Origin of the sequence: Chromobacterium paludis (assembly GCF_008275125.1) — a bacterium.
In the GTDB taxonomy this organism is placed as follows: domain Bacteria; phylum Pseudomonadota; class Gammaproteobacteria; order Burkholderiales; family Chromobacteriaceae; genus Chromobacterium; species Chromobacterium paludis.
In genome coordinates this window covers 1,369,250-1,484,592 of record NZ_CP043473.1, presented here as the reverse complement: position 1 = coordinate 1,484,592, position 115,343 = coordinate 1,369,250, and the positions used below count along the sequence as shown (strand labels likewise).

Annotated in this window: 97 protein-coding genes, 2 tRNA genes and 1 pseudogene (2 of these 100 running past the window's edge); 28 read left to right on the top strand and 72 right to left on the bottom strand. The window is 63.2% G+C overall.

Annotation, left to right across the window (positions count from 1 at the left end; genetic code table 11):
- Nucleotides 1-973 carry the 3' portion of a cytochrome P450 gene (locus FYK34_RS06710; RefSeq protein ID WP_149295643.1) on the top strand. It extends 437 nt beyond the left edge of the window, so 973 of the gene's 1,410 nt are visible here — the last part of the coding sequence; the start codon falls outside the window, past its left edge; its stop codon occupies nt 971-973.
- A gap of 4 nt (nt 974-977) precedes the next feature.
- Here the strand turns inward: FYK34_RS06710 and FYK34_RS06705 are convergent, their stop codons facing one another.
- Both FYK34_RS06705 and FYK34_RS06700 read right to left on the bottom strand, forming a co-directional pair.
- A complete protein-coding gene (locus FYK34_RS06705) occupies nt 978-2,243 on the bottom strand; it encodes a Y-family DNA polymerase (protein ID WP_149295642.1) in 1,266 nt (421 codons plus the stop codon).
- Nucleotides 2,240-2,638 (bottom strand): LexA family protein, encoded by a 399-nt coding sequence (locus FYK34_RS06700; protein WP_407923603.1) that lies wholly within the window; start codon nt 2,636-2,638, stop codon nt 2,240-2,242. The genes FYK34_RS06705 and FYK34_RS06700 overlap by 4 nt, the downstream gene beginning before the upstream one ends.
- Before the next feature lie 192 nt (nt 2,639-2,830).
- On the opposite strand from FYK34_RS06700, the gene FYK34_RS06695 reads away from it, so the two are divergent.
- On the top strand, nt 2,831-3,304 hold the full coding sequence (locus tag FYK34_RS06695; protein ID WP_149295640.1) for a hypothetical protein: 474 nt from the start codon (nt 2,831-2,833) through the stop codon (nt 3,302-3,304).
- A gap of 114 nt (nt 3,305-3,418) precedes the next feature.
- Nucleotides 3,419-4,063, top strand: a complete 645-nt coding sequence (locus FYK34_RS06690) for a DUF2726 domain-containing protein (protein ID WP_149295639.1) — start codon at nt 3,419-3,421, stop codon at nt 4,061-4,063.
- 24 nt (nt 4,064-4,087) lie between these two features.
- Here FYK34_RS06690 and FYK34_RS06685 read toward each other — a convergent pair whose 3' ends face one another.
- The 3 genes from FYK34_RS06685 to cysD all read right to left on the bottom strand — a co-directional run bounded on the left by FYK34_RS06685 (nt 4,088) and on the right by cysD (nt 7,506).
- A complete protein-coding gene (locus tag FYK34_RS06685) occupies nt 4,088-4,939 on the bottom strand; it encodes a CHAD domain-containing protein (protein WP_168209664.1) in 852 nt (283 codons plus the stop codon).
- Nucleotides 4,940-5,134: 195 nt separating this feature from the next.
- Complete coding sequence (gene cysN, locus FYK34_RS06680; protein ID WP_149295637.1) at nt 5,135-6,580, bottom strand: sulfate adenylyltransferase subunit CysN; 1,446 nt, start codon at nt 6,578-6,580, stop codon at nt 5,135-5,137.
- A complete protein-coding gene (gene cysD, locus FYK34_RS06675) occupies nt 6,580-7,506 on the bottom strand; it encodes a sulfate adenylyltransferase subunit CysD (protein WP_149295636.1) in 927 nt (308 codons plus the stop codon). Before cysD ends, cysN begins: the two co-directional genes overlap by 1 nt.
- A gap of 307 nt (nt 7,507-7,813) precedes the next feature.
- On the opposite strand from cysD, the gene fliD reads away from it, so the two are divergent.
- The 3 genes from fliD (at nt 7,814) to FYK34_RS06660 (ending at nt 12,902) form a co-directional block, all read left to right on the top strand.
- On the top strand, nt 7,814-9,193 hold the full coding sequence (gene fliD, locus FYK34_RS06670) for a flagellar filament capping protein FliD (protein WP_149295635.1): 1,380 nt from the start codon (nt 7,814-7,816) through the stop codon (nt 9,191-9,193).
- Nucleotides 9,194-9,389: 196 nt separating this feature from the next.
- A complete protein-coding gene (locus tag FYK34_RS06665) occupies nt 9,390-10,382 on the top strand; it encodes an LD-carboxypeptidase (RefSeq protein ID WP_231137389.1) in 993 nt (330 codons plus the stop codon).
- A gap of 66 nt (nt 10,383-10,448) precedes the next feature.
- The gene (locus FYK34_RS06660) at nt 10,449-12,902 is read left to right on the top strand and encodes a S9 family peptidase (RefSeq protein WP_149295634.1); all 2,454 of its coding nucleotides are present in this window, start codon (nt 10,449-10,451) and stop codon (nt 12,900-12,902) included.
- Nucleotides 12,903-12,961: 59 nt separating this feature from the next.
- On the opposite strand, the gene serC is transcribed toward FYK34_RS06660, so the two are convergent.
- The 13 genes from serC to nirK all read right to left on the bottom strand — a co-directional run bounded on the left by serC (nt 12,962) and on the right by nirK (nt 27,373).
- A complete protein-coding gene (gene serC / locus FYK34_RS06655; RefSeq protein ID WP_149295633.1) occupies nt 12,962-14,050 on the bottom strand; it encodes a 3-phosphoserine/phosphohydroxythreonine transaminase in 1,089 nt (362 codons plus the stop codon).
- Between the two features lie 137 nt (nt 14,051-14,187).
- The gene (locus tag FYK34_RS06650; protein ID WP_149295632.1) at nt 14,188-14,628 is read right to left on the bottom strand and encodes a PaaI family thioesterase; all 441 of its coding nucleotides are present in this window, start codon (nt 14,626-14,628) and stop codon (nt 14,188-14,190) included.
- Nucleotides 14,625-15,092 (bottom strand): PaaI family thioesterase, encoded by a 468-nt coding sequence (locus tag FYK34_RS06645; protein WP_149295631.1) that lies wholly within the window; start codon nt 15,090-15,092, stop codon nt 14,625-14,627. The genes FYK34_RS06650 and FYK34_RS06645 overlap by 4 nt, the downstream gene beginning before the upstream one ends.
- Nucleotides 15,092-17,698 (bottom strand): DNA gyrase subunit A, encoded by a 2,607-nt coding sequence (gene gyrA, locus FYK34_RS06640; RefSeq protein ID WP_149295630.1) that lies wholly within the window; start codon nt 17,696-17,698, stop codon nt 15,092-15,094. Before gyrA ends, FYK34_RS06645 begins: the two co-directional genes overlap by 1 nt.
- Before the next feature lie 384 nt (nt 17,699-18,082).
- Nucleotides 18,083-18,892: a MetQ/NlpA family ABC transporter substrate-binding protein gene (locus tag FYK34_RS06635; RefSeq protein ID WP_149295629.1), complete on the bottom strand. Its 810-nt coding sequence runs from the start codon at nt 18,890-18,892 to the stop codon at nt 18,083-18,085.
- 34 nt (nt 18,893-18,926) lie between these two features.
- Nucleotides 18,927-19,613 carry a methionine ABC transporter permease gene (locus FYK34_RS06630; protein WP_149295628.1) on the bottom strand — a complete coding sequence of 229 codons (687 nt, stop codon included), beginning with the start codon at nt 19,611-19,613 and terminating at the stop codon, nt 18,927-18,929.
- A complete protein-coding gene (locus FYK34_RS06625; RefSeq protein ID WP_149295627.1) occupies nt 19,613-20,350 on the bottom strand; it encodes a methionine ABC transporter ATP-binding protein in 738 nt (245 codons plus the stop codon). Before FYK34_RS06625 ends, FYK34_RS06630 begins: the two co-directional genes overlap by 1 nt.
- 318 nt (nt 20,351-20,668) lie before the next feature.
- Nucleotides 20,669-21,418, bottom strand: coding sequence for an endonuclease/exonuclease/phosphatase family protein (locus FYK34_RS06620; RefSeq protein WP_149295626.1), 750 nt, complete (start codon nt 21,416-21,418; stop codon nt 20,669-20,671).
- A 267-nt stretch (nt 21,419-21,685) separates the two neighbouring features.
- A complete protein-coding gene (locus FYK34_RS06615; RefSeq protein ID WP_149295625.1) occupies nt 21,686-21,910 on the bottom strand; it encodes a hypothetical protein in 225 nt (74 codons plus the stop codon).
- 167 nt (nt 21,911-22,077) lie between these two features.
- The gene (locus tag FYK34_RS06610; protein ID WP_168209663.1) at nt 22,078-24,369 is read right to left on the bottom strand and encodes a heavy metal translocating P-type ATPase; all 2,292 of its coding nucleotides are present in this window, start codon (nt 24,367-24,369) and stop codon (nt 22,078-22,080) included.
- A 225-nt stretch (nt 24,370-24,594) separates the two neighbouring features.
- Nucleotides 24,595-25,167 (bottom strand): SCO family protein, encoded by a 573-nt coding sequence (locus FYK34_RS06605; RefSeq protein ID WP_149295624.1) that lies wholly within the window; start codon nt 25,165-25,167, stop codon nt 24,595-24,597.
- Nucleotides 25,164-25,940: a formylglycine-generating enzyme family protein gene (locus FYK34_RS06600; protein WP_149295623.1), complete on the bottom strand. Its 777-nt coding sequence runs from the start codon at nt 25,938-25,940 to the stop codon at nt 25,164-25,166. Before FYK34_RS06600 ends, FYK34_RS06605 begins: the two co-directional genes overlap by 4 nt.
- Nucleotides 25,937-27,373 (bottom strand): copper-containing nitrite reductase, encoded by a 1,437-nt coding sequence (gene nirK, locus FYK34_RS06595; protein ID WP_149295622.1) that lies wholly within the window; start codon nt 27,371-27,373, stop codon nt 25,937-25,939. The genes FYK34_RS06600 and nirK overlap by 4 nt, the downstream gene beginning before the upstream one ends.
- A gap of 339 nt (nt 27,374-27,712) precedes the next feature.
- Between nirK and FYK34_RS06590 the strand changes: the two genes are divergently transcribed.
- Nucleotides 27,713-28,978 (top strand): Hsp70 family protein, encoded by a 1,266-nt coding sequence (locus FYK34_RS06590; protein WP_149295621.1) that lies wholly within the window; start codon nt 27,713-27,715, stop codon nt 28,976-28,978.
- Between the two features lie 50 nt (nt 28,979-29,028).
- Here the strand turns inward: FYK34_RS06590 and FYK34_RS06585 are convergent, their stop codons facing one another.
- From FYK34_RS06585 to FYK34_RS06555, 7 genes are all read right to left on the bottom strand, one after another.
- On the bottom strand, nt 29,029-29,376 hold the full coding sequence (locus FYK34_RS06585; RefSeq protein WP_149295620.1) for a hypothetical protein: 348 nt from the start codon (nt 29,374-29,376) through the stop codon (nt 29,029-29,031).
- A 225-nt stretch (nt 29,377-29,601) separates the two neighbouring features.
- Entirely contained in the window at nt 29,602-30,219 is a 618-nt protein-coding gene (locus FYK34_RS06580; protein WP_149295619.1) for a PqiC family protein, read from the bottom strand.
- Entirely contained in the window at nt 30,216-31,835 is a 1,620-nt protein-coding gene (locus FYK34_RS06575) for a PqiB family protein (RefSeq protein ID WP_149295618.1), read from the bottom strand. The genes FYK34_RS06580 and FYK34_RS06575 overlap by 4 nt, the downstream gene beginning before the upstream one ends.
- A complete protein-coding gene (locus FYK34_RS06570) occupies nt 31,825-32,457 on the bottom strand; it encodes a paraquat-inducible protein A (RefSeq protein ID WP_149295617.1) in 633 nt (210 codons plus the stop codon). The genes FYK34_RS06575 and FYK34_RS06570 overlap by 11 nt, the downstream gene beginning before the upstream one ends.
- On the bottom strand, nt 32,442-33,065 hold the full coding sequence (locus FYK34_RS06565; protein ID WP_149295616.1) for a paraquat-inducible protein A: 624 nt from the start codon (nt 33,063-33,065) through the stop codon (nt 32,442-32,444). The genes FYK34_RS06570 and FYK34_RS06565 overlap by 16 nt, the downstream gene beginning before the upstream one ends.
- A complete protein-coding gene (locus tag FYK34_RS06560; protein WP_149295615.1) occupies nt 33,062-33,352 on the bottom strand; it encodes a helix-hairpin-helix domain-containing protein in 291 nt (96 codons plus the stop codon). The genes FYK34_RS06565 and FYK34_RS06560 overlap by 4 nt, the downstream gene beginning before the upstream one ends.
- A gap of 84 nt (nt 33,353-33,436) precedes the next feature.
- The gene (locus tag FYK34_RS06555) at nt 33,437-34,201 is read right to left on the bottom strand and encodes a sulfite exporter TauE/SafE family protein (protein WP_196782634.1); all 765 of its coding nucleotides are present in this window, start codon (nt 34,199-34,201) and stop codon (nt 33,437-33,439) included.
- Between the two features lie 89 nt (nt 34,202-34,290).
- Here FYK34_RS06555 and FYK34_RS06550 point away from each other — a divergent pair, with 89 nt between their 5' ends.
- The gene (locus FYK34_RS06550; protein ID WP_149295614.1) at nt 34,291-35,208 is read left to right on the top strand and encodes a LysR family transcriptional regulator; all 918 of its coding nucleotides are present in this window, start codon (nt 34,291-34,293) and stop codon (nt 35,206-35,208) included.
- Nucleotides 35,209-35,259: 51 nt separating this feature from the next.
- Here FYK34_RS06550 and FYK34_RS06545 read toward each other — a convergent pair whose 3' ends face one another.
- The 8 genes from FYK34_RS06545 to tig all read right to left on the bottom strand — a co-directional run bounded on the left by FYK34_RS06545 (nt 35,260) and on the right by tig (nt 43,625).
- Nucleotides 35,260-37,095 (bottom strand): SurA N-terminal domain-containing protein, encoded by a 1,836-nt coding sequence (locus FYK34_RS06545; RefSeq protein WP_149295613.1) that lies wholly within the window; start codon nt 37,093-37,095, stop codon nt 35,260-35,262.
- A gap of 73 nt (nt 37,096-37,168) precedes the next feature.
- Nucleotides 37,169-37,245, bottom strand: a tRNA-Asp gene (locus tag FYK34_RS06540).
- A gap of 6 nt (nt 37,246-37,251) precedes the next feature.
- A tRNA-Val gene (locus tag FYK34_RS06535) sits at nt 37,252-37,327 on the bottom strand.
- A gap of 39 nt (nt 37,328-37,366) precedes the next feature.
- A complete protein-coding gene (locus FYK34_RS06530; protein WP_043572292.1) occupies nt 37,367-37,636 on the bottom strand; it encodes an HU family DNA-binding protein in 270 nt (89 codons plus the stop codon).
- A 173-nt stretch (nt 37,637-37,809) separates the two neighbouring features.
- Nucleotides 37,810-40,224, bottom strand: a complete 2,415-nt coding sequence (gene lon / locus FYK34_RS06525) for an endopeptidase La (RefSeq protein WP_149295612.1) — start codon at nt 40,222-40,224, stop codon at nt 37,810-37,812.
- 143 nt (nt 40,225-40,367) lie between these two features.
- Entirely contained in the window at nt 40,368-41,648 is a 1,281-nt protein-coding gene (clpX, locus tag FYK34_RS06520; protein ID WP_149295611.1) for an ATP-dependent Clp protease ATP-binding subunit ClpX, read from the bottom strand.
- Nucleotides 41,649-41,664: 16 nt separating this feature from the next.
- On the bottom strand, nt 41,665-42,297 hold the full coding sequence (clpP, locus tag FYK34_RS06515) for an ATP-dependent Clp endopeptidase proteolytic subunit ClpP (RefSeq protein WP_011136105.1): 633 nt from the start codon (nt 42,295-42,297) through the stop codon (nt 41,665-41,667).
- A gap of 20 nt (nt 42,298-42,317) precedes the next feature.
- Nucleotides 42,318-43,625, bottom strand: coding sequence for a trigger factor (tig, locus tag FYK34_RS06510; RefSeq protein ID WP_149295610.1), 1,308 nt, complete (start codon nt 43,623-43,625; stop codon nt 42,318-42,320).
- 378 nt (nt 43,626-44,003) lie between these two features.
- Between tig and FYK34_RS06505 the strand changes: the two genes are divergently transcribed.
- From FYK34_RS06505 to pbpC, 4 genes are all read left to right on the top strand, one after another.
- A complete protein-coding gene (locus FYK34_RS06505; protein ID WP_149295609.1) occupies nt 44,004-49,706 on the top strand; it encodes an Ig-like domain-containing alpha-2-macroglobulin family protein in 5,703 nt (1,900 codons plus the stop codon).
- A gap of 389 nt (nt 49,707-50,095) precedes the next feature.
- The gene (locus FYK34_RS06500; RefSeq protein WP_149295608.1) at nt 50,096-51,061 is read left to right on the top strand and encodes a TRAP transporter substrate-binding protein; all 966 of its coding nucleotides are present in this window, start codon (nt 50,096-50,098) and stop codon (nt 51,059-51,061) included.
- The gene (locus FYK34_RS06495) at nt 51,058-54,063 is read left to right on the top strand and encodes a hybrid sensor histidine kinase/response regulator (protein ID WP_168209662.1); all 3,006 of its coding nucleotides are present in this window, start codon (nt 51,058-51,060) and stop codon (nt 54,061-54,063) included. Before FYK34_RS06500 ends, FYK34_RS06495 begins: the two co-directional genes overlap by 4 nt.
- 172 nt (nt 54,064-54,235) lie before the next feature.
- On the top strand, nt 54,236-56,470 hold the full coding sequence (gene pbpC / locus FYK34_RS06490) for a penicillin-binding protein 1C (protein ID WP_231137387.1): 2,235 nt from the start codon (nt 54,236-54,238) through the stop codon (nt 56,468-56,470).
- A 4-nt stretch (nt 56,471-56,474) separates the two neighbouring features.
- Here pbpC and FYK34_RS06485 read toward each other — a convergent pair whose 3' ends face one another.
- The 3 genes from FYK34_RS06485 to FYK34_RS06475 form a co-directional block, all read right to left on the bottom strand.
- A complete protein-coding gene (locus FYK34_RS06485) occupies nt 56,475-57,203 on the bottom strand; it encodes a hypothetical protein (protein ID WP_149295606.1) in 729 nt (242 codons plus the stop codon).
- Between the two features lie 2 nt (nt 57,204-57,205).
- Nucleotides 57,206-57,757 (bottom strand): neutral zinc metallopeptidase, encoded by a 552-nt coding sequence (locus FYK34_RS06480; RefSeq protein WP_149295605.1) that lies wholly within the window; start codon nt 57,755-57,757, stop codon nt 57,206-57,208.
- Between the two features lie 205 nt (nt 57,758-57,962).
- The gene (locus FYK34_RS06475) at nt 57,963-58,685 is read right to left on the bottom strand and encodes an SDR family oxidoreductase (RefSeq protein WP_149295604.1); all 723 of its coding nucleotides are present in this window, start codon (nt 58,683-58,685) and stop codon (nt 57,963-57,965) included.
- A gap of 112 nt (nt 58,686-58,797) precedes the next feature.
- On the opposite strand from FYK34_RS06475, the gene FYK34_RS06470 reads away from it, so the two are divergent.
- On the top strand, nt 58,798-59,649 hold the full coding sequence (locus FYK34_RS06470; RefSeq protein ID WP_149295603.1) for a LysR family transcriptional regulator: 852 nt from the start codon (nt 58,798-58,800) through the stop codon (nt 59,647-59,649).
- On the opposite strand, the gene FYK34_RS06465 is transcribed toward FYK34_RS06470, so the two are convergent.
- Together FYK34_RS06465 and FYK34_RS06460 are read right to left on the bottom strand one after the other, a co-directional pair.
- On the bottom strand, nt 59,619-60,254 hold the full coding sequence (locus FYK34_RS06465; protein ID WP_149295602.1) for a LysE/ArgO family amino acid transporter: 636 nt from the start codon (nt 60,252-60,254) through the stop codon (nt 59,619-59,621). The genes FYK34_RS06470 and FYK34_RS06465 overlap by 31 nt on opposite strands.
- Before the next feature lie 67 nt (nt 60,255-60,321).
- Complete coding sequence (locus tag FYK34_RS06460) at nt 60,322-62,760, bottom strand: EAL domain-containing protein (protein ID WP_149295601.1); 2,439 nt, start codon at nt 62,758-62,760, stop codon at nt 60,322-60,324.
- A gap of 166 nt (nt 62,761-62,926) precedes the next feature.
- Here FYK34_RS06460 and FYK34_RS06455 point away from each other — a divergent pair, with 166 nt between their 5' ends.
- Together FYK34_RS06455 and FYK34_RS06450 are read left to right on the top strand one after the other, a co-directional pair.
- Nucleotides 62,927-63,841 carry a LysR family transcriptional regulator ArgP gene (locus FYK34_RS06455; RefSeq protein WP_149295600.1) on the top strand — a complete coding sequence of 305 codons (915 nt, stop codon included), beginning with the start codon at nt 62,927-62,929 and terminating at the stop codon, nt 63,839-63,841.
- Nucleotides 63,842-63,948: 107 nt separating this feature from the next.
- Nucleotides 63,949-64,386, top strand: a complete 438-nt coding sequence (locus FYK34_RS06450) for a cytidine deaminase (RefSeq protein ID WP_168209661.1) — start codon at nt 63,949-63,951, stop codon at nt 64,384-64,386.
- 57 nt (nt 64,387-64,443) lie between these two features.
- Here FYK34_RS06450 and FYK34_RS06445 read toward each other — a convergent pair whose 3' ends face one another.
- From FYK34_RS06445 to FYK34_RS06430, 4 genes are all read right to left on the bottom strand, one after another.
- The gene (locus FYK34_RS06445; protein WP_168209660.1) at nt 64,444-65,286 is read right to left on the bottom strand and encodes an HvfC/BufC N-terminal domain-containing protein; all 843 of its coding nucleotides are present in this window, start codon (nt 65,284-65,286) and stop codon (nt 64,444-64,446) included.
- Nucleotides 65,264-66,148 carry an MNIO family bufferin maturase gene (gene bufB, locus FYK34_RS06440; protein WP_149295597.1) on the bottom strand — a complete coding sequence of 295 codons (885 nt, stop codon included), beginning with the start codon at nt 66,146-66,148 and terminating at the stop codon, nt 65,264-65,266. Before bufB ends, FYK34_RS06445 begins: the two co-directional genes overlap by 23 nt.
- A gap of 11 nt (nt 66,149-66,159) precedes the next feature.
- Nucleotides 66,160-68,169 carry a ferritin-like domain-containing protein gene (locus FYK34_RS06435; protein WP_149295596.1) on the bottom strand — a complete coding sequence of 670 codons (2,010 nt, stop codon included), beginning with the start codon at nt 68,167-68,169 and terminating at the stop codon, nt 66,160-66,162.
- Between the two features lie 162 nt (nt 68,170-68,331).
- The gene (locus tag FYK34_RS06430) at nt 68,332-69,936 is read right to left on the bottom strand and encodes an NAD(P)/FAD-dependent oxidoreductase (RefSeq protein WP_149295595.1); all 1,605 of its coding nucleotides are present in this window, start codon (nt 69,934-69,936) and stop codon (nt 68,332-68,334) included.
- Nucleotides 69,937-70,161: 225 nt separating this feature from the next.
- On the opposite strand from FYK34_RS06430, the gene FYK34_RS06425 reads away from it, so the two are divergent.
- Complete coding sequence (locus FYK34_RS06425) at nt 70,162-70,485, top strand: hypothetical protein (protein ID WP_149295594.1); 324 nt, start codon at nt 70,162-70,164, stop codon at nt 70,483-70,485.
- An 84-nt stretch (nt 70,486-70,569) separates the two neighbouring features.
- Here FYK34_RS06425 and FYK34_RS06420 read toward each other — a convergent pair whose 3' ends face one another.
- The 18 genes from FYK34_RS06420 to FYK34_RS06335 form a co-directional block, all read right to left on the bottom strand.
- The gene (locus FYK34_RS06420; RefSeq protein WP_149295593.1) at nt 70,570-70,785 is read right to left on the bottom strand and encodes a hypothetical protein; all 216 of its coding nucleotides are present in this window, start codon (nt 70,783-70,785) and stop codon (nt 70,570-70,572) included.
- 538 nt (nt 70,786-71,323) lie between these two features.
- Nucleotides 71,324-71,836 carry a DNA-deoxyinosine glycosylase gene (locus tag FYK34_RS06415; RefSeq protein WP_149295592.1) on the bottom strand — a complete coding sequence of 171 codons (513 nt, stop codon included), beginning with the start codon at nt 71,834-71,836 and terminating at the stop codon, nt 71,324-71,326.
- A 1-nt stretch (nt 71,837) separates the two neighbouring features.
- A complete protein-coding gene (gene rnhB / locus FYK34_RS06410; protein WP_174774503.1) occupies nt 71,838-72,425 on the bottom strand; it encodes a ribonuclease HII in 588 nt (195 codons plus the stop codon).
- A complete protein-coding gene (gene lpxB, locus FYK34_RS06405; RefSeq protein ID WP_149295591.1) occupies nt 72,416-73,588 on the bottom strand; it encodes a lipid-A-disaccharide synthase in 1,173 nt (390 codons plus the stop codon). The genes rnhB and lpxB overlap by 10 nt, the downstream gene beginning before the upstream one ends.
- 4 nt (nt 73,589-73,592) lie before the next feature.
- Nucleotides 73,593-74,369: an acyl-ACP--UDP-N-acetylglucosamine O-acyltransferase gene (lpxA, locus tag FYK34_RS06400; RefSeq protein WP_149295590.1), complete on the bottom strand. Its 777-nt coding sequence runs from the start codon at nt 74,367-74,369 to the stop codon at nt 73,593-73,595.
- Nucleotides 74,370-74,371: 2 nt separating this feature from the next.
- A complete protein-coding gene (gene fabZ / locus FYK34_RS06395; protein ID WP_149295589.1) occupies nt 74,372-74,824 on the bottom strand; it encodes a 3-hydroxyacyl-ACP dehydratase FabZ in 453 nt (150 codons plus the stop codon).
- Nucleotides 74,817-75,863 carry a UDP-3-O-(3-hydroxymyristoyl)glucosamine N-acyltransferase gene (gene lpxD, locus FYK34_RS06390; protein WP_149295588.1) on the bottom strand — a complete coding sequence of 349 codons (1,047 nt, stop codon included), beginning with the start codon at nt 75,861-75,863 and terminating at the stop codon, nt 74,817-74,819. The genes fabZ and lpxD overlap by 8 nt, the downstream gene beginning before the upstream one ends.
- A gap of 51 nt (nt 75,864-75,914) precedes the next feature.
- The gene (locus FYK34_RS06385; protein WP_149295587.1) at nt 75,915-76,400 is read right to left on the bottom strand and encodes an OmpH family outer membrane protein; all 486 of its coding nucleotides are present in this window, start codon (nt 76,398-76,400) and stop codon (nt 75,915-75,917) included.
- Between the two features lie 21 nt (nt 76,401-76,421).
- On the bottom strand, nt 76,422-78,737 hold the full coding sequence (bamA, locus tag FYK34_RS06380; protein WP_149295586.1) for an outer membrane protein assembly factor BamA: 2,316 nt from the start codon (nt 78,735-78,737) through the stop codon (nt 76,422-76,424).
- Between the two features lie 9 nt (nt 78,738-78,746).
- Complete coding sequence (gene rseP, locus FYK34_RS06375) at nt 78,747-80,090, bottom strand: RIP metalloprotease RseP (RefSeq protein WP_149295585.1); 1,344 nt, start codon at nt 80,088-80,090, stop codon at nt 78,747-78,749.
- Entirely contained in the window at nt 80,084-81,268 is a 1,185-nt protein-coding gene (ispC, locus tag FYK34_RS06370; RefSeq protein ID WP_149295584.1) for a 1-deoxy-D-xylulose-5-phosphate reductoisomerase, read from the bottom strand. The genes rseP and ispC overlap by 7 nt, the downstream gene beginning before the upstream one ends.
- A 16-nt stretch (nt 81,269-81,284) precedes the next feature.
- Nucleotides 81,285-82,091, bottom strand: coding sequence for a phosphatidate cytidylyltransferase (locus FYK34_RS06365; RefSeq protein ID WP_149295583.1), 807 nt, complete (start codon nt 82,089-82,091; stop codon nt 81,285-81,287).
- Nucleotides 82,092-82,096: 5 nt separating this feature from the next.
- The gene (locus FYK34_RS06360) at nt 82,097-82,852 is read right to left on the bottom strand and encodes an isoprenyl transferase (RefSeq protein ID WP_149295582.1); all 756 of its coding nucleotides are present in this window, start codon (nt 82,850-82,852) and stop codon (nt 82,097-82,099) included.
- A 10-nt stretch (nt 82,853-82,862) separates the two neighbouring features.
- The gene (frr, locus tag FYK34_RS06355) at nt 82,863-83,420 is read right to left on the bottom strand and encodes a ribosome recycling factor (RefSeq protein WP_103902865.1); all 558 of its coding nucleotides are present in this window, start codon (nt 83,418-83,420) and stop codon (nt 82,863-82,865) included.
- A 77-nt stretch (nt 83,421-83,497) separates the two neighbouring features.
- Nucleotides 83,498-84,217, bottom strand: a complete 720-nt coding sequence (gene pyrH, locus FYK34_RS06350) for a UMP kinase (protein ID WP_149295581.1) — start codon at nt 84,215-84,217, stop codon at nt 83,498-83,500.
- Between the two features lie 90 nt (nt 84,218-84,307).
- A complete protein-coding gene (gene tsf, locus FYK34_RS06345) occupies nt 84,308-85,174 on the bottom strand; it encodes a translation elongation factor Ts (RefSeq protein WP_149295580.1) in 867 nt (288 codons plus the stop codon).
- A gap of 72 nt (nt 85,175-85,246) precedes the next feature.
- A complete protein-coding gene (gene rpsB, locus FYK34_RS06340) occupies nt 85,247-85,978 on the bottom strand; it encodes a 30S ribosomal protein S2 (protein ID WP_043624984.1) in 732 nt (243 codons plus the stop codon).
- A gap of 146 nt (nt 85,979-86,124) precedes the next feature.
- Nucleotides 86,125-86,313, bottom strand: coding sequence for a hypothetical protein (locus tag FYK34_RS06335; RefSeq protein WP_196782632.1), 189 nt, complete (start codon nt 86,311-86,313; stop codon nt 86,125-86,127).
- A 77-nt stretch (nt 86,314-86,390) separates the two neighbouring features.
- Between FYK34_RS06335 and FYK34_RS06330 the strand changes: the two genes are divergently transcribed.
- Nucleotides 86,391-87,422, top strand: a complete 1,032-nt coding sequence (locus FYK34_RS06330) for an NAD(P)H-dependent flavin oxidoreductase (RefSeq protein ID WP_149295579.1) — start codon at nt 86,391-86,393, stop codon at nt 87,420-87,422.
- A gap of 66 nt (nt 87,423-87,488) precedes the next feature.
- On the opposite strand, the gene FYK34_RS06325 is transcribed toward FYK34_RS06330, so the two are convergent.
- From FYK34_RS06325 to nrdD, 4 genes are all read right to left on the bottom strand, one after another.
- Complete coding sequence (locus FYK34_RS06325) at nt 87,489-88,682, bottom strand: MFS transporter (RefSeq protein ID WP_149295578.1); 1,194 nt, start codon at nt 88,680-88,682, stop codon at nt 87,489-87,491.
- 103 nt (nt 88,683-88,785) lie between these two features.
- Nucleotides 88,786-89,571 (bottom strand): substrate-binding periplasmic protein, encoded by a 786-nt coding sequence (locus FYK34_RS06320; RefSeq protein ID WP_149295577.1) that lies wholly within the window; start codon nt 89,569-89,571, stop codon nt 88,786-88,788.
- Between the two features lie 61 nt (nt 89,572-89,632).
- Nucleotides 89,633-90,100, bottom strand: coding sequence for an anaerobic ribonucleoside-triphosphate reductase activating protein (nrdG, locus tag FYK34_RS06315; protein WP_149295576.1), 468 nt, complete (start codon nt 90,098-90,100; stop codon nt 89,633-89,635).
- 5 nt (nt 90,101-90,105) lie between these two features.
- Nucleotides 90,106-92,244 (bottom strand): anaerobic ribonucleoside-triphosphate reductase, encoded by a 2,139-nt coding sequence (gene nrdD, locus FYK34_RS06310; RefSeq protein WP_149295575.1) that lies wholly within the window; start codon nt 92,242-92,244, stop codon nt 90,106-90,108.
- A gap of 252 nt (nt 92,245-92,496) precedes the next feature.
- Here nrdD and FYK34_RS06305 point away from each other — a divergent pair, with 252 nt between their 5' ends.
- On the top strand, nt 92,497-93,093 hold the full coding sequence (locus tag FYK34_RS06305; protein ID WP_149295574.1) for a hypothetical protein: 597 nt from the start codon (nt 92,497-92,499) through the stop codon (nt 93,091-93,093).
- Between the two features lie 83 nt (nt 93,094-93,176).
- Here FYK34_RS06305 and FYK34_RS06300 read toward each other — a convergent pair whose 3' ends face one another.
- The 5 genes from FYK34_RS06300 to FYK34_RS06280 all read right to left on the bottom strand — a co-directional run bounded on the left by FYK34_RS06300 (nt 93,177) and on the right by FYK34_RS06280 (nt 99,986).
- Nucleotides 93,177-94,187, bottom strand: coding sequence for a BMP family lipoprotein (locus FYK34_RS06300; RefSeq protein ID WP_149295573.1), 1,011 nt, complete (start codon nt 94,185-94,187; stop codon nt 93,177-93,179).
- A 232-nt stretch (nt 94,188-94,419) separates the two neighbouring features.
- A complete protein-coding gene (gene ddlA, locus FYK34_RS06295; protein ID WP_149295572.1) occupies nt 94,420-95,541 on the bottom strand; it encodes a D-alanine--D-alanine ligase in 1,122 nt (373 codons plus the stop codon).
- Between the two features lie 66 nt (nt 95,542-95,607).
- The gene (gene rmuC, locus FYK34_RS06290; protein ID WP_149295571.1) at nt 95,608-97,179 is read right to left on the bottom strand and encodes a DNA recombination protein RmuC; all 1,572 of its coding nucleotides are present in this window, start codon (nt 97,177-97,179) and stop codon (nt 95,608-95,610) included.
- Between the two features lie 113 nt (nt 97,180-97,292).
- Entirely contained in the window at nt 97,293-98,981 is a 1,689-nt protein-coding gene (recJ, locus tag FYK34_RS06285) for a single-stranded-DNA-specific exonuclease RecJ (protein WP_149295570.1), read from the bottom strand.
- Between the two features lie 6 nt (nt 98,982-98,987).
- Nucleotides 98,988-99,986: a hypothetical protein gene (locus FYK34_RS06280; RefSeq protein WP_149295569.1), complete on the bottom strand. Its 999-nt coding sequence runs from the start codon at nt 99,984-99,986 to the stop codon at nt 98,988-98,990.
- Nucleotides 99,987-100,186: 200 nt separating this feature from the next.
- Here FYK34_RS06280 and FYK34_RS06275 point away from each other — a divergent pair, with 200 nt between their 5' ends.
- From FYK34_RS06275 to FYK34_RS06230, 10 genes are all read left to right on the top strand, one after another.
- Nucleotides 100,187-101,524 carry a peptidoglycan DD-metalloendopeptidase family protein gene (locus FYK34_RS06275; RefSeq protein ID WP_149295568.1) on the top strand — a complete coding sequence of 446 codons (1,338 nt, stop codon included), beginning with the start codon at nt 100,187-100,189 and terminating at the stop codon, nt 101,522-101,524.
- Nucleotides 101,524-102,627, top strand: coding sequence for an anhydro-N-acetylmuramic acid kinase (locus FYK34_RS06270; protein ID WP_149295567.1), 1,104 nt, complete (start codon nt 101,524-101,526; stop codon nt 102,625-102,627). The genes FYK34_RS06275 and FYK34_RS06270 overlap by 1 nt, the downstream gene beginning before the upstream one ends.
- A 149-nt stretch (nt 102,628-102,776) precedes the next feature.
- The gene (locus tag FYK34_RS06265) at nt 102,777-103,616 is read left to right on the top strand and encodes a substrate-binding periplasmic protein (protein ID WP_196782630.1); all 840 of its coding nucleotides are present in this window, start codon (nt 102,777-102,779) and stop codon (nt 103,614-103,616) included.
- Between the two features lie 409 nt (nt 103,617-104,025).
- The gene (locus FYK34_RS06260; RefSeq protein ID WP_149295566.1) at nt 104,026-106,869 is read left to right on the top strand and encodes a ribonucleoside-diphosphate reductase subunit alpha; all 2,844 of its coding nucleotides are present in this window, start codon (nt 104,026-104,028) and stop codon (nt 106,867-106,869) included.
- 197 nt (nt 106,870-107,066) lie between these two features.
- A complete protein-coding gene (locus tag FYK34_RS06255; RefSeq protein WP_149295565.1) occupies nt 107,067-107,495 on the top strand; it encodes a hypothetical protein in 429 nt (142 codons plus the stop codon).
- Between the two features lie 70 nt (nt 107,496-107,565).
- Nucleotides 107,566-107,961, top strand: coding sequence for a hypothetical protein (locus FYK34_RS06250; protein WP_149295564.1), 396 nt, complete (start codon nt 107,566-107,568; stop codon nt 107,959-107,961).
- A 13-nt stretch (nt 107,962-107,974) separates the two neighbouring features.
- Nucleotides 107,975-108,193, top strand: a complete 219-nt coding sequence (locus tag FYK34_RS06245; RefSeq protein WP_149295563.1) for a hypothetical protein — start codon at nt 107,975-107,977, stop codon at nt 108,191-108,193.
- Nucleotides 108,194-108,244: 51 nt separating this feature from the next.
- A complete protein-coding gene (locus tag FYK34_RS06240; protein WP_149295562.1) occupies nt 108,245-109,327 on the top strand; it encodes a ribonucleotide-diphosphate reductase subunit beta in 1,083 nt (360 codons plus the stop codon).
- Between the two features lie 551 nt (nt 109,328-109,878).
- A complete protein-coding gene (locus FYK34_RS06235; RefSeq protein WP_168209659.1) occupies nt 109,879-111,351 on the top strand; it encodes an AAA family ATPase in 1,473 nt (490 codons plus the stop codon).
- A complete protein-coding gene (locus tag FYK34_RS06230; protein ID WP_149295560.1) occupies nt 111,341-112,303 on the top strand; it encodes a hypothetical protein in 963 nt (320 codons plus the stop codon). The genes FYK34_RS06235 and FYK34_RS06230 overlap by 11 nt, the downstream gene beginning before the upstream one ends.
- Nucleotides 112,304-112,340: 37 nt before the next feature.
- Here the strand turns inward: FYK34_RS06230 and FYK34_RS20865 are convergent.
- The 3 genes and pseudogenes from FYK34_RS20865 to FYK34_RS06220 form a co-directional block, all read right to left on the bottom strand.
- Nucleotides 112,341-112,493 (bottom strand): annotated as a pseudogene (locus FYK34_RS20865) (integrase core domain-containing protein); the annotation flags it as partial.
- A gap of 176 nt (nt 112,494-112,669) precedes the next feature.
- The gene (locus FYK34_RS06225) at nt 112,670-114,424 is read right to left on the bottom strand and encodes an ATP-binding protein (RefSeq protein ID WP_149295559.1); all 1,755 of its coding nucleotides are present in this window, start codon (nt 114,422-114,424) and stop codon (nt 112,670-112,672) included.
- 111 nt (nt 114,425-114,535) lie between these two features.
- Nucleotides 114,536-115,343: the 3' portion of a hypothetical protein gene (locus FYK34_RS06220; RefSeq protein WP_149295558.1), read on the bottom strand. The gene runs 191 nt beyond the window's last position; 808 of the gene's 999 nt are visible here — the last part of the coding sequence; its start codon lies beyond the right edge, outside the window; its stop codon occupies nt 114,536-114,538.

Here is a 115,343-nt window from a genome sequence, read left to right as displayed (position 1 = left end):
CGAGCAGGCCTTGTCCGCCTGGCCGGAGCAGGACGATCGCTGGCCGATAGAGCGCGCGCTGACCTCGCTGACCATGGACGTCATCATGCGCATGTTGTTTTCCAACGGCATCGGCGAGGATGCCAGGCGCACCGAGCAAGCTGCTCACGCCTTGATGGTGGCCTCCAATGCCGAGTTCTATCAGCCCTTCAGTCTGCCGGACTGGATGCCCTGGCAACGCGGCAGGCGACAGGCCAGGCAAGTACTGGAGAGATTGATCGAGGACCATTTGCAGACACGGCTGCGCCTGGCGCGCGAGGCGTGGCCAGAAGACCTGCTCAGCCGGCTGTTGCGGCTGCACTTGCAGCAGCCGCAAGCCTGGCCCCTGCAGGCCGTGAGAGACGAATGCAAGACCACTTTCCTGGCCGGCCACGAGACGGTGGCCGCCACCTTGACCTGGTGGGCCTGGTGCATGGCCTCGCATCCCGAGGCGCAGGCGGCCGCTCGCGCCGAAGCAAGGCAGTTTGCGCCGGAGCAGGCCATGGGCCAGGCTGGCGCGCCCTGGCGCTATCTGGTCCAAACCCTGCAGGAAACGCTGCGCCTGCATCCCGCCGCGCCGATACTGATCAGCCGCCGCGCCTTGCAGCCCGTCACCTTGGGCGACTGGCGCCTTCCAGCCGGCACCATGTATCTGGTGCCCGTCCTGCTGATGCACCACGACGCGCGCTGGTTTCCGCAACCGCGGTCATTCCGTCCGGAACGTTTCGCCCCGGAAGCCGCCCGCCCGCCGCTGGGCGCCTACCTGCCTTTCGGCTCGGGGCCCAGAGTATGCCTGGGCCAGCATCTGGCCATGAGCGAGATGACGCTGATCGCCGCCCAGCTGCTGCGTCGCTACGAGTTATCCGTGCCGGAAGGGCAGGCGGCGCCGGAGCCTGCGTTTTACATCACCCGGCGGCCGCGCGAGCCTTTGCGCTTGCGCATCAGGCGCCGCTGAGCGCTCACTTGACGCACAGCAGGTCCGTCAGACGGGTGGTGTAGCAGGGGGAGCGCCTATCCTGGCGCATTTCCCAATTATTGGCCAGCGCTTCCGAGGCCAGCCTCAAACGTCCGCGGCCGAACTCGCGGTTGACGGCATCCAGCGTCTGCATCAGCCGCTGCCGGCGCGGATCGGGCGGCGCGGCGAACAGGTCTGCCTGCAGGATGCCGCGCGGCGAGATGTCCATCAGGATCACGCCGGCCTTCTGGTAGCGGTGGCCCCGACGGAAGACCGCGCGCAAGCCAGTCAACGCGGCGCGCGCCAGCGCCAGCGTGTCATCGCTGGGCTGGGGCAGGGGAACCACGGTGTAGCCGTGGTAGCCTTCTTCGATAAACGGGCTGGTGCGTATGCTGACGCCCACTAGCCGAGCCGTGCCGCGCTGGCGGCGCAGTTTTTCCGCGGCGGTGCTGATGTGGTGGCTGATGGCGGCCGCCAGCACATTGAAGTCGCGCGGTTTTTCGCCAAAAGAGCGGCTGGCGATGATCTGTCGCCGCTCCGGCGCGGCCTCGTCCAGTTCCAGGCAATCCACGCCGTTTAGCTCAGCCACCGTGCGCTCCAGCGTCACGCCGAACCGCCGCCTGATGCGCTTGGGATCGGCGCGCTTCAACTGCAGCGCGGTATCCACATCCAGGGCGCTTAGCGCGGCCGCCAGCCGGCGGCCCACACCCCAGACCTTGCCGACCGGCAGGCGGCCCATCAAGGCATCCCGCTCCGCCTCATCCAGCCAGGCCCAGTCGAACACGCCATCCTCCCAGCCCGGCACGCGCTTGGCGACATGATTGGCCAGCTTGGCCAAGGTTTTGCTGCTGCCGATGCCCACGCTGACCGGCAGCCCCAGGCGCCGCCGCACATCTTCTCGCATGCGTCTGGCCAGAGGCGAGACCGCGTCGATGCCGCTCATGTCCAGGAAACACTCGTCTATCGAGTAGATTTCCTGCCCCGGCGCATGCTGGCTCAGGACAGCCATCATGCGGCGGCTCATGTCTCCATACAACGTATAGTTGCTGGAAAACACTTCCACGCCATGTTGGCGGCATTGCTCGGCAATCTCGAAATACGGGCCGAACAGGCTCATCCCCGGCAAGGCCTTGGCCTCGGCGCTGGCCGCCACCACGCAGCCGTCGTTATTGCTGAGCACCACGATGGGCTTGCCTTCCAGGTCCGGCCGGAACACGCGCTCACAACTGGCGTAGAAGTTGTTGCCGTCCACCAGCGCATAGGTTTTCATCGGTAACGCCTCAGGCACGCCGTCACCACGCCCCAGATTTGCAGCTCCTGTCCATCGGCCGGCACGATGGGCGGATAAGCCGGATTCGCCGCGAACAGCGCGCAGCGGCCGGCCTGGCGGCCTAGGCGTTTTACGGTGAATTCGCTGTCGATGACCGCCACCACGATATCGCCATGCCGCGGCGAGCGGCCTTTGTCCACCACCAGCAGATCGCCTTCCAAGATGGCGGCGTCGCGCATGGAGTCGCCAACCACCCGGACCAGAAAGGTGGCTAGCGGATCGCTGACCAAATAAGCCTGCAGATCTATGCCCGGTTCCATGCGGTCCTCCGCCGGCGAGGGAAAGCCGGCCTGAACGGGGGACAAGGCGAGTGGCAACAAGGAAGTAGAAGGCATCATGGCACGACATTTTTGATATTGTACGAATTCAAATGTACGCCATTTTCACCCGTAGCGCAAAGTCAGGATGCATGGCAGGCTAGCGCCGGGGCCACGCCGGACGGCTGCCTAGTATTACATCCATTGGTTCGCATAATCTATATTATGTCAAATTGCGTAGCTTAGTATTATGGATTGCGGCAGCCGCTCATGGCTCACCCTGGCTCACTCGCCTTGCTTTTCATCACGCCTGCCGTGATGCAAAATGACGAAGTCATCGCTACTATTCAAAGGCTCAATGAAAACCATCGTCTGGATTCTCGTGCTGAGGTCATGGAATGCGCCAAGGGCAGCCAGGTGGAGTTCACCAATACGGGCAATTGCCGGCCTGGCTATCAGCCCAAGCGACTGCTCCATCCCAAAGCCAGCGGCGGCTCGCTCAATATGGGCGCGGCCGGTCCCGTTTACGCTGCGCCACGCCTTGGCGGCTTGCCTTCAACGTCCAACGTGGCCACCCTGTCAAAGCCGTCCACGGCGTCATATCTGTCCTGTGAGCAACTGCGCCGACTGCGGGACTATTACCGGCGGTGTCTAGAACCCAACAGCCTGTTTCATGAAGCCAATGCCATGACCAAGCTGTGGCAAGTCAAGGACCAGATGACCGCTCAGGACTGTCGAATCTGAGCGCGGCCCGCATTGCCGCTTCGCGCCAGGCCGCTTGCCATGCCTGCCGCATGATGTCATATTCGCCGTCAATACTATTGACATCTTTGGTGCGCATTGAGTCTGTTTATCTTCATGCTGCTGGTCGCAGTTGGCCTGGCCTCTTTGAGCGGTTCCCAGAAGAAACGCAAAAAGCGGCCCCGACCTAACCAACAGTCGCACGCTCCTATCCCTGCGCTTTCCAGGCCGGCGGTCAATCGGCTTCCGCCCGCCTCCCCCACGGTTGACCCGCTGAAAAAAGCCTACTTCCGTCAACCGGAGCGCCCCGACTATGGCGATGCCCGCTTCGAGCTGAAGCGGTCCACCATCCTGACCGCGAGAGAGATTGAATGCTATCGCCGCCTATCCGCCAGCCTGTCTCCGCACTTCCTGGTTTTTCCGCAGGTGGCATTCAGTCAAATCCTGGAAGCCCGCGGCGGCACTGATAAGCAAAACTTATGGCTGTTCCGCACCATGAGTCAAAAAGTGGCGGATTTTCTGATATGCAAGTCGGACTTGACGATGGTGGCCGTGATTGAGCTGGATGACCGCAGCCATATAGGCAAGGAAGAAAACGACCGCCGGCGCGATGCCGTGATGCGACAAATCGGCTTGCTGCCTTTGCGTCTGCCTCGCACGCCGCAGCAAGAAGCGCTGGATCGATACGCGGACATTCTGCTGCGAATGTTTCCGGTCGCCCCAGCCGAAACTTCCCGCCCTGAAAAAGTGGCCGGCGCCTAAGCTCGCCCACCAAGCGGGTCTTGGCTATTGCCAGAACGGCTCAAGCCGGCTCAAGTGGCGGACGGCAGACCGCGCCCGACTCTCATCCTCGGGATTCTCAGCCGTCAGCGCCAGGCGCAGCTGGCCCAGGCTGGGTTGCAAATCCGGCCACTCCGCCGCGCATTGCGCCAGCATGTCACAGGCGGCGGCGCGATCATTGAGCGCGCCCAGCCGCTGCTGCGCCAGCTGCAAGGGCGCCAGACAGCGCTCCACGCGCTTGCCCGGATAGAGATGGGCAAAAAATTCGATCGCGTAGCGCAATTTTTTCGCCCGCTTGCGCAGCTCGTGGCGCTGTTCCACGCTCAGCGCGTCCCATTGTTCCGTCAAGCGGCGGACGGGTTTCCAGCCTCGGTTCAGCGAGCGCGCGGCAAAGCCCCGCCTGCCCGGCAATGAACCATCGCGGATGCACGCGTCTTGATTCGCCAAGGCCAGCAGCCTGCGCGCCCAGCCGTCAAAGCGCGCCGGCGCCAAAGCCGCCCTCGCCCGCGCCTTCATTCCCGCCCGACGTTTTTCCAGCGCCTTGCGCAAGGCTGACAGATCCTGGGCGGCCCACGCGGATGGCGCGACGGCCGGCAAGGTTTCCAGCAGCATGACATCCAGATCGCGGACCGCGCCCAGCAGGCCCGCCCATTCGCGCGCCTCCCGCAGCACGCTCCGCCACGCTTCGCCCCGGGTCAGCGGACGAAAAGCGGTGCCTGCCGCGCTTAGCCGTCTCAACGCCACCCTGGCCTGATGCACGCACTCCGGGTCATCTCCCTCCCGCACGCCACCTAGATTGGCGGACAAGTGCCGCAGGCTCTCCAGCAGGGCCATGCGCAGCGCCAGACGCGGCGTCATGCGCGCGCGTAGCGCCAAGGGCCTGGCGCGTGAGGGTTTCAGCCTGATTCCTGCGCGGGATGGCATGGCAGACTCCAGTCTTTGCACACCCCATCATGGGCGCAAGGCGCCGGCCATGGCAAGCGCGTCGCGCCGCCGCATGCGGAACGGGCCTGAAGGCATTCGCCGTCAGGCCCGCTTGTGCCGGCAAGCGTCTTAAGACGGCTTGCGTTCAGATTCCAGCAGCCTGCGCGCCAATTCTTCGCGCCCCATTTGCGGGAAGTGCTTTTGCAGCAGCAGCGACAGGTCCTGTTCGAACAGCTGCCACGGCGTCAGCTCGGCCAGGCCGGCATCGTCGTTGTGGGTGCTGATCATGCCGGCCGCCACCGTGCCGTTGCTGAGCCGGTCGATGACGATCAGGCTGCCGCTGCCGCGGCATTCGCGGTAGGGGTCGAACACCACCGGGCTGTTCAGGGCGATGCGACACAGGCCGATCTCATTGAGCGCCAGGGCTTCGCTCGGACTGTTTTGCAGCGTATTGACGTCGGTGCGATGCAAAACGGATTCAATGCGGCCAGTCACGTATTTGCCGGCCAGCTTGAAACCGTACTCCTTGCCCGGACGCAGCGGCGCTTCGCCCATCGCCACCAAGTGGGCGTCGAAGCTGCGCGAAACATGCGGCCGCGCTTCATCCGCGCGCACCAGCATGTCGCCGCGCGAGATGTCGATTTCGTCCTCCAGCGTCAGCGTCACCGCCTGCCCTGTTGAGGCGCGCGGCAAATTGCCGCTGAACGCGACAATGTCTTTGACGCGGCTCTGCTTGCCGGACGGCAGCGCCACCACGGCGTCGCCCGGATGGATGGCGCCGCTGGCGATAGTGCCGCAGAAGCCTCGGAAGTCCAGATTGGGGCGATTGACGTATTGCACGGGCAGCCGGAACGCGTCCAGGGTCGCGTCGTGGCTGATTTGTATGCTTTCCAGCAGGTGCATCAGGGTGCCGCCCTGGTACCACGGCGCGGCTTCGGTGCGGCTGACCACGTTGTCGCCGCGCAGCGCGGAGATCGGCACGAAATGGATGTCCGGGATGTCCAGATGCTCGGCGAAGGTGAGGTATTCGTCGCGGATGCGGTTGTACACATCCTCGCTGTAGTCCACCAGATCCATCTTGTTGACCGCGACGATCACATGGCGGATGCCCAAGAGGCTGACGATATAGCTGTGGCGGCGGGTCTGCGTTTGCACTCCGCGGCGCGCGTCTATCAATATGATGGCCAGATTGCTGGTGGACGCGCCGGTGGCCATATTGCGGGTGTACTGCTCGTGGCCCGGGCAATCGGCGATGATGAATTTGCGCTTGTCGGTGCTGAAGTAGCGATAGGCCACGTCTATGGTGATGCCCTGCTCGCGCTCGGCCTGCAGGCCGTCCACCAGCAGCGCCAGGTCGATTTCCTGGTCGGTGGTGTTGTATTTTTTCGAGTCGCGCTCTATCGCCGCCAGCTGATCCTCAAATATCAGCTTGGAGTCGTGCAGCAGGCGGCCGATCAGCGTGGATTTGCCATCGTCCACGCTGCCGCAGGTGATGAAACGCAGCAAGTCCTTGTTCTCATGCTGCTTCAGGTATTCCAGGATATCCCCGGCGATCAGTTCGGATTGGTGCGACATCAGAAATACCCTTCCATTTTCTTCTTTTCCATCGAGCCCGCGCTGTCGTGGTCGATCAACCTGCCCTGCCGCTCCGAGGTCTTGGTCAGCAGCATTTCCTGGATGATTTCCGGCAGCGTGGCGGCATCGGACTCCACCGCGCCCGTCAGCGGATAACAGCCCAGGGTGCGGAAGCGCACCTTGCGCGTTTCGATGCTGGCCTTCTCTTCCGGGGTCAGATACTGCAGGATGCGCTCATCGTCGATCATGATCAGCATGCCGTCACGTTCCACGACCGGGCGCTCGGCGGCGAAATACAGCGGCACCAGCTCGATGTTTTCCAGATAGATGTATTGCCAGATATCCAGCTCGGTCCAGTTGGACAGCGGGAACACGCGTATGCTCTCGCCCTTGTCTATCTTGCCGTTGTAGATGTTCCACAGCTCCGGCCGCTGGTTCTTGGGGTCCCAGCGATGATTCTTGTCGCGGAAGGAATAGACGCGCTCCTTGGCGCGGCTCTTTTCCTCGTCGCGGCGCGCGCCGCCAAAAGCGGCGTCGAACTTATATTGGTTCAATGCCTGCTTCAGTCCCTCGGTCTTCATCACATCGGTGTGCTTGGCGCTGCCGGCGGTGAACGGATTGATGCCCGCGTCCACACCGTCCTGGTTGACGTGGACGATCAAATCCCAGCCGTTTTCCAGGGCCTGCCTGTCCCGCAACGCAATCATGTCGCGGAACTTCCAGGTGGTGTCCACGTGCATCAGCGGGAACGGCGGCTTGCCGGGATAGAAAGCCTTTTTGGCAAGATGCAGCATCACCGCGGAATCTTTGCCGATGGAGTACAGCATCACCGGATTGTCAAATTCCGCCGCCACTTCGCGGATGATGTGGATGGACTCCGCCTCCAGTTGCTGGAGGTGGGTCAGCCTTGCTTGATCGATATCCATGCTTGCAGCCTGTTCTTGGGTTGCAACCAATCTACCGGGTTGTTCCGGGCCATTCAAAACCGATTGGATATATCCATATAAACTTAGCAAGTCATAAAAAGATAAAAATCAGGCATAAAGGGAGGGAAATTCTTCCTTCGCCCTCAAGTTGGCGTCGTGGCCGCCGATAGTTACAATGAAAAGCATCAGGCTACGCGCCTGTTGAATAAAAACACCGCACCGTGATGACAGCTAGACGGCTCATTAGCCCTAAATTCTTTGTTGCGCCGCCCGATGGCAGTTCGGGCTGGCTCCAGGAGATGATGACATGTCAGCTTCATCGATCAGCACCAATGTCGGTCCGCTGGATGTTCAGTCCATCGTCAGTCAATTGGTTGCGGCAGACTCGCAGCCGCTGAATCAAAGCAGGCAGAAGCAATCCAACTACCAGTCGGAACTGAGCACGCTGGGCCAGGTCAGCTCCGCGCTGTCCAGCCTGCAGACGGCTGCCAGCACGCTGTCCACCGGCGCGTTTCTGCAACAGTTCAAAGCCACCTCTTCCGACACCACGGTAGCCACCACCACCTCGTCCAGCGGCGGCGTCGCCGGCACCTATGTGCTGAATGTGTCGCAACTGGCCAAGCCGCGGCAATTGGTGTTCGACCAAGACAGCACCGGCGCCGCCATCACGGACCAGAACGCCACGCTGGCGGGGGCGCCCTCTGCGCTGACTTTCAAAATCGGCAGCACCAGCTCCACCGTGAACCTGGGCTCGAACGCTTCTTTGTCGTCGATCGCCAGCAGCATCAATGCGGCGGGCATAGGCGTGACCGCCTCCGTGGTGCAGTACAACAACAACTACTCTCTGGTGCTGAACTCTACCCAATCCGGCCCGGACAACGCATTCACCATCACCAGCGGCGGCACGGACAGCGGCAGCACCTCGGGCAACACCCTGGCCGGGCTGCAGCAGAGCAGCAATGCCGCCAGCGAGTCGGCCAATGCGCAGAACGCCCTGCTCAGCGTCAATGGCGTCAATGTCTCGTCCAGCAGCAATACGGTCAGCAATGTCATCAACGGCGTATCCATCGGCCTCAACAAGGTAGGCCAGACCACGGTCACCATGGCGCAAGACAGCAGCGGCATCACCTCCTCGCTGCAAACCTTCATCAATGCCTACAACCAGGTCATCACTAGCACGCAGTCCGCGGTGCAAAGCCGCACCAGCGTGGGCAGCGCGCCGACCAATACCGAGATCAGCAGCGATCTGGTCGGCCTGCAACAGCAGCTGGCCACCATGCTGAGCACGCCGGTGCCCGGCGTGGACCCCAGCACCAGCTATGCCTACCTGGCCCAGGTGGGCATCACGCAAAAAGCGGACGGCACGCTGACGCTGGATTCAAATGCTTTCAACACCGCGCTGACCAACAATCCGTCCGCGGTATCCAATCTGTTCGGCAATGTGCAAAACAACGGGGTCGGCAACGTGTTCAATACCACCATCAATAATTTGCTGGGGCCAACCGGCTTCATCGCCAGCGACAAGACCAACCTCAATTCGCTGATCAGCACCGAGCAGGACCGGCAAAGCCAGCTGCAAAGCGCGCTGGACACGGAGCAAGCCAATCTGCTGACGCAATACTCGCAGCTGAACAGCGAGCTGTCGCAGATGCAGCAATCCTCCAACAGCCTTGCCAATCTGCTCTGATACGCGGCAAACTGCCGGGCGGCCTGCGGGCCGCCATTTTTTTGCGCCGCGCGCAGGCAAGCTGAGCGCCCAGGAACTCCACCCTTGGACCGCTCGTCCCATGCTCATGAAAAATACCTTCAACCCATCCCGTCGGCGCGTCTTGCAAGGCCTGGCCTTGAGCGCAGGCGCAGCGGTCTTACAAGGATGCCAAACCATGCCCTCGCCATCCGCCTCCATCCCGCCACGCCCGAACCACCGGCTCTACCTGGCCGCCTGCTCCGGCATCGTGCCGGCCAAGCAGCGGCAACTGGCACTGCCCAGGCTGGAGCGCGCCGGCTTTGCGCTGGAAAACGCGGCAGCCGTGGAGCGCAGCTATCTTCGCTTTGCCGGCCGCGACGAGGAACGCAAGGCCGATCTCACCCAACTGCTGGCGCAAGCGCAACTGCCCTCCATCGTGCTGGCCGCGCGCGGCGGCTATGGCGCGATGCGGCTGCTGCCCGATCTGGACTTCGCCCGGCTGGGCGCGCGGCTGCGGGAATCCCAAACCTTGCTGATCGGCTATAGCGATTTCTGCGCCATTCAACTGGCCCTGCTGGCCAAGAGCGGAACCGGCAGCTTCGCCGGCCCCATGCTGGGCGACCTGGGCAATGCCCACCCCAGCGAATATACCGTCAATGAATTCATCGCCACCCTGACCACCCCGCAACGCAGCCTGCGCGTCGCCCATTCCGGCGCGCGCGGCAGCGGCGAAGGCATCTTCTGGGGCGGCAACCTCAGCGTGCTGTGCAGCCTGGTCGGGACGCCCTATCTGCCGGACATTCGAGGCGGCCTGCTGTTCCTGGAGGATGTGGGCGAGCAGCCCTACCGCGTGGAGCGCATGCTGCAGCAGTTGCGGCTGGCTGGCGTGCTGCAGAAGCAGCGGGCCATCTTCCTGGGCGATTTTTCCATGCACAAGCACGTGGACGCCTACGACCCGCGCTATGACTTTGACGCCGTGGTGGCCGAGCTGCGCCAAATCAGCGGCGTGCCGGTGTTCACCGGCTTGCCTTTCGGCCACATCGCCAACAAGACCACCCTGCCCCTGGGTTTCCCCGCTCGGTTCCAAGCCGATGGCGACAGCCTGACGCTGCAGTTCCTGGACTATCCGACGATCTCCCCGCTGGGCCTGCAGCCGCAAGCCCTGCTGGACCAGCCTGCGTTGGCGTAAGCGCTTGACCCTGGCGGCAGATTCATGCAAGTTGCTTGACTCTGGCATTACCACCATGGAGTAGGCATGATCCGCAGTCGACCACTCTGCACCGGGCTGGCGTTGGCCAGCCTTCTTCTCTCCGCCTCCGCTCTGGCCGAGGGCTATCAGACCCCGGCGCCGGAATTGGCGGCGCTGGTGAACGCGCCTCGCACGCCATTCCAGTCGCTCAACCCCCAGCGCGACACCATTCTGCAGACGCACCGCCCGGGCCTGCCCGGCATTGCCGACGTCGCCCAGCCGGAGCTGCGCCTGGCCGGTTTGCGCCTGAACCCGAAAATGCGCGCCGCCAGCCGTTTCGACTTTGGCAGCGCCATGAGCCTGCTGGACGTGGGCAGCGGCAAGAGCCGCCCGGTCAGGGGCTTGCCCGCGCATGTCCGCCTGGCGGACAGCGCCTGGTCGCCTGATGGCCGCCACGTGGCCTTCAGCGCATGGGGGGCGCGCGGCGTCGAATTGTGGCTGCTGGACGTGTCCGGCGCGCGCGCGCATCGACTGGGCGCTTTTCACTTGAATGCGACGACCGGCGGCGGCTTCGCCTGGGTGGACAAGCAGCGCCTGCTGGTCAAGCTGCTGCCGTCCGCGCAGGGACCCGCGCCGAAAAAGCCGGACACGCCAAGCGGGCCGGACATTCAGCAAAGCCTGGGCGGAAAACTGTCCCAGACCCGCACCTACCCGGACCTGCTGAAAACGCCGTACGACGCCGACCTGCTGGATTACGAGCTGAGCAGCCAGCTCGCCCTGGTGGATCTATCCGGCAAGACTCGCCTGGTAGGCAAGCCTGACCGCTACTTGTCGGTGCAGCCCTCACCCGATGGGCAGTATCTGCTGACAGCCAGGCTGCAACGCCCCTACTCCACATTAGTGCCCTTATTCCGCTTCCCTCAGCGCATAGACGTGCTGGACCTGAACGGCCGCCGTGTGCACGTCGTCGCCCAACGTCCGCTGCGCGAGCGCATGCCCTCCGGCTTCGACGCGGTCGACACCGGGCCGCGTGATGTGAGCTGGCGCGCGGACAAGCCCGCCACCCTGTTCTGGGCGGAAGCGCAAGACGGCGGCGACCCCTCGGCGCCGTCCAAGGCGCGTGACGCCCTCTACCTGCAGGCCGCCCCGTTCCAGACGCCGCCATTCAAACTGCAAACCCTGGCCAGCCGTTTTGCCGACATCCAGTGGGGCCGCGACGATCTGGCCCTGGTCAGCGAATACTGGTGGAATACCCGCCATCTGAAAGTCTGGCGGGTTCGCCCAGGCCAGCCGGGGCAGGCGCCGGAACTGCTGAACGAGCGCAGCTCGGAAGACCGCTACGCCGACCCCGGCTCCCCGGCGATGATACGAGACCACAACGGGCAAGCCGTGCTGCAGACCGGTCCAGATGGCAATAGCCTCTACCTGCTGGGCGATGGCGCCAGCCCGGAAGGCGACCGCCCCTTCATCGACCGGCTGGATTTGGCCAGCAACAAGACCACGCGGCTGTGGCGCTCGCAAGCGCCATGGTACGAAGCGCCCATCGCCGTGCTGGATGGCGGCCGGCGCGCGCTGCTGAATCGGGAGCAGGTTGAAACGCCGCCCAATCTGTATCTCCAGACTTTGGGGGGCGCGGCCGGCAGTCCGCGCCAGCTGACATTTTTCCAGCACCCCACCCCACAGCTCAAGGGTGTGCAAAAGCAGCTGCTGCGTTACAAGCGAGCCGACGGCGTGGGCCTGACCGCCACGCTCTATCTGCCGCCGGCTTACGACGCCAAGCGCGACGGGCCGCTGCCCATGCTGATGTGGGCCTACCCCACCGAGTTCAAGAGCGCGGAAGCCGCGGGCCAGGTCACCGACTCGCCCTACCGCTTCAATCGCGTAAGCTATTGGGGGCCGCAGGCGATGCTGGCGCGCGGCTACGCGGTGCTGGATGACCCGTCCATGCCCATCATCGGCGCGGGCAAGCAGGAACCCAATGACAGCTATCTGCCGCAGCTGAAGATGGACGCGCAGGCGGCGGTGGACGAAGTGGTGAGGCTGGGCGTGGCTGACCGCGACCGCATCGCCATCGGCGGGCACTCTTACGGCGCCTTCATGACCGCCAACCTGCTGGCGCACACGCGGCTGTTCCGCGCCGGCATTGCCCGTTCCGGCGCTTACAACCGCACGCTGACGCCATTTGGCTTCCAGTCCGAGGAGCGCAATTTCTGGCAGGCCAAGAATGTGTATCAGACCATGTCGCCGTTCAACTACGCCGAGCAGATCAAGGATGCGCTGTTGCTGATCCACGGCGAGGCCGACAACAATCCGGGCACATTCCCCATCCAGAGCGAGCGCCTGTACCAGGCGCTGCAAGGCTTGGGCGGCACCGTGCGGCTGGTGATGCTGCCGGCGGAAAGCCATGGCTACCGCGCGCGCGAGTCCATTCTGCACATGTTGTGGGAAGAAGATCGCTGGCTGGATCAGTATGTGAAGCACGCGAAACCGCGGGCCGCTGACGCATCCGGCGCGCAGTAAGCCATCGCGGAAAATAAAAAGGCAGGCCGACAGGCCTGCCTTTTTTATGCGTCGCGGCGTCAGCCGTACTGGCGAGCAAAGTCCTGCATGAAATTGACCAGGGCCTTGACGCCCTCGATCGGCATGGCGTTGTAGATGGACGCGCGCATGCCGCCCACGGCGCGGTGGCCCTTCAGCTGCGCCAGGCCCTCCTTGCGGGCTTCCAGCAGGAAGATTTCATCCAGCGCCTCATCTTTCAGCCGGAACACCACGTTCATCTTGGAGCGGTAAGGACGCTCGATATGCGTCGAGTAGAAGCCTTCGCTATTGTCGATCATGTGATACAGCAGGCCGGCTTTTTCGTCATTGCGCGAGGCGATGCCCTTGACGCCGCCCTGCTCCTTCAGCCACTTGAACACCAGGCCGGCGATGTAGATCGGGTAAGTGCCGGGCGTGTTGTACATGGAGTCGGCGTCGGCATGGACCTGATAGTTCAGCATGGTGGGAATGTCGGCGCGGGCCCTGCCCAGCAGGTCTTCGCGGATGATCAGCACGGTCAGGCCGGATGGGCCGATATTCTTCTGCGCGCCGGCATAGATCATGCCGAAACGGCTGACGTCGATCTCCCGCGACAGAAAGTCCGACGACATGTCGCAAACCAGCGGCACGCCGTGCTCTTCCGCCGGAATAAAGGGGAACTGCAGGCCGCCTATGGTCTCGTTGGAGGTGTAGTGCAGGTAGGCGGCGTTCGGGTCGCGCTGCCAGGCCGACTCCTCCGGCACATAGCTGAAGTTTCTGTCTTCGCTGCTCGCCGCCACATTGACCTTGGCGTAGCGTTTGGCTTCCTTGATCGCCAGCTTGGACCAGTGGCCGGTGTTGACGATGTCGATGCTGTCCTTGTCGCCCAGCAGGTTCAGCGGCGCCATGGCGAACTGCAGCGAGGCCCCGCCCTGCAAAAACAGCACCTTGTAGCCGGCGGGGATGCCCATCAACTGCCGCAGATCGTGCTCGGCGTCATGGATGATTTCCATGAACTCCTTGCCGCGATGGCTCATCTCCATCACGCTCATGCCGGAGCCGTGCCAATCCAGCAGCTCGCTCTGCGCCTCGGCCAGCACGGCGTGCGGCAAAACGGCGGGACCTGCGGAAAAGTTGTACACCTTGGCCATGGTCTTTCCTCTGTCTTTGTCCGATTTATTGTTCAGATGGCGGCGAGGCCGTCCATCGCAATAGCAGTTCCATGAAAAAACCGGCGCATTCCTGTTGGAAGCGCCGGTTTGCAATCAGCCTCTCATCCCGATCCCGCTCAGTTGCTCAGCAGAAAGTGGGCTCGCGCCACCGCCACCGGCTTGGCGCGGTCGTCCTGCCAGGCCTCGATCAGCACATGCGCCACGCGCTTGCCCTGCTTGGTGATCTCGCACTGGGAAAACAAGGTCTGCGGGCGACCCGGCCGCAGATAGTCCAGGGAAAAATCGACTATCTTGGGCGTTTCCAGCGATTCGCGGTTCCACATCAAGTGTATCATCGCCGCGCTCTCCATGAAGCCGCCGATCAGGCCGCCATGCAGCGCCGGCAAGGAAGTATTGCCGACATTGCGCTCAAGGAAAGGCAGCTCGAAGCGCAGCTCGCCCAGTTCGTCCTCGCGCATGATGGTGCCCATCAGCTTGACGTAAGGCAGCGCGTCCACGATTTCGGCGAAGGCCTTGCGCTCGCGCCATTCGGCGAAGCGTTGCATGAAATCGCTCATTGCGCGCCCTCCTGCAGCATGGGCGTGCGGCTGGATTCGCGCATGAACGTCGCTACGCCGTGGGCGATCGGGTCGGCCGGGTCGTCGTGGTAGCACACGGCGCGGGTGAAGGCGATCTGGCTTGCCAGCCGGTAGCATTCGGCTCGGCAGTAGATGGCCTTGCCCGGCGTGGCGGACTTCAGGTAGTCGATGCGCAGGTCCAGCGTGGCGATGGTTTCGACCTCCGGCAGATTGGCCGTGACGGCGATGGCGCTGCAGGTATCCACCAGCGAGGTGATCACCCCGCCGTGCAGGATGCCGGTGGCCGGGTTGCCCACCAGGTCCTCTCGCCAGCCCAGCCGCAGCGTGGGCTTGCGGCCATCGGTGCCGACGTACTCGAAGCCCAGCGTGGCGCAGTGCGGGAAGGAGACGAAGAGCTGGCTCATCGCCTCCAGCACGCGGGCATTGGCGGGAGTCTGGACCATTACGCTTCGCCTTGCTCCGGCGCGGCGTCGCTTTCGGCTTCGCCCTCGCCTTCCGCGCACTCGGCTTCGGACTCGGCCACGATTTCCAGGCCGATCAGCTTCTCGCCTTCGTCCAGATTGATCAGGCGCACGCCTTGGGCGGAACGGCCGGTTTCGCGCACTTCCGCCACCTTGGTGCGGATCAGCACGCCGCCGGTGGTGATCAGCATGATGTCGTCGCTCTCTTCCACCAGGCTGGCCGCCACCAGCTTGAGGCCGGTCTTGTCGGTCAGGTCCATGGCGATCACGCCCTGGGTGCCGCGGCTGGTCAGGCGGAAGTCGCCGACGCAGGTGCGCTTGCCGTAGCCGCCGTCGCTGGCGGTCAGCACCATCTGCTGTTCGGAATTGCTGACCAGCAGCGAAATCACCTGATGCTCGTCGCCCAGCATCATGCCGCGCACGCCGGTGGCGTTGCGGCCCATCGGGCGCACGTCGGTTTCGCTGAAGCGCACAGCCTTGCCGGCGTCGGAGAACAGCATGATCTGGTCGTCGCCATGGGTCAGCGCCACGCCAATCAGATTGTCGCCGTCGTCCAGATTGACGGCGATGATGCCGGCGGTGCGCGGACGGGAGAAATCCACCAGCGGCGTTTTCTTCACCGTGCCGTTGGCCGTGCACATGAAGATGAACTGGTCGTCGCGGAACTCCTTGACCGGCAGCAGCGCGTTGATCTTCTCGCCGTCTTCCAGCGGCAACACATTGACCATGGGTTTGCCGCGGCTCTGACGGCCGCCTTGCGGCAGATCGTACACCTTGCGCCAGTAGCAACGGCCGCGGCTGGAGAAGCACAGCACGTAGTCGTGGGTATTGGCCACGAACAGCGTCTCGATGAAGTCGTCGTCCTTGGTGGCCGCCGCCTGCTTGCCGCGGCCGCCGCGGCGCTGCGAGCTGTAGTCGTCGATGGGCTGGGCCTTGATGTAGCCGGTATGGGAGATGGTCACCACCATGTCCTGCGGCGTGATCAGGTCTTCGATATTGATGTCGCCGCCATAAGGCTCGATTTCCGAACGGCGCGGATCGCCGAACTGGGCGCGGATGGCATTCAGCTCGTCGCTGATGATCTGGCTGATGCGCTCCGGCTTGGCCAGGATGTCCAGCAAGTCCAGGATCACGTCCATGATCTCGCGGTATTCGCCAACGATCTTGTCCTGTTCCAGACCGGTCAGGCGCTGCAGGCGCATGTCCAGAATGGCCTGGGCCTGCACGTCGGACAGGTGGTAGCCATCTTCCTTCATGCCGAAGGACGGGTCGATGTTTTCCGGACGCGCCTTGTCGCCCTCGACGCGGGACAGCATGTCCTCCACCAGCGAGGAGCGCCAGGCGCGCGCCATCAGCGCGGCCTTGGCCTGCGGCGGCGCGTCGGACGCCTTGATCAGCGCGATGATCTCGTCCACATTGGACAGCGCCACGGCCAGGCCTTCCAGAATGTGGCCGCGCTCGCGCGCCTTCTTCAGTTCGAAGATGGTGCGGCGGGTCACCACTTCGCGGCGGTGGCGCAGGAACTCTTCCAGGATTTGCTTCAAATTCAAGAGGCGCGGCTGGCCGTCGACCAGCGCCACCATATTCATGCCGAAGCTGTCCTGCAGCTGGGTCATCTTGTACAGGTGGTTGAGCACCACTTCCGGCATTTCGCCGCGCTTGAGCTCTATCACCACGCGCATGCCGGATTTATCGGACTCGTCGCGCAGATCGGAAATGCCCTCGATCTGCTTGTCGCGCACCAGCTCGCTGATGCGTTCCAGCAGGCGGGCCTTGTTCACCTGGTACGGAATCTCGTCGACGATGATCGCTTCGCGGTCGCCCTTGCCGATCGGTTCGGTATGGGTGCGCGCGCGCATGATCACGCGGCCGCGGCCGGTGCGGTAGCCTTCCTTGACGCCGGCGGTGCCGTAGATGATGCCGGCGGTCGGGAAGTCCGGCGCCGGAATGATGTCGATCAACTCGTCTATGGTCAGATCGCTATTGGCCAGCAAGGCCAGGCAGGCGTCCACCACTTCGTTCAGATTGTGCGGCGGGATGTTGGTGGCCATGCCCACGGCGATGCCGGACGAGCCGTTGATCAGCAGGTTCGGGATCTTGGCCGGCAGGATCAGCGGCTCATGCTCGGAGCCGTCGTAGTTGGGGCCAAAATCCACGGTTTCTTTTTCGATGTCCGCCAGCAGCTCATGCGCGATGCGCGCCATGCGGATTTCGGTGTAACGCATGGCGGCGGCGTTGTCGCCATCCACCGAGCCGAAGTTGCCCTGGCCATCCACCAGCGGGTAGCGCAAGGAGAAGTCCTGCGCCAGACGCACGATGGTGTCGTATACGGCAGTGTCGCCGTGCGGGTGGTATTTACCGATCACGTCGCCAACGATACGGGCCGACTTCTTGTACGCGCGGTTCCAGTCATTGGACAGTTCATGCATGGCGTACAGCACGCGGCGGTGCACCGGCTTCAGGCCGTCGCGCACGTCCGGCAGCGCCCGCCCCACGATCACGCTCATCGCGTAATCCAGGTAAGAGCGGCGCATCTCCTCTTCGAGGCTGATGGGAAGCGTTTCCTTGGCGAACTGGTTCTCGGTCATAAGTATCTTATTCGTAAGGATGATTCAGCCAGTGCCGCAATGGCGAGCATCGCCGATGCGATTTTTCGCCCGCGACGGCACTGGCAGACTGAATGTGACAATCCATAGATTCTACCATGAAAGCCTGTCCAAATGCCCGTGACGGGCATCGCAAACCACGGCGGGCAAGCGCCTCGGGCGCGGGGCGCGGAAAGAAAAGCCGCAAGCCGGCGCTTTGGCGTCCGACAGCCCGATTGAAATCGCCCGCCCAGCCGCGCCACGCCGAAACCACTCCGCTCACTTCACTTTAAAATCCATGCGAGCGCCTCCGCGGCGAATGCGCGTAAAAAAAGGAGGACCGAAGTCCTCCGCAAGTCTTGTAGCCAGGAGTGTTACAAGAAAAACTCAGTTCCAGTTTTGCGGCAGCTTGTAGCCGGCAAACTTCTGCTTGGCGTAGGCCTTGAACGCCGGCGAATTGTAGGCGGCGATCACATCCTTGGCCCACGGCTTGGCGGCGTCGGCGGCGCGCACCACGCCCCAATTGACATAGGCGTAGCTCTTTTCCTGATATACGGCTTCGGTCAGCTTGATGCCGGAGCTGGTGGCGTAGTTGCCGTTGATCACGGAAAAGTCGACATCGCTGCGCGAACGCGGCAACTGGGCGGCTTCCAGTTGCACCAGCTTGACCTTCTTGATGTTGTCGGCGATGTCGCGCTCGGAAGCGGTCAGCGGGTTGATGCCAGGCTTCAGCTTGACCCAGCCCAGGTCGTTCAGCATCACCAGCACGCGGGCGAAATTGGACGGATCGTTAGGCGCGGCCACGGTCACGCCCGGCTTGACGTCCTTCAGCGACTTCAGCTTGCCCGGATAGATGCCCAGCGGCGCGGTCGGCACCTGGAACACCTCCTTCAGGGACAGCTTGTGTTCCTTGGCGAAGTTGTCGAGGTAGGGTTTGTGCTGGAATACGTTTACGTCCAGCGAACCTTCCTGCAGCGCCAGGTTCGGGCGCACGTAGTCGGTGAACTCCACCAGTTTCACGGCATAGCCCTGCTTTTCCAGCTGCGGCTTGATGGACTGCTTGACCATGTCGCCGAAGTCGCCGACGGTGGTGCCGATGACGATTTGTTTCTTGGCCGGGTCGGCGGCCAGGGCGTTTCCTGCGAAGGCCAGGCCCACGACGGATGCGGCAACGGCTTTGATGACGAATCTACGCATTTTTCTCTCCTTTAAATTCTGCGCGTCTTGAAAATCAACGTTTGTCGAGCTTGGCCGCCAGGCGGTTGCCCAGCAGCTGAATGATCTGGACCAGCAACACCAGCAGCAGCACCATGGCCACCATCACATCGGTCTGGAAGCGGTAGTAACCGTAGCGAATGGCCAAGTCGCCTATGCCGCCGCCGCCCACCACGCCGGCTACCGCGGTATAGCTGAGAAAGCTGATGGTCAGGATGGTGAGGCTGGAAATCAGGCCGGAACGGGCTTCATTGATCAGCACCTTGAAGATGATCTGCGCCGGGCTCGCGCCCATGGCCTCGGCCGCCTCCACCACGCCGCGCGGGATCTCGCGCAGCGTCTGCTCCACCAGGCGGGCGAAGTACGGAATGGCGGCGAAAGCCAGCGGCACCGACGCCGCCACCGGGCCGATGGTGCTGCCCACCAGGGCGCGGGTCAGCGGGATTAGTACCACCATCAGGATGATGAAGGGGAAGGAGCGCACCAGATTCACCAGCCAGCTCAGCACGCCGTTGACCGCCCGATTGGCGAACAATTGCCCAGGCTGGGACAGATAAAGAATCACGCCCAGCGGACCGCCCAAGAGAATGGCGGCGGCCAAGCCTATGCCCAGCATCACGCCGGTTTCCTGGCAGGCCTGCCAGATTTCCGGACTCATGGACTGCAGGTTTTGCAGCGCTTCGCTCAGGGTTGCGGCATCCATTACGCGGCCTCCAGCAGGGAGCGGGCCAGAGCGGACTCCGCCTCCACTTCCGAATTCTTGACATCCACCACTTCCACCACGCGGCCCTGGTCCAGCACCGCGGCGCGATGGCAGATGCTGCGCACCACATGCATTTCATGCGTGACGATGACGATGGTCACGCCAAAACGCGCATTGATGTCTTTCAAGCAATCAAGGATGGATTGGGTGGTTTTGGGATCGAGCGCCGAAGTCGGCTCATCGGCCAGGATCACGTGCGGACGCGGCGCCAGGGCGCGGGCGATGCCCACGCGCTGCTTCTGCCCCCCGGACAGCTGGGCCGGATAGTGTCCCGCGCGGTCTTCCAGGCCGACCACGGCCAGGCATTCTGCCACGCGCTTTTCGATGTCGGCCTTACTCCAGCCGGCGATTTCCAGCGGAAAAGCCACATTGCCCGCCACCGTGCGATTGGCCAGCAGATTGAACTGCTGGAACACCATGCCGATGTTCTGGCGCGCGGCGCGCAGTTTTTTGGGAGACAGGCTGGTCAGGTCCTGACCATCCACGATCACGGCGCCGGCATCGGGGCGCTCCAGCAGATTGATCAGGCGCAGCAAGGTGGACTTGCCGGCGCCGGAGAAGCCGATCAGGCCGAAGACTTCGCCCTCGCGGATGGACAGCGAGGTCTCCGCCACGGCGTCGAACCAACCGCCTTCCGGATGGCGGAACCGTTTTTGGACATTTTGCAGATGAATCATTCCTAACACTCCCAAAGCACAAAGCCCGCCGATGGCTGCGGCGGGCTTTGCTGTGGGAATCTGCGGATGATCCGGAAGATTGGCTGTAGACAGGTTCACTGATGCTGGGTCTGTCTACCCACGCTTTAGCTGTTTTACGCCCGCAAGCTGTGTCAAATCGGCGATAAGTTTGATTGAGATTGAACATGTTTTTTCGCTTAGCGTCAACCGCCTTGCGGAAAATTATATGAAACTGTCGCCATATTGCAGAAAATGCTTTGCAATATGAAAATTCATTCATTGCTAAGCATTTTTTGTTTTATGCCGCTCCGGACAAACTCACGCCAGACTCAGCTCCGCGCATAGCGGCAGATGGTCCGAAAGGACGGACCATGGCCGTCCGGACAGCACCCGCGCCGACTCCGCCCTCAGGCCGCGCACATAAATGCGATCCAGCGTCAGCATGGGCATGCGCGCCGGAAAGCTCTGGGCGTGGCTGCCATGCAATTGCAGAAACACCTCCTCCAAGCCCAGCTCGCCCTTCAGCAAGGCGCTGGCCTCGCCGCGCCAATCATTGAAATCTCCGGCCAGGATCAGCGGCTGATGCTCCGCGATGGCTTCCTGCACATAGCGCGCCAAACCCCGGTACTGCTTGCGCCGGTCAAACGCCAGCAAATTGAAGTGCCCGCACAGCGCCACCACCGGCTTGCTCCAGCCCTCGGGCTGCACCATGCACTGCAAGACGCCGCGGCTTTCAAAGCGGTTGACTGAAATATCACGATTGCACCACTGTGCCACTTTGAACCGCGTCAGCAGCGCATTGCCGTGATGTCCGTGCTCATAGCTGGCATTGAGTCCGTAAACCGCGCGATGGGACAGCCGTTCGGCCAGGTAATGATGCTGCGGCTGAAGCGGCCAGCGTTGATGACGCAGGGCGCGCTCCAGATTCCGCCCCTGCACCTCCTGCAAAAACAGCATGTCCGGCCCCAGTCCCGCCAGCGCCTCCGCCATATCCCCCACGCGCACATGCCGGTTCAACGGCGACATGCCTTTGTGGATATTGTATGTTATGACGTTGATATTTTTCATATGAGACGTACAGTCGGCGGCCGCTCTGCCAGCCGCCACGCATTGCCGGGCAGCCTGCGGCCCATCTGCTCAAACGGCTGCAGGTTTTGGCTGCCAGCCAGCGCCCATCAGCAGTAGCAATGCCGGCCATTACTCACGGACTGGATGGGGAGGATTAAATAATCTGGCCAATATCAGCAAAACCGATAAAAAACATGGACTCGCCCTCACCTAACACGTCCATGTTGGGTCAGCGGCACCACAGAAGCATGATTGCGGAGATGGCGTTTAGCCTTCTCCGCTCTCGTTTTCTTTGGCAGCCTGGGTCGCGGACTCGGCGGCCTCTTCCTGCTGCTTGGCTCTCCCCGCGCTGCTGATGGACACCTTGTCCTGGACGGATGCGGGGCTTGCCTGCGCAGTTTGCGCCGGAACGGCCGCATGGGCATGGCGGAGGGGCCCCAGAGTCAATGCTTGCGGACTCGTGCTCGTGGTGGAAATGGGAGCGATGGACATGATCAAGCCTCCTGCGTGAAACATCGTTAAAGGTGCCAGTCACTCCGGCGCCACACCCTACATTAGGGCAATTTTCACTTTAGCCTACCAAGCTTAAGTCAAACTTAGCCCGGATGCCGGCCGACGCCATTTCCTTTGCGGCCATTGGCTTTGAATTCGAGGAGCCTTCAGGGGCTTAGGCTGCTGAACAGCTCGTTCTCCTGTGCGAAATGCAGCCGCAGCACCGCCTCCAAACCATAAAGCGTGCGCTGGATATCCTGAATGACAGGCTCGGGAATGGGACTCTGCAGCGGATCGAAGAGCCGCGACAGCCGATGGATGCCGCGAAAAATCTCCTGATGGCTGCGACTCAATGCCGCCAGCGGATCATCGCCGCCCAAAAGCGACGACACTGCCGGATAAAGCGCTTGTTCATCCTCCTGCTCATGGGGGATCAGCTCGTTTCGCAACACGCCATTCAGCGCCTGCAATGCCTGCACCTGCCGATCAGGCATCATCGTCGGCAAGGCCCTGGCCAAGTCCGATAACTGGGCCAACAGCGGCTCCAGTTTCTGATGCTCCTCGCGCAGCGCTTGCACTTTGTCGGCGGCCAGGCGGGTCCGATTGCTGAGCAGCGGACGTATCCTTAAGGCGTTCAAGGCGTTTAGGATGGCCGCCACGTCTATCGCCTCCTGCAGCAGCGCCCCGTCCAGCGGCGGCAAGTAGCCCGCGGCCGCGACAAGCATCGCCAACAACGACAACGCCATGCCCAGCGCGACACTTTGCCGGGCGATCCGCATCGTCGCCACGGCTATCATCTTGGCTTCAGCCAGGCGGTCCAGCTTGTCGATCAGCAGCACCACCCCTGCGCTTTCCGCCGCTGCCGCCGCGCCGCGCGCGCCCATGGCCACGCCAAGCTGAGCCGACGCGAGCGCAGGCGCGTCGTTTACGCCATCGCCTATCATCATGGTGCAATGCGATTGCGCGGCTTCCGCAATGCGGGCCAGCTTACCGGCCGGCGACAGCTCCGCATGCACCTCGTCCACCCCGATGCCGCTGCCTATCGACTCTGCAACCTCGCGCTTGTCCCCGGTCAGCATGGCGATGCGGCGCACGCCTGCCCGCCGCAACAAGCGCAAAGCGCGTGGAGTCTCCAGCCGCAGCGGATCGGACAGCTCCAATAGCCCTTCCAGCTTGCCGTCTATGGCGACGAATACCCCCGTGGCCCCCTCCACCGCCAGGCGTTTGATCTCGGCATCCAGCCATGGCTCACTTGCCGCCCGGGCCAGGATGAATGCCGGCGTGCCGGCGGCAACCCGCCTGCCATCCACCCGCCCGCAGATGCCGGCTCCGGCAGTTTCCTCCACCCCCTCAGGCAGTGGAAGCTCCGTCACGCCCCGCTCATGTGCGGCGCGCAAAATCGCGGTCGCCAGCACATGGCAGGACATCTGATCCAGCGCGGCAACCAGCCGCAGCAACTCGCCAGCCTCATGCTGGCCATGCCCGCGGATGCCAATCAGCTTGGCCTGTCCGCCAGTCAGGGTGCCAGTCTTGTCGAAAAACAGCGTATCCGCCTGCGCCAAGCCCTCCAGCGCCGCGCCGCCCTTGACCAGGACGCCGCGCCCGGCGCAACGAGAGATGCCGGACACCTGGGCAACCGGCACCGCCAGCAGCAAGGGACATGGGGTAGCGACAACCAGAACGGCCAGCGCGCGTATCGGGTCGCCGCTGATGAGCCAAGCAGCGCCGGCCAGGAGAACCGTCAACGGAATAAACCAGGCTGCGTAACGGTCTGCCATGCGGGTGGCGGGGGACTTAGCGGCGGCAGCCTGCTGCACTAGCATGACGATGGCGCTGAATGTGCTGTCTGCGGCGCGCTTGGCCGCGATCATGCGGAAGCTGTCGCCGGCGTTAAGCGCTCCGCTGCGCAGCAAGTCGCCGGAAGTTTGCAAAATAGGCAGCGCCTCGCCGGTCAGCGAGGATTCATCTAGCGATGCCGCGGGGCTGGCGAGAGGGCCATCCACCGGAACCATCTCCCCCTGCTTCACCAGCAGCGTGTCGCCAGGGCGGATGTCATTTGCCGGAACGGTTTGGATCTGCTCCCCGTTAAGGCGGTGAGCCAATCGCGGCACGTTTTGCAGCAGCGCTTCCATTTCCCTGACGGCTCGACCGGCCGCATAGCTTTCCAGCAAACGGCCGCTGGCCGCCATCGCGGCTATGACAGCCGCGGTGGCATGCTCCCCCATCTGCAGAGCGACCAGGATGGACAAAATCGCCAGAACATCCACGCCCATGTGCTTTTGCCACAGCGCGCGCGCAGCGTCGTAAACCAGGACAAACAAAGCCGGCAGCGCAGACCATGCGAGTGCGTCAGGCCAGTCTGGCCCCCATCCGCCAAAGTGGTATGACAACGCCGCCAATAATGCGGCGGCAGGGATGCCCAGTAGCGTGATATTCAGCACCATCTCTCGCTGCGCCATGGCGGCGGTTCCTCTTTTGCACGGAGAGTCTCTAGTTGAGGCGGCAGTGACTTAGATTGAACCACCCCTGGTTTGACGGATGAATCCGAGGCTGCCGATGTGAAAGCGCCATTGTTTATTATGGGCAGGAGCGGTTGTTTTGACAGTTCGGCCTTGTCGCGCCGCCATGCGCCACGCAGCCATGCAAATGCGCAACGCGATGGGGCTGGGGCCGGCAGCGTCCGCTCAGCGCGCCAGCGCGCGCAGTTTGGCAACGAGGGTTGGATCGGGATTCGGCCCCACATCATCCACAGCAGCCGCGATTCTGCCCTGGCCATCCAGCAGCAGGATGCGCGTTGAATGATTGATGGCGCCGCTCTCCAAGCGGCGATAGCGGATTCCCAGGCTGGCGGCCAAGCCGCGCGTGTGCTCATCCGAATCGCTCACCAGCCACAGCCAGCCCGCCCCATCCATGCCGTGCTCCTTGGCCAATTGTTTCAGCGTCACCACCTTGTCCTCCCGTGGATTGAGGCTGATCAACAGCGCTTCCACCTTGCCCCGCGCGGCCGGTGGCAAAGCCGCCATCGTGGTTTGCATATTATGGATCACCAGGGGGCAGGCCAGCTGGCAGCTGCCGTAAAACATGGTCAGCAGCGCAGGCTTGCCGGCCAATTCCGCCATCTGAAACGGCTTTCCGTTTTGATCGGTCAGCGGCTCGCGCAATTGATACAGGGAGTCGCCCGGCACGGTTGCCGCCATCGCCAGCGAACACCATGCCGCCAGGCTGGCAAGCGCCCCGTTTCTTTTCCATCCACTCATGGTGCCCTCTCCTCGCTATCCTTGGCGCAACGAAAGCCCATGACTTGCGGCGCGTCGTTGCCATTCAGCGCCACCAACATGGCGATTCGCATCAAGATGGCGTAGTTTTCCCGATCGCCCAGCGACAGGGCCGCCGCGCCACAGGTGGCCAGGGTGCGCTGCTCGCCCTGCGCACGGCTATCGGTGGAAACAAACAGGCCGTTGAAGTCCTCCACCCATTCGTAGATGGAGCCATGCAAGTCGGCGACGCCCCAAAAATTGACATCCCGCCCCACAGATGGCAGCCCGCGTCCGCCGGGCTGTTCATACCAGCGCAGTATCTGCTCACGCCAGGCCGGGTCGTCGCGCGCATCGGCGCGCTTGTCATCGGCGGCCGCGGCTCTCTCCCATTCGTGCCAGGTGGGCAGTCTCGCGCCTTCGCTGGCGCAATAGGCGCGCGCGGCGTACCAGCTCACCTGCGTCACCGGGGCGCGGGCGAGCAATTTCCCGTAATCGCTCGCCGTTCGCCACGCGGCAAGATAGCCCGCAGCGGCGAACAAGGCTGGCGCGCGATCTCGACGCCACTGGGGATGGCTGAGCACAAAACCTAGGAACTCGGCATTGGTGACCGGCTCGGCTCGCAGCTTGTAAGCCGCCACGGTTACGGCGGCGCCATCGACAGACATTGCGCTGCGGAAGCGGCCGCCGGCAATGTCCACGTATTGGCCCGCCGCGGCAGCCTGGATCCAGGCCAGCCCCGTGCACGCCGCCAGCCACCCGGCTCGCCATTTCATGGCTTTTGCGCCCTCAGCGTCTTCACGTCCTCCACCGTCACCACAGGCTTGCCCTTGTTGAAGTGGACGCTGACGTAGTTCAGCACATCCGCCACCTCTTCGTCAGACAGGTCCAGCGACGGCATCACGCCGTTGTAGCTCACCCCATTCACCAGCAACTGGCCGGCACGCCCTCCCAGGATGATGCGCGCCGCCTCCAGCGGCGTTTTTTGAATCAGATCAGAATCCGCCAGCGGCGGAAACACGCCGGGCACACCCTGGGCATTGGCCTGGTGGCAGGCCACGCAGTTTTTGGCAAACACGGACTGGCCATGATCGGCCGGCCTGTTTTCGCGCGGCTGCGGCGGCTCCGCGTTCACCGGCGCCTCCTCGCCCGGCGCGGTTTTCACTGCGGGCGCCAGTTCGCCCATGGCGCTGATCTGCCCCTTGCCGTAGATATCGGGCCGATCCGGCCCGCTGACCGACAGCAGGCCGATGGCGCCCTTGTTAAAGGCGCGGGTGATGGAGTGATCCACCAGGGTCAGATTGCCGGGCACCTTGGGCGTGAACTCTACGATGGTGGAGCCGCCCGCCGGCACCAGCGTGGTTTGGACGTTGCGCTGGAAATTGGCGCCGCCCTCGGTGTAGACCTTGTCGAAAATGGCGCCGATGATGTGAAAGCTGGACGTCAAATTCGGGCCGCCCACGCCAAAGTAAATCCGCACCTTCTCGCCAGCCTTGGCCGTGAGCGCGTTCTTGCCCGTCAGCGCCCGGTCCGCGCCATTAAACAAGACGTAGGTGGGTTTCTCGTCTATCGCTTTCTGCATGTCGAACGGTTGCAGGCCGCCGGCCCGATAGCCCGTGCTAGTGTAGAAGTCGCCCTGCATCACGTAATACTCGCGGCTCACCTTGGGCAGCGGCGTCCTGGGCTGCACCAGTATCATGCCGTACATGCCGTTGGCGATATGCATGCCCACCGGCGCAGTGGCGCAGTGATAGACGAAAAGGCCAGGATTCAGCGCCTTGAATGTGAACACTGCCTGCTTGCCAGGCGCAACCAGCGTTTGCGGCGCGCCGCCGCCAGGACCGGTCACAGCGTGCAGATCGATATTGTGGGGCAGCTTGTTGCTGGCCAGATTTCTCAGGTGCAGCTCCACCGTATCGCCCTCCCTCACCCGTATCATCTTGCCCGGCACGGTGCCGCCGAAGGTCCAGAACATATAGCGCGAGCCCGGCGCGATCTCGCGCTCCACCTCTTCCACCGTCAACTCCACCACCACTTTGGCCGGCGCCATGCGCGTGATCGGCGGCGGCAGATTCGGCGGCGCCACCAGCGTTTCATGCACGATGGGCAAGTCCTTGCCTTCAGCAAACGCCGCTGCAGCATGCCCTCCCGCCATCAGCCCCGCCAACACGCCGCATAACGCCCATTTCCCGCTCCGTTTCTGGCCCATCGTCACGCTCCTTTAGTTGCAACCCGCGCCCGGTGGCGCAATTAATGTATTTTTGGCACACCTTATTATGCGCAATGGCTTCTCGCGGGAAATGTCGAGGTCATTTATCGTTGATGCAACTCAAGTTTCGACCTGCGCATGTGGCGTTTTCACCAATCAGCCACCGGCCAAGCAGCCGCTGGCAGCTTGGCCGCACAATCGGCGTCCCCTCATCGCCCCCATGCCTCACGCCGCCCGCCCGCGGCAATGCGGTCGGCATGTGGGATGGCGCTCCGCTCTTCCCTTTCCGCCGCATTCCGCGTACCATCGCGCCTCTTTAAATTTCAAGGAGATGCCAGAATGACAGTCCAAACCGCCTCCCGCGCCTGCGGTATCGACTTTGGCACCTCCAACTCCACCGCCGGCTGGCTGCGCCCCGGCCATGACACGCTGCTGCAACTGGAAGACGGGAAGATCACCTTGCCCTCGGTCGTATTCTTCAATTACGAGGAAGACCATGCCAGCTATGGCCGCGCCGCGCTGGCAGAGTATATGGATGGGTACGAGGGCCGCCTGATGCGCTCGCTCAAAAGCCTGCTTGGCTCCAGCCTGATGGATAGCCAAACCGAGGTCCAGGGCAAGGCGCTGCCCTTCCGCTACCTGCTGAAACTGTTCATCCAGGAGTTGAAGCAGCGCGCCGAGAAGGCGGCCGGACGCGGCTTTGACCATGTGGTGCTGGGGCGCCCGGTATATTTCGTCGACGACAACCCCCAGGCGGATCAGCTGGCCGAGGATACGCTGGCCGCCATCGCCCGGGAGGCCGGCTTCAAGGAGATTTCCTTCCAGCTGGAGCCGATCGCGGCGGCCTTCGATTATGAATCGTCCATCCAGAAGGAAGAGTTGGTGCTGATCGTGGACATCGGCGGCGGCACCTCGGACTTCACCCTGATCCGGCTGTCGCCGGAGCGCCGCGCGCATGGCGAGCGCCGCGATGACATCCTGGCCACCGGCGGCGTGCACATCGGCGGCACGGACTTCGACCGCCAGCTGAGCTTGCATGGCGTCATGCCGCTGTTCGGCTTCAAGACCCGGCTGCGCAATAATGCCGAGATGCCATCCAGCCAATACTTCAACCTGGCCACCTGGCACACCATCAACTTCGCTTACACGCGCAAGGCCTGGATGGACCTGCAGGACGTTCATCGCGACGCGGCCGAGCCGCAAAAGCTGGACCGTCTGTTCAAGCTGATCCAGGAGCGCGCCGGCCACTGGCTGGCCATGGAGGTGGAGGCGGCCAAGATCGCGCTGTCCGATCAGGACAGCCACCGCCTGCTGATGGACCCGATCGAGCGCGGCCTGCATTGCGACCTGGCCCGGGTAGACTTCGAAGGCAGCATCGCCAGCCTGTTGGATCGCGTCGCCACCACCGTATGCCGGCTACTGGACGATGCCGGCCTGCAGGCGGAACGGGTTGACACCGTGTTCTTCACCGGCGGCTCCAGCGGCGTGCCGGCCTTGCGCGCAGGCGTGCGCGCGCTGCTGCCCAATGCTCACCATGTGGAAGGCAATCTGTTTGGCAGCATTGGCAGCGGCCTCGCCATCGAGGCCATGAAGCGATACGGTTAAGCTAGCTAGTTGGGATGGCCAGCAGAGCGCTGGCCTGCATGAGGGCGCCGTCAGGCGTCTTTTTTCTTGCGCGCGGCCGCCGTCTCCGGCGCGGCCTCGAAACCGAACAGATTGGCGGTGCGGCCCATCTGGGATTGGCAGGCGATTACCAGGGCGCGATTGATCGCCTCTTTCTTGCTGACGCCCCACCACTCTATCATCTTGCTCAGCGACTTCTGCGCCTCGCGGCTCAGCTCCACCGTCACGGACAGCTCCTGCAGGCGATTGCGCCGCAGCTCCCTGCTGCGGCGCTTGCGCTCCGCCACCGTCATCGCGCGCGCGCCAAGCGGCTTGCGCCCCGGCTTCTTCTGGACGCCGCCTATCAGGTCGAAGGTGTAGTGATCGCAAGGGTCTTTCATTGATGGGTGACGGGTCACGGCTGAGTTGGGCGCGCAAGCATATCACAAAGCCGCGGCGCGCGCTGATCGGCAAGCCACGCCGCAATGCCCGTGCGAAACCAGGGCAAACGCCGCCCGGCAACGCGCGCGGCCGGCTGGCGCTCCCAAGCGCCCCGCGCAGCGGATTCCGCGCGCCCACCCATGCCGCGCGAGGCTGGCGCGAACGGCATCCGCGCGTAGGGACGACTATTTTTGCGCCGCCGGCTGCGCCGCATCCCGCTGCCACCACTGCGGATGCTGGCGCAAAGGCAAGGCCATTTCAGCCGCCAGCTCGGCCAGCATGCCCTGGCAAGCCGTCAGCAGGGCGGCCGCATCCGGGCGGGAAACGGCGCTGTCGCGGCTAAACGCGCCCGACGCCAGCACCGCGCCGTCCGCCGTCCGCAGCAGTTGCCATACCGCATCCATGCCCACGCCGCGCCCGGGGCGCAAACTCAAGCGGCGCACATCCAGCGTGTAGCGCAAGTCGCCGCCATCCATGCCCGGCTGAGGGTAGGCATAGACGCTGGCCACGCCGCCGGCCCGGGACACGCCGGCAGCCAGATTCTGCGCCAGCAGGCGGTCCAAGGGCGCGCTCCAGCGCGCATATTCTTGCAGCCGCAATTCGCCATTGCCGTCGTCCAGCACCAGCTGCGGCCGGTCCAGCGCCGCCGGCAATGAGACAGGCCCCACCATCACGCGCTTGCCGAACTGGACCGCCGCCGGCGACAGCGCCGGCGCATCCAGGCCGTAAAAGCGGGCCGGCGGCGACGCGCAGCCCATCAGCCCCGCGGCCAGCAGCGCGGCCGACATCCAGTGTTTGATCATGGCTGTTTCTCCTTGCCGCGCACCAGCGCCTCGGGGTGGCGATCCAGGTAATCGGCCAGCGCGCGGAAGCTGCGCGCGGTTTCCTTCACCTCCTGCGCCGCGGCGCGCACATCCTGCTGCAGCGGCGAGTCGGCTTTCATGGCTTGCCGCGTCGCCTCCAGCGTCTGCTGCAGTTGCTCCAGCGTTTTGCCTGCCTGCGGCACGGTTTGCTGATTCAGGCCGTCGCTAAGCTGCTTCACGCTGTCCAGGGTCTGCTGCAAAGACTTCAGCGAGGCGCTGGCCTCCTTGCCTATGCCATCGAACGGAATGGCATCCAGCCGTTTCACAATGCGTTGCAACACGCGCTGCAACTCCTCGAGGTCGCCCGGTATGGTGGGCAGCTCCGGCAGGCCGTTGCGCACGATCAGCTTGGCCGGCGGCGCGTCGCGGAAGAAGTCGAGCGCCACGTAGAGCTGCCCGGTCAGCAGGTTGCCGGCGCGCAGCTGGGCGCGCATGCCGTTGGCGATCAAGAGTTGCGGAGACAGCTTGCCGGAGATATGGCCGCTGCGCGACAGCGTGTCCAGGCGGCTGGGATAGGTGCGGATGTCCACCGTCATGTCGAAATCCTTGCGCTCCGGCACGTACTCCACGCCTATCGCCGTCACCTCGCCGATGGGAATGCCGCGAAAGTCCACGGGCGCGCCCACGCTGAGGCCCCGCAAGGACTGATGGAAGCGCAGGCGGAATGGCTGCATTTCACGGTCCGGGTTCTGCAGCGCCTTCTCACGCGTGGCGTGCAGGATGAAGTTGCGGTCCGACAGGGGCACGCCGCCGTTGTCGGTCAGCGGCGTTTCAAAGGCGATGCCGCCCAGCGCGATGGCCGCCAGCGACTGGGTGCTGACATTGAGCCCGTCCGCGCTCAGCGACACATCCACGCCGCTGGCGTGCCAGAAGCGGCTGTTGGCGGTGACAAACCTGTCATATGGCGCGCCGATGAAAATGCTCACCCGCACGAAACCGCCCTTGGGATCCAGCTCATAACCTGTCACCTGCCCCACCGGCACGCGGCGGAAGTAGACCGGAGACCCCGTATTGAGCGATCCCAGATTGTCCGCGCGCAGGAAGAAGGTATGGCCCGGCAGGTCGGCATTGATGATGGGCGGGTTCTCCAGGCCGACGAAGTCCGTCTTGCGCGCCGCGCTCTTGCCTATGTCCATGCCGATGTAGGAGCCAGACAGCACGGTGCCCAGCCCGGTGACGCCGCCGCCCGAGATGCGCGGCCGCACCACCCAGAAACGGCTGTCTTCGGCCAGGTAGTCCGCCGCCTGCTGGCTCAATTGCGCGGTGGCGATGATGGACTGGCGGTTGGGGCTCAGCGCGACCGAGGTCACCTCGCCTATCTCCACGTCCTTGTACTTGATGCGGGTCTTGCCCGCCTCTATGCCTTCTGCGTTCTGGAAGGCAATGGTGATGATCGGCCCGCGCGACAAAACGGCGTGCACGGCCAGCCAACCGCCGATCAGGGCCGCCACCACGGGAATCAGCCAAACCAGGGACGGCGCCCAGCGGCGGCGCCTCACCGGCACGGCCTGCGGCAGGTCCGCCTCGGGCGGAGTTTGCGGAGTCTCACTGCTCATCATTGTCCTCAAGCGGATCCCAGATCATCCGGGGGTCGAAACTCATCGCGGCCAGCATCGTCAGCACCACCACCGCGCCGAAGGCGATGGCCGCCGGGCCCGCCTTGATGCTGGCCAGCGACTGCCATTGCACCAGGGCCACCATCAAGGCCACCACAAAGATGTCCAGCATGGACCATGGCCCGATGACCTCGATCAGCCGGTACAGCCGCGTGCGCTGCTGGGGCGCCCAGGTCCAGCGCCACTGCACGCTGCACAGCAGGAGCAGCAAGGCCAGTATCTTCAGCAAGGGCACCAGCACGCTCGCGGTGAACACCACCAGGGCCAGCGGCCAGGAGTCATTGTTCCACAGATAGACCACGCCGCTCATGATGGTGTCGCGCTGCACGCCGGTCAGCGCCGTGGTTTCCATGATGGGCAGCAGATTGGCCGGCAGGTAGCAGATCATGGCGGCCAACAGCAGAGCCCAGCAGCGCTGCAAGGCGGCCGGGCGGCGCAGATGCAGCGCCGCGCCGCAACGCGGGCAGGCGCTGTCCCCATGCGGCTGCGCCCGGCTCAGCAGGCCGCAGCCATGGCACAGGCATAGATCGCGCGCCGCGGCGCTGTTTACGCCGTAGCGCATGCTTGGTGGCGCTCCCATAGCTGATGCGGCCGAAACCGGGCGGCGCTGGCGGCCATCAGCATGATCAGCGCGAAAAAGGCCCAGAGGCCGATGCCGGGATGCACGCTGGCCAGGTGCACCAGCTTGACCAGAGAAACCAGCACCCCTAGCAGAAACACCTCCACCATGCACCAGGGACGGGCCAGCCGATACAAACGCATCATGACGGCGAAGCCTGCGGGCTGAATGCCCAGCAACAAGGGCAATTGCAGATACAGCATGCTCAGAATCTCCAGCGCCGGCATCACGATGCCGGTGAACAGCACCAGCAGCGCCACCTCCGGCATGCCTTGCGCCTGCAGGGCGAGCGCGGTCTGCCACAGCGTAGCGGCATTGCGATTGCCGGCGATCTCCAGCGCCAGCACTGGATAGCAGTTGGCGATGATGAACACCGCGACGCCGGCCAGCAGCAGCGCGCAGGCGCTGGACTGCGTCTCCTCGCCCTGCTCGTACAGGATGGCGCCGCAGCGCGGGCAGCAGACGCCGGCCCGCTCCCGCCCCGCCGCCGGCAGGCGCAGCAGCAGATCGCAATCATGGCAGGCGGTCAAGGCCGGCGCGGCGCGGCTCATACTGTCCACCTGCGCTTGCGCTCCGCGGTAAAGCTCCACCAGGCCCGGGCTTCGCCCGTATCGGCGTAATGACAGACCGACATCAAGACATCCAGCACACAGGGGTCCTGGCGCCGCCCGGTCAGGTCGCACAGCTGCAGATACAACTGCAGCGGCTCCCGGCCGCGCAGCTCGGCTGGGGAGTGGATGCCCAGCAGGCGCAGGTCGGCGGCCGTGCTAGGGCCGACATTGGGCAGCTGAAGCAAGTCCCGAGCCTGCTCAGGCGCCGGGCAGCGTGAGGGATGCATGGATCATTGCGCTCGCCGAATCATGAGAACCATATGATAAAGGAGCGCCCGCCGCAGTTCAAAGCCACGGCCGTCATGCGGCGCTCAGCCGCGAAGCATGTCCCAGGCCAGCTTGCAGATCAAGACGCTGGTCAACAGCAGGAACAGCACCCGCACAAAGCCTGCGCCATTCTTCATCGCCAGGCGCGTGCCCACCACGGCGCCGGCCATATTGGCCGCCGCCATCGGCAGCGCGTAGGCAAACAAGATGTGGCCGCCAATGGCAAAGGAAAGCAGCGCCGCCACATTGGTTGTCAGATTGACCACCTTGGCCGCCGCGGAAGCATGCAGGAAGTCGAACGCGAAAAAACGGATGAACAGAAACATCAGAAAACTGCCGGTGCCCGGGCCAAACAGGCCGTCATAAAAACCGATGGCGCCGCCTATGGCCATGCCTATCGCCATCTCGCGGCGGCCTATGGCGACGGGCTTGTGCAGCTTGCCAAAGTCCTTCTTCCAAAGCGTGTAGGCGGCCATCACCAGCAGCAGGACCAGGACCAGCGGCCGGATGATGTCCTTGGGGATCAGCGTGACCACCTGCGCGCCGGCAAACGCAAACACAAAAGCCGTGGCCGCCGCGGGCAGCACCAGGCGCCACGGCAGCCGCACGCGGCGCAGGTACGAGCGCGCGGCCGACAGCGTGCCGACGGCGGAAGCCAGCTTGTTGGTGCCGAAAATAGTGGCCGGCGCCACATTGGGCAAGGCGCTGAACAGGCCAGGAATCTGGATCAAGCCCCCTCCGCCCACGGCGGCATCCACCAGGCCGGCAAAGAAAGCGATCACGCACAAAACACTCAAGCTCAACAACATCGTCATTCTCCTTCCCTGCGCATTCTACCTCCGCTTGCCATCGCAAGATTGCAATACAATGTTGCAGATATCGAAATCTAGAGGGCGCGATGAAAACTTTGTGGAATCTGCGCGTGTTCTGCGCCGTGGTGGAGTCGAAGAGCTTTGTTTCCGCCGCCCGCCGCCTGGGCACCTCCCCCAGCAGCGTCACGCGCGCGCTGCAAGCGCTGGAGGAGGAACTGGGCACGATGCTGCTGGCGCGCTCCAGCAAACTGGTGGCGCTGACCATGGCTGGGGAGTCCTACTATCCGCTGGCGCAGCAGATGCTGGAGCTGCAACAGCAGGCGGAGGAGGAACTGAATCAACAGAATGGCTCGCCGCGAGGGCTGCTGCGCTTTTCGGCGCCGGAAACGCTTGGGCGCGAGCTGCTGCCGCGGATATTGGCGCGCCTGGCAGACGAGCACCCCGGCCTGCGCTTCGAGGTGCTGTACAACGACGCCGTGCTGGAGCCGATGCGCGACAAGCTGGACTTTTCGATTCGCGGCGCCTTTCCCAACTCCAGCGAGCTGATCGGCTACCCCTTGTGGTCCTATCGCCGCCATCTGTACGCCAGCCCGGCCTATGTCGCGCGCCACGGCGCGCCAACCCACCCCGGGGAATTGCCGGCGCACCGGGTCGTCATCCACAGCGCCCCGCGCGTGCTGAAGGCCTGGAACTTCGTGAGCGATGAAGAAAGCCTCAGCCTGAATCTTCACGCCTGGCATCGCAGCAACTCCGGCAACGGCGTGCTCGATGCCGTGCGCGCCGGCCTGGGCATCGCTCGGCTGGGGGACTGGCTGGCAGAGCCGCTAGTCCGTCGCGGCGAACTGCTGCGGCTATGCCCCGTCTTCCGCATCGTCTCCAGCCAGGGCGACGATCCGCAGATGCACGCCGTCTTCGCCAGCCGCGCGCTGCCGCGTAAGGCCCGCCTGCTGCTGGAGGCCTTGCGGGAGGCCGCGCAAGCGCGCGGCTTCGGCGCGCGCGGCTAGAAAAAAACAAGCCCCGCACAGGGCGGGGCAAGTCGCTGGAAGCAAGCCGCGTCAGTTATTGTCGTTGAGCGACTGCTTGCCGGCGGTGACCGGATACTTTTCGCGCAGCGTCTTCAGGTAGGCGGCAAACTGACCGTTCGCGCTCACTTGATCGAGCTGGCCGCCCAGCTGGGCGCGCTCCGCATCCGTGGCGGCCGGCGCCGGCACCACCTTGTTGACGCGATAGACCACATAGCTGCCGTCATCGTGATGCACGCCGGCAAATGCGGGCAGCTTGGCCGCGCCGACGGCGAAGATCGAACGCATGTCCGACTGCGGCAGGCCGGGCGCGCGGCGCGACACGGTCAGGGCGGCGCCCCATTGCTGCGCGTCGACGCCCTTGCCGGCCTTCAACTCCGCCAGCAGTGCCTGGCCCTTCTTGTCGGCCAGCTTGGCGCCCTCGCGCGCGATCAGTTCAGCCTTGATCTGGTCACGCACCTCGGCGATGGCCTGCTGACGCTCGGGCTGATGATCCGCCACGCGCGCCACCACCAGTCGGCCGCCGCCGACGTCCACCACTTCGCTATTGTGCTTTTTCTTCAGCACGTCGTCGCTGAACACGGCCTGCAGCAGCTTGGGATTGCCCAATATCTCATCCTGCGCCGGCTGGTTGCGCTGCAGCCAAGCGGAGTGCTTGACCTCCAGCTTCAGCGCGTCCACCACGCCCTTCAGCGAATCGGCCTGCTGATAGGACACTTCGTTCAGCTTGTCGGATTGCGCGCGGAACAAAGCGGCCGCTTTTTGCTTTTGCAGCTTCTCCACGATGGCCGCCTTCAACTGATCCAGCGTCTCGCTCTTGATCGCGTCCAGGCGGATGATGTGGAAGCCGTACTCGGTCTCCACCAGGTCGCTGATCTGGCCCGGCTTCATCGCGAAAACGGCATCGTCGAACGGCTTGACCATCATGCCGCGCGCATTGAAGCCCAGGTCGCCGCCCTTTTCCGCGGAACCGGGGTCTTGGGACTTCGCCTTGGCGATTTCGGCAAACTTGGCCGGATTGGCTTTCACTTCCTTCAGAATGGCCTCGGCCTCGGCCTTGATCTTGGCCTTCTGCTCCGGCTTCGCGTCCTTGGGCACCGTCAGCAGGATGTGCGAGGCGCGACGCTGTTCGCCGGCCAGGTCGGCCTTGTGCTGCTCGTAGTATTTCTGCACGTCGGCATCGCTGACCTTGATGCTCTGGGCCAGGGCGTCTTGCGACAGCACCACGTAGTCCAGCTTGACTTGCTCGGCGGTGCGGAAGCGCTTGGCGTTGGCGTCGTAATAGGCCTTGATGGCCGCGTCGTCAGTCTTCACTTCCGCGGCGAAATCGCTAGGCTTGATCAGCAGCGGCTGGATCTCGCGCGCCTCTCCCAGGATGGCGATCACGCGATCAATGACGACCTGCGGCACAAACTGGGTGCCGGCCACGCTGTCCATCTGGCTTCGCACCATCAGGTCGCGGCTGATTTCGTTCTCAAATGCCTCTGCGGACGGATAGCGGCTTTTCAGGAACTCGGCGTAGCGCTCTGCGCTGAACTTGCCCCCATCCTGAAACAGAGGCACGGCGGCGATGAACTTGCGCAGCTGCTCCGGACTGACCGTCGCGCCGTGATCGCGCGCGTCGGACAGCAGCAGTTCGCGCTGGATCATGTTCTCCAGCATGGCCTGGCGGGTAGCTGGATCGCTGGGCCGCCCCTCAAGCGCGCGATCCAGGTCGCGCTTGTAAATCTTGGTATTGCCCACCTTGACCAGATAGGGGTCGTCGGTGGCGCTGGAGTAGCTGCCGACGCCGAATCCCACAAAAGTCAGGGCCACGGCGCCCAGTATCACTTGAATAACGGTTTTGTTGTTCTGAACAAACTCGAACATGGCAATTGGCTCTAGCCACCCCTGTTAAAAAAAAAGGTGAACGCGTTGGATCGGTTCACCTTTCTTGTGTATTTGGCGGAGCGGACGGGGCTCGAACCCGCGACCCCCGGCGTGACAGGCCGGTATTCTGACCAACTGAACTACCGCTCCGAACTTTGGTGGGCGTTGACGGAGTCGAACCGCCGACATTCTGCTTGTAAGGCAGACGCTCTACCAACTGAGCTAAACGCCCGGCTTCGCCGCCTTCACGCGGATGGCGGCGAAGGCGCGATTATAGCGCGTCCTTCAGTGCCTTGCCAGCGCGGAACTTCGGAGAACGGGCCGCCGGGATCTTGATGGTTTCGCCGGTTTTCGGATTGCGGCCGCTGCGCTCGGCGCGCTCGCCCACATAGAAGGTGCCGAAGCCCACCAGCGTCACGGTATCGCCTTTTTTCAGGGCGTCGGTTACGGCAGCCACCATGCCGTCCAGCGCTTTGGCAGCAGCGGCCTTGGAAATGTCGGCCTCTGCGGCAATGGCGTCAATCAGTTCAGACTTGTTCACGTAAGTCCCCTTTCGTCGTTCTCGGTCTACGTAATTCGGATAAAAACGCTTGCTTTATAGCAAGGCCGAAATCCTTGTGTCAAGCGGCTTCCACGGGGGTTTTGCTATTTCGCAAGCCCGCTGGAAAGCCGAAAACACAGGGAATATTCACAGCATTGATAAGGCCATGATTCTTAATGCTTCAGCACCGGCATCGCGCTGCCCGCCTCCGGCGCTGGCGGAATGTCGCCTGCGGGCTCTTCTTGCGACAAAGCCTCGGGTTGGCGCTCCAACGCCAGCGCCAGCACCTCGTCTATCCACTTGACAGGATGGATTTCCAGCTTTTGCTTGATGTTAGCCGGAATTTCCACCAGGTCTTTCTCATTGCCCTTGGGGATCAATACGTGGCGGATGCCGCCCCGATGCGCCGCCAGCAGCTTTTCCTTCAGGCCGCCGATGGGCAAGACCTCGCCGCGCAGCGTGATCTCGCCGGTCATCGCCACGTCGGCGCGAACCGGAATGCCGGTCAGCACGGACACGATGGCCGTGGTCATGGCGATGCCCGCGCTGGGGCCATCCTTGGGCGTAGCGCCTTCCGGCACGTGGATGTGCATGTCGCTCTTCTCGTAGAAGTCCGGCTTGACGCCAAGGCTGCGCGCCCGGCTGCGCACCACGCTCATCGCCGCCGTGATCGACTCCTGCATCACCTCGCCCAGCTGCCCGGTGCGCACGATATTGCCCTTGCCCGGCAGCGACACCGCCTCTATGGTCAGCAACTCGCCGCCCACCTCGGTCCAGGCCAGGCCCGTCACTTGGCCGATGCGGTTCTCTTCTTCTGCCAGGCCGTAATCGAAGCGCCGCACGCCCAGGTACTTGTCCAGATTCTTGGCCGAAACCGTAACCTTGCCCGCCTTGCCCGGCTTCAGCAAGGCGCCGGTCACCACCTTGCGGCAGATCTTGGCGATTTCGCGGTCCAGGCTGCGCACGCCGGCCTCGCGGGTGTAATAGCGCACGATGTCGCGCAGGGCAGACTCCTGCACCGCCAGCTCGCCCTCCTGCACGCCATTGGCCTGCATCTGCTTGGGCAGCAGGTATTTCAGGGCGATGTTGACCTTCTCGTCCTCGGTGTAGCCGGACAGGCGAATGATCTCCATCCGATCCAGCAGCGCCGGCGGAATGTTCAGCGAGTTGGCGGTAGCCACGAACATCACGTCAGACAAATCGTATTCGACTTCCGCGTAATGGTCGATGAAAGCATGATTCTGCTCCGGATCCAGCACTTCCAGCAGCGCGGAAGACGGATCGCCGCGGAAATCCGCGCCCAGCTTGTCCACCTCATCCAGCAGGAACAAGGGGTTCTTGACACCCACCTTGGTCATGTTTTGCAGCACCTTGCCCGGCATGGAGCCGATATAGGTGCGGCGATGGCCGCGGATTTCGGATTCGTCGCGCACGCCGCCCAGGGCCATGCGCACGAACTTGCGATTGGTGGCGCGGGCGATGGACTGGCCCAGCGAGGTCTTGCCGACGCCCGGGGGGCCCACCAGGCACAGGATGGGCGCCTTCAGGCGATCCACGCGCTGCTGCACCGCCAGGTATTCCAGTATGCGTTCCTTGACCTTCTCCAGGCCGAAGTGATCCTCGTCCAGCACTTCCTCGGCCTGGGCCACGTCCTTGCTGATCTTGGTTTTCTTCTTCCAGGGCAGGTCCAGCAGCGTGTCGATGTAGTTGCGCACCACGGTGGCCTCGGCCGACATCGGCGACATCATCTTCAGTTTCTTGAGTTCGGACTGCGCCTTCTCTCGCGCCTCCTTGCTCATGCCGGCTACCTTGATGCGGCGCTCCAGCTCGTCCAGGTCGCTGGCCTCGTCCATCTCGCCCAGCTCTTTCTGAATGGCCTTGACCTGCTCGTTCAGGTAGTACTCGCGCTGGCTCTTTTCCATCTGGCGCTTGACGCGGCCGCGGATGCGCTTTTCCACCTGCAGGATGTCGATTTCGCCTTCCAGCTGCGACATCAAGTGCTCGAGGCGCGTCTGCACATCGAACATCTCCAGCACTTCCTGCTTTTGTTCCAGCTTCAAAGGCAGGTGGGCGATGATGCTGTCGGCCATGCGGCCGGCGCGGTCGATGCCGGCCAGCGAATTCAAGACCTCGGGCGGGATTTTCTTGTTCAGCTTGACGTACTGCTCGAACTGGGCCAGCAAGGCGCGGCGCATCGCCTCGGTCTCATTGGATTCTTCCAGTTCGCTGGACAGCGGGGAGAATTCCGCGACGAAGCAGCCTTCCTCTTCGCTGACCTGCTTGATGGTGGCGCGCTGACGGCCCTCGACCAGCACCTTGACCGTGCCGTCCGGCAGCTTGAGCATCTGCAGCACCGCCGCGATGGTGCCAACGCCGTAAAGATCCTCGGCGGACGGTTCGTCCTTGGAGGCGGAGCGCTGGGCCACCAGCAGGATCTGCTTGCCTTCGTCCATGGCCAGTTCCAGCGCACGGATCGACTTGGCCCGTCCGACGAACAGCGGAATGACCATATGGGGAAAGACCACCACGTCGCGCAAGGGCAACAAGGGCAGCGTGGTCTCTTCTAGAATTTCTGCGGGTTGCGGCATATCACCTAACCTTAGCTTGGGAAAACAATGCTTGGAAAATGGGGCGAAAGGCCAGAATATCAACACCCCATACTAAAACAGATTGCGCCACTGACAAATAAAAAACCGCCCAGCCGGGCGGTTCAGTCATTCAGACCAGGCCTTCAGGCGGATTGTGCCACACCGCCGCCGTCGCGGTAGATGAAAAGCGGCTTGTCGCCCTTCTCGATCACCTTCTCGTCCACCACGACTTTTTCGACGTCCTGCATGGACGGCAGCTCGTACATGGTGTCGAGCAGCGCGCGCTCCAGTATGGAGCGCAGGCCGCGGGCGCCGGTCTTGCGGGCGAGCGCCTGCTTGGCGATCACGCGCAGCGCCGACGGACGCACCTCCAACTCCACCGTTTCCAGCGAGAACAGCCTCTGATACTGCTTGATCAGCGCGTTCTTGGGCTGGGTCAGGATGGAGACCAGCGCCTCCTCATCCAGCTCCTCCAGCGTGGCCACCACCGGCAGACGACCAATCAGCTCCGGAATCAGGCCGAAGCGGATGATGTCCTGCGGCTCGACTTCCTGGAACAGCTTGGTCAGGCTCTTGCCGTCGTCCTTGGAGGAGACTTCGGCGCCGAAGCCGATGCCGCCCTTTTCGGAGCGTTGGCGGATGATCTTGTCCAGACCATCGAAAGCCCCGCCGCAGATGAACAGGATGTTGGTGGTGTCGACCTGGATGAACTCCTGGTTCGGATGCTTGCGCCCGCCTTGCGGCGGCACCGAGGCCACCGTGCCCTCGATCAGCTTCAGCAGCGCCTGCTGCACGCCCTCGCCCGATACGTCGCGGGTGATGGACGGGTTTTCCGACTTGCGCGAAATCTTGTCGATCTCGTCGATGTAAACGATGCCGCGCTGGGCCTTGTCCACGTCGTAGTCGCACTTCTGCAGCAGTTTCTGGATGATGTGCTCGACATCCTCGCCCACATAGCCCGCCTCGGTCAGCGTGGTGGCGTCGGCGATGACGAAGGGCACATCCAAGAGGCGAGCCAGCGACTGGGCCAGCAGCGTCTTGCCTGAGCCGGTCGGGCCGATCAGGAGGATATTGCTCTTGGCCAGCTCGACGTCGTCCTTGCTGCCCTTGTTGTACAGCCGCTTGTAGTGGTTGTACACCGCCACAGACAGGGTCTTCTTGGCGAAGTCCTGGCCGATGATGTACTGGTCCAGGTCCGCGCGAATCTCCTGCGGCGTCGGCAGCGGGTGCTCCGCCGCCGTGCCGCCCACCACTTCCATGGTGCTGCCTTTTTCCAGCTCCTCGCGGATGATGTCGTTGCACAGCTCGACGCATTCATTGCAAATGAACACCTGCGGGCCGGCGATCAGCCGCTGCACCTCGTGCTGGCTCTTTCCGCAGAAAGAGCAATAGAGAAGCTTTTCGTTGCTGTTTTTGTCAGCCATTAGCCAATTCCACTACTTAGGCCGTCACATCCCGGCGGGAAGACAGCACTTTATCGATCATGCCGTAGGCGCGGGCCTCTTCGGCGGACATGAAGTTGTCGCGCTCGGTGTCGGACTGCACCCGTTCCAGCGTCTGGCCGGAATGCTTGGCCAACAGCTCGTTCATCTTGGCCTTCACCTTGACCAGCTCGCGGGCGTGGATCTCGATGTCGGTCACCTGGCCGGACAGGCCGCCGCCGTACAGCAGCGGCTGGTGAATCATCACCCGGCTGTTTTCCAGCGCGAAACGCTTGCCATGGGTGCCTGCCGCCAGCAGGAAAGCGCCCATGCTGGCCGCCTGCCCGATGCATAGCGTGGAAACATCCGGCTTGATGAAGTTCATCGTATCGTAAATCGACATGCCGGCGGTGATGGAGCCGCCCGGCGAGTTGATGTAGAAATGGATGTCCTTGTCCGGATTTTCCGACTCCAGAAACAGCATCTGCGCCACAACCAGGTTGGCCGACTCGTCGGTGACGGGGCCGACCAGGAAGACAATGCGCTCCTTCAAGAGGCGCGAGTAGATGTCATAGGCGCGCTCGCCTCGACCACTCTGCTCCACCACCATGGGCACCAAGCCCAGACCTTGCGGTTCCATCATAGATTTCATCGGCCACTCCAATTTGGTTATCAGGCTTGGCTGCCCATCAGTTCGTCGAAGGACAGCTCCTTCGCTACAACATTGGCCTGAGACAGCACAAATTCAACCACATTGTCTTCCAGGACCATGGAGGTCGGGCCTTCCAGGCGGTCGGCGCTCTCGTAGTACCAGGCCAGCACGTCTTCCGGCTGCTCGTAGCTGTCGGCGAACTCGGTGATCATGGCGCGAACCTGCTCCGGCTTGGCTTCCAGCTTGTTGGCTTCCACCACTTCAGACAGGATCAGGCCCAGCTTGACGCGGCGTTCGGCTTGCGCGGCGAACAGTTCCGGCGGGAACGGCATGTCTTTGACGTTCATGCCGCGCTGTTGCATTTCGCGGCGGGCCTGCTCGACCAGACGGCCGATTTCCAGATTCACCAGCGCCTTCGGCAGCTCGATCTCGGTGGCGTCGATCAGGGCCTGCATCACGTTTTCCTTGGTGCGGGCCTGCAGGCGGCGCTTCACTTCGCGCTCGACGTTCTTGCGGATTTCGCCGCGCATCTTTTCCACGTCGCCTTCGGCGATGCCCAGGGCCTTGGCGAAGTCGGCGTCCACTTCCGGCAGCACGGCCTCAGCCACGTTCTTCACCAGGATTTCGAACACGGCGGTTTTGCCGGCCACGTCCTTGCCATGGTAGTCGGCCGGGAAGTTCACTTCCACGCTCTTGATGTCGCCTTCCTTGGCGCCGATCACGCCGGCTTCGAATTCCGGCAGCATCTGGCCTTGGCCCAGCACGAACGGGAAGTTCTCGGCGGAGCCGCCTTCGAAGGCCACGCCGTCGATCACGCCCTTGAAGTCGATGATCACGCGGTCGCCTTCGGCGGCTTCGCGCTCAACGCGGTTGAAACGGGTGCGCTGCTTGCGCAGGATGTCGATGGTTTTTTCGATTTCGGCATCGCCCACGTTCACGGTCGGCTTTTCGATTTCCTTGCCGGCCAGCTCGCCCACTTTCACTTCCGGGTAGATTTCAAAAGTGGCGGCAAACTTGAAGTTTTCCTTGTCGTCACCAGCGGCCACCGGCTCGAAGCGCGGGTAACCGGCCACGCGCAGGCTTTGTTCGGTCACGGCTTGGTAGAAGCCTTGCTGAACCTGTTCACCCATCACTTCTTCACGCACCTGGGCGCCGTAGTTCATTTCCACGATCTTCAGCGGAGCCTTGCCCGGGCGGAAACCTTGGATCTTGGCGCCGCGCGCTACGCGCTTCAGGCGCTCGGCCACTTGCGCTTCGATGGCGGCCATCGGCAGGGCGATGTTGATACGGCGCTCAAGATTGCTCAGAGTTTCCAGCTGTACTTGCATGTTGATTCCTTAGAGTGTGACAGGTTGTAGTCATCTGGGACGGTACGACGCCCGCCGCCGGCCTCTGCCGGCGATCATCGGACGCTGCGTGGAGTTACACCACGCACCCAACGAAACGAACAGTATATCACGGCTCGCAAGCTTGTCTGCCCCTTGCCGCCTTGAGCGGCGCGGCTTCCGGGCGTGCCGCGCCGCCCGCTCCCTGCGCTGGCCCGGGAGCGAGGAACGATTGCGGATTGATATTGCAAGAGAATTCCCGCCTCGAAACCCGGCGTTGCCGCTCGTCTGCTAAGATGTTAAGTCATGCAAATTGCCATTGCTTCTCCGGCAAAGTATTCCCAAGGTATTTGCCGATCAATCCCCGGACCGCGCCGACCCATGATTTCACGCCCTCGCTCCCTGCTCGCCTTGCTGCGCCGCGCCGCGCCCCTTTCCTTGCTTGCGCTGGCCGGAGCGGCCGCCGCCGGCGTGGTCACCTTCAGCCCGCAGGGCGAAGTGAATAACATAAGCCAGGTGCGCGCCACCTTCTCCGCCAGCATGATCCCGCTGGGCAACAGCGCCGCGCCGGCGCCTTTTTCCTGGAGTTGCCGCCTGAAAGGCAAGGCCCATTGGGTGGACGACAAGACCTGGGCGCTGGACTTGCCGGCAAGCCCGGCCGCCAACACCGACTGCCGCTTCACGCTGAAGCCCGGCCTGAAGGACATGCAGGGCAATCCGGTGGCCGGACCAGCCTTCCGCTTCTTCACCGGCCTGCCCATCGTCGGCCGGCATTGGCCAAGCGAGGGCAGGATCGAGGAAGATCAAGCCTTCGCGTTGCGCTTCAACGCCGCCAATGTGTCGCCGTCCTCGCTGTACTGCCAATCGTCCAGCCTGGCCGAGCGCATACCGGTTAGGCCGCTGGACCTCTCAGACCGCGCGGCGCTGCTCAAGCACCTGGACCTGCAAAAAGACGCTGCCCGCGTGCTGACCGTGCGCTGCGACCAGCGCCTGGCGCCGGACAGCAAGCTGTCGCTGGTCCACCTGCGCGGCGCCGGCAAGCCGGACAAGCTGGATTTCCAGGTGCGCCCCGCCTTCAGCGCCAATATGAGTTGCCAGCGCGAGAGCGCCAAGGGCGCCTGCATTCCGTTCAAGCCCATCGTCCTTAACTTCAGTTCGCCGGTGCCGGAAAAGCTGGCGATGGCGGTGCGGCTATCCGGCGGCGGCGCCGAGCGCGCGCCCCAACCGCAAGCGCGCAGCAAGGGCGAGCCGGTGGACAGCGTCAGCTTCGCACCGCCGTTCCCGCCGCTGGAAACCTTGACGCTGACGCTGCCCAAGGACTTCCGCGACGAAGTGGGCCGGCCGCTGGTCAACGCCGGCCGCTTCCCGCTCGCGTTCAAGCTGGGCGACTACCCGCCGCTGGCCAAATTCGCCGCCGCGCCGTTCGGCATCATCGAGTCCGGCGCCGACGCCGCCTTGCCGATCACGCTGCGCGGCGTGGAAGCCAACCTGAAAGTCCAGTCGGTACAGCTGGGCGGCCAGGCGCTGCGCCTGACCCGAGACGCCGACATGATGGAGTGGCTGGCCAAGGTGCAGCGCTACCATGAAAGCCATCTGCCCGCCGGCAAGGACAAAACCATAGAGAGCCGGCGCGTGTCGTTGCTGAATAAAAACCGCGACGCCGCGGCGCTGAAGCTGCCGACCCAGCCGGACAAGAACGGCAAGTGGTCGTTCGAGGTGGTGGGCATCCCGCTGCCCAAGCCCGGCCTCTACGTGGTGGAGGTATCGTCCCGCCTGCTGGGCAAGTCGCTGCTGGGCGCGGACAAGCCGATGTACGTGCGCACCGCCGCCCTCGTCACCAATATGGCCGTGCACCTGAAGCGCTCCGGCGAAAACGCGTCGGTGTGGGTCACCACGCTGGACAAGGGCAAGCCGGTGCCCGACGCCAAAATCAGCGTCTATGACTGCAAGGGCGAAGCGCTATGGTCCGGCAAGACCGACAAAAACGGCATCGCCAACATCAACAAACAGCTGAACGGCGGCGAATGCTCGTCCGACGAGGAGTTGTTCGGCCTGTTCGTCACCGCCCGCGCCAAGGACGCGCAGGGCAACGAAGACGTGTCCTTCGTCCGCTCCGGCTGGAACCGCGGCATCGAGTCCTGGCGCTTCCCCTTCCCCACCCAGTGGAACGACAGCCCGTCCATCCTGGCCCATACCATCCTGGACCGCCCGCTGTTCCGCGCCGGCGAAACGGTGTCGATGAAGCATCTGCTGCGAGTGCAGGCCGGCAAGGGCCTGGTTCAGCTGAAACCCGGCCAGCTGCCGCAACAACTGCGCATCGTCCATGACGGCAGCGGCGACGAGATCACGCTGCCGCTAACCTGGCGCAACGGCCGCTACGCCGAAAGCAGCTACGCGCTGCCGAAGGAGGCCAAGCTGGGCGAGTACACGCTGTATCTGGAACGCAAGGGCACGCGCGGCCCGGACGACAAGGCCAAACCGGCCAGTCCGGAGTTGGACGGCTACTCGCTGCGCAGCGGCGGCTTCCGCGTCGAGGAATTCCGCCTGCCGGTGATGACCGGCCGCATTTTCACCGCCAAGGGCGCCAATATCGGCGCCAAACAAGTGCCGCTGAACGTGTCGATGTCCTGGGGCAACGGCGGCCCGGCCAAGGACTGGCCGGTGGAGGTCAGCGCGATGCTGGCCGACAGCTATACCCACTTCAAGGCCTACGACGGCTTCAGCTTCTCGCCGCCGCAGCGCAGCCGCGAAAACAGCGATGGCTCGCTCGATGGCAAGGTGGTGCTGGACAAGGCCGCGCTGAAGCTGGACGCCAACGGCAACGGCAAGGTGGCTATCGACAAGCTGCCCAAGCTGGACCGCCGCTACGATCTGGTGACCGAGGCCGCCTACCGCGATCCCAACGGCGAAACCCAGACCCTCACCCGCCGCATCCCGCTGTGGCCGGCCGCGCTGCAGGTGGGCGTCAGCGTCGACAGCTGGATCACCGCCGGCCGCGCGCTGAAACTGAAAGCCGTGGTGCTGGACACCGCGGGCAAACCCGTCGCCAACCAGGACGTCAAGGTGACGCTGCGCGAGCACCGCTACCTGTCCAGCCGCAAGCGGCTGGTCGGCGGCTTCTACGCCTGGGACCACAACGAGGAAACCGACGACAAGGGCAAGGTGTGCAGCGGTACGTCCGACGCCCGCGGCCTGGTGTTCTGCGACATCAACCTCAAGGACGCCGGCGACATGGAGCTGATCGCCGAAGCCAAGGATGGCCAGGGCAACGTCGCCCAGGCCGCGCAATCGGTGTGGGTCAGCAAGCATGACGAGCTGTGGTTCGACGTCGACAACAACGACCGCATCGACATCCTGCCCGAGAAAACCAGCTATCTGCCCGGCGAAACCGCCCGCTTCCAGGTGCGCATGCCCTTCCGCAAAGCCACCGCCTGGCTGGCCATCGAGCGCGAAGGCATCCTGGAAACCCGCGTGGTGGAGCTGGAGGGCAAGGACCCGACGGTAGAACTGAAAGTTGGCCCGGACTGGACGCCCAACGTCTACGTGTCGGTGCTGGCCGTGCGCGGCCGCGTGCGCGACGTGCCGTGGTACTCGTTCTTCACCTGGGGCTGGAAAAGCCCGTCGGAATGGTGGGACGCCTACTGGAACGAAGGCGGCGATTATGCGCCGCCGACCGCGATGGTGGACCTGTCGCGCCCGGCCTTCAAATACGGCATCACCGAGATACAGGTGGGCGACGCCGCCAAACGGCTGAGCGTGGAAGTGACGCCGGCCAAGAAGAGCTACGGCATCCGCGAGACCGCCGAAGTCGTCGTCAAGGTGAAGCTGCCCAATGGCAAGCCGGCGCCGGCCGGCACCGAGGTGGCCTTCGCCGCCGTCGACGAAGCGCTGCTGGAACTGCAGCCCAATCACAGCTGGGAGCTGATGCAGGCGATGTACCAGCGCCACAGCTACGGCGTGGAAACCGCCACCGCGCAGATGCAGGTGGTGGGCAAGCGCCACTACGGCCGCAAATCGCTGCCGCCGGGCGGCGGCGGCGGCAAAGCGCCGACGCGCGAGCTGCTGGACACCCTGCTCACCTGGCAACCCAGCGTGAAATTGGACGCCAACGGCAGCGCCCGCGTCAAAGTGACGATCAACGACGCCCTCACCCGCTTCCGCCTGGTGGCGGTGGCCGATATCGGCAATGACATGTTCGGCACCGGCGAGGCCGACATCAACGTCACCCAAGACCTGCAGCTGAGCTCCGGCATCCCGCCGCTGGCGCGCGAAGGCGACCAGTTCCAGGCCGGCGTCACCGTGCGCAACGGCGGCGACAAGCCGCTGAAGGTCAAGGTGTCCGCCGCCGCGTCCGGCTTCCCGGCGCTGCCGGCCCGGGAAATCAGCCTGCCGGCGGGCGAGGCGCGGCTGGTCAGCTGGAACGTGACGGTGCCGGAAGGCTTGAAGGAGGCGCAATGGACCTTCGCCGCCCAGCAGGTGGACGGCAAGGCCGCGGACAAGCTGGCGGTCAAGCAGCAGATAGCCCCCGCCGTGCCGGTGACGGTGGAACAGGCCACGCTGCAACGCGTGTCGCCCGAACTGGCCATCCCCGTGGCGCCGCCGCCGGGCGCGCTGCCGGGCCGCGGCGGCATCCGCGTCAGCCTGCAGGCCAAACTGGGCGACAGCCTGCCCGGCGTGCGCCGCTGGTTCGAGGACTACCCCTACGCCTGCCTGGAGCAGCGCAGCTCCATCGCCATCGGCCTGGCCGACGCCAAGCGCTGGGAGCAACTGATGAGCGAGCTGCCGCTGTATCTGGACGGCAACGGCCTGGCCGCCTATTTCCCGCTGGGCGAAGGCGCGCCGGACCGCGGCAGCGACGTGCTGACCAGCTATCTGCTGTCCGTGGCCGACGAATCCGGCATGGCCATCCCGGAAGGTCCGCGCGGCAAAATGCTGGACGGCCTGTCCGCCTTCGTCGAAGGCAAGCTCAAGCGCGACCTGCCCACCCGCCGCCAGGACGCCGACGCGCGCCGCCTGGCCGCGATGGACGCGCTGTCGCGCTACGGCCGCTTCCGCCCAGCCATGCTGGACGTGCTGGACCTGAACCCGCAGAAGATGGGCACCGCCATGCTGGTGGACTGGCTGTCGCTGCTGAACCGCGCGGCGGACATCCCCCAACGCGCCGGCCGCAGCGCGGAAGCCTCCAACCTGCTGCGCGCCCGCCTGAGCTACCAAGGCACCAAGATGGGCTTCAGCACCGAGGCCGGCGACAACGCCTGGTGGCTGATGGGCAACGGCGACGTCAACGCCGCCAAGCTGCTGCTGGCCGCGCGCAAGCTGCCGGACTGGCAGGCCGACATGCCGCGCCTGCTGACCGGCCTGCTCGCCCGCCAGCAAAAAGGCCACTGGAGCACCACCACCGCCAATCTGTGGGGATCGCTGGCCGCCGCGCAGTTCTCGCGCCAGTTCGAAACCGCGCCGGTGTCGGGCCAGACTCGCGCCACCCTCGGCAAAACCAGCCTGAGCCTTGCCTGGCCGCAGGAAGGCGTCAAGCAACTGGGCCTGCTGCCCTGGCCGGCAGCCGCCGGCAGCCTGCAGCTCAAGCACGCCGGCGCAGGCGCACCGTGGGCCACCATCCAGGCCGAAGCCGCCATCCCGCTGAAAACCGCGCGTTACGCCGGCTACAGCATCAAGAAGACGCTGACGCCGGTCAGCCAGAAGGCGGCGGGCCAATACCAGCCCGGCGATGTGGTCAAGGTGACGCTGGCCATACAGGCGCAGAGCGACATGAGCTGGGTGGTGGTGGACGACCCGATTCCGGCCGGCGCGGCGATCCAGGGCGGCGGCCTGGGCCGCGACTCGGCCATCGACGCCAAGTCCGGCAACGGCGGCGACTACGCCGACTACATCGAACGCCGCTTCGCCGGCTACCGCGCCTACTACAGCTACGTGCCGCGCGGCGAGCTGAAAGTGGAATACACGATGCGGCTGAACAATCCGGGAACCTTCAAGCTGCCGCCGACGCGAGTGGAGGCGATGTACGCGCCGGACGTGTTCGGCATGTCGCCCAATGAGCCGTTCAAGGTGACGGGGGGCGGAAAGTAAGGCCAAGGGCGCTTCGCATCGCCAGGTCGAGGCGCGCCGCGGTCATGCCCGCCCAAGACGCGGCGAAGCGTCCGCACGCTGCGCGTCCGCCCCGCAGCTGTCACGCGCCGCGCCATCCCAAACAGCTGGCGCGCCCGCGATGCGCAGCGCATTCCGGCGCGGCATGCTCGAAGTCGGCCGCGCAAAGGTCTACAACGAGCATTACAGGGCTGGCCATCGGCGCCCCTCGCGGATTGGCTGGGTCCATTGCGCAGCCGGCTGGAATGGCTCGGCAAGGCCGATGCCAGCCAAGCGATCGCCGCCCGGGCAGGCTGGCGCCGGGGATGCCGTCCGCCATACCGCAACGCAAACCACACCAAGCTTTGTCTGTGTAACGGAAGGGTGCAGCAGTGAAATGGCTCCTGCTTTTGCTCTCTCTCTGCTGCGTGTCCTTCGCCCATGCGGAAGACACCCTGCGGCTGACGCTGGCGCACGGCGCCGCGATCGACCATCCGCGCCAGCTGGCCGCGCTGCGTTTCGCCGAGCTGGTGGCCACATCCAGCCATGGCCGCATAATGGTTGAAGTCTTCCCCGCCGCCAGCATGGGCGATGACGCGACCATGGTGAACGCGATGCGCGACGGCACCTTGGACATGTCGGCCAACAGCCAGGGCGCGCTCTCGAAAGTGGTTCCGGAATACGCGGTCCTGGGCATGCCCTTCCTGTTCCCCAGCGCCGAAGCCGCCTGGAAGGTGTTGGACGGGCCCGCCGGCAAGCTACTGGCGGAACACTCGGCGGCGCAGGGGTTTCAGGTGCTTGGCTTTTGGGACAACGGCATCCGCCAGATCAGCAACAATGTGCGCCCCATCGTCTCGCCGGCGGACCTGCGCGGTCTGCGCATCCGCACGCCGCCCGACCCCGTCACCGTCGATTTGATCCAGAGCCTGGGCGCGCAGGCCCGCCAAATCGAGTGGGCGGACGTCTACAACGCCTTGCAGCAAAAAGTGGTGGACGGACAGGAGAATCCTCTGGTGAACATCCTGGACGGAAAACTCTACCAGGTTCAGAAATACCTGAGCCTGACCGGGCATAAGTACGAGGTGACGCCATTCGTGATGGCGCGCAAACGCTGGAAGACCTTGTCGCCAGGCGACAAAGCGCTGATCCTGGCCGCCGCGCGCGAAGCGACGGCATATCAGCGCAGCCTGTCTCAACAGGCCAACAAGGCGGCTCTGGACCAGCTGATTCGCCTGGGCATGAAAGTGCAAGCGGTCGACAAAGCCCCTTTCATCGCGGCATGCCGCCCCCTCTACGACAAGTGGCTGGCCAGCCCGGCCGGCCCATTCCTGCGCATCGTCATGGAAGCGGCAAAGTGAGTTTGCCTGGCCTTTCTCCGCGCCTGGCCGCCGCCGCAAGGCAAGGCTCCAGCCGGCGCTTATCGCCGCGCCGCAGCATCATGCTGGGTTTCTCCGCCACCTTGACGATTGTGCTGGGAGTCGTGCTGCTTTCGGTCTGGATGCAGTCTAGGCTGGCGGATCAGTGGTACGACGTGTCGCGGGTCATGTCCAAACGCTATCAGCTGATGCTGAGCTGCACCCAGCATCTGGGCTTTGCCAACCTGTATCTGAGCAAGTTCAAGCACGGCGGCGGCAGCGACGGCGATCGCTTCAAACTGGAGCTGTCGCAGATCGCCGCGGCCTTGCGCGAATACCGCGCCAGCGGGCCGCTCAATGAGGAATCGCGCCAATTGCTGGGGCGGGTCGACGCCTATCTGCAGGCCTATGCCGGCGACTTGCAGCGCCTGCAAAACGCGCGCGCCGCAGGCGCCAGCGATGCCGAACTCGCCTTTCTGCTGGGCGACGAAAACGACAAATTGCTCGCGTTGGCGATCAACCGGCTGACGGAGACCAGCCGCAAGGGCATCGAGCACGCCAGCCAGAGCATAGACCAGCAGATTCATGACCAAGGCCTGATTTCGCTGCTGGCGGCGGTCGCCGCGACGCTGGCGATCTGGCTCACCGCCCTGATCACGCTGCGCACCATATTGCAACACGACACGGCGCGGGAAGCCGCCATCGGCGCGCTTCAGCAAGAGGTGAAGCAGCGCGCCCAGGCGGAACGGGCGCTGGCCCATAATCGCGATCATCTGGAGGAGCTGGTCGCCGAACGCACCGCCGAACTGCAAACGGCCAAGGAGGCGGCCGTCGCGGCCACCCAGGCCAAGAGCGCCTTCGTCGCCAACGTGAGCCACGAGATCCGCACGCCGATCAACGCGATTCTGGGCATGACTCATGTGCTGGGAACGTCGCCTCTCAATGCCGAGCAGCGCCGATACCTGGAAATGCTGCGCCTTTCCGGCCACTCGCTGCTTGGCATCATCAACGACATTCTGGACTTTTCCAAAATCGAAGCCGGCCGCATGACGCTGACGCCGGAACGCTTTCAGCTGGACAACATGCTCAACGCCTTGGGCGGCATCATGGCCATGTATGCCGGCAACAAGCCTATCGAACTGATCCTGAGCGTATCGCCAGACGTACCTCAAACGCTGCATGGCGACGACATGCGCTGGCAGCAGGTGCTGGTGAACCTGGCGGGGAATGCGATCAAATTCACGGAGACGGGCGAGGTCGCGGTCGAGGTGACCCTGCGCCAGCGCGAGGGGGACCGGGCGACCTTGCGCTTCGCGGTCAGCGATACCGGCATCGGCATTTCCCCTGCGCAGCAAGCGATGCTATTCCAGCCGTTTAGCCAGGCCGATGGCTCCACCACCCGCCGCTTCGGCGGCACCGGACTCGGGCTCGCGATCTCGCGGCACCTGATAGAACTGATGGGCGGCACCTTGCAGCTGGAAAGCCAATTGGGCGCGGGAAGCCGCTTCTGGTTCGACATCGCGCTTGGCTGCCCGGAATCCGCGCCCCAAGCGCCCACGCACGCCGTCGGCATGGGGCGCATGCGGGCGCTGGTGGCGGACGACAATCCGCACAGCCGCGAATGCCTGCAGGCCATCATGGAGGCCTGGCGCTGGGACGTGGAGTGCGTCGCCAGCGGACAAGACGCCCTGCGCCTGCAGCAGGCGCGCGCCAACAGGAGCGAAGCTTTCGACCTGATCCTGGCGGATTGGGCCATGCCGGACATGAACGGACTGAGTCTGCTCAGAAAGCTGCGCGAAGCCGGCTGCCGCAACCTGCCGGTGGTGGCGATGGTGAACGCCTTTGCCCGAGATTCGCTCGATGCTTCCAGTCTGGCGCATCCGGCGGACGCCGTGCTGCATAAGCCGATCACCGGCTCCAGCCTGTTCGATGCCGTCATGGAGGCGAAGGCGCGCCGCCGGGGCGATGGCGCTCACGCCGCCCCCGGAGGCAACGCGGTCGAAGCGATTGATCTCGATGGCGCGCGACTGCTGCTGGTCGAGGACAATCCATTCAACCAGTCCGTGGCCGTCGCCTTATTGAAGCCAACCGGGGCTCGAGTGGAGATCGCCGCCAATGGAGAGGAGGCCGTGGAAAGGCTGCGACAGCAGCCCGACGCCTTCGACCTGGTGCTGATGGACGTGCAGATGCCGATATTGGATGGTTATGGCGCCACGCGGAAGATCCGGGAGGAGCTGGGTTTGCGCTTGCCCATCGTGGCTATGAGCGCCGGCGTGATGCAAGAGGAACGCGCCCGTTGCCGCGAGGCCGGCATGGATGACTTTGTCGGCAAGCCAATCGACGTCCCGCAACTGTTCGCGGTCTTGTCGCAGCACCTGGCTCCGCGCCGCCAGGCATCCGACGCCCAAGCCGCCCCCGCGCCGCCGGCCAGCAAGGCGCCGCCGGAACACCTTGCCGACATGGCGGTCGACGCGGTCATGCTCAGCGTGGCCAGGCACGTCGCGCAGCAGGCGCGCGCCCCGCTTCAGGCGCTGCAAAGCGCGTGGGAGGCAAACCGCTTCGACGAACTCAAGCAGGGGCTGCACAATATGCGCGGCTCCATGGGCTTGCTGGGCGGCCCCGGCCTGATACAGGTGACGCAGACGCTAGAGCACTCTGTTGGAACGCTGAGCCGGGCAGCCTGCCTCCCGTTATGGGCCACGCTGGAACATGAATACGAGACCATGCTGCAAACCGCCCGGCAACTTTGCGCCGCCGCGCCGCCGCCCCCTTCCCCCTCCGCCCCGGCTTCTCTGCAAGCTTCTGACCTGAACGACTTGCTTGCCCTATTGTCGCAAAGCAACGTCGCGGCCTGCGATCGCTATGCATCGCTGCGGCCGGCGCTTTTGAGCGAATTCGGCCCAGAACGGATGGCCCAGGCTGACCAGGCGATGCAAAGACTGGACTTCACCGCCTGCCGCGGCCTGCTTTCCACGCCGCCGGACGAGCCGCGCCCGCCTGCTTGACCTGCGCCAGACGGCCTGTGCGCGGAACATGTCGGCGCCGACGCAAGCCCGCGCGCGACTGGCATGGTCTGGCATGAAAACATGGGTTTAACGCGCCATCCACGCCGAAATCGGCGCGACAGCGCGCTGGCTTGCCGTATCATCTGCGGTGTTCCCCCATACTTCATCCCGCATGGCTCACTCATTGCTTGTCTCCCACCGCCGCTCCGCGTCGCATTCCGGCCAGCCAACTGGCGCCCGTCTGCGCCGCCTGGCAAGCGGCCCTATCGCGCTGCTCCTGCTTTCCGCGCCCTGCTGGGCCCAGCCCAGCTTCCAGCAGGTGAAAGCCGCCTGGCAGCCATCCGACGTGATGTTTCTTGATCGCCATGGCCAGATGCTGCAGCGGCTGCGCGTCGACAAGCAGGCTAGGCGCCAGGATTGGGTGGCGCTGGCGGACACCTCGCCCGCCTTCCGCCAGGCGCTGGTGCTGTCCGAGGACAAGCGCTTCTACCAGCACAGCGGCGTGGATTGGTCCGGCGTGGCGGCCGCCGCCTGGGCCAATCTGTGGAACACCCGCACCCGCGGCGCGTCCACGCTGACCATGCAGCTGGCCGGCCTGCTGGACGAGGACTTGAAAGTGAGCAAGGGCGGGCGCAGCCTGTGGCAGAAGATGGGCCAGACCTGGTCCGCCGCCTGGCTGGAGCGGCATTGGAGCAAGGCGGAAATCCTGGAGGCTTATCTCAATCTGGTGGGTTTCCGCGGGGAGCTGGTCGGCTTGTCCGCGCTATCGTCCACGCTGTTCGGCAAGCTGCCGTCCGGCCTGAACCTGGAAGAATCGGCCATCGCTGTGGCGCTGATCCGCGCGCCCAATGCCTCGCCGGACAGGGTGGCCGCCCGCGCCTGTCTTATCCTGCGGGACATCGGCCGCCGGCCGGACTGCGCCGCGCTGGGCGTGCGCGCCACCCAGGCGCTGGCCCGTAGCCGCGCCGCCAACCCGCTGGCCGAGCAGGACGCGCCGCACTTCGCGCAGAAACTGCAGCAGGCGCGCCGCTTCCCCGCCGGCAGCCGGGTGGCCACCACGCTGGACCTGCCGCTGCAGCGTTTCGCCGCCGCGGCGCTGCGCCGCCATCTGTCCGCGCTGTCGCAGCGCAATGTGCAGGACGGCGCGCTGGTGGTGCTGGATAACCAGAGCGGCGACATCCTGGCCTGGATAGGCTCCAGCGGCCGCGGCCTGTCCAATGCCGCCCAGGTGGACGGCGTCACCGCGCCGCGCCAGGCCGGCTCCACGCTCAAGCCCTTCCTGTACCAGATGGCGCTGGAGAAACACTATTTGACCGCCGCCTCGCTGCTGGCGGACAGCCCGCTCGACCTGCAGACCGGCAGCGGTCTGTACGCCCCGCAAAACTATTCCAAGGACTTCAAGGGCCTGGTTCCGGTGCGCACCGCGCTGGCGTCCTCGCTGAACATTCCGGCGGTGCGCACCATAGAAATGGTCACGCCCAACGCCCTGCGCGACCGCCTGGTCAAACTGGGCTTTTCCAGCCTGACCGAGGACGGCGACTACTATGGCTACAGCCTGGCGCTGGGCGCGGCCGACATCCGCCTGCTGGACCTGGCCAATGCCTACCGCACGCTGGCCAACCAGGGCCTGGCCAGCTCGCCGCGCTGGACGCTGGCCGACGCCAAGCCGAAGCCGGTTCGGCTGCTGGACGCGGCCAGCAGCTTCATCATCGCCGACATCCTGTCCGACCGCACCGCGCGCGCGCTCACCTTCGGCCTGGAGAGCGCGCTGTCCACCCGCTACTGGAGCGCGGTGAAGACCGGCACCAGCAAAGACATGCGCGACAACTGGGCAGTCGGCTTCTCGCGCCGCTTCACGGTGGCGACCTGGGTGGGCAATGCCGACGGCGAGCCGATGTGGGACGTGTCCGGCATGCATGGCGCGGCGCCGCTGTGGCAGACGGTGCTGGACCGCGCCCAGCAATCGGCGCCCCCCTTGCCGCCGCCCGCGCCGCCCGCAGGCCTCGTGCGCCAGCGCGTGCGTTACCAGGGCAATGCGGCGGCAGCAAGGACCGAGTGGTTCCTGGCCGGCACCCAGCGCGCGGAGATCGTGCCGCAGCGCGGCAATGCCGCCAGCCTTACGCCGGGCATCGCCGCGCCAGTAGACGGCAGCGTGTACGCGCTCGATCCGGACATCCCGCCGGCCAATCAGCGCCTGGTGTGGCGCGCGCAAGGCGTGACGCGCCCGCAATGGTGGCTGGACGGCAAACGGATGGGCGGCGGCGCGGAGCTGTCCTGGTTCCCCTGGCCGGGGCGGCACCGGCTGGAGCTGCGCGGAGGCGACGGCAAGACGGTGGATGCGGTGAGCTTCGAGGTGCGCGGCGCTTCCCCGCGGCCGGGCAAGCCGCGGGCAAACGCCGCGCGATGAGCCGCTAGGGGGTCTTGCGCGATTGCAGCGCGTGCCAGAGCTGCTCCGCCGCGCGCGCCGCTGCGGCCTTCTGCGCATCGCTCATGGCCTGATAGTCCTTGGTCTTGAGAAACCAGTCCGCGCTCAGCTCGTCGCCGGCGCGGCGTGCCACCAAGTTCCAGGCGGCGGCCTGCTGCGGCTGCTTGTCCAACAGATAGCTTTCCGAGATCATCGCCGCGGCATGGGCATTGCCTTGAGTAAAGGCCTGTCGCAGCGCCTGCCTGGCCTGCTCCCGGTAGGGGAAGCCGGCTTCATAGTCCGGCTCGCGCGGATGGCCGTCCAGCTGGAACAGATAGCGTTCCGCCAGGTGGGTCAGCGCCTGCGCGTCGCCGCGCTTGGCCGCCTCGCGCAGCTCGGCCAGCGACATCCGGTAATAGCGCATGTCTATCTGATAGCCAAGCTTGCGCAATTGCAGCCTGCGCTCCCGCTCTTGCGCCGTCTCCGGCGCCGCCGCGCCCGCGCCTGCCAGCAATGCGGGATCGCCGCCCACCGCGAAGCTGAAACCGCCGGCCTGGTCCATCGCGGCGCTCTTTTCACCCAGCCTGTCCGTCCCGCCGCGCTGCGCGGCGCCGGAAGCCGCCGCCTTCAAGGGCGGCGCGCCTCCGTCTTCACGCGGACTGGCGGGCAACCATAGCCAGAACACCGCGGCTGCCGTCCCAGCAGCCGCAACCAGCCAACCCGTTGCCCGTTTCATCGTCAGATCCGATTCATGCAGGCGCCGAAGCCATTGGCGTAGCCATAGCGCGAGTAGTAGTCACGCTGCGAGGGGGTGCCGTGCTCAGCGTAATCCGCCGCGTCGCGCGCCGAAGCGACGGCGTTCTCGATGAAGCTGGGGTAGCGCAGGCTGGTTTCGGCATAGCGGGCGAAAGTGCCGCCCACGCAGTCGGCCTGCAGTTCCTGCATGGGCGCCTGACGGTAAATGCCATATGTGAATTGCACGGAATGGCCCCACTCATGCGCCAGGATGAACTTGGCCACATAATTGCCATAGCTGCTTTCCTGCTGCTGCAAAAAGCCGGTGCCCACGCTGATGGTGTAAGGTCCGCAAGCCATGGCATTGGCCTGAGGCTCGCCGCAGGCCTGCTGATCCACATACACGGTAGGCCGCGCATAAGCGCCGAGGAAGCCGCGGATCTCATTGGCGCTGGACTGGATGTAGGCATTGCTCACCGGCATGGCGAACACGCCGCCGGCTTGGCCTGCCAGAGCCGCGCCGATTGCGAGCAGGCTGACGAATTGGTTTCTCATGATCTCTTTCTCCTTGTTGTGTTGTGCCACGGAGATTTGTTTATTCGATATGAATAAATAGATCGGAAAGAACAAATTTCTCTAAGCGTCCTCACTGATATGCATATTGAATTAAATGACCCTGCGCCGTTTTGTCGCGCGCGGCCTCGCCATGCGAAAGGACGGAGCCCCGCTCCGTCCTTTTCTGCCAGGAAACCTAGCGGGATCAGGCTTGCTGGCCGGTCGCCGCCAATACGATTTCGCGGATGCAGACGCGCTGCGGTTGCTGATAAGCGTAGGCGATGGCATGGGCCACATCCTCCGCCGCCAGCACGCCGCCCATTTGTTGCTTCCACTCCTGATAGCCGGCCTTGATTGCTTCATCCGTGGTGTGGCCCAGCAATTCAGTCTCCACCGCGCCCGGCGCGATGGTGATCACGCGCACGCCCTGCCCCGCCACTTCCTCGCGCAAGTTCTCGGAGATGGCATGCACGGCGAACTTGGTGCCGCAGTACGCCACATGACTGGGGAAGGTCTTGCGCCCGGCGATGGAGCTGATATTGATGATGGTGCCGCGGCCGCGGGCCACCATGCCGCCCAGCACGGCGTGAATGCCGTTGAGCAGACCTTTGACGTTGACGTCCAGCATGCGCTGCCACTCTTCCGGGTCCTGCTGCGCCATCGCGCCCAGCAGCATCACGCCGGCATTGTTGACGATGGCGTCGGCGGGGCCGAACTTGGCCTCGGCTTCCGCCAGCGCCTGCCGCATCGCCGCCCCGTCGGTGACGTCCACCCGGCGGCACAGGACATTGGGCAGCGCCAGGGCTTCCAGCTTGTCCACGCGGCGCGCCAGCAACAGCAAAGGGTGGCCAGCGGCGGAAAACAGTTTGGCGGCGGCGGCGCCGATGCCGGAGCTGGCGCCGGTGATGACTATGAGAGGCTTGTTCATGAGTGCTGTCCTTCCATAAATAAAAGCGATACATATCGAATGAGTAGCAGTATATTCAGCCTATTCACGGTTGAAAAATGATAAAAATCACTGACTGGCATCGAGAAAATCTATGGATATACGCCAACTGAAGGCCTTCGTCGCCGTCTTTGAGGAGCGCAGCATCACCGTGGCCGCGCAGCGGCTCTTCGTCACCCAGCCCACGCTGTCCGTGACCATCCGCCAACTGGAGGAAGCGCTGGGCGTGACGCTGTTTGAGCGCTTGCCGCGCGGCGTGGAAGTCAGCGAGGAGGCCCGCCTGCTGTATCCGCAAGCTAGGCGCATGCTGGCCCAGGCCGATGCCATGCGCCGGATGTTCCGCCAGCGCGGCGACTGCCTGCCCCTGCGCCTGGGCGTGGGGCTGGACATCGGCCGCAGTCAGCTGGAGTGCCTGCTGCGGCGCATTCTGGAAGCCAAGCCCGGCATCCTGGTGGAAGTGCTGGAAGGTTGCGATGGCGAGGCGAGGCTGACCGCTGAAGAAGACCGCTGCGAGGATGAGCTGTTTCTGCCCTTGTGGGAGGAGGATTTTGTGCTGGCGGTGCCAAACACGCACCGGCTGGCCGGGACGACGGAACAAGACCCGGCCTTGCTGGACGAGCCGGACTGGATCATCTGCCCCGCCCATGTCAGCCACCAGCGTCTGCTGGATGTGCTGGGCGCCGCCGCGCCTGCGCTGGCCGTGGCGGCGCGGGCCGGCAGCCTGCGGTTGGCCGCGCATATGGCGGCGGCGGGCATGGGCGTGGCGCTGTTGCCGCGCGCCCTTGCCGCCGACCACCCCGGCCTTTGCCCAGTGGCCCTGGCCGGCGCGCGGCCGACGCGACGGGTAGGCCTATGCTATCCGGCGCAAGCGCTGGAGCTGCCGGCGCTGCAGGCCCTGCGCGAAAGCCTGGACAATTACAGCGGCAGCGGCGCGGACAGGCCGTAGTTGTAGATCAGCATGGACGCGGTGAATAGCATCACCAGCCCGATCACGCCATCCAGCACGCGCCAGCTGACCGGTTTTTCAAACAGGGGCGCCAATTTGCCGGCAAACAAGCCGATGATGCTGAACCACAGCACGGAGGCGCACAGGCTGCCCAACAGGAAGGACAGATTGGCCTCCTCCCCGTACACGGTGGAGACGCCGCCGATCAGTACCACGGTATCCAGCCAGACGTAGGGATTGAGCAGGGTCACCACCAGAATGGTGCGGATGGCGCGCTTGCGGTCGCGCTCCACGCTGCCGGCCAATGACATGCCGCCGGCTTGATAGGCCGCGCGGAAGGACTTGAAACCCAGCCACAGGATGAAGGCGGCGCCGCCCCAGGTCACCACGCTGAGAAAACCCGGGATGCCGGCCACCACCTTGCCCATGCCCAACACGCCGCTGGCAATCAGCAGGATGTCCGCGGCAATGCAGATGGCGATGATGGGCAGCACATGACTGCGGCCTATGCCCTGGCGCAGCACGTAGGCGTTTTGCGGACCGATGCCGACGATCTGGCTGAACGAGATGCCCAGCGCGGAAAGAAAGACGTTGAAATTGAACATAGCCTGCTCCTGAATCATTGGCAGGCAGAATAAACGCACGCGTACTGTTAAGTAAAACTAATAAAAATCATGATACATAAGCAGAATTAATAACGCGCACATCCGCGCCGCTGACATTCCAGTCGCGCACCCAGCCCGGCAGTTCATGCGCGGCCAGCGGCGGCGAGATGCCGTAGCCTTGGCCGTCATGGCAACCTATCTCCTGCAGCCTTTGCCAGATCGCGCGGCTCTCCACGCCTTCCACCACCAGCTTGCGGCCGGTGTAATGGGCAAAGGACAGCATGCTGCGGATGATGGCCTCATTGCCCGGCATGTCCAGCAGCAGGCGCACGAACCGCTGGTCGATCTTGATGGTGTCGAAAGGCAGCTGCTGCAGATGCACCAGCGACGAGGCGCCGGTGCCGAAATCATCCAGCGCGATGGACAGGCCCAGGTCGCGGCAACGCTCCAGCTTGGGCGTGATCTGCTCCGCTTCCTGCTGGGTCACGCTCTCCAGCACCTCCAGCTCCAGGAAGCCGCTGGGCAGCGGGTGGGTTTCCAGCAGCGCGCTCAGCGCCGGCAGGAAGTCATCATGCTTCAGCGTGGCGGCGGACAGGTTGACGCTGACGGGAATGATCTGGCCCTGGTTGCGCCATTCGCATGCCTGGCGCACCGCCTCGCGCAGCACCCACCAATCCAGCTCGCGCATCAGGCCGCTGTTCTCGATGGCCGGGAAAAATTCGCCGGGCAGCATGTAGCGGCCGTCGCGCACCCAACGCACCAGCGCCTCCGCGCCTTCGATGCGATTGGTCTGCAGGTTGATCTTGGGCTGGAAATACAAGCGCAGCTCGCCGCGCGGCACGGCCATCGCGAAGGCGCTGCGCATGGCGTGCAGGCGATGAATCTCTTCGTCCAGCGCCGCGTCGTAATGGCGATAATGTCCGCCGCCCTGCTCCTTGGCCCGGTTCAGCGCCAGGTTGGCGCGGCGCAGCAGGCTGGCCGGATCGCACGGGCCTGCGGGACTCACCGCCACGCCCACGCTGCATCGAGCCTCCACCGTAACGGCCATGACCTCCACCGGCAGCGGCAATTGCCGCAATACCGCATCCACCAGCTCTTGCGACCGGTCCACGCGCTCGGTGCAGACGATGAAGCGTGAAGCGCCCACCCGTCCGACATGGCCAAACGGATAGATGGCGTCGCGCAGGCGGCGCGCCATTTCGCACAGCACCATGTCGCCGCCGTCGTAACCGAGCCGGGCATTGATTTCGTGGAAGCCCTCCACCGCCACGGCCAGCACCGCCACTTGGCTGCCGCCGTGCCGCGCGCGCAGCAACCGGCCTATCAGGTCCTGCATCTGGCTTCGATTGGGCAGGCCGGTCAGCACATCGTGCCGGCTCAGAAAATCCAGTTCCGTCTCGATGCGCTGGCTGCGTTCCATCGCCTCATGGCGCTCCAGCGCGCGGCCGATTTCGCGCGTCATCACATCGAACAGGGCCAGACGGGTCTGATCAAAAAAGTGGCGGTGGCGCGAATGCAACACCAGCACGCCCACCACATGCTGACGCACCAGCAGCGGCGCCACCAGCAGGCTGCCATCGGCCAGCGCGCCCAAACCCTCGCGCCAACCATGCAGATGCGGATCGCCGCGCACGTCGTTGCTTACCTGCAGCACACGGCCGCGCAGCGCGCGCGCCACCGGGTTGGCTTCGTGCCCCTCGTCCAGCCTGACGAAGGCGAACATCTCCTCGCCCGGCATCTGCCAGCCCTGATGCGCCATCGCCGACATCTGCAGCTCATCTCCAGCCAGCATGCCGACCCAGGCGATATTGAACGCGGACTCTTGCACGCAGACATCGCATACCGACTGCAGCATGATGCGGCGGTCCACGCTGTCGGCCAGGGCCAGGGTGACGCCGCTTAAGGTGGAATAGAGGGCGGAAATGGATTGCAGATGCTGCTGGCGGGTCAGGGATTCCTGTTGCAAGGCGCGTTGGTAACCATGAGTTTTCAGCATCTGATCGAGCAGAATGCGCTTGCGCAGCAGCCGGGCGGCCTCCACCGCGTCGTCCTGCGCCATCGGGGCTTGGGCCAGGCTGGCCAGCAGGTGGGCCTGGACGCGCTCATACAGTCCGGCCAGCCATCCCAGCCCGATGCCCATGCGGCACCAGGTTTCGCCGGCCAGGCTGAGCTGCCAGGCACGCGCCTCGTCCAGCGGCAGCCGCAGCAAGCTCTCCCACTCCTGCAGCAGCCGTTCCACGACGGCTTCCAGGCTGCCGGCGCGCTGCTTCAGCGATTCGGCTTCGCATTCGCTCTTCAGCAAATGCCAGTACAGCTCTTTCGCCAATACCTCGCGCCGCGCCAGGCAAAGCTCGGCGTAGCGCGGCAACAGCGCCAGATGATCGGCTCGGATGCCGATTAAACGGCACATGCCTGCCAGGAGTGCCTTGTCGTCCGTCTGCATCTTCACATTCTGCGCCGACTTGCGCCGGTTCCGCCCCTCTGCCCGCATCCATCGCTGAATCATGACCCGTCCGCCCGTAGGCGAGCGGGTTCTTGTATTGTATTTCCGGCGACCATCCGACTTGAAATGATCAGGCCGAAGCCTGCAACATGCCACGGCGCTGGCTTTTAAGCAAGTCCAGCGGCATTATTAATCGGATATTTACTCATACCTGCTACTTGAGGAAACCTTGTTAGATCCCAGACAACTGCAAACACTGGCCGCAGTGGCGGAAACCGGCGGTTTCGACAAGGCCGCGAAGAAACTGTTTCTGACCCAGTCCGCGGTATCCCAACGCATCCGGCAGCTGGAAGAACACTTGGGCCAGCCCGTGCTGACCCGCACTGCGCCAGCGGAAGCCACCGAGGCCGGACGCCAGCTGCTGCAGCACTATCAGCAATTGCTGCTGATGGAAGACCAGTTGCTGCAAAAGCTCAACCCCGCCACGCGCCAGCGCGAATTCACCACGCTCTCGGTTGGCGTCAATGCCGACAGCCTGGCAACCTGGTATGTGCAGGCGGTGGCCCCGGTCCTGCTGAAGCACGACCTGCTGCTCGACATCGTGGTGGACGACCAGGACCACACGCACGAGCTGATGCGCACCGGCCATGTCATAGGCTGCGTGGGCACCCGGCCCGTGCCCATCCAGGGCGGGGCCCAGCATTACCTGGGCGCGATGCGCTATCTATGCCTGGCCACGCCGGAGTTTGCCGCGCGCTACTTCCCAAACGGCGTGAATCCCGCCGCGCTCGCTCGCGCGCCCTCCATCCTGTTCAGCCGCAAGGATGCCGTGCAGGAGCAGTTCCTGCGCCAAGCCGCCGCTTACGAGGGCAGCTTTCCCAGCTTTACCATTCCATCCGCGCAAGGCTTTGTGGAGTTGACCCGGCAGGGCTTGGCATACTGCCTATTGCCGGAATTGATGCTGGAAGACGATCTGGCCAGCGGCCGCCTGATCGACCTGTTTCCCGGCCAGTTCATCGACATCCCGCTCTATTGGCACCACTGGCGCGTGGAGTCCCGCCTGTCTCAGGCACTGACCGAGGCCATGTTGAACCATTGCGGAAGATACTTGCGCCAGGACAAGGCCGACAGCGCAGGCCGATAGCAGAATTCATCCGACAATACGTTTCGGATCGGCATGGCGCGCTTGCATTGACAATGCGCCACGCGCTGTCGCATCATCCGACGCCGATCTGGTTTAATGGAGGCAGCATGACCAGCAATCAGCATGTACCCAGCAATGAGCAGTGGGCCGAACTGGAAATGGCGGCGCAGCTGGCCGCGAAACAGGCTTACGCGCCCTATAGCAAGTTCACCGTCGGCGCCGCCATTCTCGACGGCAACGGCAAGATTCACATCGGCTGCAATGTGGAAAATGCCTCTTACGGCCTGACCAATTGCGCCGAGCGCACCGCGGTCTACGCCGCCCGGGCCAACCACGGCATGCAGGAAGTGCTGGCGGTATGCATCTACACCCCCACTCCCACGCCCACGCCGCCCTGCGGCGCCTGCCGCCAGGTATTGAACGAGTTTGGGCCCACCATGCGCGTGCGCGCCATCTGCGATGGCGAAGACATGATAGACACCACGCTGGATGTGCTGCTGCCGGGCGCCTTCGGCCCCAAGAATCTGCAAGCGCCCGCCGTCTAAATCCCGCCGCGCGCCATACCAAACGGAAACCTGCGGGTTTCCGTTTGTTTTACGCCCCTAGCCCTCGCGGCACAGCAGCCCCAGTTGCTGCGCCGAAGGCAGCCACAAGCAGATTTGCGCCAGCAAGGCGCGCGGCGGCAAGGCTGCCGACTCCGCCGCCAAGCGCATGGCCTCGTCGCCCCCGCTCCCCGCCCCCAGCGACTGCAGCAAGCGGTATTGCCACGCCGTCACGGCGTGCACTTGCACGCGCCACTGCACTCTGGACACCGTCAGCCAGCAATCTTGGCGCGCCGGCGTGGCCGGCGCTTCCTCCATCTCTTGCAGGCTGCGCCAATATTCATGCACCGGCAGCGCCGCCTGCAGCAGGCGGACGCTGTCCGGCATGCGCAAACCAGCCAAAGGATGGCCGCCGGCCAGCGCAGTCAGCCAGTCATGCTCCGCCGCCGGCGCCTTGCTTTCCAGCCCCTGCGCCCTCCCCACCTCCGCCAGCGCCCGCTCCAAACGCGCAAGGGCCACCGGCAGCTGGCACGCCAGCGACTCCGGGTCCGGCTGCGTGGCGGCGAGGAAATCCGCGAACCGACAGCCAAGATCGTGCAAGGAGGGCGTGCGCGATGGCTGCGCGGCAAGATAGCCGCGCGCCAGCCAATCGAACATCGGCCCGCCAAGCAGCTTGCGCAGCATGGGATAGTCCGCGCGCAGGCACTCGAGCAACCGCATCCAGTAGCCGTGATGGTAGATGCCTATGCGGTCCCGCCGCTCGCCGCGCGGCGGCTGCGCCACCAGGGTTTCATCGGCCCCGCACTGAAGGCGCGCCAGCGCCAAGCCTTGATCCAGCCCGCCGCTGGCCATCATGGCCGTCAACAGCCAGCGCTGGCAGTCATGCAAGGCAGGCTGATTCACGGCTATCCTTTCCGCCCGGAAGCGTCTCCGGAGCCTGATCCGCCAGCAATATCCGGGCCTTGTCCAGCTCTGCCAGCAAGTCGGGATAAGCGGGAATATCGGCATCCCACTCCAGCAGGGTGCTGACGCCGCCGCAGCGGCGTTGCGCCAGCAAATACAGCTGCCAAACCCGGTCCGGCACCGGGTGATCGTGGGTGTCGATCAGGCAGTCTCCGCAATCGCTCGGCCCCGCCAGGTGGATCTGCACGATGTGGTCGACCGGCAGTTGCCGAATGTAATGCTCGGGATCGAAGCCATGGTTGTAAGCGGAAACGTAGACGTTGTTGACGTCAAGCAGCAGGCCGCAGCCGCAGTCCTGCGCCAGCCGGGACAAGAAGGCCCACTCCGGCAGGGTGGAGTGGGAAAACTGCAGATAGCTGCTGGGATTCTCCAGCACCAGCGGCCGTCCCAGGAAGTCCTGCACCTGCAGCACGCGCTCCCGCACATGGCGGTAGCTCTCCTCCGTCAGCGGCAGGGGCAGCAGATCGTGGGAGTTGACCGATGCCACGCCGGTCCAGCAAAGATGATCGGACACCCATGCCGGCCGCAGTTCCTCTGCCAGCCGGCGCAGCTGTATCAGATAGCCCCGATTCAGCTCGTCGCAAGAGCCGATGGACAGCGATACGCCATGCATCACGACTGGCACGCGCTGCCGCAGGCCATCCAGCACATGGCGGGCATAGCCCTGATGGCCGATGAAGTTTTCGCTGATGATCTCGAACCAGTCGACGCCGGCGCCGTGCTCGGCAATGTGCGGGAAATGCACATTGCGCAAGCCGACGCCGAAACCGAGATTCGGCAAGCCAAGCCGGGGCTGTGTCACGCGCGCTCCTATCAGGTTGAAGGCGGCAGCGCCACGCGCAGCGGCGTCGGATTCGGCGGATCGCCCGCTTCCTTGCCGCGCGCGGCCATCACTTCGCGGTAAGCCTGCCAAGCTTTGTCATACACCGCCTCGCCGACGGCGAACTCGAGCGTTTGCGGCAAGGGCTGGCTGGCATGCTCCGGCCCGACAAAATCATAAAGCTTCATCTGCCCCTGGCTGGGGAAGAGCTGCGATGCCGAAATCGGCACCGCGCAGCCGCCGAAGCTGGCGCACTTGTTGTCGCTGGGCGCGCTGAACGCATCCGCCCCCGGCGTTGGCGTCGGGCTACCGCACTGGCTGCCGCAAGACGCATGCAGCGTGGGCGCGGCGCGGCGCATGGCCGAACAGGAGCCGCCGCCGCTGTCGTTCTGCACGAAGCCGCAGCCGCCTTCCGCCTTGCAGCTGTTGGAGCCGCGGCAAGTGTGGTAGATCTCGATGGCTGCGCAGCTGGAGCCCGATGCGCCATCCAGGCTCATGCCCTGACAGGCGTGGTACAGCTTGCCGGCCTCACGCTGCCCTACGCCCAGCGACAGGTCCGGCGCCTTGCCGAACACCGCCCAGCACAGGGAGACGCGGTCGCCGGCGCCGACCATGGACGGATAGGGGAAGCTGGCTTGCTGATTTTCCCAATAGGTATTCAGCACCGTGGTGATGCCGGCGATGGCGCCCACCGAGACCTGGCTCAACACCGAATACATGGAACGGTCCTGCTTCAGGGTATTCAGCGCATCGGCCACCTGCTCGGGCGCCGGGATGTCCTTGGGCGCCGCTGCCGGATCGTACTCGGTGTTGGTCAGCATGCCGGACGTCCAGCGATTGCCCTTGGCATGCCATTGTTCCCAGGTTTCCACCCGGCGCAGCATCAGGTAGAGCTCGGTGAAACGCTCGTAATGGGTCCACTCAGCGCTGTCGCAGCGCGCGGCCGCGTCGGCGGAAGCCACCGGATCCCCCTCGCCATCATACGAGGGATAATCCACCTCCAAGGCCGAACGGTCCTCGCGGTACGGCTCCTTCACCTCTTGCAACAGGCCGCCGCGCCGGTAACGGCGCAGGCTGATCTGCGCGCCTTCGCCCTGGTCGGTGATGGCCGCCATCATGTCTATGGCCTTATTGAAGGAACGGTTGCCGTCGCGGAAGTCTTCTGGCGTAAACAGCGTGGACAGTTGCGGAAACTCCCGCATCGGATGACCCGGATTCTTGGGGCCATGCACGTTGAACAGATCCTGCTGCACGGCGTCAGCCGTCGCCAGCTTGTCCCATAAAGTCTTTCCGTCCGCGTATTCGATGCTGATGTATTGCGCCAGGCACTCGTACATCCAGCCTATGGTGCCGAACATGGGCAGATCCTGCACCCCCATGGCTGGCTTCCAGCCGGCGAAGGGCACTTGCGGGAAATAGCGGGCTCGCACCTGCGGCGGCTGCTTGGCCAGCTCGGCGCGCGCCGCGCCTTCCGGCTGTTCGATGGCGCGGAACAGGGCAATCTGGTTTTCGTTCAGCGCTTCCAGGTTGACCCTGACATTGCTGTAGACACTGGTGTCGCGCAGATTGAGGATGTGCGGCAGCACCGACTGCTGCGGCCCATAGCAGACCCAGCCCAGGTCCTTATCCACCAGGCCCGGCGGCGTGAAGTCCGGCTTGACGCCCATGGCCGTGGCCAGATTGGCGGCCATCTGCAGATGCAGCATCTCCTGAATGAATACGCTGAACACGATATTGAAGGCGCGCTCGTTGTCGTCCCTGGGCTGCGCCACCGGCGCGGCGCCCGGCCACTGCCGGCCGCAATAGTAGTCCTGGCCCTTGCTGTTGATCTGGTGGGTGCCCTGGATCGAGTACATCGTGGTCATGTAGAGCGGGATCGTGAACAGCTCCACGCTCACCGCGGCCTGAATGATGGCCCGGGCTGCCGATTTGTCGCTTTCCAGCTCGCTCAGGCTGCGATCGGTGATCGGCTTCAGGCTGGCGCCAAGAACAGGAATATCCATCTCATCCTCCAAAGAGAGCGCGCTAGGCGCAAGGCTGCACTGCCTTATGACTTTAGAGATTCCCATGCCGTAAGTAAGCCTATATAGGCTTGCTAAGAAATTCTACGTAAAAAAGCCACCCCGCGGGGTGGCTCGCTTGAAGCTTGCAACGGCTGAAAACGCTTAGCCGCCCGCGACGATGGCTTGCGCCACCGCTTCGGCGATCTTGATGCCGTCCACGCCGGCCGACAGGATGCCGCCGGCGTAGCCCGCGCCCTCTCCCGCCGGGAACAGGCCCTTGATGTTCAGGCTTTGGAAATCGTCGCCGCGCGTGATGCGCAGTGGCGAGCTGGTGCGGGTTTCCAGGCCGGTCAGCACCGCGTCGTAGAGGTCGTAGCCGCGAATCTGCCGCGCGAAGTGCGGAATCGCCTCGCGCATCGCCTCCACGCAGAAGTCCGGCAGGATGCGGGACAGGTCGGTCATGGTCACGCCCGGCTTGTACGACGGCTCCACCTCGCCCAGCTGGGTGGAAGCCTTGCCGGCCATGAAGTCGCCCAGCAACTGCGCCGGCGCGAAGTAATCGCCGCCGCCCAGCTCATACGCCTTGCTTTCCAGCTCGCGTTGGAAGTCCAAGCCTGCCAGCGGGCCGCCCGGGTAGTCCACTTCCGGCGAGATGCTGACCACGAAGCCGGAGTTGGCATTGCGCTCGTTGCGCGAGTACTGGCTCATGCCATTGGTGACCACGCGCTTTTCTTCCGAGGTGGCCGCCACAACGGTGCCGCCCGGGCACATGCAGAAGCTGTACACCGCGCGGCCGTTGCCCGCGTGGTGCACCAGCTTGTAGTCGGCCGCGCCCAGAATCGGATGGCCGGCGTACTTGCCCCAGCGCGCCGCGTCGATCAGGGACTGCGGATGCTCGATTCGCACGCCTATGGAGAACGGTTTGGCTTCCATGTACACGCCGCGCTTCTCCAGCATCTGGAAGGTGTCGCGCGCGCTGTGGCCGAGCGCCAGCACCACGTGATCGCTCAGCACCTCGCCGCCGTCGGCCAGTTTCACGCCGCGCACGCTGTCGCCGTCCAGGATCAGGTCGTCCACGCGCTGCTCGAAACGGATTTCGCCGCCCAGGGCAATGATCTCGGCGCGCATGTTCTCCACCATGGAAACCAGGCGGAAAGTGCCGATGTGCGGCCGGGCCAGATACAGGATTTCTTCCGGCGCGCCGGCCTTGACGAACTCGGTCAGCACCTTGCGGCCCAAGTGGCGCGGGTCCTTGATCTGGCTGTACAGCTTGCCGTCGGAGAAGGTGCCGGCGCCGCCCTCGCCATACTGGACGTTGGATTCGGTATTGAGCTGGCTCTTGCGCCACAGGCCCCAGGTGTCCTTGGTGCGCTGGCGCACTTCCTTGCCGCGCTCCAGCACGATGGGCTTGAAGCCCATCTGCGCCAGGATCAGCGCCGCGAAAATGCCGCAAGGCCCAAAGCCGACCACGACAGGGCGGGACTTCAGATTTTCCGGCGCCTGGGCGACATAGTAGTAATGGGTGTCCGGGGTGGGCATCACCCGGCGGTCGCCCTTGAAACGGACGAACAGTTTGTCCTCGTTGGCCACATCGACATCAATGATGTAAACCAAGCTCATCACGCCCTTGCGCGCATCGTAGCTGCGCTTGAATACGGTAAAGCTTCGAACGTCCGCCGCCGGCACTTTCAGATAGGAGGAAACGGCATCGGCCAGCTCCTCTGGCGTATGGTCCAGCGGCAGCTTCAGTTCGGAAATGCGCAACATAAAAAATCCAGTGCTAGGTTGGTATCTATTCAACGAGGCCGATATTGTAGCGACAAAAGACACCGGCGGCACGATTCAGGTCAACCCGTCCATTGCATACTGTTTGGATATTGACTACGGCCTGCAGAGTCGTTCTCCCGTCCGGCGCTGGACGCCGGATAACCGCGGGACTCCCAACCGCCCCGCCACCGCACCGCGCGAATTGTTTCTGTCAGGAACCAGAATATGGATTGGCAAATGCTGACCCAGCCTGACGTCAGACAGGCCATCCACGCGCTGCAATCAGACGGCCATGCCAGCTGGCTGGCTCAGTTAAGCCCCGCCTTTGCCGGCAAAGGCCAGCCTGCCCATTTCCTCAAGCTCCGCGAGCACGCGATGAGGCCTGAGCACTTCAGCCGCATCGATCGCGCGGAGAGTCAGGGCTTGGAGGCTTACGGCGCGTTTCAGGGCGACCGCGAAGGAGAGTTTAAGACTTGCTTCAAGTTCCGCCTCGATGGCGACGGCAAGATCGGTCGGCGAGACATCGGCCAGCCGGACCGGGCGGGCTGAATTCGCGGCAAGCGCCGGCCACGCCTGCGCAGCCCGGGCGGCCGGGAGCCGCGCGACAAGGGAGAGGCGCGGGACGCCGCGCCGTCAAGCCACCCGCGCCAAACGGCCGCCGTCCTCGTCCGGCGACTCAAAGCGCTTCCAATCCACAATCATCACCTGGCTGAGCCCGCAATCGCGCGCCAGCTGCGACTCGATTTCCTCCAAAACCCGATGGCCGTGGATCACGCCATTGATCACGACCTCCGCGCGACGCATCACGCTATCGTCGGCGCTGACAAACCAGATACAGTAACGACTCATCGGCAACTCTCCGGCTGGGGATGCGGCAAGACAGGGGGAGATGTAAATATCGTCGCAATCGCCGCTTGCCGGCAAGTCTGGCTGTCAGTTAGCCGCGCATTTGCCGGCCCGATGGAGCAAATGCGCCACGAACCGCCCCATGAAAACGGCTATGGCACATCTCCCGCCGCTGCCGCGCGTCGTCCCGGCAAGCTCGTGCGTGCGTCCCCGGTCCCGACATAGCGCCCTTCCTCCATGACTCACATCACCGAGACGACAATGTCCGGATTCGCGGTTTGAATCCGGTGATCGGAGTCCACAACCTGGGGATGCGCCTTGGGATGAAGAAACCGACATAGAAGACAGCCCATAGCGGCGCCACGCGCATCGCATGGCCGCAAGCCATGCCGGGAGGCGGAAACACGCGCAGGGCTGGGTGGCGGCCGAATCAAGAGTGGCTCAGCAAACTGCCTGAGCCAAGATGCAGCGATGCAGGCCGTAGAATTCATGCGGCAAAATGACGCAACACAGGATCAGGGATGGCGTCGGCGGGTCGGCGTCAGGCCGCGGGAAGATCCAGCGCAGAGGCCAGCGCGGCCCACGCCAGCCGTTTTTGCTCGAACTTCAGGGTATGCGCCGGACTGGAGGACGGCAGGCGGATAATCCGGTAGGCGTCCGCATGCGCGCCCAGCGATTTCAGTCCGTGCTTGGCTGCCGTGCCGCCATTGAAAGCGACCATGCGCAGTTTGGGCAGGTTTGCGATCAATTCGAGCAGCTCGTTGCGAGTTTCATTGCGAATCGCCGCGTCCAAGCTGCCCTTGCGCTCGGCCTGGGCGATCACGTCCCACAGGCCGATGCCATGGCGCAGCAAGGTTTGCAGACGCTGCGCGTAGGGCTGCGCGCGCAGATCGACGTCGATCACCGCGCCGATCAGCTCCCAGAATTTGTTTTGCGGATACGCGTAGTACTGCGCGGCAGCCAGGGAGGCGTCGCCGGGCAAGGAACCCAGGATCAACAGGCGCGTGTCGCCATCCGTCACTGGCGGAAAACTGTGCTTGTCCAGGTCCGGCATATCAGAACAGCTGGCCTTGCTGGCGAGCGAGCCAGGCCTTGACCGGGCCGAAGGTCTTGCGGTGCGCCGGCAGCGCGCCGTGCGCTTCGATGGCGGCCAGGTGTTCCGCGGTGGGATAGCCCTTGTGGCGGGCGAAGCCGTACTGCGGGTGCAGCGCGTCCAGCGCCACCAGCTCGGCGTCGCGCGCGGTCTTGGCCAGGATGGACGCGGCGGAAATCGCCTGCACCTTGGCGTCGCCCTTGACGATGGCTTCGCCCGGCACCGGCAAGTGCTTGGGCACGCGGTTGCCGTCTATCTGCGCCAGGTCCGGCCGCACCGGCAGGCCTTCCACGGCGCGCGTCATCGCCAGCAGGGTGGCCTGCAGGATATTGAGCTTGTCTATCTCGTCGACGCTGGCGCTGGCGATGCTCCAGGCCAGCGCGTCGCGCTTGATTTGCTCCGCCAAGGCCTCGCGCTTGGCCTCACTCAGCACCTTGGAGTCGGCCAGGCCGACAATCGGCTTGGCCGGGTCCAGGATGACGGCGGCGGCGAACACGGCGCCGGCCAGCGGGCCGCGGCCCGCCTCGTCCACGCCGCAGGTCAGTGGCATCGCGCCACCTCCAGCACCGCGCGCGCGGCGCGGTTGGCCGTGTCCTGACGCAGCGACAGTTGCAGCTCGGTAAAGGCTTTGACCATTTCGCCGCGCGCGGCGGTATCGCTGTACAGACGGATCATTTCATCGGCCAGCTTTTGCGGCGTGGCCTGTTTTTGCAGCAATTCCGGCACCACGAAGCGGCCGCACAAAATATTGGGCAGGCCCACGTAGGGCAGCTTGATCTTGCGCTTGACCAGGCGGTAAGTCAGCGCGGACAGCTTGTAGCTGATCACCATCGGCCGCTTGGTCAATGCCACTTCCAAGGTGGCGGTGCCGCTGGTCACCAGCACCACGTCGCTGGCTATCATCGCCATCTGGGCATGGCCAAACAGCTTGCGTATCGGCAGATCGCGCGCCTTGAACTGCGACAACATGCGCTCGAACTGGTCCAGCGTGGCGCGGGTGGCCAGCGGCACCAGGAATTGCGCGTCCGGATACTGGCGCAGCAGCAGCCTGGCGGTGTCCAGGTAGACCGGCGCCATGAACTCCAGCTCACTCTGCCGGCTGCCCGGCATCAGCGTGAAGATAGGCACGCCCTGCGGCAGGCCCAGCTGCTCGCGCATCGCCTCCTGGTCCGGTTCCAGCGGAATCTCGCTGGCCAGCGGATGGCCGACATAGGTCACGGGAATCCCGGCCTGTCGGTATAAGGGTGGCTCCATCGGGAACAGGCACAACACGTGATTGACGGCTCGGCCTATCTTTTGGATGCGCTCCAGCCGCCAGGCCCAGATGGATGGGCTGACGTAGTGCACGACAGGCACGCCGCCCTTCTTCAGGGCAGCTTCCAGTCCCAGGTTGAAGTCTGGCGCGTCTATGCCGATGAAGACGTCCGGCTTTTCCGCGAGTAGCCGCTCACGCAGCTCGCGACGGATGCGCAGCAGCTCCGGCAGGCTCTTCAGCACTTCGGAATAACCGCGCACTGCCAGCTTTTCCTGCGGCACCATGCTGTGGAAGCCTCTGGACTCCATGCGAGGGCCGCCGATGCCGGCGAAGTCGATATCGCTGCGATGCGCCCGCAGCGCGTCCATCAGGTGGGCGCCCAGCAGATCGCCAGAGGCCTCGCCGGCCACCATGGCGACCTTCAGCGCCCCTTTTCGCTTGAACAAGTGATCGCTCATAAACTCAGCGGATGATTCCTCGCGCCGATTGTTCGAAGAAGCGCACGAACGGCGCCAGCTCGGCATGGCCCTCGCCTGCTTCGGCCAGAATGGCTGCCTTGGCTTCGTCATAGCTCAGGCCTTGGCGATACAGCGTCTTGTAGGCATTGCGGACGCGGCGGATCTGTTCCGGCGTGAAGCCGCGGCGCTTCATGCCCTCGGCATTGATGCCGGACGGCACGGCGCGGTTGCCGTGCGCGGTCACATAGGCCGGAATGTCCTGCGCCACGGCGCTGGCGAAGGCTGTCATCGCATGTTCGCCTACGATGACGAACTGGTGCACGCTGGTGAAGCCGCCCAGGAACACCCAGTCGCCCAGATGCACATGGCCGGCCAGCGTGGCGTTGTTGGCCAGGATGATGTGGTTGCCCACCTGGCAATCATGGGCGATGTGCACATAGGCCATGATCCAGTTGTCGCTGCCGACGCGGGTGACGCCGCCATCCTGCACCGTGCCGGTATTGAAGGTGCAGAACTCGCGTATGGTGTTGTTGTCGCCGATTTCCAGGCGCGTCGGCTCGCCGGCGTATTTCAGATCCTGCGGGATGGCGCCCAGCGAGCAGAACTGAAAGATGCGGTTATTTTTGCCGATGCGGGTATGGCCTTCGATCACCACGTGCGGGCCGATCCAGCTGCCCGCGCCTATGCTGACGTTGGGGCCGATGATGGAATAGGCGCCGATTTCCACGTCATCGGCGATCTGCGCCTTGGGATCGACGATTGCGGTCGGATGAATAGCCATGCTTACACCTCGCGACGGGCGCACATGATTTCGGCTTCGCAAGCCACCTGGCCGTCCACCAGCGCGCGGGCGGCGTACTTGCCGATGCCGCGCTTGACGGTCATCTGCGTCACCTCGAACACCAGTTGGTCGCCCGGCACCACCTGGCGCTTGAAGCGGGCATTGTCGATGCCGACGAAGAAATACAGCTCGTTCTCCGAGCGTTCGCCCTGGCTCTTGATCGCCAGGATGCCGGCGGCTTGGGCCAGCGCCTCGATGATCAGCACGCCCGGCATCACCGGGTATTGTTCGAAATGGCCGACGAAGAACGGCTCGTTGATGGTGACGTTCTTCAGCGCCTTGATTCGCGTGTTCGGTTCCAGCTCGGTGACGCGGTCAACCAGCAGGAACGGATAACGATGCGGCAGGCAGCGCATGATCTCGCGGACATCGATCGAGACAGCGTGTTCACTCATGAGGTTCTTCCTTCGATTTTTTCAATGTTTCCAGCTCCCGCTCAAGCTGCTTGATGCGCTTGGCGAAGTCATCCAGATGGCGCACGTGGACGGCGTTGGCCAACCAGTCCTTCATGCTTTGCAGCGGATAGGAGGAGGCGTAGGTGCCTGCCTCCTTGATCGACTTGGACACCAAGGTGCCGCCGCCGATATGGGTGCGATCCGCCACTTCGATATGGCCGACGAACATGGCCGCGCCGCCGATGGTGCAGCGCGCGCCTATCTTGGCGCTGCCGGCGATGCCGACGCAACCGGCGATGGCGCTATGCTCGCCGATCTCGACGTTATGCGCGATCTGCACCAGATTATCTATCTTGGCGCCTTTGCGGATCACGGTATCCACCAGCGCGCCGCGATCCACCGTGGTGTTGGCGCCGATTTCCACGTCATCCTCCAAGACCACGCGGCCGGTCTGCGGAATCTTGAACCAGTGGTCCTTGTCCCAGGCCAGGCCAAAACCATCGCCGCCGATCACGCTGCCGGAATGCACGCCGACGCGGTTGCCGATCAGGCAACCATGGTAGACGGTGACGTTGGCGTAAAGCGTGACATCGTCGCCGATGACGCAGCCATCGCCCACCACCACGCCAGGCAGGAGGCGGCAGCGTTCGCCGATGACGACATTGTCGCCTATCGTGACATTGGCGGCGATCTCGCTGCTCTGGGCAATGCGGCAGCCCTCCCCCACCACGGCGCGCGGATGAATGCCGGCGCGCGGCGCCTGGGCCGGGTGGAACAGCGTGGCCAGCCGCGCGAAATAAAGATAAGGATCGGCAGTGACGATCAGCGCGCGGCCATCCAGCTCAGCGGCCAGCGCTTCGGTCACGATCAGCGCGCCGGCCTGGCTTTCCAGCATCTGGCGACGAAACTTGGCGCTGGCGACGAAGGCGATCTCGCCTGTCGCAGCCGTTTCCAGCGGCGCCAGCCGGGCCACGGCCAGGTCCGGGCCGCGCAGTTCGCCGCCCAGCCGCTCAACAATGTATGCGAGTGTGTAGGACATCAAAAACAAAGCCGACCGGGGGTCGGCTTACTCCGGTAACGGTTGAGACGATTACTTGTCCAGCTCTTTCAGCACTTGCGGCGTGAGATCGAACTTGGGGTTGATATACACCGCGTCCTGCAGGATCAAGTCATAATTCTCGCGCTGGGCGATTTCCTTGACCACGCGGTTGGCCCGATCCGTCACGCTGGCAAACTCCTCGTTGCGGCGCTGATTATAGTCCTCGGCCAGCTCGCGCGACTTGGCGCGGTAGTCGCGGTCGAGGCTGGCGTACTCGCGCTCGTAACGCTTGCGGTCATCCTGCGACAGGCTGTTGCCGCCAAGCATGGATTCCAACTCCTTGGCGCGCGCCTCCATCTTTTTCAGCTCGGCGCGGCGGGCCGCGAATTCCGTATCGAGCTTCTTATAGATGGCGACGGCGGCGCCGGCCTCGCGGTAGATGCGCTCCACGTTGACATAGCCCAGCTTGAAGTCGGCCGCATGAACCGGCAAGGCCGCCAGGCTGGCCACCGCCAGCCACCACTTCCATGATTTCATGTATCCGTCCTCAAGTATCGGTTAGAACGAGGTGCCCATCTGGAACTGGAAGCGCTGCACCTTGTCATTCGGCTCCTTCTTCAGCGGATTGGACAGACTGAACTTCATCGGCCCCATCGGCGACAGCCAGGTCAAGGCCACGCCCGCGGAGTAGCGGAAGCCATCGCTGGCGGAGCTATGGATGCCCGCGCTGTTTTGCGCGCTGGTCAGATTGGTGTTCCACAGCGTGCCCATGTCGAAGAAAGCGCTCAGACGCACCGACTTATTATCCTTCAGCCCCGGCATCGGGAACAGGATTTCCGCATTGGCCACCGCCTTGCGATTGCCGCCCAGGTAGGAGTTGGCCACCGAGTCATACGGCCCGATGCTGCTGGTGTCGTAGCCGCGCACGGAACCCAGGCCGCCCAGGTAGAAGTTCTGGAAGAACGGCAACACCTTGGTCTTGCCGTAGCCGTCGGCGTAGCCCAGCTCGCCGTTCAGCATCAGCGTGAAGTCCTTGGACAGCGGGAAATACCAGGTCTGCTGGTGGGTCAGGCGGTAATACTCCAGCGAGCCGCCCGGCAAACCGGCATCGAAATTGACGCTGATGCTGGCGCCGCGGGTCGGCCACAAGGCGCTGTCGCGCGTGTCGCGGCCCCAGCCCACGGTGCCCAGCACGGTGTAGTTGTTGTTGCCGTACTGGTTGACAAAGTCGATGTACTGCTGCGGACTGTCGCTGTACGTGGTGATGTCGGTCTTTTCCGCGCCCAGCGTGAAATTGACGCGGTCGTACTCGGTGATGGGCACGCCGAACCGCACATCCGCGCCGGTGGTGGATGTTTTGTAGGCGGAAATGGAGGTGGCGTCCGGGTTATAAACGCGGTTATACAGGTCGTAACCCAGGCTCACGCCATCGGGCGTGAAGTACGGATCGGTGAAGGACAGCGAATAGTTCTTGTTCACCTTGCCGGTGGACAGACCCAGCGACATGTACTTGCCGGAGCCGAAGATATTGCTCTGCGCGATGTTGGCGCCGATCACCAGCCCCTCGCCCTGCACATAGCCCAGACTGCCGGAAATGCTGCCGGTGGAGCGCTCTTTCAGGCTGATGTTCATGTCCACCTGGTCCGGCGCGTCCTGCACTGCCGGCGTTTCGACGTTGACGTCGTCGAAATAGCCCAGCAGCTCCAGGCGCTCCTTGCTGCGTTTGACGTTGGCGGCATTGTACGGCGCGCCTTCCAGCTGGCGCAGCTCACGGCGGATCACTTCGTCGCGGGTCTTGGTGTTGCCCGCCACGTTGACGCGGCGCACATAGGTCTTGCGGCCCGGATCGACGAAGAAGGTGAAGGCAGCCGTCTGCTTGTCGTGATCAATGTCCGGCAGCACGTTGACGTTGGCGAAAGCGTAACCGGCGTCGCCCAGGCGGTCGCTGATCGCCTTGACCGATTCCGTCACTTTTTCATTGTTGAAAACGTCGCCGGGCTTGATGGCCACCAGCTTGCGCAGGTCCGCCTCCGGCACCTTCAGGTCGCCGGCCAGCCGCACATCGGACACCGTGAACTTCTTGCCCTCATGCACGTTGATGATCAGGTACATCGACTGCTTGTCTGGGCTGATGGACACCTGGGAGGAGTCGATGCCGAACTCCATATAGCCCTGGTTCTGATAGAAGGCCTTGAGCTTCTCCAAGTCGCCGGTCAGCTTCTGCTTCGAGTACTGGTCGTCCTTGGTGATCCAGGACAGCCAGCCGCCGGTGGTCAGGCTGAACTCATCCAGCAGCTTGGACTGCGAGAAAGCATTGGCGCCGACAATGCGGATTTCCTTGATGCGCGCCGTGATGCCTTCGTTGATGTCCAGCGTCACCGCCACGCGGTTGCGCTCCAGCTTGGTCACGCTGGGCGTGATTTCCACCGAATACTTGCCGCGGCTGTAGTACTGGCGCTTCAGCTCCTGCACCGCGCCGTCCAGCAGGGCCTGATCGAAAATCATGGACTCGGCGAAGCCATTGTCCTTCAGCGCCTTCTTCAGCTGATCCTTGCTGAATTCCTTGGCGCCGTTGATATTCAGCTGCGTGATCACCGGGCGCTCCGCCACGGTGACGATCAGCGTATTGCCGCGGCTCTCGATGCGCACATCGTTGAAGAAACCGGTGTTGAACAGGGCCTTGATCGACTCCTGGGCCTTGCCGTCAGTGAAGGTGTCGCCCACCTTCACCGGCAGATAGTTGAAGACCGTGCCCGGCTCGGTACGCTGCAGGCCTTCAACGCGAATATCCTTGATGACAAAAGGATCGGCGGCCATCGCGACGGAGGCCATGGACAGGCCCAGTACGGCCGCCGAAAGTAGCTTCAATTTCATAGGTAAGTTTTAACCCCCAAGTAGGCGGCTGAAATCATTCAGCATGGCAAACGCCATCAAAGACGCCAGCAATATGAAACCAATTTTTTGTCCGAGCAATTGCGCCCGTTCGCTGACGGGCTTCCCTCTGACCAGCTCCGCGACATAATACATTAAGTGGCCCCCATCCAGAACCGGTATGGGAAGCAGATTCAATATGCCGATGCTGATGCTGATCAGCGCCAGGAACTCCAGATACGGCGTCAAGCCCTCGCGCGCAGTCTGCCCTGCCACATTGGCGATGGTCAATGGTCCAGACAGATTGCTCATCGAGGCATGGCCGATCAACATATTGCCCAGAAACTTCAGGCTCATCCAGGACGTATCGCCGGTTTTGCGCAAGGATTCCCGCAGCGCGCCCAGCGCATCGTAACGGACCATGAAAGCCAGCTTGCCGTTCCAGGCGGCATCAGGCAAGGGCGCCACGCCTATGCGCCCCACCACGTCGTCATCCTGCGCCACCGACTCCGGGCGCAGCCTAATCTCCATCGGCTTGCCCGCGCGCTCGATGCGGACCAGCAAATCCTTGCCCGGGCTGTTGCGCACCAATTGCACCCAAGACTCCCAATCGGGGAGGATCAGGCCATTGGCCGACAACAGCTTGTCACCCGGTTTTAATCCGGCCTTGGCGGCCACGCCGCCAGCCTCCACCACGCCCACGGCGGACAGGAAGCGCGCCGGCGACAATCCCGGATCGCCCTGCTGCAGCGCTTGCATCGCCTTGGGGCCAAAGCGCTCGGCGTTAATGCTGCGCACCACGGCGGCGCCAGTCTGCGGCTGCACTCGCACCGGGATCGCGCCGCCGCCCATGGCGGCGTCGACCAGCGCCAGCCTCACGTCCTGCCAGTTGCTGACCGGCGCGCCCGCCACATCGAGAATGCGGTCGCCCTCGCGAAAACCCGCCGCCGCCGCCGGCGTCTGTGCGACAACCGTGCCCACCCATGGCCGCAGCTGCGGCACGCCCTGGCCTATCACCACCCAATACAGCAGCACGGCCAGCAACAAATTGGCCAGAGGGCCCGCCGCCACGATGGCGATGCGTTTGAATACATGCTGATTATTGAAGGCGCGCGGGCGCTCTTCCAAAGCAACAAAACCCTCGCGCTCGTCCAGCATCTTGACGTAGCCGCCCAGCGGAACCGGGCAGATCACCCACTCGGTTTCCTTCGGGCGAAAGCGCAACAAGGGCGAGCCGAAGCCCAGCGAGAACCGCAGCACGCGCACGCCGCACAGTTTGGCCACCAGGTAGTGGCCAAACTCATGAAACGTGACCAGCACGCCTATGGCCAGCAGGAAAGCGAAAACCGTCAACATGACCCCACCCTTTCCTCAGCGAAACGGCGCGCTTCGTCATCACGCGCCAGCAAATCAGCCAGCGAACGACTGGCGCTCGCCGACACCCCGTCCAGGGTATCGGCGACCACGCGCGGAATATCGACAAAACGGATGCGCTCGGCCAGAAAAGCCGCCACCGCCACTTCATTGGCGGCGTTCAGCACCGCCGGCGCGTCGCCGCCCGTTTCCAGCGCATCAAAGGCCAGCTTCAAGCAGGGGAAGCGCTGCATGTCCGGCCTCTCGAAAGTCAGATCGCCCATGGCGAAAAAGTCCAGCGAAGCCACGCCCGCCTCGATCCGCTGCGGCCAGGACAAGGCGCAGGCAATGGGCGTGCGCATGTCAGGCGAACCCAGCTGCGCCATCACCGAGCCATCGCGGTACTGCACCATGGAGTGGATCACGCTTTGCGGATGCACCACCACGTCGATGCGGCTGGGCGGCACATTGAATAGCCAGCGCGCCTCTATCACCTCCAGGCCCTTGTTCATCAGCGTGGCGGAATCCACCGATATCTTGCGCCCCATGCTCCAGTTGGGATGGCGGCAGGCATCGGCCGGGGTGACATGCAGCAACGCTTCGGCCGCGCGCTGGCGGAACGGCCCGCCCGATGCCGTCAGGATGATTTTGCGCACGCCGGCCGACTCAGCGTCGCCGGCATAATCAGCCGGCAAGGACTGGAAGATCGCGCTGTGTTCGCTATCCACCGGCAACAGCGCCGCGCCGCTGCCGCGGACCGCGTCCATGAACAGGCTGCCCGCCACCACCAGGGATTCCTTGTTGGCCAGCAGGATACGCTTGCCGGCGCGCGCCGCGGCCAACGCCGAAGGCAGGCCCGCCGCGCCGACAATGGCGGCCATCACGGCATCCACCTCCGGCAATGCGGCTACCTGCTCCAGCGCCTGCGCGCCATGCAGCACCTCGCCGCCGAGCCCAGCCTCCGCCAGCCTGGCGCGCAGGCGTGCGGCGGATTCGGCATCGGCCACCACCAGATAATCGGGATGAAAGAGACTGGCCTGCTCGAACAGTTTGTCGAGCTGGCGATGAGCAGTCAGCGCCACCACGCGGTAGCGCTCGGGATGACGGGCGATCACGTCCAGCGTGCTGCAACCCACGCTGCCGGTCGCCCCCAGTACGGCAATACCCTGAGGTTTGGTCATGTGAAAGATTCCAGAATTACATGCCGCCCAGCACGCGCAGGGCGTTGCCCACCGCCAGCACGGCGATCAGGCTGTCAATGCGGTCGTACACGCCGCCATGGCCCGGCAGCAGCGCGCTGCTGTCCTTGATGCCGGCCGAGCGCTTGAACCAGGACTCCAACAGGTCGCCGCACACGCTGACCGCGGTCAGCGGCAGCGCCAGCAGCAAGGTGGCCCACAGCGGCAAATGGATGTCCAGCCAGCCAAAATGGTCGACGCACACCACATAAAGACCAACGCAGATCACGGCGCCGTAAACGCCTTCCCAGCTCTTGCCGGGACTGATGGCCGGCGCCAGCTTGCGGCGGCCAAAGGCCTTGCCGGAAAAATAGGCTGCGATATCCGCCACCCAGACCAGGCCCATCACGGCCAACAGCGCCAAGGCATCGCGATGCGTCGGCGCGGGCCGCCACTCAAGGAAGGCGAACCAGGCCGGCAGCAACAGCGCCCAGCCCAGCAGCCAGGCCGCCGCGCCGGACGGCATGGACCAGCGCTTGGCCAGCCAGGCCGGCACCAGCAGCAGCCAGAGCGCCAGCACCAGGCCGTGCGCAACGACTGGCATCTGCCAATGACCAAACCAGGCAGCGCCGGCAAATGCCGTGGACAAAGCCAGATAAGCCGCCTGCGCCGGCAAGCGCATTCCGACCATGCGGGTGTATTCCCACAGCGCCAGCACGATGATCAACCAGGAAAAGCCGCCCCAGGCGGCGGCCGGAAACAGGAACAGCGCCGACAGCATCAGCGGCAGCAGCACCAGCGCAGTCAGAATACGCGTTTTGAGCATGTAGGTCAGGGTCGGTCGCGGCGTTGATGCTCGGGCAATTGCTCGCTGGTGCGACCAAAGCGCCGTTCACGCTGCCAGTACGAAGAGATGGCCTGCTCTAGCGCCGCGCGATCGAAATCGGGCCATAGCAGATCGGTGAAGTACAGCTCGGAGTAAGCCAGCTGCCACAGCAGGAAGTTGCTGATGCGCTGCTCGCCACCGGTGCGGATGAACAGATCGGGTTCCGGCGCCCACGACAGGGTCAGATGCCGGTTCAGCGCCTCCTCGGTGATTTCCGTCGCGCCTTGCTGCAACAGCTGATTGGCAGCCTGAACGATATCCCAGCGACCGCCGTAGTCGGCCGCGATGCTCAGCACCAAGCCGTCATTGGCGGCCGTTTTTTGCTCGGCCTTGGCAATGCGTTCGCGCAGCTCTTCATTAAAGCGTTCGCGCGAGCCCAGCACCTGCAGGCGGATATTATTGTTGTGCAGGCGCTCCACCTCGTTGTCCAGCGCGCGCAGAAACAGCTCCATCAGGAAGCTGACTTCTTCTTGCGGACGGCGCCAGTTCTCGGTGGAAAAGGCGAATAGCGTCAAATAGCCAACGCCCATCTCCTTGCACGCCTTGACGGTTTCCCGGACCGCGTCCAGTCCGCGCTTGTGGCCGGCCACGCGCGGCAGAAAACGCTTTTTGGCCCAGCGGCCGTTGCCATCCATGATGATGGCGACATGCCGGGGCGGCGTCTGCCGCTCCGGCACATCCTTGCAGGATGCGGAAAACAAGTGCTACCCCTTACACAGCCATCAGGTCGGCTTCTTTGGCGGCCAGCATCTTGTCGACTTCGGCAGTGTACTTGTCCGTCAGCTTCTGGATTTCGTCCTGGCCGCGGCGCTCTTCGTCCTCGGTAATGGCCTTGTCCTTCAGCAGGTTTTTGAATTCGGTATTGGAGTCGCGGCGGATGTTGCGCATGGCCACGCGCGCGCCTTCGGCCTCGCCGCGCACGACCTTGATCAGGTCCTTGCGGCGCTCCTCGGTCAGCATCGGCATCGGCACGCGGATGATCTCGCCCATGGAGGCCGGATTCAGGCCCAGGTCGGAATCGCGAATGGCCTTCTCGATCTTGGCCAACATCGGCTTTTCCCACGGCTGCACGCCGATGGTGCGCGCGTCGATCAGAGTGACGTTGGCCACTTGGTTCACCGGCACGTCGCTACCGTAATAGTCCACCATGACATGATCCAGAATGCCGGTATGGGCGCGGCCGGTCCGAACCTTGCCCAAGTCGTTCTTGAACGCTTCCAGCGATTTCTGCATTTTTTGTTCGGCCGATTTTTTGATCTCGTTAATCATGTCGCACTCCCAATCAAAACTTCAAATGACAAGGCGAAAACGGCCATTGCCGTTTTCGCCTTCAGCAATTTTCAAACTCAGCAGTGTACCAGCGTGCCTTCGTCTTCGCCAAGCACGACCCGGCGCAGCGCGCCGTTCTTGAAGATGCTGAACACCTTGATGTTCAGGTTCTGGTCGCGGCACAGCGCGAAGGCGGTGGCGTCCATCACCTTCAGATTGCGCGAGATGGCTTCGTCGAAAGTCAGGGTCTGGTAACGCACCGCGTCCGGGTTCTTCTTTGGATCATCGGTGTACACACCATCGACCTTGGTGGCCTTCAGCATGATGTCCACGTTCATTTCCATGCCGCGCAGCGCGGCGGCGGTGTCGGTGGTGAAGAAAGGGTTGCCGGTGCCGGCGGCAAAGATCACCACCTTGCCTTCTTCCAGATACTGCATGGCCTTGCCGCGCACATAGGGCTCGGCGATTTGCTGCATGGTCAGCGCGGACTGCACGCGGGCGATCAGGCCCACCTTGGTCATCGCATCCTTCAGCGCCAGCGCGTTCATCACGGTGGCCATCATGCCCATGTAATCCGCCGTGGCGCGATCCATGCCGGCAGCGGCCGGCGCGACGCCGCGGAAGATGTTGCCGCCGCCGATCACGATGCCCACTTCCACGCCCAGCTCTACCACTTCCTTGATCTGGCCGACGATCTGCTCGATCGTGGCGCGGTTGATACCGTAGCTGTCATCCCCCATCAGGGCTTCGCCGGAAAGTTTCAGCAAGATGCGTTTATAGGCAGGAGCTTGGCTCATGATGTCCTCGGTTTTGGCGGTTTATGGTATTTCAGTTTGCAAAACGGCACCCTGCAAGCAGGGTGCCGTCGATACAGCGGTAAGACCAGATTACAGCTTGGCGGCGGCAGCCACTTCAGCGGCGTAGTCCACTACCTTCTTTTCGATGCCTTCGCCCACCACGAACATGGTGAACGCCTTCACCGAGGCCTTTTGTTCGGCCAGCAGCTTTTCAACGGTTTGATCCGGATTCTTGACGAACGGTTGGCCCATCAGGGTCACTTCGGCCAGGAACTTGTTCACGCGGCCTTCCACCATCTTGGCGACGATGTCGGCCGGCTTGCCGGATTCGGCAGCCTGAGCGGTGTAGATCTTGCGCTCTTGCTCCAGCGTTTCAGCCGGAACTTGGTCCTTGGACACGCAGATCGGCTTGGAAGCGGCGATGTGCATGGCCACGTCCTTGCCCACTTGCTCGGCGCCGGCGTAGTCGACGATCACGCCGATCTTGGCACCGTGCAGGTAGGTAGCGATGGCGCCTTCGGTCTGGTAGCGAACGAAGCGACGGATGGTCATGTTCTCGCCCAGCTTGGCGATGGCGGCCTTGCGGATTTCTTCCACTTGCTGGCCATCCACTTCCACGGCGGCCAGGGCTTCCACGTCAGCCGGGTTGGCGATGGCGACGGCCTTGGCGGCAGCGGCGGCCAGCGCCAGGAAGGTCGGATCCTTGGCGACAAAGTCGGTTTCGCAGTTCACTTCCACCAGGGCGCCCACGCCGGCTTCGACGTAAGAACCGATGATGCCTTCGGCAGCCAGACGGCCAGCCATCTTGGAGGCCTTGTTGCCGGACTTGATGCGCAGGATTTCTTCAGCCTTGGCCAGGTCGCCCTCAGCTTCAACCAGAGCCTTCTTGCACTCCATCATGCCCAGGCCGGTGGCCGCGCGCAGATCCGAAACCATTTTTGCGGTGATTTCCGCCATGCTTCACTCCTAGTATTGGATTACGTAAACAATCGGGTCCAAAAAAAGGGGCTTGCGCCCCTTTTGGTCCGCTTACTCGGCTTGGGCCGTTTCAGCGGCGGCGACGATCTCTTGCAGAGAGTGCGCGCGACCTTCCAGTACCGCGTCGGCGATGCCGCGAGCGTACAGACGGATGGCGCGACTGGAGTCGTCGTTACCCGGGATCACGTAATCGATGCCATCCGGGGAGTTGTTGGTGTCAACAACGCCGATCACCGGAATGCCCAGCTTCTTGGCTTCGACGATGGTACCCTTTTGGTAGCCAGTGTCGATAACGAAGATGGCGTCCGGCAGGCCCTTCATATCCTTGATACCGCCCAGCGAGCGCTCGAGCTTTTCAACTTCGCGCTGCAGGTCCAGCAGTTCTTTCTTGTTGTAACCGGTTTCGCCGGCAGATTCCAGGATGGCGCGCTTTTCTTCAAGACGCTTGATGGACTGCTTCACGGTCTTGTAGTTGGTCAGCATGCCGCCCAGCCAGCGGTGGTCGACAAACGGCATGCCGCAACGGGCAGCTTCTTCACGTACGATCTCACGCGCTTGACGCTTGGTGCCCACGAACATCACGGTGCCCTTGTTGGCAGCCAGACGACGCACGTACTCCTGGGACTCCACGAACAGCGGCAGGGTCTTTTCCAGGTTGATGATGTGGATCTTGTTGCGGCTGCCGAAGATGTACTTGGCCATCTTCGGGTTCCAGAAGCGGGTTTGGTGGCCGAAGTGAACGCCGGCCTCAAGCATTTGACGCATGGTAACGTTGGTGGACATGCAAAAACTCCTAAAAGGGTTAAGCCTCCATCCGCGCAGACAACCCGGCAAGCGGGCACCCTTTGGCGCGAATGTGCGTAGTTTTGATTAAAATCCCAGCCGGTATGGCAAGGACGCAAGATTCTAGCACCCGAAACGCCCCAGCCTCAAGCTTTTCCGGCCGATTTTCGCTCTTCTCGACGGCGGCGCAACCGATTGCGCGTCGCCCAAGCAACAAACCATAGCGGCAACACCCCCAGGCAAAATGCGATGCCCAGCCCCGCCGCAACGGAATCCTGCCCAATCGCCAACATCAGCACCACGTACAGCCAAGCCATCAACACGATCAGCATCATGAATTAAACAATCGTTTGAATTTCGCAAAAAAACCATCAACAATAGGATGTCATCCTAAACCTGCCCGCTTCCACGCATGCAAACCGCCATCACCCGCCTGTTCGGCATAGAACGTCCGCTGCTCTGCCCCGGCATGAGCTACATCGCCACGCCGGAACTGGTCGCCGCCGTTTCCAACGCCGGCGGCCTGGGCATCCTGGCCACCGGCCCGCTATCGGTCGACGCCACCCGCGCCGCCATCCGCCGCATCCGCGAGTTGACCGACAAGCCCTTCGGCATCGGCTGCACCCTGATGATGCCCGGCGCGGCGGACAATGCCAAGGTGGCACTGGAAGAGCGGGTGCCGGTGATCAATTACTCGCTGGGCAAGGGAGACTGGATAGCCAAGGCCGCCCATGCCTATGGCGGCAAGGTGATCGCCACGGTCGTGACGGAAAAGCATGCCCGCTCAGCCGAAATGAGTGGCGCCGACGCCCTGCTGGTCACCGGCCACGAGGCGGCGGCGCATGGCGGCAGCGTCACCTCCCTGGTGCTGATCCCCGCCATTCGACGCGCCAGCTCGCTGCCCATCGTCGCCGCCGGCGGTTTTGCCGATGGCCCCGGCCTGCTGGCGGCCCTGGCCCTGGGCGCGGATGCCGTGGCCATGGGTTCGCGCCTGGCGATGACCAAGGAGAGCCCGGTGCACGACAAAACCAAGGACATGATCCGCGAACGCGGCGTGGGCGACACGCTTTACTCCAAGAATTTCGATGGCTTATGGTGCCGCATGATGGACACGCCGGCCGCGCGCCAAGCCTGCCGCAAGCCGCTGGGACTCATACCCGCGGCCTTCCGCGCCAGCCAGATGGCGCAGCGCATGGGCATGCCGGTGATGAAGGTGGCGATAGGCGGCATGATTCGCCAGCCGCAGGCCTTGCGCCAGCTGGCGCTGTTCGGCGCGGCCACCGAATCCATCCGCCTGGCCATCCAGGACGGCAACCACAACCAGGGCGTGCAGTTGATCGGCCAGGCCCAGGGCCTGATAAACGATGTGCCGACGGTAGCCGAACTGTTCGAACGTGTCATGAACGAGGCGCAAGCCTGCCGCAAACGGCTGGCCACACTATAATCCTCCGCGTACGGCAAACCGGCGGCAAACGCCGCCGGTTTCATTGCCGCGGCCCGGCTGCGCAGCCTAGGCCGACATCGACTCGCCGCGCCGCTCATGGCTAAAGCGTATCAACACCGCGATCGCCAGCGCCACGATGCCCGCCACCATGGCCATGGCCATGCCGTAATTTCCGCCATTGGCCTTGGCCATATGCGCCTGCATGGGGCTATTGACCGAGGCCAGCAGATTGCCCAACTGATAAACCAGGCCCGGGAAAGTGGCGCGCACCGCCAGCGGCGAGATCTCGTTCAGGTGCGCCGGAATCACACCCCAGGCGCCCTGCACGGAAATCTGCATCAGGAAGGCACCCATGGCCAGCAGGAGCGGCGTGGTGGAAAAGGCCCACAGCGGCAGCACCGGCAGCGCGATCAAGGCCGCCAGCGTGATGGCGTTGCGGCGGCCTATCTTCTCCGACAAGGCCCCGATGGCAAGCCCGCCCACGATGGCGCCGACGTTGAGGAAGATGCCTATCATCTGCACCGTATGCGGATCAAACTGGTGCTGCACGCGCAGGAAGGTGGGGTACATGTCCTGAGTGCCATGCGAAAAGAAATTGAAGCAGGTCATCAACACGATGGCGTAAAGCGACAAGCGCCACTGCGCAGCGACGGTCTGCAGCAAGCCAGGTTTCTCCCGATGGCGCGCCGCCTCCCAGCTGGGGCTTTCCGGCACATTGCGGCGGATGTACAGCGTCAGCAGCGCCGGCAGCAGGCTGAGCATGAACATGCCGCGCCAGCCTATGTGTTCGAACAATTGTCCAAAGGCCAGCGTCGCCAGCAGATACCCGCTGGGATAACCGGCCTGCAGCAGCCCGGAGACAAAGCCGCGCGACTCTTTGGGAATGGTTTCCATGGTCAGCGAGGACCCCACGCCCCACTCGCCGCCCATCGCCACCCCGAACAAGGTGCGCAATATCAGCAGCACCATCAGATTGGGCGCGAAAGCGGATGAGAAACCCAGCACGGAATACAGCACGATATTGGCCATCAAAACCGGCCGGCGGCCGAAACGATCGGCCAATCTGCCAAAGATCAAGGCGCCGATGGGCCGCGCCGCCAAGGTCAGCATGATGGCCCAGCTGACCGCCTCGATGTCCGAGCCAAACTCCCTCGCCACATCCTTCAGCACAAACACCATCAGGAAAAAATCGAACGCATCCAGAGTCCAGCCCAGGTAGCACGCCAACACCGTCTGCTTATGCTCTTTGGTCCACGCCATTATTGTCTCCTCCATGTCAGGCCGTTCTATGCGACCGCATTTATGATAGATGGATTTCAAGACAAGAAGACAGGCGGAAAGAAATGGCAACAATCCAGTTGCATCAAGGGGCGCGAGGGCTATCGTAATGCCCGGCGAGGAAGTCTTGCTCCATGCGGCGATACTCCGCGCTGGCGCGCAACGCCGCCAAGCCCTGATTGAAGCGGCGCAACAAGGACGCCGCGCCTGGCGCCTTGCGGCTGAGCATCAGCCGATAGTCCGTGCGCACAAAGACATGCGGCGCGGCCACGATGGCGGCCCGCTCCCCAGGCGTGAAATGCTGGCGCAGCTCGGCCAGTCCAACCGAGCGGATCAGCGGAAAGAAATCCAGCCGCCCCAGCAGTAGCTGGCGCATGCCGGTCTGGATGTCTTTGGTCACGTAGTTGCGAATATTCCCGGCGCGGATGGCCTCCTGCCAAATGCCCAGCCGCGAGCCATTGGGCGTGGCCATGGTCATGCCGTAGAAGTCTTGCACGTTATCCGCCGCCATTTTGCGGCCGGCCAGGTGGAACACCACCTCTTCATCGCTGACCACGGGGTCGCTGAACAAGGCAAACTGCAGTCGCTCCGGCGTGATGGACCACACCACGGAGCCAGCGATCTCTCCGCTCTTCACCATGGCCTCGGCCCTGGCCCAGGGATAGAAATCGTAGCGCACCCGGATGCCGACGCGGCGGAACGCTTCGCTGACAATGCGTGAAGCGTAGCCCTGATCCGGCAGATTGGCGGACAGATACGGCGCCCACTCGCCATTGGCCAGCGTGATGGTTTGAACAGGCTCAGACGCCCAGCCTGGGCGCGCCATGGCGCAAATCAGCGCCAAGCAGATCCAACGCGGCATGGCGGACATGCCCTCCCCTTATTCGCGGCATCCTTAACAGGCTAGCCCTTGATGCCGGGACTCGCCAGACTCAGGCCTCGGAGAAGGGCCGCCCCTCGCGCAAGCGCAGCAGCCGCTGGTTGTCCGAACCGCGCCAGGGCTTCACCGTGGGCAGATCCTGGCGGTAGGGGCCGTCTATCAGCACATCGACGTAATGCAACAGCTCCAGATCCGCGACGTCCTCATGGCGATAGCCAGTCCATAGCCAGATGTCCTTGCCCGGATAGCGCGCCTTGAACCGCCGGCACAGTTCCAGTACCTCGCCCCGATTGGCCGGGTGCAGCGGATCCCCGCCGGACAGGCTCAGGCCGTCATGCGTGGCGCAATGCGCCAGCAATTGCTCGCGGATTTCCTCGGTAAACGGCCGCCCTGCCTTGCGGTCCCAGGTGGACGGATTGTGGCAGCCCGAACAGGCATGCGGGCAGCCGGCGACGAACAAGGTCACCCTCACCCCCTCGCCATTGACCAGATCGCAGGTGTAGTAACGATCGTAGTTCATCGCGCTCAGTGCTCGCCGCCATAGTGCTTGACCCGGCGCATCACTTCCTTTTGCTTGCCGGCATTGAAAGGCCTGGCGTTGGGACTGCCCAGATAGCCGCACACCCGGCGCGTGACGGACAACGAGGCGCTGTCGCGGTTGCCGCACTGCGGGCAGCAAAAACCCGACGCATCGGCCGCCGCCTCGCCCATGAAGCCGCACTCGCCGCATGAGTCCACCGGCGTATTGCTGCCGAAATACGGCACGCGCTGCAGCGCATAATCCCAGATCGCCTCCAGCGCCTTCAGGTTGTGCTGCATATTGGGCAGCTCGACATAGGTGATATGGCCGCCGCTGGCCAGCTCGGCGAAGCCAGCCTCCAAGTCTATCTTCTGGAACGGATTGACCTTGCGGAACACGTCCAGATGGAAGGAGTTGGTGTAATAGCCCTTGTCCGTCACCTCCGCGATCTCGCCGAATCGCTCCCGGTCCAGCTTGCAGAAGCGGTGGCACAAGGATTCGCTGGGCGTGGAATACAGCGAGAAACCGAAGCCGGTCTCGCGCCGCCACGCCGCCGCCGCCGCCGCCATGCGCGCCACCACCTGGCGTTGAAATGCCTGCGCCTCGGCGCTATCGGCGGGATGCGCGCCAAACAGCAATACCGCCACCTCGTGCAGGCCGATATAGCCCAGGGAAATGGACGCGCGGCCGTGATCGAACAGCCGCATGATGTCCTCGTCGGGCCGCAGGCGCATGCCGAAGGCGCCTTCGGTGTAAAGAATCGGCGCCACATTGGCCTTGACCCCTCGCAGCCGCTCGATGCGCAGCATCAAGGCGCGGAAGCACAGCTGCAGCCGCCGCTCCATCAGGCGCCAGAAGACGTCCGCATCGCCTTGCGCCTCGATGGCGATGCGCGGCAGGTTCAGGCTGACCACGCCCAGGTTGTTGCGGCCATCCAGCACCTCGCGGCCGGCGGCATCGCGCCAAACCGCCAGGAAGCTGCGGCAGCCCATGGGTGAGACCGGCACCGACGAGCCAGTGGTCTGGCGGATCAACTGCGCGGAAATGATATCCGGATACATGCGCTTGGATGTGCATTCCAGCGCCAGCTGCTTGATGTCGTAATTGGGATCGCCCGGCTTCAGATTGATGCCCTCATCTATGAACATCACCAGTTTGGGAAAGACCGGCGTGATGCCCTCCTTGCCCAAGCCCTTGATGCGCACGCGCAAGATGGACTGCTGGATGATGCGCGCCTCCCAGGTCGTGCCCATGCCGAAGGAAAAGGTGACAAAAGGCTGCTGGCCATTGGAGCTGAACAGGGTATTGATCTCGTATTCGCAGGCCTGGATGCCGTCATAGCACTCCTTCTCCGTCCGCTCGCGCGCATAGCGCTCCGGATCGGCGATGCCGTACTGCCTGGCCACCTCAAGGTTCTTGCGATAGCTCTTCAGCACGTAGGGCGCCAGGGTCTGGTCGATATTGGGAATGGTGGTGCCGCCATACTGGTGGCTGGCCACTTGGGCGATGATCTGCGCGGTGACCGCGCAAGCCACGCCTATGGACTTGGGGCTTTCTATCTGCGCGTTGCCCAGGCGGAAGCCCTGCTCCAGCATGCCTTTCAAGTCCACCAGGCAGCAATTGGTGAAAGGCAGGAAGGGCGAGTAGTCCAGATCGTGGAAATGGAGGTCGCCGTCATGGTGCGCGGTCAGGATATCCTTGGGCAGGAAATTGCCGGCGAATTGCTTGGAGACGATGCCGGCCATCAGGTCGCGCATCACGGGAAAGACATTGGCGTCCTTGTTGGCGTTTTCCGTGGTCGCCTCTTGGTCGGTCTTGTGCACCAGGCCCATCAGCTTGGCGTGCAGCTCCGAGCCCTGCGCGCGCACGGTGTCGCGGTCATGGCGGTATTCGATGTAGACGCGCGCCACTTCCGGATAGCGCCGCATCAGCGCGTCCTCCACCCGCTTCTGGATGGCTGGAATGTCCAGGCGGCCGTCGCGCGCCAGCTCGCGGCATTCGCGCTCCACTTGCGCGGCGATCTCCAAGGCCAGCGCAGCCGGTTCGGCGTGCTCTGCCGCCGCGGCAGCCTTGCGGCAGGCATTGGCAATCTTGCCGATGTCGAATTCCACCATCGCGCCATCGCGTTTGCGCACCTGAAGCATTGTCTCACCCCCATATCGAGTCGCAGGAGAAGCGGAAATGGCGCAACCCTGGCTGGCCGGCCCCGCAACGGACGATATTGTGGCCAATTTCCGACGCCGTCGCCCGGCTTTTTATTCAAAATATGGGTTTAATATTTGCCCGCGATCAATATATAGTGATTTCCGCGCCAGCCGGCCCCGGGCGCACAAAGCGATACACCAAAGTCATAATTTGCCGCGCATCATCCCTGACACGACCCCATGGAGACTGCCATGCGCCACCCCCTCGCCATCTGTCTGGCGCTCTCGCTGCCCGCCGGCGCCCTCGCTAGCAACCAAGAGTCCATACAGGGCCAGGGAGGACGCATCCTGAGCTACAGCTCCACCCAGATACGGGTGGAGCCCACCGCAGAGGAAATGCAACGCTATCTGCAAGTCCGCGACAGCAAAATCCAGAACGCCTCCCCCGCCGCCGCCCTGAATGCCGCGCGCCAAGCGCTGGAGCAGATGGGCTACAAGCGGGTGGATGTCGACGCCGATTTCGGCATCATTAGGGCGGAGAAGGACGAAGTGCTGGTCAGCCAGGCCAGGCAAGTGCTGCGCGGCCTGCTGAAATTGAAATTCCCGCTGCCGGGCAAGCCAGACCACCAGACCACGGAACTGACGCTGGCCCTGCGCGCCTCCCCCCAGCCCAGGCAGCTGCAACTGCGCGCGCATATCCGCCAGACCATCTGGGACAGCAATGGCAACTCCCGCACCCTGCTATGCAGCGACCAGGCGAGCTATCGCCAGTTTTTCGACACGCTGCAGCAGGCGCTGGCAAACCCGGCCCAGCGCTGCGCGCCCGGCGCGCAAAGCGGCTGCCCGTAAGCAAAAAAAAACACGCCGCGAAACCAGGTTCGCGGCGTGCGGTCCTTTGAGCGGCCATATAGGGCCGGCATCGACTACCGGGCTTAGTTCACCGGGCAGCTGTTGTTGGCGCGGTAATCCACCACCTTGATCTTGCCGGCGATGATGTCCTTGCGCGCGGCGACGATCTTCTTTTCCATTTCCGGCGTGATCAGCGCGCGGTTGTACTTGTCCAGCGCCCAGTCCACGCCGTTTTCCTTCAGGCCCATCAGCTTGACGCTGGGCTTCCAGGTGCCGTTCTTGGCATCGCGCATGGTTTCGTACACGGCGTTGTCCACGCGCTTGACCATGGAGGTCAGCACGGTGCCCGGCTGCATGTAGTTCTGGTTGCTGTCCACGCCGATGTAGTACTTGCCGGCGCTCTTGGCGGCCTGCAGCACGCCCACATTGGACAGGGCCGCGGCGGCGAAGATCACGTCCGCGCCGCGGTCGAACTGGCTCTTGGCCAGCTCATTGCCGCGCGACGGGTCGTTGAAGGCGGTCGGGGTGGTGCCCAGCATGTTTTGCAACACGACGGCCTTCGGGTTCACATAGCGGGCGCCTTGCGCGTAGCCGCAGCCGAAGGCGCGGATCAGCGGCACGTCCATGCCGCCCAGGTAGCCCACCTTGCCGGTCTTGGACTTCATGGCGGCGGCCATGCCCACCAGGAAGGAGCCTTCTTGCTCCTTGAAGGCGATGCTCTGCACATTGCTGCCCTTGGCGACGGAATCCACCAGCGTGAACTTGGTATTCGGGAATTCCTTGGCCACGGTTTCGATGGCCTGGCTGTATGCGAAGCCCACGGCTACTACCAGGTCGGCGCCTTTGCGCGCCATATTGCGCAGCACTTGCTCTTTTTGCGCGTCGTTGGTGGGCTGACCTTCGCGGTAATCAATCTTGAACTCTTTCTTGAAGCGTTCCGCGCCGGTGTAGGCGGCTTCATTGAAGCTCTTGTCGAACTTGCCGGCCTGGTCGTATACCACGGCAACGGAGAAGTCCTTGGCCAGCGCCGGGCCGGCCAGCAGAACTGCGGCTACAGCGCAGCCTGCGGTCTTGATCGCAAACGTCATTTTCATCAACTTTTCTAGTAGTAGTTTTGAGATGGAGCCGGATCGAACCCATCCATCCGGCGCTTCAACGAGGAACGCGTCGCGCGGAAAGCTCCCCAGGAGCATGGCGCGACGGGACTGGACGCGGAGCTTGCAGACCGCCTGCTGGCGGCGCATACAACTCGCCAATTGAAGCGGCGAGATTCTACCCAGCGCCACCCCTCGTGTAAACAAATATAGATAAAACTGTCGGAAAATTTTAAAACTGCCCGAATCCGCCCGGCAAAGCCGCGTTGCGGCACAGCGCGGCATCCTGCGCGCCCTTCTCCAGCGCCAACTCGATCAGCGCCGTGATCAAGTCGCGGTAAGACAGGCCGGCCGCCTGCCACAGCTTGGGATACATGCTGATATTGGTGAAGCCGGGCAAGGTGTTCAGCTCGTTGATCACCACCTCGCCGTCCGGCGTCAGGAACACGTCCACGCGCGCCATGCCGCTACACTCCAGCGCCTGAAAAGCCTGAATGGCGATGGCGCGGATGCGCTGGCAGGCTTCATCCGGGATATCCGCCGGCACCGCCACGCGCGCGCCGGCCTCGTTCAGATACTTGGTGTCGTAAGCGTAGAACTCGTCGGCAAGCACGATCTCGCCGCAGCCGCTGGCCTGCGGATGCTCATTGCCCAGCACCGCGCACTCTATCTCGCGGCCGACCACCGCCTGCTCCACCAGCGCCTTGTGGTCGAAACGGAAGGCTTCGTCCAAAGCCGCGCGCAAGTCTTCCGCGCGCTTGACCTTGCTCACGCCCACGGAAGAGCCCTGATTGGCCGGCTTGACGAACAGCGGCAGGCCCAGCTGGGCCACGATGGCGGCCAGATCCGCCTGCGCCGCCTTGGCCCGCGTCAGCGTGACGCCGGGTGCCACCTTCAGGCCGGCGTCGCGCAGCAGGCGCTTGGCCACATCCTTGTCCATGCACACGGCGGAACCCAGCACGCCGGCGCCGACAAAGGGAATGTTGGCCATTTTCAGCAGGCCCTGCAGCGAGCCATCCTCGCCCAAGGTGCCGTGCACGATGGGAAACACCACGTCCACCTGCTGCAGCGGGCTGGCGTTGGCGGCATCCACCAGCTGTCGTTCTTTCTCGCCCGGCACCAGGGCCAGGCCCTCGCCGGTTTCGCGCAGGGCGATGCGAGCGGGGTCGTCGGCATGCAACAGGAAGCTGGATGGCTGGCCGACATGCCATTGCCCCCGCTTGTCCACGCCTATCAGCAGGGCCTCGAATTTATCTTTATCCAAGGCCTCCAGGATATTCCTGGCGGACTGCAGGGACACTTCGTGCTCGGACGATTGGCCGCCGAAAATCAAACCCACCCGTATCTTGCCCATGGCCGCTTCCAACATAAGAAATCAAGTGGCGGCATGATAACGTAATTTCATGCCGCCCGCGGCTGGCTAGGCTTCGCTCGGCTCGTCCTCGGCGTCGTCGCCGCTTTCCAGCCGCAGCTGCGAAGCCAACTGCTTGCTATTGCGTATGCCCAGCTTGCGCAGCTTCTCCGCGCGGTTCACCAGATTGCCGCTGCCGCTGGACAGCTGCTTCATCGCGTCGGTGAAGGTATCGCGGCTGACATCCAGCTGCTTGCCCAGCTTTTCCATGTTCGACACGAAGCCGACGAACTTGTCGTACATCGCCCCGCCCTGGCGGGCGATCTCCTGCGCGTTCTGGTTCTGGTACTCATAGCGCCAGATGCTGGCGACGGTGCGCAGCGTGGCCAGCAGCGTGCTGGGGCCCACGATCATGATGCGGCGCTCGAAGGCCTCGTTGAACAGGCTCATATCGTGCTGCACCGCCAGCAGATAAGCCGGCTCAACGGGAATGAACATGAACACGAAGTCCAGCGTGTGCAACTTGTACAAGTCCTGGTAGCGCTTCTCCGACAGCGTGCGGATATGGGCGCGGATGGCGGCGATGTGGCCTTTCAGCTCCGCCTCGCGCGCGGCGTCGTCCTCGGCCGCGGTATAGCGGACATAGGCGTTCAAGGAAACCTTGGAGTCCACCACCAGCTGCTTGCCTTCCGGCAGGTCTATCACCACGTCCGGCTGGTAGCGCTTGATGCCGTCCTCGGTTTCCACCACGTCGGATACCTGCACCCGGTATTCGCGATCCTTGCTCAGGCCGGAGGTTTCCAGCACCTTTTCCAGCACCATCTCGCCCCAAGTGCCCTGCGCCTTGCTGCTGGCGCCGGTCAGGGCGTTGGTCAGCGCCACCGCGTCGTCGCCCAGACGGGTGTTCAGCTCTTGCAGCCGCTTCAGCTCCGTCTCCAGCGTCAGCCGCTCCTTGCTGTCCTTGTCGTAAGTGTCCTGCACCAGCTTGCCGAAGTTCTGGATGCGCTCATGCAGCGGATTGAGCAGCGCGCCCAGGTTTTGCTGGTTCTGTTCGGTGAAGCGCTTGGATTTTTCTTCCAGGATGTCGCCGGCCAATGCCTTGAACTGGTCGGACAGCGTCTGCCGCGCCTCCATCAGCAGGGCCAGCTTTTCCTGGTTTTGCTGCCGCTCCTGCTGCAGCGTGGTGGCCAGCTCCTGTTCGCGCGCGGTCAAACGGACAATGTCCTGCCCTTGCTGCAGGCTGCGCGCTTCCAGCGCTTCCAGCACCCGCCCCTGCTCCTCGCGCGCCGCCAGCTGCGCGGCCAATTCCCGCAATTCGCGCTGCGCGGCGGCCAAGGCCTGCTCCCTGTCCTGCAGCTGCTTTTCCAGCTCCGGCACGCGCTGAGCGCGGGCCACGTAAGCGCCCAGCTGGGTCTGGCTGTCCGCCAGCTGCTGGCCCTGCGCCTGCTGCGCGCGCACCGCCTCCTGCTCGCGCGAGCGCGCTTCGTCCAGTTGCTCGCGCAATCCCTGGCACTGCGCGTCCAGTTGCGCCGCTTGCTGGCTCCATTGCGCCAGTTCCCGCGCCGCCCGGCCGCGCGCGGCGAACCAGGCCGCGCCGCCGCCTAGCAAACCGACCAACAGGCCGATGATCAACATTTCCATTCTGTGTTCCCTATCGATGCCAGGCGTAGGGCGGATGCCCACGGGGCGATCCGCCATTCATCGCTTGCCTTAGACCGGCGAAACACCCGGCTTTGCCGGGTTTCCGCCCTACTTTACGCCGCCGCCCAATGTTGCAGATAAACCTGCAGCTCCTTGCGCCCCTGCCATTCGTTGGCGATCAGCTGATACACCGCCTGGATGCGGTCCGGCAGCCAATCCGCATGGTTGAACAGCATGGCGTCGAATTCGCAGCCCTCGCGCGCCAGGCGCAGCTTCAGGTGCTTATCGCCCACCAGTTTCTGGTTCACCACCAGGAACTGGTCGTTGAAGTAAGGCACCGGAAAGCCCTGGCCCCACACCTCCGCCGCCAGCGTTTCCGCCAATTGCAAGTTCAGCTCGCGCGCGGACAGGCTGCCGTCGGTTTCTATGGTGCGGGTCAGCTGCTTTTCGTCCAGCAGTTCGCGCGCCACGGCCTCGAAGGCCTGCTGGAACTCGCCGAAACGGCTTTCATCCAGGCTCAGTCCGGCCGCCATGGCGTGGCCGCCGAATTTCAGGATCAGGCCCGGATGGCGCTTGTAGACCAGGTCCAGCGCATCGCGCAGATGGAAGCCCGGTATGGAACGGCCGGAGCCCTTGATCTCGCCCTCGTCGCCGGGCGCGAACACGATGGACGGCCGGTGGAAACGCTCCTTCAAACGGGAAGCCACAATCCCCACCACGCCCTGGTGCCAGTCGTCGCGGTACAGGCTCAGCGTGTAGCGATTGTCGGCGTCGATGCCGGACAGCGCGGCCAGCGCCTCCTCCTGCATGCCGGCTTCGATACCGCGCCGCTCGCGGTTGAGCTTGTCCAGCTCCTGCGCCAGCCGCGTGGCTTGCTCCTCGTTGCTGGACAGCAGGCAGGCGATGCCCAGGCTCATGTCGTCCAACCGGCCGGCGGCGTTGAGGCGCGGCCCCAAGGTAAAGCCCAGGTCGAAGGTATTGGCCTTGTAGCTGGCGCGGCCGGCCACGCGGAACAGCGCGGCGATGCCGGGGGCCATGCGGCCGGCGCGCATGCGCTTGAGGCCGTTTTCCACCAGGGTGCGGTTGTTGCGGTCCAGCCGCACCACGTCCGCCACCGTGCCCAGCGCCACCAGGTCCAGCAATTCGCCCAGATTCGGTTCCGGCTTGTCCGCAAACGCGCCGCGCGCGCGCATTTCGGCGCGCAGCGCCATCAGCACGTAGAACATCACGCCCACGCCGGCCAGGTTTTTGGACGGGAAAGCGCAACCGGGCTGGTTGGGATTGACGATCAGCGCGTCCGGCAGCGTGTCGCCGGGCAGGTGGTGGTCGGTCACCAGCACTTCGATGCCGCGCGCCTTGGCCGCCTCCACGCCGGCCACGCTGGCGATGCCGTTGTCCACGGTCACGATGATGTCCGGCCGCTTGCGCGCCGCCAGCTCCACGATTTCCGGCGTCAGGCCGTAACCGTACTCAAAACGGTTGGGCACGATGTAGCCGATGGTCGCGCCCAGCGCGGACAGGCCCTTCACCGCCACCGCGCAGGCGGTGGCGCCGTCGGCGTCGTAATCCGCCACCACCAGCAGGCGCTGGCCGGCGGCGATGGCGTCGGCCAGGCGGCGCGCCATGGCGTCAATATTCTTCAGGCTCTGGTACGGCAACAGACCCTTCAGGCCGTAGTCCAGCTCCTGGCTGTCGAAAATGCCGCGGGCGGCGTACAGCCGCGCCTGCAGCGGGGTCAGGCCCTGGTTCAGCAGCTTTTGCTGCAGATCGGCGGGCACTTCGCGGGTAAGGATTTGCGACATGGTCTCTCAGTACAGCGCCGCCGGCGGCAGCGCGCGTTTCCAGAATTTCCACAGGTCCGCCGGCTTGACGGTCAGTACGAAGCCGGCCGGACCGGGAGCGATCAGCGTCAGCTGCGCCAGCCTGCCGCGGCGCAGAGCCAATAGCAGCGGCGCGAACCAGTCGCGCTCCATGCGCTCCAGCCCCTCGCGCCAGCCCCAGGCGTCGCGGTACTGCGCGGCGGCTTGCAGCGCGTCCGCCAGCAGCACGCTGTCCGCCTCGTCGTCCAGCCCGTCAAAGGCGAACGGCGCGTCGTCCACGGCCATGCCGGATTGCGCGGCCAGCCAGCGGAGCGCTTCGTCGTCCGCCAGCAGACGCGGCGCCGGCGCGCGCCAGTCGCCCGGCTCGCCCTCGCCCCACAGCCATACGCTGTTGATGGCCAGCTCGCCGCGCATTTCGCGCGCGTCGTTGACGGGCTGGGTGTATAGCAGCATCTGCAGCTCGTTCAGCATGCGGCTCCAGGCCAGGCCGGCCTCGCCCTGCGGCAGATGCTGGTTGATATCCTCGCCCACCACGTCCCACAGCGGCGAGAAGCTGGCGCGCAGCGGCGGTTTCGCCTGCAGCAGCCAGCGGCCCGGCTGGACCGCGTGAAAAGCCAGCCCATCCTCGCCGAAGTGGCGGTTCAACGCCTGCGTCAGCGCCTCCGCCTCGTCTTGCGCCACCTGCATCACGCCGACATCGGCCAGCAGCGCGCGGTCGCGGTCTATGCGCAAGTGGACGGGATCGGCCAACAGCCACTCGCCCGAATCGGCATCCAGGCCGGCCGCGCGCGCGGCCAGCCGCGCCAGGCCCTGCGGCGGCGCGCCCCACAGCTTGGCCAGGCAGGCGGCGAAGCGCCACTCGCGCTTTTGCAGCGCGCCCTTGCCCAGCAATTGCCGGAAGGCGGGCAGATCAAGCCCCTTGCAGACCTCGGCGCCATCATGCGCATCCAGCCAGCTCAGGCCCGGCATCAACACGGTTAATTTCATTTTCTTGCCAAATGATTGAAAGCAAAGGCCATTTTGACCGATGGGAATTTGGCGGAGGCGACAATCTGCGGCAAACTGACGACTTTTGCCGGAACTATCGCCCGCGCGCCTCGCCAAACAGGCTTTTGGCGCGCGCCGACGGCGACGCCGGAACCCGTCAATATCTTGCATCAGGCAGGCCTTGCCTGCCCGGAAAAGTGATGGATTATCGCAAACTGCTACACATCCCGCAAAAATGCGCCGACCGGCTGCTCAATCATCACCTGAGCTGGCTGGGCGTGGCCGCCTGCCTGCCGCTGCTGGGCACCGCCACCGCCTTCGCCGTGGCCAACGGCGCCAAAGAGACCGAACCGGCGGCCATCCAGCAACAACAGGTGGTGGAGCGGCTGGCCCTGCCTGAATTCCGCTTCGCCGACAGCCAAACCCGCTACTGGCGCGATGAGTCCGTCCAGCGCGGCGACACCATCGCCCGCGTGCTGAGCCGCGTGGGCGTGCGCGGCGACGAAGTGCGCGCGCTGCTCTACGGCGACAACCCGCAGGCCAAGAGCCTGGTCAAGCTGAAAGTGGGCGCCACGCTGTCCATGCAAACCAATGACGCCGGCGAGTTGTTCGGCCTGCGCTTCCTGCAGGACGACGACAACGGCGAGCAGATTCTCGTCGCGCTGGAAAAGCGCGACGGCAAATGGCAGGCCAGCAATGACCCGGTGGCGGCGGAAAGCGTGGAGACCGTGCGTTCCATCAACGTCAAGCGCAGCGCCGTATCCGAACTGGCGGCGGCCAACGTGCCCTCCGACATCCGCAGCCAGCTGGCCGAAGTTTTCGCCGATCAGTTCGACCTCGCCAGCCTGCGCGCCGGCGACCGCATCAACCTGGTGTACGAAACCATGGTCTACGCCGGCTCGCCCATCGCCAGCGGCAACCTGCTGGCGGTGTCCATCGAACGGCAAGGCAAGCTGTACCAGGCCTTTTACTTTGCCCATGACAGCGAAAGCGGCGCCTTCTATGACGCCGCCGGCAAGCCGGTGAAGAAGGGCTTCAGCCGCCAACCCGTGTCCGGCGCCCGCATCAGCTCCGGCTTCGGCCTGCGCAAACACCCCATCCTGCACACCCTGCGCATGCACACCGGCATAGACTACGCCGCCAGCGCCGGCACGCCCATCGTGGCGCCGGCCGACGGCGAAGTGGTCAAAGCCACGCGCGAAAACGGCTACGGCAATGTGGTGATGATCCGGCACAACGCCAAGCTGGCCACGCTGTACGCCCATATGCGCGGTTTTGCCAAGGGCATGAAGCCCGGCATCAAGGTCAAGGCGGGCCAGGTGATAGGCTATGTCGGCAGTACCGGCCGCTCCACCGGCGCGCACCTGCATTTTGAGGTTAGAATCAACGATCAGCCGGTAAACCCGGCCACCAACGCCCTGCCCACGCCGGGATTGAGCCGGACCCAGCTGGCCGAGTTCGGCGCCAAGCGCGTCCAGCTCAGCGCCAAGCTGAACCTGCTGCAAAACATCCCGGTCAATGTTGCCCAGATCGATTGATGAACGACCTATATATTGGAATGATGTCCGGCACCAGCCTGGACGGCGTGGACGCCGTGCTGGCGCGCTTCGACTCCGCCGGCCGCCCCACCCTGCTGGCGGACCACGCCCTGCCCTATCCTGCCGCCATCAAGGCGGAGGTGCTCGCCTTGCAGGCCCGCGGCCATGACGAGTTGCACCGCGCCGAGACCCTGGCCAACCGCCTGGCCGCGCTCTACGCCCAGGCCGCGCTTGGGCTGCTGGAACAGTCCGGCCATCGCCCCCAGGATATCCGCGCCATCGCCTGCCATGGCCAGACCATCCGCCATGCGCCGCACGATGGCTACACCATACAGCTGGGCAATATGGCGCGGCTGGCGGAACTGGCCGGCATCGACGTGATCGCGGACTTTCGCCGCCGCGACGTGGCCGCCGGCGGCCATGGCGCGCCGCTGGTTCCCGCTTTTCAGCAAGGCGCGTTCTCCAGCCCGGACGAAAACCGCGTCATCCTGAACATAGGCGGCATCAGCAATCTCGCCCGGCTGCACGCCGGGCAAGACGCCATCGGCTTCGACTGCGGCCCCGGCAATATGCTGATGGACGCCTGGTGCCTGCGGCACACCGGCCAAGCCTATGACGACGACGGCCGCTGGGCCGCCTCCGGCCGCATCCACGCCCCCCTGTTGGCCGCCATGCTGGCGGAACCGTATCTGAGCCAGACCCCGCCCAAAAGCACCGGCCGCGACCTGTTCGACGACGCTTGGCTGGAGGCCCGCCTATCCGCCCTGCCCGCGCCGCCGGCCGCCGCCGACGTGCAGGCCACCCTGCTCGCCTTCAGCGCGCGCTGCGCCGCGGACGCCATCGCCCAGCACTGCCCCGGCAACGAGGCCGTCTATGTCTGCGGCGGCGGCGCCCGCAACCGCGCGCTGCTGGCGGCCATCGGCAGCCTGCTGCCCGGCCAGCGCGTCGCGCCGATCGAAGAACTGGGCATGCCGGCGCAGCTGATCGAGGCCGTCGCCTTCGCCTGGCTGGGCTGGCGCTTCAACCAGCGCGCGCCGGGCAACCTGCCGGCCGTCACCGGCGCGCAGGGACCGCGCATCCTGGGCGCGCTGTACCCACGCTGAAATCGCAAGGCAGCATACAAAAACGTTGAAAGAAACTGGCTGCTGGCTATCATAGGCGCATCATCCTACTGACTAGTCCTTTCATGCCGCTGCCGCCACGCTTGCGCCGCCTTTCCGCCCTGCTCCCGCCCCTCTGCCTGAGCTTGGCTTTGGCATGCCTGCCGCGGGCAGCCGGGGCGGCCGAACTGCGCTGCGCCCCCAGCGGCAAACTCTACGACTACCGCTGGGCTTTGCTGCAACTGGCGTTGGACCATACGCGCAAGCCGGGCGGCGACGACACGATCAAGCAATTGGACACCGCGCACATCACCCAGGCCAGGCTGCTGGCGATGATGAAGGCTGGCGCCATCGACGTGATGGCGCTGGGCCCCAGCGTAGAGCGGCTGGCGGCGCTGCAACCGGTCAAGATAGACATCCTGCGCGGCTTGCTGGGCTACCGCGTTCTGCTGATACGCAAAAGCGACCAGCCGCGTTTCCAGCGCCTGAGCCCGGCAGAACTCAAGCGCAGCGTCCGTTTTGGCTTCAATAGCCAGTGGGCGGACCTTGCCATCCTGGAGGCCAACGGCCTGCAGCTGGTGACCTCGCCCAGCTACGAGGGGCTGTTCGCTATGCTGAGCGATCAGCGCTTCGACGCCTTTCCGCGCGGCATCAACGAATACGCCAAGGAGTTGGCGGTCTACGGACCGCGCTACCCGGACCTCGCCGCGGACAACAGCCATGCTCTGTTCATGCGTTTCCCGGTGTATTTCTGGGTGCGCAAGGGCAATGATGCGCTGGCCCAGCGCATCGAAACGGGGCTGATCCTGGCCCTGCGCGACGGCTCCTTCAAAAAGCTGTTCGTGCAATACCACCAGCCGGAAATCGCGCTGCTGAAACAAGAGACGCGCACCGTGCTCTACCTGCGCAACCCCATGTTCCCCGACCCGCTGCCGGACAGCGAATACCGCTGGTGGCTGCCGCCCTCCATCAAGATGCAGCCCCTGCCCTGAGCCCCGCCTCAATCTGACGGTAAACTTTCCATCCCATTATCGTAGCAAGCGCGCAACAGTGCGTTTACACAACATATAGTGGACCCCAGCCGCCGCCATGCCATGTGCTTGGGAGACCGCGGCTTTCCAAGGCTTGCGCCGCCCGCCCATTCATTGCCGTTTTTTTGCAGAAAAATTTCCACGGCGCGCAAAGCCAATAACGGCGCGGATTTCCGGTTTTCTGCGCAAAGTCAAGACTTGAACTGTGTCACCCTCAACACTAGAATTTGGGCAGTCCTAGCGGCGCAGACGGTATATATTGTGTTTACCCACAGCCCGCACACAGCTTTTCAACAGAATTGTCCACAAGCCGACCTGCCGCCAAGAATGCAGCGCGGCCGGACCTAAACTTCTCTTTATCGAGGGATACATGCAACTGACCACCTTTGAAGGGCAAACCGCCGCCGAACTCGGCCGCGCCGCCGCGCCGCAAGCCGATTTCAGCCAGTACAAAACCATCCGTCGCAATGGCGCGGTGGTGCCGTTCGAACCCGTCAAAATCTCCATCGCCATGACCAAGGCCTTCCTGGCCGTCATGGGCCAGCAAGGCGCCACCTCCGCCAGCATCCGCGACAAGGTGGCGCAACTGACGGAACAGGTGGTCAACGCGCTGATGCGCCGCAAACCGGAAGGCGGCGCCATCCACATCGAAGACATCCAGGACCAGGTGGAGCTGTCGCTGATGCGCTTCGGCGAGCACGACGTGGCCCGCGCCTACGTGCTGTACCGCGAACAGCGCTCGCAAGAACGCGCCGCCCGCGGCGAGGCCCTGGCCAATGTGCAGATCAACGTGCTGCGCAAGGACGGCCGCAAGCTGCCGCTGGACGTGGCCCGCCTGCGCGCCAGCATCGAAGCCGCCAGCAAGAACCTGGCCGGCATCGACGTGGACGCCATCCTGTCCGAAACCCTGAAGAACATCTACGACGGCGTGCCGGAAGAAGAAGTGGGCAAGTCCGCCATCCTGGCCGCCCGCTCCATGATCGAGCAAGACCCGGCTTACGATTACGTGACTGCCCGCCTGCTGATGGGCAACATCCGCCTGGAAATCCTGGGCGAGGCCGTCAGCCAGGACGAAATGGCCGCCCAATACGCGCCCTACTTCGCCGACTACGTGAAGAAGGGCATCGCCGCCGAGCTGCTGGACGAAAAGCTGGCCGAATACGACCTGAAAAAACTGGGCGCGGCGCTGGACGCCGAGCGCGACCTGCAATTTGGCTACCTGGGCCTGCAGACCCTGTACGACCGCTACTTCCTGCACATCGACGGCGCCCGCATCGAAATGCCGCAGGCCTTCTTCATGCGCGTGGCCATGGGCCTGGCGCTGAACGAAGTGAACCGCGAAGCCCGCGCCATCGAGTTCTACCAGCTGCTGTCCAGCTTCGACTTCATGTCGTCCACGCCCACGCTGTTCAACTCCGGCACCCGCCGCAGCCAGCTGTCCAGCTGCTACCTGACCACCATCGCCGATGACCTGGACGGCATCTACGAAGGCATCAAGGAAAACGCGCTGCTGTCCAAGTTCGCCGGCGGCCTGGGCAACGACTGGACCCCGGTGCGCGCCATGGGCAGCCACATCAAGGGCACCAACGGCAAGTCGCAAGGCGTGGTGCCGTTCCTGAAGGTAGTCAACGACACCGCCGTGGCGGTGAACCAGGGCGGCAAGCGCAAGGGCGCCGTCTGCGCCTACCTGGAAACCTGGCACGCCGACATCGAAGAATTCCTGGAGCTGCGCAAGAACACCGGCGACGACCGCCGCCGCACCCACGACATGAACACCGCCAACTGGATTCCGGACCTGTTCATGAAGCGCGTGATGGAAGGCGGCGAGTGGAGCCTGTTCTCCCCGTCGGAAACCCCGGACCTGCACGAGCTGTACGGCCAAGCCTTCGAAAAGGCCTACACCGCCTACGAAGCCAAGGGCAAGCGCGGCGAGCTGAAGGTGTACAAGCAGATTCCGGCGCTGAGCCTGTGGCGCAAGATGCTGACCATGCTGTTTGAAACCGGCCACCCGTGGTTCACCTTCAAGGATCCGTGCAACATCCGCAGCCCGCAGCAGCACCGCGGCGTGGTGCACAGCTCCAACCTGTGCACCGAGATCACGCTGAATACCAGCGACGACGAAATCGCCGTCTGCAACCTGGGTTCGGTCAACCTGTCCGCCCACCTCAAGGCTGACGGCACGCTGGACAGCGAAAAGCTGCAGCGCACCATCCGCACCGCCCTGCGCATGCTGGACAACGTGATCGACATCAACTTCTACCCGGTGGTGAAGGCGCGCAACTCCAACCTGAAGCATCGCCCGGTGGGCATGGGCATCATGGGCTTCCAGGACTGCCTGCATCAAAAGCGCGTGGCCTACGGCTCCGACGCCGCGGTGGAGTTTGCCGACGAATCCATGGAAATGGTGGCTTACTACGCCTACCTGGCCTCCACCGAACTGGCGGAAGAGCGCGGCCGCTACCCGTCGTACAGCGGCAGCCTGTGGGACCGCGGCATCCTGCCGCAGGACAGCATCAACCTGCTGGCGGCCGAGCGCGGCGGCTACCTGGAAATGGACCGTACCGAGCGCCTGGACTGGAGCGTGGTGCGCGCCCGCATCAAGCAATACGGCATGCGCAACAGCAACTGCCTGGCCATCGCCCCGACCGCGACCATCGCCAACATCATCGGCGTGTCGGCAAGCATCGAACCGACCTACCAGAACCTGTTCGTGAAGTCCAACCTGTCCGGCGAATTCACCGTCACCAACGAATATCTGGTGCGCGACCTGAAAGCCGCCGGCCTGTGGGATGAAGTGATGGTAGCCGACCTGAAATACTTCGACGGCAGCCTGGGCCAGATCGACCGCGTGCCGGCCGAGCTGAAAGCCATCTACGCCACCGCCTTCGAGCTGGACCCGCGCTGGCTGGTGGAAGCCGCCTCGCGCCGCCAAAAGTGGATCGACCAAGCGCAGTCGCTGAACCTGTACATGGCCGGCGCCTCCGGCAAGAAGCTGGACGAGCTGTACAAGCATGCCTGGCTGCGCGGCGTGAAGACCACCTACTACCTGCGCACCCTGGCCGCCACCAGCGCCGAGAAGTCCACCGGCCGCGGCGGCGAGCTGAACGCCGTCTCCAGCCAGGCGCAAACCGCGCCGGCCGCCGTGGACAACACCCCGGCCACCGACGCCAAGTTCTGCAGCATCGACAACCCCGATTGCGAATCCTGCCAATAAGGCAGATTTCGTAGGGCGGAAGCCCCCTTGGGGGCGTTCCGCCTAGTCGGAGCATCAGACGAAAGCCTCCAAAGGAGGCGTTCCGCCAACCGGCATACCCATCTTCAAACCGCTTGCCAGCAGGCGGTTTCTGGATGTGAAAGCAAGACGGCAACCCGCAGCAAAAGCAGCAGACCCATGACGCAACGAGAGCGACTATGAGCCTGGAAGCCTTTTTCAAACACTACCGCGACAGCTATTCGCAACTGGACTGCGCAGGCGTGACCGGCCACTTCACCGTGCCCTTCACCGCCATCCACCAGGGCGAGCTGACCGGTTGGCTGGACATGCCGTCTTTGATCGACACCACGGCGGCGCTGCTACAGTGGTACCGCAGCCAGGGCTTTGTCAGCGCCAGCCACCAGCTGGAAAGCGTCACCCCGCTGGGCGCGGGCGCCGCCACCGCCATCGTGGCCTGGACCGTGCAGCGCGCCGACGGCCGCGCGCCGTGGCGCTACCACACCGGCTACCACCTGAAAACGGTGAACGGCGCCTGGAAGATTTACGGGCTGGTGCAATACGACACCAGTCCGGAGCAGCACACCCTGGCCACGCAGGCGGCATCGCCCGCACATGACGCAGGGTAGCAAACCAACCGCCGGGGCAGCGGCCAACCGCCCCGCAGCGCAAGCACAGGCCCAGCCTGGGGAGGACGAGATGCAGACATTTGAAAACATCGGCATTAGCGGGTTTTGCGAGGACAAATCGCACAACCCGGACAAGCAGTTCCTGCTGTTCAACATGTACCTGCAGCTCAGCCGCACCCCGCCATGCGAATGGAAGGACTACTTCGCCGAATCCCGCCGCGCGCCGCGCGCCGCCGTCTGGCGCAAGGCCTGGGTGGAAGGCGACTGCCTGGTGGTGTACTGCCAGCCGGAAGAATTGCAGCAGGAAATCGAAATTCTGAAACAGGACCTGGCCGCCGCCAACCGCCAGTACCGCCAGCTGCAGCAGCTGCGCGCGCAGCGCCGCCGCCAGCAGGAACAGATGGACCAACAGGAAGCCAGCGAGCGCAAGCTCATCCATCAGCTGGCCCAGCAACTGCGCTTCTAAACCGGGAGAGCACATGAGCGCCACCGCCTACTGCCTGCTGCGCCAAAGCGCCGGCGGCCGCCGCCTCAGCGCAAGAAACGCCGGCGACGCCGCTTACGCCTACTTTATCCAGGCCCAGCCCGCGGCCGACCCGCCGCTGGAGGCCGGCCAGGCCCGCACCGTGGCCGTCAGCCAGCTGCGCCAGCCGCAGGCGGCGCCGCATCGCCCCCAATACGCAGTCAAAACCGCATAAAACCCAGGCCGCGCCGCGCGCGGCCAGCAATTGAACACATCAGGAGCACTCATGTTGAATTTCGAAGACACCCTCCCCACCCCGGCCGCCGCCCCCTCCTCCATGGACGCCCATGGCACCGGCCGCGTCAACGTGGTGGACAAGAAGGTGATCAACGGCACCACCGACGTCAACCAGCTGGTTCCCTTCAAGCACAAGTGGGCCTGGGAAAAGTACCTGGCGCAGTGCGCCAACCACTGGATGCCGCAGGAAGTGAACATGCAGCGCGACATCGAACAATGGAAAACCGGCCAGCTGACCGAAGACGAAATGCGCATCGTCAAGCGCAACCTGGGCTTCTTCGTCACCGCCGACTCCCTGGCCGCCAACAACATCGTGCTGGGCACCTACCGCCAGATCACCAGCCCGGAATGCCGCCAGTTCCTGCTGCGCCAGGCCTTTGACGAAGCCATCCACACCCACGCCTACCAGTACATCGTGGAAAGCCTGGGCCTGGACGAAGGCGAAGTGTTCAACGCCTACCACGAAGTCAAGTCCATCCGCGACAAGGACGAATTCCTGATCCCGTTCATCGACGTGCTGTGCAACCCGGAATTCAAGACCGGCACCATCGAAAACGACCAGAAGCTGCTGAAGTCCCTGATCGTGTTCGCCTGCATCATGGAAGGCCTGTTCTTCTACGTCGGCTTCGTGCAAATCCTGGCCCTGGGCCGCCAGAACAAGATGACCGGCGCCGCCGAGCAGTACCAGTACATCCTGCGCGACGAGTCCATGCACTGCAATTTCGGCATCGACCTGATCAACACCATCAAGCTGGAAAACCCGCTGCTGTGGACCGACAGCTTCAAGGCGGAAGTGACCGAGCTGTTCAAGCAGGCCGTGGAGCTGGAATACGCCTACGCCGAGGACACCATGCCGCGCGGCGTGCTGGGCCTGAACGCCAGCATGTTCAAGGAATACCTGCGCTTCATCGCCAACCGCCGCATGCAGCAGATTGGCCTGGATCAGCTGTTCCCGGGTGTGAACAACCCCTTCCCGTGGATGAGCGAGATGATCGACTTGAAGAAGGAGAAGAACTTCTTTGAGACGCGGGTGACCGAGTATCAGACTGGTGGGGCGTTGAGCTGGGATTAATTTGATGTGTCAGAAATCGGAAAGCTTGAAATTTTGTAGTCAAAATTTGCAATTTCCGATAGCCAAAGCATGAAATCTTGCTTGGCAACAAGAGAAAGGCCCTGCAACGCAGGGCCTTTCTCTTGTTCAGAGGTAGTAGTCACCTGCCGAGGACTTCGGCATATCGGCTTAAGCAGCCAGTCCGCTGGATGATGCGTAAAGCAAGTTGACACAAAATTGCGGACACGCCACTCCGGATGCCCTCTGGCACTTGAGCAGGCATGTCTAGCGAAAAGCTGTTGTTAGGGGCACACTTTGTGAGCAGTTTACGGATTCCGGCTTGTCTGTTCGTCAAACTGGCGATAAATTTTCAGAGCGCGCTCACGCACAAAGCGAGTGCGTCGCTATTTGCTCATCTTGGCGCCGGAAATCCCTGGCTTAGGCCGCTCGGTTGATATGATAGAGGTTAATGCTTTCAGCCTCAAAAAACAGTGGCTGAATCAGCGGGTGATCTAGTCAATTGGTTGAGAATGACTGGATCACAATTGGAATCTTTTTGGGGGAGCTTAGACGTGCTGGATTTTGTAGTAATAGACGGGCAGCGTGCCTCGATCGGAGAGCACGCACACCTGTTCCCCGGATATTTCAGTACCGACTCAATGTCGTTAATGTTGGGAGAAAACGGGTCTGGAAAGACACGGCTTCTCCAAAACCTAGCAGAAATACTAACGGCAGGAGCCTCTCTCGGGGATCAAGGCCATTGGGCCACTCGCGATCAACATGGCAGAGTTCAGATGCGCGATGCAAAAGAGCCTCCACCCAGCCTTGGAGTCGTGTACTACACACCATTGCACTTCCAGCGGTCAATTCGCTCGCATCGAAACTTCGTTAATGCATCAAAGCTTAAGGCAGCTTCGCTAAAGCAAAGCATGCTGACTAACTTTTCAGCCGTGGCTCAATCACTTGGTGTTTCTACAGAGCTTATGGCATCACTCTCATACCAGCAAAGCATTTTCGAGCGTTTGGTCATCCCTACCCTCCTAGAGATGAAAGGCAACATCCTTGATGACTCAATGAATGTTGATCTGCAGGAATACGCTGAGTATCGGAAGCAAGGGCCATCCAGTGGCAAGGAGTCGAGAACTAAAGCCTTCTCACAACACCTACAGTGGTGGATCGAATCAACTCTCGATCAACGTCATGGCCCACTTTATCGCATCGCAGCTTTAGCAACCCTTGAAGAGTTAAGCAGAGAGCAAAAGCATAGGCTTATTGTCACGATGGCGATCCTCGATAAACTTGAGCTGGCGAATTTTGAATATTACAGCTCAATCAACTCATCTGAGTTTACAGATGCTATCGAAAATTTCAATAGGGCACTCAATTCGTCGCTGTCAATCTTAACAAACAGGAATAACCTACCACTACAACAATTCAGTGATACGGCCGAAGTCCAATTTGTTGTTGATGGAGTTATGCTTCTTCAAGAGATTGAGGGCAGCGGCTCCTCGTTTAAATTGTCGTGGTCGAACCTCAGTTCTGGACTACTTTCACTCGTAGATCAATTCGCACGACTAGAGGTTTCCCTTTCCCGCTTAGCCTCACGTAACCTGAGGTCCGTGCTGATTTTGATCGACGAAGGTGACTCCTATCTACATCTAGATTGGCAGCGCCAATATGTTGAAAAACTGGATCAATTTTTATCTTCAGCAAAGAATCGATTCGGATTCAATGAAATTCAGACAATCCTCGCAACGCACTCCCCGATTATATCAGGAGACTTTCCATCAGCGCTAATTCAGAGAATTGGAAGCGAAATGGACCAAGACATCAAGACATTTGCTAACTCTTTAGATGCGCTGGTTCTAGATGCATTTGGCACGCCCTCTATAGGATCGAAAGCCGCTCGAGAGGTTGTGCGGCTGCGGACACGTTTTCTTCAAGGAATCCTCACAGACGAAGATCACTATCTCATAAGTGAGATTGGTGACGAACGATTGCAGCGTGCCGTATTGGCTCAGCGGGATACACTAAATGATCATTGAGATTCATGATATTTGGGATGATGCAGCAGAGCAGCACGAGACTTTCTTACGGGCAACAGTGACAGATGCTCGCCAACGGGAACTGGCGATTGTTGGCCCCGTTTCTCCTGTTATGCGAGCAGTCTGGGATTTCGTTGATCGGAATTTGAATATATTGGTTGACGCAGGCATCCGTGATTTCACTGACGTGGTTAACGACTTCACAACCACGTTCCCCCCCAATAGCTCCCTACTAGAGCAAGCCAAGGATAAGTTCAAAAGGATCTTTGACTACGACTTGTTCCGAGATAATCGGGTCGGCTGGGGAGCATATTCACTATGCAGCCTAGCTCGCTATGAGGTTTGCCCGTACTGTCATATCAGAGCGACCAATACGGTTCCACGCGATGCTGCCAATGCCGGCTACCGGCCTCAACTAGATCACTTCTACGATAGGGCTAGATACCCATTTTTGGCTCTATCATTGGGAAATCTTGTGCCCTGCTGCGGGACATGCAATGGTCCCGGCATGAAACACACCAAAGACTTTGTCACCCAACCGCATCTTAACCCGCTATGCGACGTTGGTGTTCTATCCTTTGAACTTGGCCCTGCAAATGGAGCCGCATGGAATCCGGTGCTGCGAGCGCTGCGAGAACCTGCAGAACGGTTTGAGGTGCGCATCAAGGTACCTGCAGGACATACCAAAGCGGCGAATTCCCTTCAAACCTTTCAGCTTCGCTCACAGTATCAAACGAAACTTCGAGATGCATACAGAGTTGCTAAGCTTGGCTGCTCCCCTGCTTTCTCGCGCTCTGCTCATCTCGCCACAGGTCTAGATGTTCACGACATGACAATTTCAGAGCATCTGGGATTCGACCCTAATGGAGACGAGTACAAAAACCAGTCTGAGGGAAAAATGCGTCGGGATGTCTATCTTGATTCGAGATGCTGGCTGCCAAATAATCCTTGACCGGATAAGGGTGGTACTGCATGGGCAGCCAGTTTCTTTGCATGCAAGGCCCCGGGGGCAAACCACCGAGCACCTTCCTCGGCCGTTCTTCGTTGCATTCCCGGCTCCATCTTTCTATCTTGACACAGGCATGAACTAAACTAGTAAATCAGTGCCCATTCAGGCATTCGTCATGCAAACGTCCGTTGAAGGGGCCAGACCAGCCTGAGAAAAACGCTTCTTCAATCCGATATTCTGATCAGGGCTCGCGTGAAGACGGGCGTCGTTTCCACTTAGCCCATCAGCATGAGTCGGAATGGCAATTTTTGGGGTAACGCCATGGCAGAGTCTTCCTTCAGCAGTCAGAAGGAAAAGTTGCTAAATTCACTATTGATTATTCAACGAATCCAACATCCATTGAAACTGTCGACGAGCCGATGAAATAAGCTGGTCAAAGACTATCGCGGAAACACCTGACTCACGATTATCGGCGGGAAAGTCTGGCGTCCGCCTCCCCCCAATCAACAAGACCTTAACAGGCACACTAATATGCTTACCAAAATCATGTCGATACGAGATTGCCTGCAAATAGTCAGCATGGTTTAGCGAATGATCTGGTCGCTTAAATTCAATCAACAAGTATTCTCCATGTATGTTTTCATTAAGCAATAGGTCTGGTCGTTTGTCGGATTTATTTCCCACGTACTCTTTTGAAAGGTAGTCTTCCACCTGTCGACGCAATGTAACGTTGCTGGAGAATAGAGAATATTCGGATCCGAACACCCAAAGATTGCGCTCTAAGGCTTTGTGCACAATAGCTTCAGAGGTGGATTTATCGCAAACCAGTATATCAAGCTGATCCAAGAATAACGAGCGAGCACTCACTTGCTCGACTAAATAAGCCATCTCTGCCAAACCAAAATCGTTTAGCCCCTCCGCTAGAGCAGATATGTCTCTCCGAGAAGAGTCTGCAATATGTTCCAATAAAGTTCGATAGTCCGAACGCTCCAAAGCCTCAAGTAATACGTAAACGATAGGTTCAATTTTACTTTCCGGTTCGCCATAATACTTATCCAGCACCTTTTTAATGGCGCGATCGGCGAACTGGCGTTTATGCTCGGGCAGTGCGCTCAAGCGCACTAGAATGGCCTTTTGCAAGCGTGCTTGAGCTAGCTGAATTTCTTGGCGGTACTGTTGCTCGAAGGCCTCTCGAAGGATGGGTCGGACATATTCCTCAACTGCCCGCAACAATTCACTGTTCTCGACTAAGGAATCCCAGCCCGCGGTGACATGTTCACGCAAGCCATCGGCATCAATTTCACCATATAGTTTTCGCAGCAGCTTAGAAGGAAAGTCTTCCTGATTATCCAATCCAAAAAAGCTCGGCTTGCCGATTGACTTCCCATCAACTCGCAACGTAATTCCAGGTTGGCGCAGACCTGCTTTACCATTACTAATTGAAAAACGCAGCTTCACTTTGCCAGCCTCTGGCAAATTTTTTTCAGCTTCGGTAAAGCTTCCCGCTATATCATCAACATCAAGAGGTTTGCCATTTACAGTAATGGAGAAGTCGTCCTGCCGACCATAATCTTGAAGCAATACCTGACGCAGTTTATTGGCATCCGGATAAGCCATCCCTTGATGCAGTCCTGTCAGCGTAATAGTCGTACCATGTCGCTCGCTTCCACAGGGCTCACTGAGCAAATTGATATCTAACTGTTCAATATCCTCCACCCTTGAAAGATCATGAAGCCGCAAGGTAAAACGACAGACTCGACCACGTGCCGCCGTTTCGAGTGTCATAACTGATGCGGCCATCAAACCAGCAAACTTACCGATACCTTTTCGCCCTTTGATCTGTCTGTTTTTCCCAGCGGTTCGTTCTCCACGCCGCGAACGCCGATCCGATGCAATGAAAAAATAGTGCCGGCGTAGCTCCTCTTCAGTCATCCCACTACCGGTATCGACAATTACGATGGGCTCATCACTCATAGGACTTGGCAACTGAATGGTTACATGCTCAGAATCGGCATCCCACGCATTATCAACCAGCTCCTTTAATGCCTTTTCTGTAGATGAATATTCTTGGCTGAGTAAAGTGGCCAGACGAGAATCCACCTGGAAGCGTAAATTTTCTTTCAATTTCTCACCTTACTTTTTATGCAACCATCTAGTTAATATATGCCAAAGCTCAAGAGCAGCGTAATGTGCCTCACAAACGACATGCGTATCACCGCATTCGTAACGTTAGCATCAACCTGAAACTGTAGGCTGCAGGATTGAAGACTTTCCGTTGAGGGACAGATTCGATCCTTCCGGAGTTAAAATGACAAGCTGACCATCTATGACGCTGACTGTTGAGTCAAGTCGTTCCATGTTACTTGGGGAGTCTGGTAAGAAAAGAAGAATGCCTCTTTTGATGCCGCCGATAAGCAAGTACTGTTCTACCTGGGAGACAGCGTTAACATAGTTCTGCCGCATAAGGCGTCGCTTGACTTCGATCACTAGGCGCTCCTCTCCACGCGTAATCATCAAGTCAGCTCTGAAGTGCTTCTCTGCATTTAACAGCACCTCCGTTTGCACCATCAATTCTGGGGCAGCAGAAGCTAGGAAACCATGGAGAGCACCAATAACTTGTGACTCAGTCAGTTTGCCGGATGATCCAGCAGCTGCTGGAAAATGAATTGCGCAAAACTGAGTAAGAAGTTCCGTGACACGCACTAAGATATCGGCATTCATAGTCTGTGCCAAGGTGGCAGCCAGCTCCAATTTTTGAGCTTCGGCTTCCGCTTGTGAGCGTGTATACGCTAAGCGCTCAGCAATTTGATCGAGGAGCAAACATGCGAAGGCAGAAACAGAAACTATCGCTAGAAACGCTTCGCTTTCGTCGAAATCCAACTTGTAGTCATGAGCAGAGGGATTCCTCCACTCTGTACGGTATGTCGTTAATTGGCTTAGAACTCGGCTACGAAATATGTTGTTCTGTTCGAGATAATTCTCAATGTCGTAGGGGCGCTTCTTCGTCGGGTCTTGGCCTGCAAGTACACGGTAAGCCTCTTTG

What these genes read in the sequence shown, in the direction of transcription:
- FYK34_RS06250 (WP_149295564.1), top strand. Translation starts at nt 107,566, where the DNA reads ATGCAGACATTTGAAAACATCGGCATTAGCGGGTTTTGCGAGGACAAA.
- FYK34_RS06280 (WP_149295569.1), bottom strand. Translation starts at nt 99,986, where the DNA reads ATGAAATTAACCGTGTTGATGCCGGGCCTGAGCTGGCTGGATGCGCAT.
- FYK34_RS06610 (WP_168209663.1), bottom strand. Translation starts at nt 24,369, where the DNA reads ATGGCGCAGCGAGAGATGGTGCTGAATATCACGCTACTGGGCATCCCT.
- FYK34_RS06230 (WP_149295560.1), top strand. Translation starts at nt 111,341, where the DNA reads ATGATCATTGAGATTCATGATATTTGGGATGATGCAGCAGAGCAGCAC.
- FYK34_RS06690 (WP_149295639.1), top strand. Translation starts at nt 3,419, where the DNA reads ATGCTGCTGGTCGCAGTTGGCCTGGCCTCTTTGAGCGGTTCCCAGAAG.
- FYK34_RS06260 (WP_149295566.1), top strand. Translation starts at nt 104,026, where the DNA reads ATGCAACTGACCACCTTTGAAGGGCAAACCGCCGCCGAACTCGGCCGC.
- FYK34_RS06325 (WP_149295578.1), bottom strand. Translation starts at nt 88,682, where the DNA reads ATGGCGTGGACCAAAGAGCATAAGCAGACGGTGTTGGCGTGCTACCTG.
- tig (WP_149295610.1), bottom strand. Translation starts at nt 43,625, where the DNA reads ATGCAAGTACAGCTGGAAACTCTGAGCAATCTTGAGCGCCGTATCAAC.
- rpsB (WP_043624984.1), bottom strand. Translation starts at nt 85,978, where the DNA reads ATGTCCACCAACGTTACCATGCGTCAAATGCTTGAGGCCGGCGTTCAC.
- lpxD (WP_149295588.1), bottom strand. Translation starts at nt 75,863, where the DNA reads ATGTCCTACACACTCGCATACATTGTTGAGCGGCTGGGCGGCGAACTG.
- FYK34_RS06270 (WP_149295567.1), top strand. Translation starts at nt 101,524, where the DNA reads ATGAACGACCTATATATTGGAATGATGTCCGGCACCAGCCTGGACGGC.
- lpxA (WP_149295590.1), bottom strand. Translation starts at nt 74,369, where the DNA reads ATGGCTATTCATCCGACCGCAATCGTCGATCCCAAGGCGCAGATCGCC.
- FYK34_RS06570 (WP_149295617.1), bottom strand. Translation starts at nt 32,457, where the DNA reads ATGCGCTACGGCGTAAACAGCGCCGCGGCGCGCGATCTATGCCTGTGC.
- FYK34_RS06545 (WP_149295613.1), bottom strand. Translation starts at nt 37,095, where the DNA reads ATGTTCGAGTTTGTTCAGAACAACAAAACCGTTATTCAAGTGATACTG.
- FYK34_RS06620 (WP_149295626.1), bottom strand. Translation starts at nt 21,418, where the DNA reads ATGAAAAATATCAACGTCATAACATACAATATCCACAAAGGCATGTCG.
- FYK34_RS06625 (WP_149295627.1), bottom strand. Translation starts at nt 20,350, where the DNA reads ATGATTCATCTGCAAAATGTCCAAAAACGGTTCCGCCATCCGGAAGGC.
- FYK34_RS06475 (WP_149295604.1), bottom strand. Translation starts at nt 58,685, where the DNA reads ATGAACAAGCCTCTCATAGTCATCACCGGCGCCAGCTCCGGCATCGGC.
- FYK34_RS06580 (WP_149295619.1), bottom strand. Translation starts at nt 30,219, where the DNA reads ATGATCAAACACTGGATGTCGGCCGCGCTGCTGGCCGCGGGGCTGATG.
- FYK34_RS06505 (WP_149295609.1), top strand. Translation starts at nt 44,004, where the DNA reads ATGATTTCACGCCCTCGCTCCCTGCTCGCCTTGCTGCGCCGCGCCGCG.
- frr (WP_103902865.1), bottom strand. Translation starts at nt 83,420, where the DNA reads ATGATTAACGAGATCAAAAAATCGGCCGAACAAAAAATGCAGAAATCG.
- FYK34_RS06480 (WP_149295605.1), bottom strand. Translation starts at nt 57,757, where the DNA reads ATGAGAAACCAATTCGTCAGCCTGCTCGCAATCGGCGCGGCTCTGGCA.
- FYK34_RS06300 (WP_149295573.1), bottom strand. Translation starts at nt 94,187, where the DNA reads ATGAAAATGACGTTTGCGATCAAGACCGCAGGCTGCGCTGTAGCCGCA.
- FYK34_RS06425 (WP_149295594.1), top strand. Translation starts at nt 70,162, where the DNA reads ATGGATTGGCAAATGCTGACCCAGCCTGACGTCAGACAGGCCATCCAC.
- nrdG (WP_149295576.1), bottom strand. Translation starts at nt 90,100, where the DNA reads ATGAACTACGATCGTTACTACACCTGCGATCTGGTCAATGGCGAGGGG.
- cysD (WP_149295636.1), bottom strand. Translation starts at nt 7,506, where the DNA reads ATGGATATCGATCAAGCAAGGCTGACCCACCTCCAGCAACTGGAGGCG.
- pbpC (WP_231137387.1), top strand. Translation starts at nt 54,236, where the DNA reads ATGGCTCACTCATTGCTTGTCTCCCACCGCCGCTCCGCGTCGCATTCC.
- FYK34_RS06470 (WP_149295603.1), top strand. Translation starts at nt 58,798, where the DNA reads ATGGATATACGCCAACTGAAGGCCTTCGTCGCCGTCTTTGAGGAGCGC.
- FYK34_RS06415 (WP_149295592.1), bottom strand. Translation starts at nt 71,836, where the DNA reads ATGCCGGACCTGGACAAGCACAGTTTTCCGCCAGTGACGGATGGCGAC.
- FYK34_RS06385 (WP_149295587.1), bottom strand. Translation starts at nt 76,400, where the DNA reads ATGAAATCATGGAAGTGGTGGCTGGCGGTGGCCAGCCTGGCGGCCTTG.
- FYK34_RS06460 (WP_149295601.1), bottom strand. Translation starts at nt 62,760, where the DNA reads ATGATTCAGCGATGGATGCGGGCAGAGGGGCGGAACCGGCGCAAGTCG.
- ddlA (WP_149295572.1), bottom strand. Translation starts at nt 95,541, where the DNA reads ATGGGCAAGATACGGGTGGGTTTGATTTTCGGCGGCCAATCGTCCGAG.
- FYK34_RS06685 (WP_168209664.1), bottom strand. Translation starts at nt 4,939, where the DNA reads ATGACGCCGCGTCTGGCGCTGCGCATGGCCCTGCTGGAGAGCCTGCGG.
- lpxB (WP_149295591.1), bottom strand. Translation starts at nt 73,588, where the DNA reads ATGAGCGATCACTTGTTCAAGCGAAAAGGGGCGCTGAAGGTCGCCATG.
- pyrH (WP_149295581.1), bottom strand. Translation starts at nt 84,217, where the DNA reads ATGAGCCAAGCTCCTGCCTATAAACGCATCTTGCTGAAACTTTCCGGC.
- FYK34_RS06600 (WP_149295623.1), bottom strand. Translation starts at nt 25,940, where the DNA reads ATGAAATGGCGAGCCGGGTGGCTGGCGGCGTGCACGGGGCTGGCCTGG.
- rmuC (WP_149295571.1), bottom strand. Translation starts at nt 97,179, where the DNA reads ATGGAAATGTTGATCATCGGCCTGTTGGTCGGTTTGCTAGGCGGCGGC.
- FYK34_RS06630 (WP_149295628.1), bottom strand. Translation starts at nt 19,613, where the DNA reads ATGGATGCCGCAACCCTGAGCGAAGCGCTGCAAAACCTGCAGTCCATG.
- clpP (WP_011136105.1), bottom strand. Translation starts at nt 42,297, where the DNA reads ATGAAATCTATGATGGAACCGCAAGGTCTGGGCTTGGTGCCCATGGTG.
- FYK34_RS06605 (WP_149295624.1), bottom strand. Translation starts at nt 25,167, where the DNA reads ATGAGTGGATGGAAAAGAAACGGGGCGCTTGCCAGCCTGGCGGCATGG.
- gyrA (WP_149295630.1), bottom strand. Translation starts at nt 17,698, where the DNA reads ATGACCGAGAACCAGTTCGCCAAGGAAACGCTTCCCATCAGCCTCGAA.
- FYK34_RS06645 (WP_149295631.1), bottom strand. Translation starts at nt 15,092, where the DNA reads ATGGTCCAGACTCCCGCCAATGCCCGCGTGCTGGAGGCGATGAGCCAG.
- FYK34_RS06330 (WP_149295579.1), top strand. Translation starts at nt 86,391, where the DNA reads ATGCAAACCGCCATCACCCGCCTGTTCGGCATAGAACGTCCGCTGCTC.
- FYK34_RS06635 (WP_149295629.1), bottom strand. Translation starts at nt 18,892, where the DNA reads ATGCGTAGATTCGTCATCAAAGCCGTTGCCGCATCCGTCGTGGGCCTG.
- lon (WP_149295612.1), bottom strand. Translation starts at nt 40,224, where the DNA reads ATGCCGCAACCCGCAGAAATTCTAGAAGAGACCACGCTGCCCTTGTTG.
- nirK (WP_149295622.1), bottom strand. Translation starts at nt 27,373, where the DNA reads ATGGGCCAGAAACGGAGCGGGAAATGGGCGTTATGCGGCGTGTTGGCG.
- FYK34_RS06450 (WP_168209661.1), top strand. Translation starts at nt 63,949, where the DNA reads ATGACCAGCAATCAGCATGTACCCAGCAATGAGCAGTGGGCCGAACTG.
- FYK34_RS06565 (WP_149295616.1), bottom strand. Translation starts at nt 33,065, where the DNA reads ATGAGCCGCGCCGCGCCGGCCTTGACCGCCTGCCATGATTGCGATCTG.
- FYK34_RS06590 (WP_149295621.1), top strand. Translation starts at nt 27,713, where the DNA reads ATGACAGTCCAAACCGCCTCCCGCGCCTGCGGTATCGACTTTGGCACC.
- FYK34_RS06705 (WP_149295642.1), bottom strand. Translation starts at nt 2,243, where the DNA reads ATGAAAACCTATGCGCTGGTGGACGGCAACAACTTCTACGCCAGTTGT.
- FYK34_RS06650 (WP_149295632.1), bottom strand. Translation starts at nt 14,628, where the DNA reads ATGAGCGATTTCATGCAACGCTTCGCCGAATGGCGCGAGCGCAAGGCC.
- FYK34_RS06485 (WP_149295606.1), bottom strand. Translation starts at nt 57,203, where the DNA reads ATGAAACGGGCAACGGGTTGGCTGGTTGCGGCTGCTGGGACGGCAGCC.
- FYK34_RS06695 (WP_149295640.1), top strand. Translation starts at nt 2,831, where the DNA reads ATGGCTCACCCTGGCTCACTCGCCTTGCTTTTCATCACGCCTGCCGTG.
- rnhB (WP_174774503.1), bottom strand. Translation starts at nt 72,425, where the DNA reads ATGCCACTGACCTGCGGCGTGGACGAGGCGGGCCGCGGCCCGCTGGCC.
- FYK34_RS06660 (WP_149295634.1), top strand. Translation starts at nt 10,449, where the DNA reads ATGATCCGCAGTCGACCACTCTGCACCGGGCTGGCGTTGGCCAGCCTT.
- FYK34_RS06240 (WP_149295562.1), top strand. Translation starts at nt 108,245, where the DNA reads ATGTTGAATTTCGAAGACACCCTCCCCACCCCGGCCGCCGCCCCCTCC.
- FYK34_RS06575 (WP_149295618.1), bottom strand. Translation starts at nt 31,835, where the DNA reads ATGAGCAGTGAGACTCCGCAAACTCCGCCCGAGGCGGACCTGCCGCAG.
- FYK34_RS06665 (WP_231137389.1), top strand. Translation starts at nt 9,390, where the DNA reads ATGCCCTCGCCATCCGCCTCCATCCCGCCACGCCCGAACCACCGGCTC.
- serC (WP_149295633.1), bottom strand. Translation starts at nt 14,050, where the DNA reads ATGGCCAAGGTGTACAACTTTTCCGCAGGTCCCGCCGTTTTGCCGCAC.
- FYK34_RS06430 (WP_149295595.1), bottom strand. Translation starts at nt 69,936, where the DNA reads ATGTTGCGCATTTCCGAACTGAAGCTGCCGCTGGACCATACGCCAGAG.
- FYK34_RS06335 (WP_196782632.1), bottom strand. Translation starts at nt 86,313, where the DNA reads ATGATGCTGATCGTGTTGATGGCTTGGCTGTACGTGGTGCTGATGTTG.
- FYK34_RS06320 (WP_149295577.1), bottom strand. Translation starts at nt 89,571, where the DNA reads ATGTCCGCCATGCCGCGTTGGATCTGCTTGGCGCTGATTTGCGCCATG.
- FYK34_RS06245 (WP_149295563.1), top strand. Translation starts at nt 107,975, where the DNA reads ATGAGCGCCACCGCCTACTGCCTGCTGCGCCAAAGCGCCGGCGGCCGC.
- FYK34_RS06255 (WP_149295565.1), top strand. Translation starts at nt 107,067, where the DNA reads ATGAGCCTGGAAGCCTTTTTCAAACACTACCGCGACAGCTATTCGCAA.
- cysN (WP_149295637.1), bottom strand. Translation starts at nt 6,580, where the DNA reads ATGTCGCACCAATCCGAACTGATCGCCGGGGATATCCTGGAATACCTG.
- ispC (WP_149295584.1), bottom strand. Translation starts at nt 81,268, where the DNA reads ATGACCAAACCTCAGGGTATTGCCGTACTGGGGGCGACCGGCAGCGTG.
- FYK34_RS06420 (WP_149295593.1), bottom strand. Translation starts at nt 70,785, where the DNA reads ATGAGTCGTTACTGTATCTGGTTTGTCAGCGCCGACGATAGCGTGATG.
- bamA (WP_149295586.1), bottom strand. Translation starts at nt 78,737, where the DNA reads ATGAAATTGAAGCTACTTTCGGCGGCCGTACTGGGCCTGTCCATGGCC.
- rseP (WP_149295585.1), bottom strand. Translation starts at nt 80,090, where the DNA reads ATGTTGACGGTTTTCGCTTTCCTGCTGGCCATAGGCGTGCTGGTCACG.
- FYK34_RS06555 (WP_196782634.1), bottom strand. Translation starts at nt 34,201, where the DNA reads ATGTTGTTGAGCTTGAGTGTTTTGTGCGTGATCGCTTTCTTTGCCGGC.
- clpX (WP_149295611.1), bottom strand. Translation starts at nt 41,648, where the DNA reads ATGGCTGACAAAAACAGCAACGAAAAGCTTCTCTATTGCTCTTTCTGC.
- FYK34_RS06275 (WP_149295568.1), top strand. Translation starts at nt 100,187, where the DNA reads ATGGATTATCGCAAACTGCTACACATCCCGCAAAAATGCGCCGACCGG.
- FYK34_RS06550 (WP_149295614.1), top strand. Translation starts at nt 34,291, where the DNA reads ATGAAAACTTTGTGGAATCTGCGCGTGTTCTGCGCCGTGGTGGAGTCG.
- fabZ (WP_149295589.1), bottom strand. Translation starts at nt 74,824, where the DNA reads ATGAGTGAACACGCTGTCTCGATCGATGTCCGCGAGATCATGCGCTGC.
- FYK34_RS06435 (WP_149295596.1), bottom strand. Translation starts at nt 68,169, where the DNA reads ATGGATATTCCTGTTCTTGGCGCCAGCCTGAAGCCGATCACCGATCGC.
- FYK34_RS06560 (WP_149295615.1), bottom strand. Translation starts at nt 33,352, where the DNA reads ATGCATCCCTCACGCTGCCCGGCGCCTGAGCAGGCTCGGGACTTGCTT.
- FYK34_RS06305 (WP_149295574.1), top strand. Translation starts at nt 92,497, where the DNA reads ATGCGCCACCCCCTCGCCATCTGTCTGGCGCTCTCGCTGCCCGCCGGC.
- nrdD (WP_149295575.1), bottom strand. Translation starts at nt 92,244, where the DNA reads ATGCTTCAGGTGCGCAAACGCGATGGCGCGATGGTGGAATTCGACATC.
- FYK34_RS06365 (WP_149295583.1), bottom strand. Translation starts at nt 82,091, where the DNA reads ATGCTCAAAACGCGTATTCTGACTGCGCTGGTGCTGCTGCCGCTGATG.
- fliD (WP_149295635.1), top strand. Translation starts at nt 7,814, where the DNA reads ATGTCAGCTTCATCGATCAGCACCAATGTCGGTCCGCTGGATGTTCAG.
- FYK34_RS06465 (WP_149295602.1), bottom strand. Translation starts at nt 60,254, where the DNA reads ATGTTCAATTTCAACGTCTTTCTTTCCGCGCTGGGCATCTCGTTCAGC.
- recJ (WP_149295570.1), bottom strand. Translation starts at nt 98,981, where the DNA reads ATGTCGCAAATCCTTACCCGCGAAGTGCCCGCCGATCTGCAGCAAAAG.
- FYK34_RS06585 (WP_149295620.1), bottom strand. Translation starts at nt 29,376, where the DNA reads ATGAAAGACCCTTGCGATCACTACACCTTCGACCTGATAGGCGGCGTC.
- FYK34_RS06615 (WP_149295625.1), bottom strand. Translation starts at nt 21,910, where the DNA reads ATGTCCATCGCTCCCATTTCCACCACGAGCACGAGTCCGCAAGCATTG.
- tsf (WP_149295580.1), bottom strand. Translation starts at nt 85,174, where the DNA reads ATGGCGGAAATCACCGCAAAAATGGTTTCGGATCTGCGCGCGGCCACC.
- FYK34_RS06700 (WP_407923603.1), bottom strand. Translation starts at nt 2,638, where the DNA reads ATGCCTTCTACTTCCTTGTTGCCACTCGCCTTGTCCCCCGTTCAGGCC.